General features: G+C 66.3%; 106 protein-coding genes, 3 tRNA genes and 2 pseudogenes (2 of these 111 running past the window's edge). 55 read left to right on the top strand and 56 right to left on the bottom strand.

Features of this window, described 5'->3' with window-relative positions; genetic code table 11:
- Positions 1-390: the start of an FAD-dependent oxidoreductase gene (locus AC5Y4T_RS09530; RefSeq protein WP_499952810.1), read on the bottom strand. The gene continues 1,044 nt to the left of window position 1, outside the view; only the first 390 of its 1,434 coding nucleotides appear in the window; the start codon lies at positions 388-390; its stop codon lies off the left edge, out of view.
- Between the two features lie 268 nt (positions 391-658).
- On the opposite strand from AC5Y4T_RS09530, the gene AC5Y4T_RS09525 reads away from it, so the two are divergent.
- Positions 659-1,300: a DUF5134 domain-containing protein gene (locus AC5Y4T_RS09525; protein ID WP_499917673.1), complete on the top strand. Its 642-nt coding sequence runs from the start codon at positions 659-661 to the stop codon at positions 1,298-1,300.
- A 35-nt stretch (positions 1,301-1,335) separates the two neighbouring features.
- On the opposite strand, the gene AC5Y4T_RS09520 is transcribed toward AC5Y4T_RS09525, so the two are convergent.
- Positions 1,336-2,076, bottom strand: coding sequence for an SDR family NAD(P)-dependent oxidoreductase (locus tag AC5Y4T_RS09520; RefSeq protein WP_499952809.1), 741 nt, complete (start codon positions 2,074-2,076; stop codon positions 1,336-1,338).
- A gap of 11 nt (positions 2,077-2,087) precedes the next feature.
- Positions 2,088-2,363: a hypothetical protein gene (locus tag AC5Y4T_RS09515; protein ID WP_499952886.1), complete on the bottom strand. Its 276-nt coding sequence runs from the start codon at positions 2,361-2,363 to the stop codon at positions 2,088-2,090.
- Positions 2,364-2,481: 118 nt separating this feature from the next.
- Between AC5Y4T_RS09515 and AC5Y4T_RS09510 the strand changes: the two genes are divergently transcribed.
- A complete protein-coding gene (locus tag AC5Y4T_RS09510; RefSeq protein ID WP_499917356.1) occupies positions 2,482-2,853 on the top strand; it encodes a hypothetical protein in 372 nt (123 codons plus the stop codon).
- A gap of 150 nt (positions 2,854-3,003) precedes the next feature.
- Here the strand turns inward: AC5Y4T_RS09510 and AC5Y4T_RS09505 are convergent, their stop codons facing one another.
- From AC5Y4T_RS09505 to AC5Y4T_RS09490, 4 genes are all read right to left on the bottom strand, one after another.
- Positions 3,004-4,113: a PPE family protein gene (locus AC5Y4T_RS09505; protein ID WP_499952808.1), complete on the bottom strand. Its 1,110-nt coding sequence runs from the start codon at positions 4,111-4,113 to the stop codon at positions 3,004-3,006.
- Positions 4,114-4,804: 691 nt separating this feature from the next.
- On the bottom strand, positions 4,805-5,299 hold the full coding sequence (locus AC5Y4T_RS09500; protein WP_499952807.1) for a nuclear transport factor 2-like protein: 495 nt from the start codon (positions 5,297-5,299) through the stop codon (positions 4,805-4,807).
- Positions 5,296-5,799, bottom strand: a complete 504-nt coding sequence (locus AC5Y4T_RS09495; RefSeq protein ID WP_499917359.1) for a nuclear transport factor 2 family protein — start codon at positions 5,797-5,799, stop codon at positions 5,296-5,298. Before AC5Y4T_RS09495 ends, AC5Y4T_RS09500 begins: the two co-directional genes overlap by 4 nt.
- A 27-nt stretch (positions 5,800-5,826) precedes the next feature.
- Entirely contained in the window at positions 5,827-6,714 is an 888-nt protein-coding gene (locus tag AC5Y4T_RS09490) for a class I SAM-dependent methyltransferase (RefSeq protein ID WP_499952806.1), read from the bottom strand.
- Positions 6,715-6,797: 83 nt separating this feature from the next.
- On the opposite strand from AC5Y4T_RS09490, the pseudogene AC5Y4T_RS09485 reads away from it, so the two are divergent.
- Both AC5Y4T_RS09485 and AC5Y4T_RS09480 read left to right on the top strand, forming a co-directional pair.
- Positions 6,798-6,998, top strand: a pseudogene (locus AC5Y4T_RS09485) (GntR family transcriptional regulator); the annotation flags it as partial.
- 403 nt (positions 6,999-7,401) lie between these two features.
- Positions 7,402-8,208: an aminotransferase-like domain-containing protein gene (locus tag AC5Y4T_RS09480; RefSeq protein WP_499952885.1), complete on the top strand. Its 807-nt coding sequence runs from the start codon at positions 7,402-7,404 to the stop codon at positions 8,206-8,208.
- 15 nt (positions 8,209-8,223) lie between these two features.
- Here the strand turns inward: AC5Y4T_RS09480 and dnaB are convergent, their stop codons facing one another.
- Positions 8,224-9,600: a replicative DNA helicase gene (gene dnaB, locus AC5Y4T_RS09475; protein ID WP_499917365.1), complete on the bottom strand. Its 1,377-nt coding sequence runs from the start codon at positions 9,598-9,600 to the stop codon at positions 8,224-8,226.
- A 289-nt stretch (positions 9,601-9,889) separates the two neighbouring features.
- Between dnaB and AC5Y4T_RS09470 the strand changes: the two genes are divergently transcribed.
- On the top strand, positions 9,890-10,135 hold the full coding sequence (locus AC5Y4T_RS09470) for a hypothetical protein (protein ID WP_499917366.1): 246 nt from the start codon (positions 9,890-9,892) through the stop codon (positions 10,133-10,135).
- Here AC5Y4T_RS09470 and rplI read toward each other — a convergent pair.
- From rplI to AC5Y4T_RS09430, 8 genes are all read right to left on the bottom strand, one after another.
- Positions 10,132-10,590 (bottom strand): 50S ribosomal protein L9, encoded by a 459-nt coding sequence (gene rplI / locus AC5Y4T_RS09465; protein ID WP_065029504.1) that lies wholly within the window; start codon positions 10,588-10,590, stop codon positions 10,132-10,134. The genes AC5Y4T_RS09470 and rplI overlap by 4 nt on opposite strands.
- A 30-nt stretch (positions 10,591-10,620) precedes the next feature.
- Positions 10,621-10,875 (bottom strand): 30S ribosomal protein S18, encoded by a 255-nt coding sequence (gene rpsR, locus AC5Y4T_RS09460; RefSeq protein WP_003874730.1) that lies wholly within the window; start codon positions 10,873-10,875, stop codon positions 10,621-10,623.
- Between the two features lie 43 nt (positions 10,876-10,918).
- The gene (locus tag AC5Y4T_RS09455; protein ID WP_499917367.1) at positions 10,919-11,443 is read right to left on the bottom strand and encodes a single-stranded DNA-binding protein; all 525 of its coding nucleotides are present in this window, start codon (positions 11,441-11,443) and stop codon (positions 10,919-10,921) included.
- An 89-nt stretch (positions 11,444-11,532) separates the two neighbouring features.
- Positions 11,533-11,823: a 30S ribosomal protein S6 gene (rpsF, locus tag AC5Y4T_RS09450; protein ID WP_007771721.1), complete on the bottom strand. Its 291-nt coding sequence runs from the start codon at positions 11,821-11,823 to the stop codon at positions 11,533-11,535.
- Between the two features lie 134 nt (positions 11,824-11,957).
- Positions 11,958-12,599 (bottom strand): DJ-1/PfpI family protein, encoded by a 642-nt coding sequence (locus AC5Y4T_RS09445; RefSeq protein ID WP_499952805.1) that lies wholly within the window; start codon positions 12,597-12,599, stop codon positions 11,958-11,960.
- Positions 12,596-14,257 (bottom strand): glycosyltransferase family 87 protein, encoded by a 1,662-nt coding sequence (locus AC5Y4T_RS09440; protein WP_499952804.1) that lies wholly within the window; start codon positions 14,255-14,257, stop codon positions 12,596-12,598. The genes AC5Y4T_RS09445 and AC5Y4T_RS09440 overlap by 4 nt, the downstream gene beginning before the upstream one ends.
- On the bottom strand, positions 14,254-16,911 hold the full coding sequence (locus AC5Y4T_RS09435) for a transglycosylase domain-containing protein (protein ID WP_499952803.1): 2,658 nt from the start codon (positions 16,909-16,911) through the stop codon (positions 14,254-14,256). Before AC5Y4T_RS09435 ends, AC5Y4T_RS09440 begins: the two co-directional genes overlap by 4 nt.
- Positions 16,904-17,338, bottom strand: a complete 435-nt coding sequence (locus AC5Y4T_RS09430; protein ID WP_499917371.1) for a DUF5318 domain-containing protein — start codon at positions 17,336-17,338, stop codon at positions 16,904-16,906. Before AC5Y4T_RS09430 ends, AC5Y4T_RS09435 begins: the two co-directional genes overlap by 8 nt.
- 120 nt (positions 17,339-17,458) lie before the next feature.
- On the opposite strand from AC5Y4T_RS09430, the gene AC5Y4T_RS09425 reads away from it, so the two are divergent.
- From AC5Y4T_RS09425 to AC5Y4T_RS09385, 9 genes are all read left to right on the top strand, one after another.
- On the top strand, positions 17,459-18,337 hold the full coding sequence (locus AC5Y4T_RS09425; protein ID WP_499952802.1) for a DUF1707 SHOCT-like domain-containing protein: 879 nt from the start codon (positions 17,459-17,461) through the stop codon (positions 18,335-18,337).
- Between the two features lie 155 nt (positions 18,338-18,492).
- Positions 18,493-19,035, top strand: coding sequence for a PadR family transcriptional regulator (locus AC5Y4T_RS09420; protein ID WP_499952801.1), 543 nt, complete (start codon positions 18,493-18,495; stop codon positions 19,033-19,035).
- Positions 19,036-19,090: 55 nt separating this feature from the next.
- A complete protein-coding gene (locus AC5Y4T_RS09415) occupies positions 19,091-20,197 on the top strand; it encodes an inositol-3-phosphate synthase (protein WP_499917374.1) in 1,107 nt (368 codons plus the stop codon).
- Between the two features lie 147 nt (positions 20,198-20,344).
- Positions 20,345-21,472, top strand: a complete 1,128-nt coding sequence (locus tag AC5Y4T_RS09410) for an LLM class flavin-dependent oxidoreductase (protein ID WP_499952800.1) — start codon at positions 20,345-20,347, stop codon at positions 21,470-21,472.
- On the top strand, positions 21,469-22,638 hold the full coding sequence (locus AC5Y4T_RS09405; RefSeq protein WP_499952799.1) for a sulfotransferase family protein: 1,170 nt from the start codon (positions 21,469-21,471) through the stop codon (positions 22,636-22,638). Before AC5Y4T_RS09410 ends, AC5Y4T_RS09405 begins: the two co-directional genes overlap by 4 nt.
- Before the next feature lies 1 nt (position 22,639).
- Positions 22,640-23,443 carry a sugar phosphate isomerase/epimerase family protein gene (locus tag AC5Y4T_RS09400; protein WP_499952884.1) on the top strand — a complete coding sequence of 268 codons (804 nt, stop codon included), beginning with the start codon at positions 22,640-22,642 and terminating at the stop codon, positions 23,441-23,443.
- A 2-nt stretch (positions 23,444-23,445) separates the two neighbouring features.
- Positions 23,446-24,654, top strand: coding sequence for a DUF1214 domain-containing protein (locus tag AC5Y4T_RS09395; RefSeq protein WP_499952798.1), 1,209 nt, complete (start codon positions 23,446-23,448; stop codon positions 24,652-24,654).
- 21 nt (positions 24,655-24,675) lie between these two features.
- Positions 24,676-25,590, top strand: coding sequence for an Rv0045c family esterase (locus tag AC5Y4T_RS09390; protein ID WP_499952797.1), 915 nt, complete (start codon positions 24,676-24,678; stop codon positions 25,588-25,590).
- A gap of 6 nt (positions 25,591-25,596) precedes the next feature.
- On the top strand, positions 25,597-26,205 hold the full coding sequence (locus tag AC5Y4T_RS09385; RefSeq protein WP_499917380.1) for a TetR/AcrR family transcriptional regulator: 609 nt from the start codon (positions 25,597-25,599) through the stop codon (positions 26,203-26,205).
- Here the strand turns inward: AC5Y4T_RS09385 and AC5Y4T_RS09380 are convergent.
- On the bottom strand, positions 26,143-27,159 hold the full coding sequence (locus AC5Y4T_RS09380) for an NAD-dependent epimerase/dehydratase family protein (protein WP_499952796.1): 1,017 nt from the start codon (positions 27,157-27,159) through the stop codon (positions 26,143-26,145). The genes AC5Y4T_RS09385 and AC5Y4T_RS09380 overlap by 63 nt on opposite strands.
- A gap of 49 nt (positions 27,160-27,208) precedes the next feature.
- Between AC5Y4T_RS09380 and AC5Y4T_RS09375 the strand changes: the two genes are divergently transcribed.
- The 7 genes from AC5Y4T_RS09375 to AC5Y4T_RS09345 all read left to right on the top strand — a co-directional run bounded on the left by AC5Y4T_RS09375 (position 27,209) and on the right by AC5Y4T_RS09345 (position 33,994).
- Entirely contained in the window at positions 27,209-28,399 is a 1,191-nt protein-coding gene (locus AC5Y4T_RS09375; protein ID WP_499952795.1) for an NADH:flavin oxidoreductase, read from the top strand.
- A 19-nt stretch (positions 28,400-28,418) separates the two neighbouring features.
- Positions 28,419-29,231: an LLM class F420-dependent oxidoreductase gene (locus AC5Y4T_RS09370; protein WP_499952794.1), complete on the top strand. Its 813-nt coding sequence runs from the start codon at positions 28,419-28,421 to the stop codon at positions 29,229-29,231.
- Positions 29,232-29,344: 113 nt separating this feature from the next.
- Complete coding sequence (locus AC5Y4T_RS09365) at positions 29,345-30,085, top strand: GntR family transcriptional regulator (protein WP_499952793.1); 741 nt, start codon at positions 29,345-29,347, stop codon at positions 30,083-30,085.
- 49 nt (positions 30,086-30,134) lie between these two features.
- Positions 30,135-31,949, top strand: a complete 1,815-nt coding sequence (locus AC5Y4T_RS09360; protein ID WP_499952792.1) for an ABC transporter substrate-binding protein/permease — start codon at positions 30,135-30,137, stop codon at positions 31,947-31,949.
- Positions 31,946-32,695, top strand: a complete 750-nt coding sequence (locus AC5Y4T_RS09355; protein WP_499947238.1) for an amino acid ABC transporter ATP-binding protein — start codon at positions 31,946-31,948, stop codon at positions 32,693-32,695. Before AC5Y4T_RS09360 ends, AC5Y4T_RS09355 begins: the two co-directional genes overlap by 4 nt.
- Positions 32,696-32,760: 65 nt before the next feature.
- The gene (locus AC5Y4T_RS09350) at positions 32,761-33,264 is read left to right on the top strand and encodes a MarR family winged helix-turn-helix transcriptional regulator (RefSeq protein WP_499952791.1); all 504 of its coding nucleotides are present in this window, start codon (positions 32,761-32,763) and stop codon (positions 33,262-33,264) included.
- Positions 33,265-33,322: 58 nt separating this feature from the next.
- Complete coding sequence (locus AC5Y4T_RS09345; protein WP_499952790.1) at positions 33,323-33,994, top strand: SDR family oxidoreductase; 672 nt, start codon at positions 33,323-33,325, stop codon at positions 33,992-33,994.
- A 6-nt stretch (positions 33,995-34,000) separates the two neighbouring features.
- Here AC5Y4T_RS09345 and leuS read toward each other — a convergent pair whose 3' ends face one another.
- Complete coding sequence (gene leuS / locus AC5Y4T_RS09340; RefSeq protein WP_499952789.1) at positions 34,001-36,910, bottom strand: leucine--tRNA ligase; 2,910 nt, start codon at positions 36,908-36,910, stop codon at positions 34,001-34,003.
- A gap of 185 nt (positions 36,911-37,095) precedes the next feature.
- Between leuS and AC5Y4T_RS09335 the strand changes: the two genes are divergently transcribed.
- Together AC5Y4T_RS09335 and AC5Y4T_RS09330 are read left to right on the top strand one after the other, a co-directional pair.
- Positions 37,096-38,256, top strand: a complete 1,161-nt coding sequence (locus AC5Y4T_RS09335) for an LpqN/LpqT family lipoprotein (protein WP_499952788.1) — start codon at positions 37,096-37,098, stop codon at positions 38,254-38,256.
- A 68-nt stretch (positions 38,257-38,324) separates the two neighbouring features.
- Positions 38,325-38,666: a hypothetical protein gene (locus AC5Y4T_RS09330; RefSeq protein ID WP_499917391.1), complete on the top strand. Its 342-nt coding sequence runs from the start codon at positions 38,325-38,327 to the stop codon at positions 38,664-38,666.
- Positions 38,667-38,686: 20 nt separating this feature from the next.
- Here the strand turns inward: AC5Y4T_RS09330 and AC5Y4T_RS09325 are convergent, their stop codons facing one another.
- Entirely contained in the window at positions 38,687-39,292 is a 606-nt protein-coding gene (locus tag AC5Y4T_RS09325) for a YqgE/AlgH family protein (protein ID WP_499917392.1), read from the bottom strand.
- A gap of 99 nt (positions 39,293-39,391) precedes the next feature.
- On the opposite strand from AC5Y4T_RS09325, the pseudogene AC5Y4T_RS09320 reads away from it, so the two are divergent.
- Together AC5Y4T_RS09320 and AC5Y4T_RS09315 are read left to right on the top strand one after the other, a co-directional pair.
- Positions 39,392-40,724: pseudogene (locus tag AC5Y4T_RS09320) on the top strand (MFS transporter).
- A 50-nt stretch (positions 40,725-40,774) separates the two neighbouring features.
- Positions 40,775-41,548 (top strand): TIGR03084 family metal-binding protein, encoded by a 774-nt coding sequence (locus AC5Y4T_RS09315; protein WP_499917393.1) that lies wholly within the window; start codon positions 40,775-40,777, stop codon positions 41,546-41,548.
- 119 nt (positions 41,549-41,667) lie between these two features.
- Here AC5Y4T_RS09315 and AC5Y4T_RS09310 read toward each other — a convergent pair whose 3' ends face one another.
- A complete protein-coding gene (locus AC5Y4T_RS09310; protein WP_499917675.1) occupies positions 41,668-41,988 on the bottom strand; it encodes a DUF2710 family protein in 321 nt (106 codons plus the stop codon).
- Between the two features lie 72 nt (positions 41,989-42,060).
- Positions 42,061-43,761 carry a DUF5632 domain-containing protein gene (locus tag AC5Y4T_RS09305; protein ID WP_499917394.1) on the bottom strand — a complete coding sequence of 567 codons (1,701 nt, stop codon included), beginning with the start codon at positions 43,759-43,761 and terminating at the stop codon, positions 42,061-42,063.
- Positions 43,762-43,843: 82 nt separating this feature from the next.
- Between AC5Y4T_RS09305 and AC5Y4T_RS09300 the strand changes: the two genes are divergently transcribed.
- A complete protein-coding gene (locus AC5Y4T_RS09300; RefSeq protein WP_499917395.1) occupies positions 43,844-43,987 on the top strand; it encodes a hypothetical protein in 144 nt (47 codons plus the stop codon).
- Positions 43,988-44,011: 24 nt separating this feature from the next.
- Here AC5Y4T_RS09300 and AC5Y4T_RS09295 read toward each other — a convergent pair whose 3' ends face one another.
- From AC5Y4T_RS09295 to AC5Y4T_RS09270, 6 genes are all read right to left on the bottom strand, one after another.
- Positions 44,012-44,323, bottom strand: coding sequence for a DUF2694 family protein (locus tag AC5Y4T_RS09295; RefSeq protein WP_499917396.1), 312 nt, complete (start codon positions 44,321-44,323; stop codon positions 44,012-44,014).
- Complete coding sequence (locus AC5Y4T_RS09290; protein ID WP_499917397.1) at positions 44,320-44,637, bottom strand: ESX-1 secretion-associated protein; 318 nt, start codon at positions 44,635-44,637, stop codon at positions 44,320-44,322. Before AC5Y4T_RS09290 ends, AC5Y4T_RS09295 begins: the two co-directional genes overlap by 4 nt.
- Before the next feature lie 45 nt (positions 44,638-44,682).
- A complete protein-coding gene (locus AC5Y4T_RS09285) occupies positions 44,683-46,128 on the bottom strand; it encodes a DUF4226 domain-containing protein (protein WP_499917398.1) in 1,446 nt (481 codons plus the stop codon).
- Positions 46,129-46,260: 132 nt separating this feature from the next.
- On the bottom strand, positions 46,261-46,623 hold the full coding sequence (locus tag AC5Y4T_RS09280; protein ID WP_499917399.1) for a DUF4226 domain-containing protein: 363 nt from the start codon (positions 46,621-46,623) through the stop codon (positions 46,261-46,263).
- A gap of 48 nt (positions 46,624-46,671) precedes the next feature.
- Positions 46,672-47,502, bottom strand: a complete 831-nt coding sequence (locus AC5Y4T_RS09275) for a C40 family peptidase (protein ID WP_499917400.1) — start codon at positions 47,500-47,502, stop codon at positions 46,672-46,674.
- Entirely contained in the window at positions 47,499-48,281 is a 783-nt protein-coding gene (locus tag AC5Y4T_RS09270) for a helix-turn-helix domain-containing protein (RefSeq protein WP_499917401.1), read from the bottom strand. Before AC5Y4T_RS09270 ends, AC5Y4T_RS09275 begins: the two co-directional genes overlap by 4 nt.
- 143 nt (positions 48,282-48,424) lie before the next feature.
- Between AC5Y4T_RS09270 and AC5Y4T_RS09265 the strand changes: the two genes are divergently transcribed.
- From AC5Y4T_RS09265 to AC5Y4T_RS09250, 4 genes are all read left to right on the top strand, one after another.
- Entirely contained in the window at positions 48,425-48,841 is a 417-nt protein-coding gene (locus AC5Y4T_RS09265) for a WhiB family transcriptional regulator (RefSeq protein ID WP_499917402.1), read from the top strand.
- A gap of 93 nt (positions 48,842-48,934) precedes the next feature.
- A complete protein-coding gene (locus AC5Y4T_RS09260; protein WP_499917403.1) occupies positions 48,935-50,317 on the top strand; it encodes an acyl-CoA dehydrogenase family protein in 1,383 nt (460 codons plus the stop codon).
- A 63-nt stretch (positions 50,318-50,380) separates the two neighbouring features.
- Positions 50,381-51,376 (top strand): pirin family protein, encoded by a 996-nt coding sequence (locus AC5Y4T_RS09255; protein WP_499917404.1) that lies wholly within the window; start codon positions 50,381-50,383, stop codon positions 51,374-51,376.
- Positions 51,363-51,692: a GNAT family N-acetyltransferase gene (locus tag AC5Y4T_RS09250; protein WP_499917405.1), complete on the top strand. Its 330-nt coding sequence runs from the start codon at positions 51,363-51,365 to the stop codon at positions 51,690-51,692. Before AC5Y4T_RS09255 ends, AC5Y4T_RS09250 begins: the two co-directional genes overlap by 14 nt.
- Before the next feature lie 633 nt (positions 51,693-52,325).
- Here AC5Y4T_RS09250 and AC5Y4T_RS09245 read toward each other — a convergent pair.
- The 3 genes from AC5Y4T_RS09245 to AC5Y4T_RS09235 form a co-directional block, all read right to left on the bottom strand.
- Positions 52,326-52,757, bottom strand: a complete 432-nt coding sequence (locus AC5Y4T_RS09245) for a hypothetical protein (RefSeq protein ID WP_499917406.1) — start codon at positions 52,755-52,757, stop codon at positions 52,326-52,328.
- A gap of 2 nt (positions 52,758-52,759) precedes the next feature.
- Positions 52,760-54,592, bottom strand: a complete 1,833-nt coding sequence (locus AC5Y4T_RS09240) for a putative alpha/beta hydrolase (protein WP_499917407.1) — start codon at positions 54,590-54,592, stop codon at positions 52,760-52,762.
- Between the two features lie 125 nt (positions 54,593-54,717).
- Positions 54,718-55,326, bottom strand: coding sequence for a GNAT family N-acetyltransferase (locus AC5Y4T_RS09235; RefSeq protein ID WP_499917408.1), 609 nt, complete (start codon positions 55,324-55,326; stop codon positions 54,718-54,720).
- Between the two features lie 297 nt (positions 55,327-55,623).
- Here AC5Y4T_RS09235 and AC5Y4T_RS09230 point away from each other — a divergent pair, with 297 nt between their 5' ends.
- Positions 55,624-56,118, top strand: a complete 495-nt coding sequence (locus AC5Y4T_RS09230; protein WP_499917409.1) for a DinB family protein — start codon at positions 55,624-55,626, stop codon at positions 56,116-56,118.
- Between the two features lie 56 nt (positions 56,119-56,174).
- On the top strand, positions 56,175-56,534 hold the full coding sequence (locus tag AC5Y4T_RS09225; RefSeq protein ID WP_499947221.1) for a nuclear transport factor 2 family protein: 360 nt from the start codon (positions 56,175-56,177) through the stop codon (positions 56,532-56,534).
- A 77-nt stretch (positions 56,535-56,611) separates the two neighbouring features.
- Here the strand turns inward: AC5Y4T_RS09225 and AC5Y4T_RS09220 are convergent.
- A tRNA-Leu gene (locus AC5Y4T_RS09220) sits at positions 56,612-56,694 on the bottom strand.
- Between the two features lie 253 nt (positions 56,695-56,947).
- On the opposite strand from AC5Y4T_RS09220, the gene AC5Y4T_RS09215 reads away from it, so the two are divergent.
- From AC5Y4T_RS09215 to pknB, 7 genes are all read left to right on the top strand, one after another.
- On the top strand, positions 56,948-58,609 hold the full coding sequence (locus tag AC5Y4T_RS09215; protein WP_499952787.1) for an FHA domain-containing protein: 1,662 nt from the start codon (positions 56,948-56,950) through the stop codon (positions 58,607-58,609).
- 124 nt (positions 58,610-58,733) lie between these two features.
- The gene (locus AC5Y4T_RS09210) at positions 58,734-59,201 is read left to right on the top strand and encodes an FHA domain-containing protein FhaB/FipA (protein WP_007771646.1); all 468 of its coding nucleotides are present in this window, start codon (positions 58,734-58,736) and stop codon (positions 59,199-59,201) included.
- Positions 59,202-59,253: 52 nt separating this feature from the next.
- Positions 59,254-60,762, top strand: a complete 1,509-nt coding sequence (locus AC5Y4T_RS09205; RefSeq protein WP_499947219.1) for a PP2C family protein-serine/threonine phosphatase — start codon at positions 59,254-59,256, stop codon at positions 60,760-60,762.
- The gene (locus AC5Y4T_RS09200) at positions 60,759-62,165 is read left to right on the top strand and encodes an FtsW/RodA/SpoVE family cell cycle protein (protein WP_499917413.1); all 1,407 of its coding nucleotides are present in this window, start codon (positions 60,759-60,761) and stop codon (positions 62,163-62,165) included. The genes AC5Y4T_RS09205 and AC5Y4T_RS09200 overlap by 4 nt, the downstream gene beginning before the upstream one ends.
- Entirely contained in the window at positions 62,162-63,640 is a 1,479-nt protein-coding gene (gene pbpA / locus AC5Y4T_RS09195; protein ID WP_499917414.1) for a D,D-transpeptidase PbpA, read from the top strand. The genes AC5Y4T_RS09200 and pbpA overlap by 4 nt, the downstream gene beginning before the upstream one ends.
- Positions 63,637-64,920 (top strand): serine/threonine-protein kinase, encoded by a 1,284-nt coding sequence (locus tag AC5Y4T_RS09190; protein ID WP_499952786.1) that lies wholly within the window; start codon positions 63,637-63,639, stop codon positions 64,918-64,920. Before pbpA ends, AC5Y4T_RS09190 begins: the two co-directional genes overlap by 4 nt.
- Complete coding sequence (gene pknB / locus AC5Y4T_RS09185; protein ID WP_499952785.1) at positions 64,917-66,797, top strand: Stk1 family PASTA domain-containing Ser/Thr kinase; 1,881 nt, start codon at positions 64,917-64,919, stop codon at positions 66,795-66,797. Before AC5Y4T_RS09190 ends, pknB begins: the two co-directional genes overlap by 4 nt.
- Here the strand turns inward: pknB and AC5Y4T_RS09180 are convergent.
- Together AC5Y4T_RS09180 and AC5Y4T_RS09175 are read right to left on the bottom strand one after the other, a co-directional pair.
- Entirely contained in the window at positions 66,775-67,461 is a 687-nt protein-coding gene (locus AC5Y4T_RS09180; RefSeq protein ID WP_499952784.1) for an aminodeoxychorismate/anthranilate synthase component II, read from the bottom strand. The two genes, pknB and AC5Y4T_RS09180, sit on opposite strands and share 23 nt — an antisense overlap.
- 48 nt (positions 67,462-67,509) lie before the next feature.
- Positions 67,510-68,253, bottom strand: coding sequence for a DUF881 domain-containing protein (locus AC5Y4T_RS09175; RefSeq protein WP_499952783.1), 744 nt, complete (start codon positions 68,251-68,253; stop codon positions 67,510-67,512).
- Positions 68,254-68,382: 129 nt separating this feature from the next.
- On the opposite strand from AC5Y4T_RS09175, the gene crgA reads away from it, so the two are divergent.
- Both crgA and AC5Y4T_RS09165 read left to right on the top strand, forming a co-directional pair.
- The gene (crgA, locus tag AC5Y4T_RS09170; RefSeq protein ID WP_499917419.1) at positions 68,383-68,664 is read left to right on the top strand and encodes a cell division protein CrgA; all 282 of its coding nucleotides are present in this window, start codon (positions 68,383-68,385) and stop codon (positions 68,662-68,664) included.
- Between the two features lie 155 nt (positions 68,665-68,819).
- On the top strand, positions 68,820-69,245 hold the full coding sequence (locus AC5Y4T_RS09165) for a PH domain-containing protein (RefSeq protein ID WP_499952883.1): 426 nt from the start codon (positions 68,820-68,822) through the stop codon (positions 69,243-69,245).
- A gap of 25 nt (positions 69,246-69,270) precedes the next feature.
- Here the strand turns inward: AC5Y4T_RS09165 and AC5Y4T_RS09160 are convergent, their stop codons facing one another.
- Positions 69,271-69,819: a peptidylprolyl isomerase gene (locus tag AC5Y4T_RS09160; protein WP_499917421.1), complete on the bottom strand. Its 549-nt coding sequence runs from the start codon at positions 69,817-69,819 to the stop codon at positions 69,271-69,273.
- 158 nt (positions 69,820-69,977) lie between these two features.
- Here AC5Y4T_RS09160 and cwsA point away from each other — a divergent pair, with 158 nt between their 5' ends.
- The gene (gene cwsA, locus AC5Y4T_RS09155; protein ID WP_499917422.1) at positions 69,978-70,412 is read left to right on the top strand and encodes a cell wall synthesis protein CwsA; all 435 of its coding nucleotides are present in this window, start codon (positions 69,978-69,980) and stop codon (positions 70,410-70,412) included.
- A gap of 2 nt (positions 70,413-70,414) precedes the next feature.
- Here cwsA and AC5Y4T_RS09150 read toward each other — a convergent pair whose 3' ends face one another.
- Positions 70,415-71,629 (bottom strand): cytochrome P450, encoded by a 1,215-nt coding sequence (locus AC5Y4T_RS09150; protein WP_499952782.1) that lies wholly within the window; start codon positions 71,627-71,629, stop codon positions 70,415-70,417.
- Positions 71,630-71,826: 197 nt separating this feature from the next.
- On the opposite strand from AC5Y4T_RS09150, the gene AC5Y4T_RS09145 reads away from it, so the two are divergent.
- Positions 71,827-72,384, top strand: coding sequence for a TetR/AcrR family transcriptional regulator (locus tag AC5Y4T_RS09145; RefSeq protein ID WP_499917424.1), 558 nt, complete (start codon positions 71,827-71,829; stop codon positions 72,382-72,384).
- A gap of 24 nt (positions 72,385-72,408) precedes the next feature.
- Here the strand turns inward: AC5Y4T_RS09145 and AC5Y4T_RS09140 are convergent, their stop codons facing one another.
- A complete protein-coding gene (locus AC5Y4T_RS09140) occupies positions 72,409-75,582 on the bottom strand; it encodes an AAA family ATPase (protein WP_499952781.1) in 3,174 nt (1,057 codons plus the stop codon).
- 130 nt (positions 75,583-75,712) lie between these two features.
- Positions 75,713-76,483 carry a phthiotriol/phenolphthiotriol dimycocerosates methyltransferase gene (locus AC5Y4T_RS09135; RefSeq protein ID WP_499952780.1) on the bottom strand — a complete coding sequence of 257 codons (771 nt, stop codon included), beginning with the start codon at positions 76,481-76,483 and terminating at the stop codon, positions 75,713-75,715.
- 115 nt (positions 76,484-76,598) lie between these two features.
- On the opposite strand from AC5Y4T_RS09135, the gene AC5Y4T_RS09130 reads away from it, so the two are divergent.
- The 3 genes from AC5Y4T_RS09130 to AC5Y4T_RS09120 are packed head-to-tail and all read left to right on the top strand — an operon-like array spanning position 76,599 to position 80,121.
- Positions 76,599-78,326, top strand: a complete 1,728-nt coding sequence (locus AC5Y4T_RS09130) for an AMP-binding protein (protein WP_499952779.1) — start codon at positions 76,599-76,601, stop codon at positions 78,324-78,326.
- A 26-nt stretch (positions 78,327-78,352) separates the two neighbouring features.
- The gene (locus AC5Y4T_RS09125) at positions 78,353-79,168 is read left to right on the top strand and encodes a methyltransferase domain-containing protein (protein ID WP_499952778.1); all 816 of its coding nucleotides are present in this window, start codon (positions 78,353-78,355) and stop codon (positions 79,166-79,168) included.
- Positions 79,165-80,121 carry a rhamnan synthesis F family protein gene (locus tag AC5Y4T_RS09120; RefSeq protein WP_499952777.1) on the top strand — a complete coding sequence of 319 codons (957 nt, stop codon included), beginning with the start codon at positions 79,165-79,167 and terminating at the stop codon, positions 80,119-80,121. The genes AC5Y4T_RS09125 and AC5Y4T_RS09120 overlap by 4 nt, the downstream gene beginning before the upstream one ends.
- A gap of 7 nt (positions 80,122-80,128) precedes the next feature.
- Here the strand turns inward: AC5Y4T_RS09120 and AC5Y4T_RS09115 are convergent, their stop codons facing one another.
- From AC5Y4T_RS09115 to dnaA, 13 genes are all read right to left on the bottom strand, one after another.
- The gene (locus AC5Y4T_RS09115; protein ID WP_499952776.1) at positions 80,129-80,848 is read right to left on the bottom strand and encodes a GAP family protein; all 720 of its coding nucleotides are present in this window, start codon (positions 80,846-80,848) and stop codon (positions 80,129-80,131) included.
- A gap of 20 nt (positions 80,849-80,868) precedes the next feature.
- Positions 80,869-82,125 carry a glycosyltransferase gene (locus tag AC5Y4T_RS09110; RefSeq protein ID WP_499952775.1) on the bottom strand — a complete coding sequence of 419 codons (1,257 nt, stop codon included), beginning with the start codon at positions 82,123-82,125 and terminating at the stop codon, positions 80,869-80,871.
- Positions 82,126-82,150: 25 nt separating this feature from the next.
- Complete coding sequence (locus AC5Y4T_RS09105) at positions 82,151-83,590, bottom strand: acyltransferase (protein ID WP_499952774.1); 1,440 nt, start codon at positions 83,588-83,590, stop codon at positions 82,151-82,153.
- 11 nt (positions 83,591-83,601) lie between these two features.
- Positions 83,602-89,934, bottom strand: a complete 6,333-nt coding sequence (gene pks2, locus AC5Y4T_RS09100; protein ID WP_499952882.1) for a sulfolipid-1 biosynthesis phthioceranic/hydroxyphthioceranic acid synthase — start codon at positions 89,932-89,934, stop codon at positions 83,602-83,604.
- A 287-nt stretch (positions 89,935-90,221) separates the two neighbouring features.
- A tRNA-Ala gene (locus AC5Y4T_RS09095) sits at positions 90,222-90,294 on the bottom strand.
- 148 nt (positions 90,295-90,442) lie between these two features.
- Positions 90,443-90,516, bottom strand: a tRNA-Ile gene (locus AC5Y4T_RS09090).
- A 70-nt stretch (positions 90,517-90,586) separates the two neighbouring features.
- A complete protein-coding gene (locus tag AC5Y4T_RS09085; protein WP_499952773.1) occupies positions 90,587-91,477 on the bottom strand; it encodes a DUF3566 domain-containing protein in 891 nt (296 codons plus the stop codon).
- An 89-nt stretch (positions 91,478-91,566) separates the two neighbouring features.
- The gene (gene gyrA / locus AC5Y4T_RS09080; RefSeq protein WP_499952772.1) at positions 91,567-94,083 is read right to left on the bottom strand and encodes a DNA gyrase subunit A; all 2,517 of its coding nucleotides are present in this window, start codon (positions 94,081-94,083) and stop codon (positions 91,567-91,569) included.
- A 31-nt stretch (positions 94,084-94,114) separates the two neighbouring features.
- Complete coding sequence (gyrB, locus tag AC5Y4T_RS09075) at positions 94,115-96,148, bottom strand: DNA topoisomerase (ATP-hydrolyzing) subunit B (protein ID WP_499952771.1); 2,034 nt, start codon at positions 96,146-96,148, stop codon at positions 94,115-94,117.
- A gap of 257 nt (positions 96,149-96,405) precedes the next feature.
- Positions 96,406-96,963 carry a DUF721 family protein gene (locus tag AC5Y4T_RS09070; RefSeq protein ID WP_499952770.1) on the bottom strand — a complete coding sequence of 186 codons (558 nt, stop codon included), beginning with the start codon at positions 96,961-96,963 and terminating at the stop codon, positions 96,406-96,408.
- Positions 96,960-98,117 (bottom strand): DNA replication/repair protein RecF, encoded by a 1,158-nt coding sequence (recF, locus tag AC5Y4T_RS09065; RefSeq protein ID WP_499952769.1) that lies wholly within the window; start codon positions 98,115-98,117, stop codon positions 96,960-96,962. Before recF ends, AC5Y4T_RS09070 begins: the two co-directional genes overlap by 4 nt.
- Complete coding sequence (gene dnaN, locus AC5Y4T_RS09060; protein ID WP_499952768.1) at positions 98,118-99,317, bottom strand: DNA polymerase III subunit beta; 1,200 nt, start codon at positions 99,315-99,317, stop codon at positions 98,118-98,120.
- 567 nt (positions 99,318-99,884) lie between these two features.
- Positions 99,885-101,420, bottom strand: coding sequence for a chromosomal replication initiator protein DnaA (dnaA, locus tag AC5Y4T_RS09055; protein ID WP_499917440.1), 1,536 nt, complete (start codon positions 101,418-101,420; stop codon positions 99,885-99,887).
- Positions 101,421-102,014: 594 nt separating this feature from the next.
- On the opposite strand from dnaA, the gene rpmH reads away from it, so the two are divergent.
- The 9 genes from rpmH to AC5Y4T_RS09010 all read left to right on the top strand — a co-directional run bounded on the left by rpmH (position 102,015) and on the right by AC5Y4T_RS09010 (position 108,465).
- Complete coding sequence (gene rpmH, locus AC5Y4T_RS09050) at positions 102,015-102,158, top strand: 50S ribosomal protein L34 (protein WP_003874369.1); 144 nt, start codon at positions 102,015-102,017, stop codon at positions 102,156-102,158.
- Between the two features lie 23 nt (positions 102,159-102,181).
- The gene (gene rnpA, locus AC5Y4T_RS09045) at positions 102,182-102,541 is read left to right on the top strand and encodes a ribonuclease P protein component (protein ID WP_499952767.1); all 360 of its coding nucleotides are present in this window, start codon (positions 102,182-102,184) and stop codon (positions 102,539-102,541) included.
- Positions 102,538-102,885, top strand: coding sequence for a membrane protein insertion efficiency factor YidD (gene yidD, locus AC5Y4T_RS09040; protein ID WP_499952766.1), 348 nt, complete (start codon positions 102,538-102,540; stop codon positions 102,883-102,885). The genes rnpA and yidD overlap by 4 nt, the downstream gene beginning before the upstream one ends.
- The gene (gene yidC, locus AC5Y4T_RS09035; protein ID WP_499952765.1) at positions 102,869-103,957 is read left to right on the top strand and encodes a membrane protein insertase YidC; all 1,089 of its coding nucleotides are present in this window, start codon (positions 102,869-102,871) and stop codon (positions 103,955-103,957) included. Before yidD ends, yidC begins: the two co-directional genes overlap by 17 nt.
- Positions 103,958-104,037: 80 nt before the next feature.
- Entirely contained in the window at positions 104,038-104,604 is a 567-nt protein-coding gene (locus tag AC5Y4T_RS09030) for a Jag family protein (protein ID WP_499952764.1), read from the top strand.
- A gap of 72 nt (positions 104,605-104,676) precedes the next feature.
- On the top strand, positions 104,677-105,414 hold the full coding sequence (gene rsmG / locus AC5Y4T_RS09025; protein ID WP_499952763.1) for a 16S rRNA (guanine(527)-N(7))-methyltransferase RsmG: 738 nt from the start codon (positions 104,677-104,679) through the stop codon (positions 105,412-105,414).
- A complete protein-coding gene (locus AC5Y4T_RS09020; RefSeq protein WP_499917446.1) occupies positions 105,411-106,427 on the top strand; it encodes a ParA family protein in 1,017 nt (338 codons plus the stop codon). Before rsmG ends, AC5Y4T_RS09020 begins: the two co-directional genes overlap by 4 nt.
- A gap of 17 nt (positions 106,428-106,444) precedes the next feature.
- Positions 106,445-107,431 carry a ParB/RepB/Spo0J family partition protein gene (locus tag AC5Y4T_RS09015; RefSeq protein WP_499952762.1) on the top strand — a complete coding sequence of 329 codons (987 nt, stop codon included), beginning with the start codon at positions 106,445-106,447 and terminating at the stop codon, positions 107,429-107,431.
- 266 nt (positions 107,432-107,697) lie between these two features.
- Positions 107,698-108,465 carry an acetyltransferase gene (locus AC5Y4T_RS09010; RefSeq protein WP_499917448.1) on the top strand — a complete coding sequence of 256 codons (768 nt, stop codon included), beginning with the start codon at positions 107,698-107,700 and terminating at the stop codon, positions 108,463-108,465.
- A 3-nt stretch (positions 108,466-108,468) separates the two neighbouring features.
- Here the strand turns inward: AC5Y4T_RS09010 and AC5Y4T_RS09005 are convergent, their stop codons facing one another.
- The 6 genes from AC5Y4T_RS09005 to AC5Y4T_RS08980 all read right to left on the bottom strand — a co-directional run.
- Entirely contained in the window at positions 108,469-109,689 is a 1,221-nt protein-coding gene (locus AC5Y4T_RS09005) for an N-acetylmuramoyl-L-alanine amidase (protein ID WP_499917449.1), read from the bottom strand.
- A gap of 131 nt (positions 109,690-109,820) precedes the next feature.
- Positions 109,821-110,174, bottom strand: a complete 354-nt coding sequence (gene trxA, locus AC5Y4T_RS09000; protein WP_406813330.1) for a thioredoxin — start codon at positions 110,172-110,174, stop codon at positions 109,821-109,823.
- A complete protein-coding gene (trxB, locus tag AC5Y4T_RS08995; protein ID WP_499952761.1) occupies positions 110,171-111,181 on the bottom strand; it encodes a thioredoxin-disulfide reductase in 1,011 nt (336 codons plus the stop codon). Before trxB ends, trxA begins: the two co-directional genes overlap by 4 nt.
- Positions 111,182-111,274: 93 nt before the next feature.
- A complete protein-coding gene (locus AC5Y4T_RS08990) occupies positions 111,275-112,045 on the bottom strand; it encodes an RsmA family anti-sigma factor (protein ID WP_499952760.1) in 771 nt (256 codons plus the stop codon).
- Between the two features lie 74 nt (positions 112,046-112,119).
- Entirely contained in the window at positions 112,120-112,704 is a 585-nt protein-coding gene (sigM, locus tag AC5Y4T_RS08985; RefSeq protein WP_499917452.1) for an RNA polymerase sigma factor SigM, read from the bottom strand.
- Positions 112,705-112,783: 79 nt separating this feature from the next.
- Positions 112,784-115,343, bottom strand: the 3' portion of a protein-coding gene (locus AC5Y4T_RS08980; RefSeq protein WP_499952759.1) for a lipid II flippase MurJ. 1,082 nt of this gene lie beyond the right edge of the window; only the last 2,560 of its 3,642 coding nucleotides appear in the window; its start codon lies off the right edge, out of view; the stop codon is at positions 112,784-112,786.

Raw genomic sequence — 115,343 nt, 5'->3', positions numbered from 1 at the left:
ATTGGCGTCCCCGGGCAGTTGGCGCAGGTCGAGCACCATGGCGCCGTTGGCGGTCGAGGCGCCGATGTAGGAATGGCCGCCGCTGCGTGGGGCGACCTTGAGGTTGTGGGCGGCCGCGAACGCCATCGCCTTCTGCACGTCGGCCGCGGACGTGGGTGCGACGACTGCCGCCGGCGTCAACCCGTTGTAGTTGGTATTGAAAACCTGCTTGGCCCCGGCAAATTGGGGGCTATCCGGAAGCAGCACCTTCCCGCCGAGGGCGGTGGACAGGCTTTCCCACCCGGTAGGTCTCGGATCGGCGGCCACCCGGGGCGCGCCGAGGACGGCGCCGGTGGCCAACGCGCCGACGGCGCCCCGCAAAAACGCCTGCCGCGAGATTTCACGCGCCATCGTCGGACTCCCGCGATTGCGTCATGCCCGAATTGTCGACCACGAGACCCGTAGTGCCACACGACGTGTCGGGGGGTGACCGAAACGTGCTCGAACCGTTACCGCCCCCGGGCACGTGCGCCAGGCTGGCGGCTATTCGCCGACACCCTTTGACGGCGGTTGGATCAAATACCCCATAGGGGTACGGTGGCGCCATGTACGCAACGCAGGTTCGCTGCAAGGCTGCGGTGCCGCAGGCGGTGTTCGTAATATCACGATGTTGCATGCCATGATCGGTGACCCGGCGCTGCGCTGGGCCGTCACGGTCCTATTCGGCGTCAGCGTCGCGATGTATGCGTATGTCGCTGTCGCACAACGCGATCAATGGACGGGGACGGTCAATCACCTGATACACCTGACGATGTCGATGGCGATGGTTTCGATGGTGTGGCGCGTGGGGGTCGACCTCCCGGCGGCAGGGCCGATTCTGTTCTTTCTTCTTGCCGGGGTCTGGTTCGTGGGCACCGCCGTGTGGGCCCAGCCAGTATCCCGTCAGCGACTGAAAATGTGCTACTACGCGGCGATGATGGGGGCGATGGCATGGATGTACGCGCTGATGAGCGGAGTCCTGTCGGGTGTTCCCGCACGCCTTCACTCACGGCCCGACTCGACGGCTATGAACATGCCAGGGATGAAGGTGCCCTCACCCGAAATGCCAGCAGCGCCGGCGGAATTCTCTTGGATCGCCGCCGCGAACTGGATGCTGATGGCTGGGTTTGCCGCGGTTGCACTGTATTGGTCGTACCGCTTCGTCGGCGAACGCCGCACGACCCTGGTGCCGACGACCGCGCGGCCGTTTCGGTGGGAACCGCTCTACCAGGCCTCCACAGCCGCCGGCACCGCGCTCATGTTCGACGCGCTGCTCTGGTAATGACGGGCCGTAGCGGCCTGTGTGCTGACCGTTTCCTAGCCGGCGCCTTTACCGTTGTCGACCCGATAGACAGCCCCATGGATGGCGGTCGCGGCGTCGCTGGCGAGGAAGGCGATCACGTTGGCGATGTCGAGGGGTTGCATCATGCCGCGCGGTGCGGCCGTGCGCATGATCAGGTTGTAGTTGGGATTGTCTGGCGCGCTGAATTGTTCGATCTGCGGCGTGAGCATGCCACCGGGGCATACCGCGTTGACGCGCAACCGATCCGCGGTGTATTCCACGGCCAGCGCGCGGGTGAGGCCGATCAGGCCGTGCTTGGCGGCGCAGTAGCCGGCCGAATACGCCTGCCCCTCGACGCCGGCGATGGAGCTGACGTTGACGATGCTGCCGCCGCGTTCCAGTAGATGAGGCAGCGCCGCCCTGCAGAGGTAGAAAGGCCCGTTGAGGTTGACCGCAAGGTCTTGTTCCCAGTCATCGTCGGTCATCGACTCCGTGCGGCGCATCTGGTGTCGCCCGGCGACGTTGACAAGGACGTCGAGTCCACCGAAATCACGGACACACTGCTCGACCGCGTCCCGGCAGGCCCGCGCCGAACCGATGTCTACCGACGCGAATTTGCCCCGCTCGACGGCGGCGAACCCGGCGGCCAAGCGATCCGCATCGCGGCCGATACCGAAAACCGTTGCTCCCTCGCGGGAAAACAATTTCGCCGTTTCGGCGCCCAGGCCCGACGACGCGCCGGTCACCAACGCCACTTTGCCCTGCAGTACAGCCATATCAGTGCACCCTAGTAGGGCCGCAGCCGCGCCACTGCACCGTGTCGAACCTGAAGCGGCGCAATGGCTCTCAACCCCCATCCGGCGGCCATGCCTGGGACCGCTTGGAACCGCTGCTGGATCCGGCGCGCAGCGATCATCGCGAGCAGGTTGAAGGCTTGCCTGCCCAGCGCGATCCGACTCGTTCGCTTCTTCCAGCTCGGCGGTGTCGAGGCCGTACGCCGTCCGAGGTAGTAGCCGATGCATGCTGCTATCGCGAGCGCGGCGATGGCCGCGATTACCGTCACGTGTTGAGCGTCCTGCGCCGCCGTCGCGGCAAGGTCACGCACGGGCTACACCTCGGCCAACAACGCCCCGGCTTTGCCTCTTCCGCGCCGCCGTGGCTCTAGCCCCTACGATCTGGGTGTGGACGAGATGCCCCACTACACGGGCCCGATCGAGCCCCGCAACCGCAACATCTTTGGAGCCTGCCTGTCGCTGGCCGGTTTGGCGGCGATGATGCTCGCGCTTTCGCTGTTGTTGATCGCCGAGAGCAATCAAGCTCTGGCGTTCAAATTGGAAGCCGGCTTCTTCCCGCCGCTGTCCGAAGCCGCAGTGCAGTCAGCGCGCACCGAAGTTGTGATCGCGGCCGTGTTGACAGTCCTGGCGACCGCTTCGGCGGTGACGGCGGTGATCTTCCGCTCGACCATCGCGTGGCGGATCGTCGGGGGGGTCACCCTGCTGGCATTCATCGTGGTCGGCCCGCTGCTGTGGGTCTGCTACGACATGGCGTTCTGAATCGACGGTCTTAGCAACGTGTTTCGCGGCAGGTGCTCTCGCGTGGCAAAGGCGACGAGGTCGGTAGGTGGTGAACCGGAAGTCCGAAAGCGTTGGCTTGGTGCAGCGATGGTCGACAGCAATTGGCCAGGACGTTCGCCGTCCGACCTCTCAGCCCCCTGACGGAGGCCGCCGCATGATGTTGCCAAAGATCGGCGGTCCATAACCTTTCTCGTCCGGCTTATCCCGCTGGGCCTTGCGCGCTCCCGGCGGCATCGGCGGAACGAACATCGGGATCAGCGGAGCGCCTTCTGCAGAGGTTGCCACCAACGGGGCCTCGGTGGCAGCCAACTGAATCGGGGAGGTGACCGCCGAAGGCGGGACCACAAGGTTGCCCACATACAAACCTTTGCTCATATTCGCGGTGACCGAAGCTTCCACCGCCCCGGCCTCAGCGGCGGGAGGAGCGTAGAGGTTGGGCACGCCTCCCACGGCCTCTGGACCGGTGAGGTTGTATGCGAGAGCGAGGTTGCGTGGGGTGGGGGCCAGCACGTCTGGGAACTGGCCGGGGACGAAATCATGGCCTCCGGTGAACGCAGCAAGGGCGTTGAACGGGAACCCGCTCTGGACGACGCTAGCTTCCTGATTAAGGAAGAAACCGATGGTGGGATTCGAGAAGAAAGGATCCGTCGGAAGGTTCAACGCGGGCGGATCGGCAGCGGCCTGTGCAGCGGCTACGGCAGCGCGCTGGTTGGCCACGCCGGCTGAGTTGGTGGTAGCGGCGGGAGACGAGAATGTCGGCATCGCCATGGTCTGCAACCTGCTGGCGTGGTAGGCCATCAGCGCGGTCGTGTTACCCGCCCACATCTCCATGTACTGGGCCTCGGTGGCGGCGATGGCCGGAAAGTTGATGCCGAAGAAGTTCGTCGCAATCAGGTGAGACAGCAGTGCGCGGTTTGCGGCCACGACGCTCGGATGCACCACAGCTGCCTGGGTGGCGACGAATGAGCTGGCCATGGTGGTGGCCGCCACCGACATCTGAGCGGCTTGCATCGCCGTCGTGTTTAGCCAGGCGATGTAGGGAACCGTAGCGAGGGTCATCGCCGTCTTTGATGGTCCCTGCCAGGGGGTGGCGGCCACGGTGCTGGCGTAATCCGAGGCCGTGCGCCCCAGCTCGATCGCCAACTGGCGCCATGCGGTGGCAGCGCTGAGCAATGATCCAGGCCCCGGCCCAGAATGAATTAGTGCTGAGGCGATCTCGGGAGGAGCCGAAAAGTCCATGCCCGCCCCGTCAAAGGTCGACGTCGTTAGCAGATGCGGCAAAGCCGTGCACGGTAGCCATGCTGGTAATCCTTCAATGTCGGGCTAACGGTGCCGGGGCACTTTAGTGGTCTATCACAGGGGGAGCTCGAGCGGTTGAACATTGAGCAAACTTTGCTGCTGGCGAGCGTCCGGTTGCATCACGCAGCTCCGCGCGGTGATCTCGCCTACGTGAGCATCTCTTTGATGCCGGGCGTTTGCTTTACTCGGTCGGTTTCGGCGAAGACAGTGCGACACTGGTATTGGTGACGACGACACGGCCACAGCCGAGCGGTCAGAGGAAGCAGTTGAGATGAAGACGGCAATAACGAGGGTGTCGGCGGCGGCGGCCATCGCGCTGGCATCCCTTTGTGTATCCCACGGACAAGCGCACGCCGACGATCCCTGCGACGGCATCACCGATCCGGTCGACCGCCAGGCCTGCATCGACCATTCAATCCCGGATAACCCCTTGCGTACAGCCCAGGGCGATTGCCAGGCGAGCCCAGCTTACGGAGCGCTGGGCCAATTCTGTCGAAACTGAGATCCAGCCGGAACTTGCCGACTATGCCTGCGGCACAGGTTGTTCCGTACGGCTTGCTGATTTCGATGCGCCGGTGTGTCCAATCAAGCAGCGCGGCGTGACAGGTAATCGGTCGAAAGTCGTCGCAAATCAGCGTTGACGAAGTCTCGCCCAGCCGGCGGCTAGCGTCATCCCTGGCGAGCCGAGCATCAGCTGCAGTATCTGCAGTGGGTGCAGGGTGGGCCGGACTTTCAGGTAGCTGTACAGGCGCAGGTCGATCACCTTGCCCTCGTGGTCAAATCGCCAGACTTCGATACCGCAACCCTGGTGGCGCCCGCGCGGTCCACCGCGCCACTCGTTGACGATGGTGTCCTCGGTGGCGGCGACAAGCTGCTTTTCAAGTGTGAACCGGCGTGCTTTGAATGCCGCGCAATTCCTGGCGTACGCGTCGTGGATGGCGTGCACGCCGACTGATTCCTCGCGTGCGCCGTCGGTGATCATCACCGCCCGCGCGTTGGGGGCGTAGATGTCATACACCATGTCGGTGAGGCATTCGTTGGTCGCGCGCGCGACGGCTTCGACGAAAGCGGCGGCGTCTTCGGGCCGCCGCCCTAGCTCGTGAGCCGCCGCCGTCGGCCCCGTCATCGATCGCCACCCCGCCGGGTCGACTGGATCGCGGAAATGCCCGCAGCAAGGATGATTCGCGTACCCTGCCGCAGCAGCGCCGCCAACGCGCGGGGTCGGCGCACCACCGACGCAGCCATTGTCAGCGCATCGCAATACAAGATCCGCCGCCGTACCCGTCCGGACCCGTCGAGCTCATAGCGGTCGATCGCCGGAACGGAGACCGACGTGCCGCCGAGCGTTCCCTTGATCAAGAACTCGATGTAGACGAGGTTGTCAGCGGAAACCGCCCAGTTCACCACGTCGATGTGCAGGTCCGGCATGAGAGTGAAGACTCGGCGCCAGTACGCGCTGGCCTGCTCGCGACCACGCACGTCGGCAAGTAGCGGTTGGGTATAACAGACGTCCGGGTGGGTCAGGGCGTCCAGACGTCCGATCGTGGGTGCGGCCCACACCTCACGAAATTGTTGCACGAATGCGGCTGCCGTTGCTGAGGCTGGTTCGTCGAGTTTTCCTGTCATTTCCCTCGTTTCGATCGGTTGGATTGGTCAGACCCGGCGGGCCGAAGCGATCGCAAGCCAGTCGTCGCCGGTCAACCTGCTGGCATGCGCCGAGTCATAGCGCTGTAGTAGTGCGGACACGGTCGCATGCTCGCAGCGCTCAAAACCATGGGCCGCCAGCACAGCGTCCAGCTCTGCTGCGGTGAAGCCACTTCGGTACGCTTCGCCGCGCCGCGCCACCACCCGGGCCACCCGCTGGGCGCTTTTCCACCGGGTGGTGCCGGTGATGACCCCGGCATCGACATAGTCGACGACGAGGTGACTGCCCGACGCGCACAAGACAGAGAGATCGGCAAGCGTCTGTTCGATCGTGTGGCCGGTGAGGTACGGGCTGACCCCGAGCCACACGATCACGCTGCGCTTGAACGGATCGAATCCGCTGGCGAGTAGCCGTTCGCGAAGCGCGTCATGCTCGAAATCGCATGGCACCCATACCGTTTGGCACTCCCGGGACGACGGCAACAGCCTCTCGATTGTGGGGCGCTTATCCGTCTGGGTCGTCGGCGCGTCCACCTCGAAGATGGTCAGCGGGATCCCGGCCAGGCGCAGGGTGGTCGTGTCGAACCCGGCACCGAGCAGCACCAGTTGATCGATGCCATCGCCGATCGCGGCCTGACAGACGTCATCGGTGTAGCGGACCCTCAACACGATGTGAGCGTGGAGTCCACCGCAGAGCCGGTCGAACACCCGCACGGCGGCGCCGGCCGGCAGCCGGTGAACCAGCATGGCCCGCAACGCCGGATGACGCACGAAATGCCGCGAGTACGGGTCGTCGAGGAGGCTACGGCGAGCGAACTGCAGCGTTTCTGCTGCCCGCTGCGCTGCGTTGACCTGGGCAGTCAAACTCGCCTTGGTCTCCACGCGTCGGGCGGTCACCACTCCTCTTCCGCGCTGCGGTGATTTCGCGATCACGCGTCCGAAACTACAAGGCAACCGGTTCGCCTGTATGGTCCAATTTGATGCCTAATTCGTGGACCAGTAGCGGCACCGGCGTCGACCTGCACCTGGAGCTTGCGCCGAGCCGCGGTCGCCGCGAGGCGCTCGAAGATGCGCTGCGGCAGGCCATCCGCGACGGCCGTCTGGCCGCCGGCGAACGGTTGCCGTCCTCTCGCGCGCTGGCCGAGCAACTCGGCATGGCACGCGGAACCGTCGTCGAGAGCTATGCACAGCTGGTGGCCGAGGGATACCTGCGTACTCGGCCCGGTGCGGGCACCGAGGTGGCCCACGCGTTGCATCCGCGGCCACAGCCCGATGCCGAACCGGTTGCTCCCCGCATCGCCGCGGATTTTCGCCTAGGGCGCCCGGACCTGAGCATGTTTCCCCGCACGGAGTGGCTGCGCGCACTGCGGCAAGCCTTCCAGGTCACCCCGCATTCCGAACTCGGTCCGCTGGATCCGCGCGGGTCCCCGCGGCTGCGCGCTGTGCTCGCTGACTACCTGGGCCGGGTGCGCGGAGTGCTCACCAGCGCCGAGCAGATCGTCATCTGCAGCGGTTTCACGCAGGGCTTGCGGCTGGTGTGTGACGCGCTCGCCGCCGCCGGAGCCCAGGCCATCGCCCTAGAGAATCCCTGCCTTCCCGATCACCGCCCCGACAGCCATCGCCAGCGGGCTCGAGGTCGTTCCCCTCGACGTCGACCGCGGCGGCGCCCGGGCGGAAGGATTCAGCACATCATCGATTGCGGCCGCCGTCCTCACCCCCGCCCACCAAGCCCCGCTGGGGGCGACGCTGGCCGCCGATCGGCGCGCCCACTTCGCCCGCATCGCCGCGCAACGCGGCGCGTATGTGATCGAGGACGACTACGACGGGGAGTTTCGCTACGACCGCCATCCCGTCGGCGCGCTGCAAGGACTCGCCCCGGAGCATGTCATTTACGCAGGCAGTGCCAGCAAGATTCTGGCTCCCGGCATCCGCCTGGGGTGGCTCGCCTTGCCCGTCGATTTGCTCGGCGCGGTCATCGAGGCCAAGCGCCGCGCCGACCGCGGCACCGACATCCTCGCCCAATTGGCTTTCGCGGAATTGATCGAGTCGGGCGCGCTCGATCGCCACGTCCGACGGATGCGCCGGCGTTACCGGCAGCGCCGCGATGCTTTACTGGCCACCCTCGGCGACTCTGCGCCGGCGATGTCGGTACATGGGGTCGCCGCCGGTCTTCACGCTGTCGTCTCGTTACCCGCGGGAATAACGGAGGCTGACGTCATGGTCGCTGCGCGCAAGCAGGAGATTGCCCTAACCGCGTTGGCGCCGTTCTGGCACCGCGACCCCGGCACTGCCGGAATAGTGGTGGGCTACGGGACACCGTCGGAACACGAATACCCAGCGGCAGTCGAACGTCTCGGACACTTACTGCGCGCTGTCAATGCGCGCAGATAATGCGTAACTGCTACGTCAGCGCGCCATGTTGGTGAACCGCGACAGGTGCAGCTGGTGCGCGACCGTCACGGTCTTGGTGGGGCCGTTGCGGTGTTTGGCGAGAATGAAATCCGCCTCTCCTCCGCGTGGGTCATCGCGCTCGAATGCGTCCGGGCGGTTCAGCAGGATCACCATGTCCGCATCCTGTTCCAGGGATCCCGATTCGCGAAGGTCCGACAGCATCGGCTTCTTATCTGTGCGCTGCTCGGGACCGCGGTTCAGCTGGCTGATCGCGACGACGGGCACCTCGAGCTCCTTGGCCAAAAGCTTGAGTTGGCGCGAGAATTCGGATACCTCGAGTTGTCGCGACTCGACCTTCTTGCCCGACGACATCAACTGCAGATAGTCGACGACGACCAGGCGCAGGTCGGATTTCTGCCGCAGCCGACGCGCCTTGGCGCGGATCTCCATCATCGTCAGGTTGGGCGAGTCGTCGATATACAGTGGCGCCTCGCTGATTTCGCTCATCCGGCGCGCCAGCCGCGTCCAGTCTTCGTCGCTCATGCGACCGGACCGCATGTCGGCGAGTTTGATCTTCGCTTCCGCCGACAGCAGCCGCATGACGATCTCGGACTTGCTCATCTCCAGCGAGAAGATGACGCTGGCCATCCGGTGCTTGATCGAGCACGACCGCAAAAAATCCAGACCCAGTGTCGATTTCCCCACCCCGGGCCTGGCCGCCACGATGATCATCTGGCCGGCGTGCAAACCGTTGGTCACCTCGTCGAGTTCGGTGAAACCGGTTGGGACGCCGCGCGCCACACCGCCGTTGGAGGCGATGGCATCGATCTCGTCCATGGTCGGCTGCAGCAGATCCTCGAGCGGAACGAAATCCTCCGACGTCCGGCGCTCGGCCACCTCGTAGATCTCGGCCTGCGCGCGGTCGACCACCTCGGCCACGTCGGCACCCTCGGCGCCCGCGTAGCCGTACTGCACAACCCGGGTGCCGGCCTCCACGAGGCGCCGCAGGAGCGCCTTTTCGGCCACGATGGTCGCGTAGTAGCTCGCGTTGGCCGCGGTCGGCACCGTCGAGATCAGGGTGTGCAGATAGGGTGCCCCACCGATGCGACGCAGCAGGTTGCGCCGGTCCAGTTCCGCGGCGACCGTCACTGCGTCGGCCGGTTCGCCGCGCCCGTACAGGTCCAGGATCGCGTCGTACACATTCTGGTGGGCGGGCCGGTAGAAGTCGCCGGGCCGCAGCCGCTCGAGGACGTCGGCGATGGCGTCCTTGCTGAGCAGCATGCCGCCAAGCACCGCCTGCTCGGCCGCCATGTCCTGGGGTGGTTGCCGCCCGAAGTCCTCGCTTGGCGGCGGGGAATCCATGCCCGACGCCAAGTCATCGACGACCGCCACGGGTTCCCTCCTCCCCTGGTTCACGCATCCGAACATACATTCGATAGCCGACAGCGGGCGTAGGTCAAGACCCTGACAACCTGCGCCGCACAGCACCCGTACGCCCGGCGCCGGGACGACGTTAAACGTTGCTGGCTAGTACGCAAAGGGGGTGCTGTTCATGAAGGTGTGCATCGTGTGTGCATATCCGTCGACACCTGTGTTGAGCGGGGTGTGGAGAACCTGTGGATTAATGCAAAGGGTTGGGACATCACTGCAGATACCGGCCATACAACGGCATCAAAATCGTGTGGACAAGAATCTCTACGGCGTGTCGCCGCAGGTTACTGCGCCGGGCGTGTTGGCTTTCCGCCATATTTTCCCAGCGTTACGGGCCGGTAAAGCGCCCCCGGGAAACGCACCCCAGAAATTGTTCGCCAGCGCGCGCGTCCGCGATCCGCACCAACGGATGGCGCCCTCGCGGCCGCAGTACAACGAAGCCCGGCGGCGGCCGATCAAGGCCACCGCCGGCAACGAGCAAACGTCGCGTGCTTAGCTCTGCGCGACGACCTCGAGCGCGACCTCGACGTCGACCTCGGGGTGCAGGTGCACCGCCACCGGGTGGGTCCCGACGGCCTTGATGTGCGATTTGGGCAGCCGCACGATCCGCTTGTCCAGGTTGGGACCACCGGCCTTCTTGATCGCGGCGACGACATCGCCGGCGGTGACCGAGCCGAACAGTTTCCCGGAATCGGCCGCGGTCTTGACCGGCAGCGAGACCGGTCCGAGCGCCTCGATCGCCGTCTTCAGTTCGTTGGCGTGCCCGAGGTCGCGCACGGCCTTGGTTTCGCGGGCCCGGCGGATATCGTCGGCCTGCCGCTGCGCGCCGCGGGAGGCCACGATCGCCAGACCGCGCGGGAGCAGGAAGTTGCGGCCGTAACCGTCCTTGACCTCGACTGTGTCGCCGACGGTGCCAAGGTGGTCGACGTCAGCCGTCAGAATCAGCTTCATCGTTTCGTACTTTCGGTAGGCCTGCGGCGACTATCGCGCCGAGGAGGTAAAGGGCAGCAGCGCCACCTCACGGGCATTTTTAACCGCGATGGCGATGTCACGCTGGTGCTGCACGCAATTGCCGGTGACCCGACGCGCGCGGATCTTGCCGCGCTCGCTGATGTACGTACGCAGCAGCGCGGTGTCCTTGTAGTCGATCGCTTGATCCTTCTTGGCGCAGAAGACACACTTGCGTGCCTTGACCGGCTTTTCTGGAGCCGGCCGCCTCTTGTTGGACTTGGCCATGTCTGTCTTTCTTTCCGTTCTCTATTACTGAAGTTTTGTCGAATCAGAAGGGCGGTTCGTCGTCCCCGCCGCCGAACGAACCCGATGCGGGAGCACTGCCCCATGGGTCGTCCGCGGGCGCGCTGCTCGCCGGCGCCGATTGCTGGCGGGATCCACCGCCACCGCCACCGCCGAAGCCGCCGCCTCCACCGCCACCGCCGCTGCGGCTGGCCTTGTTGACCTTGGCTGTGGCGTACCGCAGCGACGGGCCGATCTCGTCGACCTCCACCTCGACGACGGTGCGCTTCTCACCTTCACGAGTCTCAAAAGAGCGCTGCTTGAGCCGGCCCGTCACGATGACCCGGGCACCACGCGTGAGGCTCTCCGCGACGTTCTCGGCAGCCTCGCGCCAGATGTTGCACCGCAGGAACAGCGCCTCACCGTCTTTCCATTCCCCGCTCTGGCGGTCATAGATCCGCGGCGTCGACGCCACGGTGAAGTTCGCGACGGCGGCACCCGACGGGGTGAACCGCAGTTCGGGGTCGGCGGTCAGGTTTCCGACGACGGTGATAGTGGTGTCACCAGCCACAATTTCCTCCTGGGGCCGCTTCTGAGACGGTGTCCTGGCTGAGCCTACGCAAGTCCACCCACGGTGGACCCGCGACGCAGCCGAAGCTGTTAGTGCTTGTCGGTGCGCATCACCTTGGTGCGCAGTACCGACTCGTTGAGGCTCAGCTGCCGGTCGAGCTCGGATACCGTCGCCGGCTCGGCCTTGAGGTCGACGACGACATAGATGCCTTCGGCGTGCTTGGCGATCTCGTAGGCCAGGCGGCGCCGGCCCCAGATGTCGACCTTGTCGACGGATCCACCATCTTTGCGGACGACGTTGAGGAACGTCTCCAGGGATGGGGCCACGGTGCGTTCGTCGAGCGTGGGGTCAAGAATGACCATGATTTCGTATGGACGCATGGAAACCTCACCACCTCCTCTGGTCTCAAGCGGCCACGGGCGTTCCGTGGCAGGAGGGTCGCCTGCGTCGGCAACCGGATCAGGCTACCGGATAGTCGGCTGACCAGAAAAATCCGGCCGATTTGGCAACCTCGCTATTGCCGGGCGGTCAGGTATTCCTCGGCCCTCGCCACCGTCGCGGGAGCCGCCTTGGCGAGCGCGCCCGAGTCGAAGGGCGGGTGCGGGTCGTATTCGATGAGCAGCTGAGCCGCCTGTGCGGCCTCGCGATCGACGAGCAGTTCCACCAGCCGCAGGGCCATGTCGATGCCGCTGGACACCCCGGCGGCGGTGATGATCCGCTGCGGCAGGTGTTCGACCACTCGCTCCGCAACGTAGCGGGCGCCCAAACCATTGAGGAGTTCGGCGGCCCGCCAGTGGGTGGTGGCGGTGAGCCCATCGAGCAGGCCGGCCGCGGCCAGCAGCAGCGCGCCGGTGCACACCGAGGTGGTGAACCTGGTGTTGGGGTGCACCGCCTGCAGCCACCCCCGGATGGCCTCGTCGTGAATCAGCTGCCGGGTGCCGATGCCGCCGGGGAACACCACCACATCGGGAGCGCCCACCTCCTCGAAGGTGGCGTCACAACTGACGCCGAGCATTCCGTTCTCGGTCCGCACCTCACCGCGGTGGTGCCCGACGAACACGACGTCGATCGACGGAATGCGTTGCAGGACCTCGTACGGACCCACCGCGTCGAGTGCGGTGAATCGGGGAAAGATCGGGATGGCGACCTGCGTCATGACCTGGCGCCGCTTGCCAGTGCGGGTTGCTCGTCGGCTTCGTCGTCGGACGCCGGGATGCTCGAACGGCGCGACCCAACCGGTCGCAGCCAGTCCGGCAACCAGCCGGGCGGGGCGTCAGCCGCGCGGTCGAACGGTCCGCCCGCCGGATCGTCCGCCCGCGCGCCCCATCGCACCAAATCCTCGCCGGGGCGGTATATCTGGCGAATCACCAACGCACACAAGACGATAACCGCGACGTCGCGCAGCAACACGGTGGTGGTGAAGAACTGTTCGGGCAGCGAGCGGTTGGGGTTGCCGTACAGGTAATACATTCGCGGCACCCACACCAGCGCGTCGACGGTCATCCATGCCAGCAATAGCCGGCGGTGCGGCAGAGCCAGCACCGCCAGCGGCACCAGCCACAGCGAGAACTGCGGGCTCCACACCTTGTTGGTCAGCAGGAAGGCCGCGACCACCAAGAACAGCAGTTGCGCCACCCGCGGACGTTGCGGCGCGGTCAATGCGATGAATGCGATTGCGGCACAACACGCCACGAACAACACCGCGACGACGGTGTTGAGCACTGTCGGCGGCTGCCAGAAACCGAGCTTGGGATCGAATCCCCGCCAACCGGTGAAGGACTTGATGACGTTGTACAGCGAGTCCATGTCCTCGCCGCGCCGCGTGTTGAGCCGGAAGAACTCCGACCAGCCGCGGGGGAAGAACACCAGCACGGGCAGGTTGACCACGAGCCAGGTCACCCCGGCGGCCACCGTCGTGCGGACCCACGCGCGCAGCTGCCCGGTCCGGATTCCCAGCAGCAGCATCGGGCCCAAGAACAGCAACGGATACAGCTTCGCCGCGGCACCCAAGCCGATCAGCACGCCGGCCGGCACCGGTTTTCGTCGCGCCCACGCCAATAGCCCGGCCATCGCGAATGCCGTTGCCAGCGCGTCGAAGTTGGTGAATATCTGAAAGATCAATATCGGCGAGCCCGCCACCAAGGCGGCGTCCCAAATCCGCCGCCCAGCCAGGCCCGCGGTCGCCCAGACGGTGGCCAGCCAGGCCAGCGCCAGCCCGAATGCCGCGATATCGAAGAACATCACCACCTCGGCGACAACCGGAAGCGGAGCGAGCTTGCTCAGCGCGGTGTAGGTCTTCGCCAGTGCCATCGACACGTACTGATAGACCCCCGTCAGCACTGGATACTCCATGTAGCGCACCGCGGGCCGGCCGTCGTAGCGGATCTGCTGGGCGCCGGTCGAGTCGGTCTCGATCCAGCTCGATTTATAGGGAAACTTGCCTTGGCTCAACAACTCTGCGCTGTAGAGCGGCACGGTGTCGGAGTAGCACAACTCGTAGTAAGCGCGTTGGTTGTCCCAATTGGCCACCCGCTGATCGCCGGTCCCGGTGCCGGTGCTTTGCAGGCAGGCCGCCTTCGTCGACCAGCCCAGCGCCAGGAAGACCAGCCCGATCATGAACATCACCCGCAGCGGGGTCATCAGCCGCGAGCGGCCGATCAGCGCGTGCCGGCCCACCGGTCCACCGACGACGTCGGCGAGCGCGGCGCCCAGAAAGTCGTTGCGGCTCGGGCAATCTCGGGTGTCGGCGCTGCGCAGATCCGCCGCCAGCGGCTGCGGTGAAGTGGTCGCGACGTGCTCCGCGGCGTCGGTCACGGTGGCGGTTGCGGCGCTTGGGGTCCACCCGGCGGGACGCCGCCACCCGGGGGGCCACCGAACGGGGGGCCGCCGAATGGGCCGCCCGGGTCCGGACCACCCGGCGGGCCGCCGGGCGCCGGTGGCGCCGCCGTGATCGTCGTGGGCGGACCGACCGGAATGGTGATGCCCGGCGCCACTTCGATGGTGGGCTGGATGACGGTCTCCGAGGGCGGCGGTGGCGGCGGTGGCGCGACCGGCACGCCCGCATAGCCGCCGATCTCGGTCGGCTTCGGGAAGGATTCGTTGGAGGTGCCCTTCAGGGCCCCGTCCATGGTGGATTTCCAGATGTCCGACGGCAGCCCCGAACCGTAAACCGCTCCGCCCGAAGCGGTTACCAGCGGGCTATCGCCTTTGGCCGTGCCCACCCACACCGCCGTTGACAGCGACGGCGTGTAGCCCACCATCCAGGCGTCCTTGTTCGAGGTGGTGTCGCCGAGTTGGGTGGTGCCGGTCTTGGCGGCCGACGGCCTACCGCCTGCCAGCGCGTGGCCGCGGGAGTAGGCGGCGATCGGCACCATGGCCGCGGTGACGTTGTCGGCGACGGCCTTGGGGACGCGTTGCTCGCTCTTGTTGTCGGAGTTGGCGGCGTCGAAGAGCACCTGGCCGTCGGAGTTGACGACCTTCTGCACGAAGTGCGGTTGGTGATAGACGCCGGAGGCGGCCAGCGTGGCGTAGGCCGAGGCCATGTCGAAGACCCGGGTTTGATACTGGCCGAGCACAATTCCGTTGTTCGGTGGGCCGCCCTTGCCGTCCTCGGACAGGGTGTGGTCCACGCCGGGGAAGCTGGTGGCGACACCGGCTTGGTGCGCGGCGTCGGCGACGGCCTGCGGGCCGCCCTTGAGTTTGAGCATCAGCCGGTAGTAAGAGGTGTTCAGCGACATCTTGAGCGCCTGGGCGAGGTTGCAGGTCCCGCAGCTCTCGCCTTCGACGTTGGTGATCTTGATGCCATCGACCGTCAACGGGGAACTGTCGACCTGATAGCCCAGCCCAATGCCCTGCTCGAGTGCGGCCACCAACGCGAACACCTTGAACGACGACCCGGTCTGCAGTCCGGCCTGAGCGAAGTCGAAACCGTTGGCGTCGGTGCCCCCGAAGTACGCGCGGATCGCGCCGTCGTGCGGGTCGACCGAGACCGCCGCCGAGCGCATATCGGGGTCCTGGCCGTCGAGGTACTTCGACACCGCCTTCTCCGCGGCCTGCTGAGCCTTGGGATCGATGGTGGTGGTGACCTGCAGGCCCTGCGTGTTCAGGGTGCGCTCGTCGATGTTGAACAGCTCCATCAACTCTCGGGTCACCTGACGCTCGATCAGCCCGTTGGGCCCGGTCGTCTGGTTCTGCGCGCGCGCCTGATCCGGCGGCACGGTCGGCGGAAACTGCTGCGCGGAACGGTCACTCGAAGACAGCGCCTTGGTTTCCACCATGCCGTCGAGCACCCACGCCCAGCGCGCACGGGCGCCCTGCGGATCGACCGCCGGGTCCAGTGTCGACGGGCGCCGGATGAGCGCCGCCAGCAGCGCGCCTTCGGAGACGGTGAGCTGTTCGACGGGTTTGTTGAAGTAGGCCTTGGCGGCGGCCGAAATCCCGTACGCGCCCCGGCCGAAGTAGATGATGTTCAGATAGGCCTGCAGCACTTCGTCTTTCGACCACTCCCCCGACATCTTGGTGGCGATGACGAGTTCCTTGGCCTTGCGCATCAGGCCGCTGACTCCGTGCTGGGCCGATCCGACCAGCGCGTTCTTCACGTATTGCTGGGTGATCGTCGACCCGCCCTGCAGGTCACCGCTACCGAACAGGTTGTTGTTCACCGCCCGGGCGAAGCCGCTGAAATCGAACCCGGGGTTCGAGTAGAAATTGCGGTCTTCCGCGGCGATCACCGCCTGGCGCACATGCACGGGAACCTGGTTGATGTTGACGTCGACCCGATTGCCCTCCGGCGGAATGATCTTCGCGATCTCCGAGCCATCGTTGGCCAGGATCGTCGAAACCTGGTTGGTGCGAAGGTCTCCCGGCTTGGGGATGTCGACGATGAAGTAGGCCATCGCGAACGTGACGATCGGCAGCAGCACCAGCACCGCCGCGCCGATGTAAGCCCCGCGCCGGACCCACAGCCAGTTGATCCGCTCGGTCCAGGCCCAGTCGCGCCACGGTGGGGCGGGCCGCCCGCCGGGGCCGTCAGGTCCTCCCGGACGCCCGGGGCGCGGCGGCCCTGGGGGCGGTCCGCCGGGCGGACCACCGCCGAGGCTGGCCCGCTCCTGCCGGCCGGACGCCGGACCCCGGCCGTCCAGCGCGGCCTTGACCTCGTCGAGCGCGTCGCGCCGCAGAGGCGTCGAAGGGGGGCCGGCCAGCGCGGCTTTGACTTCCTCGATGGGATCGGAGCGCCGGGGCGCCCGGTCATCTCTGACCGGCGGCAGGATCGTCGTCATCCGATCATCGGGCGGGGCCTGACGGCGACGGTTGATCGTCGGCGGCGGCTCCCGGCGCTCGGGATCCCGCCTATCGGCGGCCGGGCGGTCGGGCCCCGGACGCTCGTCAGCACTCTGATTGCCCACACGCTCAGTCGCTGGCCCACGCTGGTCACCGGACGACTGATTGTGGCGTCCTTCGTTATTCAATGGCCGTGCGGGCGTTGTTGCGCGCCGTCCGCGTGCGTCCGGTGCCCCTGGGCGGAGGTGCCGGGCGCGCCGCGCCGAGCACATACGACTTGACGAGATGGTTCCAGCTGCAGGTGCGGCAAACCTCCACCACGTGGACGGCGAACTCGTCGAAGCGGGTTGCCAGCATCACCAATTCTTCGGCCGTGCGCGCCGAGCCCGACACCGCGCCGAGGTGTTCCCCGAACACCCATGACACCAGCGTCAACTGCTCCTTGCGGCAGATCGGGCACATGACCTGGCTCGGTTTCCCGTGAAACTTGGCGGCGCGCAGCAGATACGGGTTCGCGTCACAAACCTCGGACACGCCGGTGCGGCCCGAATACACCTCGGCCAGCAGTGAGCGCCGCCGGAGCGCGTAGTCCACCACTTGTCGCTGCAGTCGCACGCCCACCAGAGTACGTCGCCATCCCGAGCAGGGATACGCAACCGAAGCGTGGCGGTCCGTCCAGGGGAGTCGACGGTGGTTCCTGCGCCGAACCGGGACCGGACTTCTACGATCATCCCCGTGGCGAAATGGCTCGGGACACCGCTGGCGCGCGGCGCGACAACGAGTACCCGCGCCAAGGACACCGACCGCCAAGACACCTGCACGCTCCTCGACGACGCCCTGGCCGATGGCGAACTCTCCGCCGAGGAGCACCGGGAGAGGGTGAGCGCGGCCACCAAGGCGGTGACGCTGGGCGACTTGCATGCCCTGGTGAACGATCTGCAGACCAATGCCGGGCGCCCACAGCCCGACCTCGGCTCGGGGCCGAAGGTGCCGCGAGTCGGCGGGTGGGGGGTCCTGGCCGCCGCCTTCGTCGTGTCGGTGTTGCTGGGCATGGGGATCGGGTGGGGGCTGTACGGGAACACCCGCTCGCCGCTGGACTTCACTACCGACCCGGGAGCCAAGCCGGACGGCGTCAACGCCGTGGTGCTGACGGCGCCGACACAGCTGCACTCGGTCGGCGGGCTCACCGGGCTGTTCGAGCAGATGCGCAAGCGGATGGGGGACACCATCGGCTATCGGCTGGTGATCTACCCGACCTACGCGGTGTTGGACCGCCCGGACCCCTCCGACGACCGCCGGAAACTGGACTACACCTACCGCGGCGGCTGGGGCGATCCGACTAGTTCGGCGAAGAGTTCCACGGACGGCCCCGTCCCCGTCGACCTGAGCAGATTCGACGTGACCAAGACGGTGGGCATCATGCGCGGCGCCCCCGAGACGCTGCACATGAGGCCGTCTGACGTGAAATCCACGTACCTGATCGTCGAGCCGGCGACCGACCCGACCACTCCGGGCGCGCTCTCGCTGTCCGTGTACATCTCCAGCGACTACGGCGGCGGACACGTCATCTTCTCGGGTGACGGCACCGTCAAGCAGACCAGTCTGCCCACGTAAAGGCCGGTCCCCCGGCGCTTTCCGCGCCCAGGCTGTGTGACGAACTCCAAACCAACACTTGGTGGTGTTGTGGCTAATATATCGAGACGATACGATTGCGCGAGGCGTCGAACCGTCGTAACCAGCCACGCAAATCCTTCAGGGAGGTGATTCGATTGCTGGAGCTTGCCATCCTGGGTCTGCTGATCGAGTCGCCCATGCACGGCTATGAGTTGCGCAAGCGGCTGACCGGTCTACTCGGCGCGTTCCGGGCGTTTTCGTACGGATCGCTCTACCCCGCCCTGCGGCGCATGCAGAGCGAGGGGCTGATTGCCGAGAATGCCGCCCCGGCCGGGACGCCGGTTCGGCGGGCCCGGCGTGTCTACCAGCTGACCGACGAGGGCCGCCGGCGCTTCGGGGAGCTGGTGTCGGACACCGGTCCCCACAACTACACCGACGACGGCTTCGGGGTACACCTGGCTTTCTTCAACCGGACTCCGGCAGAGGCGCGGATGCGCATTCTGGAAGGCCGCCGCCGTCAGGTCGAGGAAAGGCGGGAAGGCCTGCGCGAAGCCGTTGCGCGGGCCAGTAGCTCGTTCGACCGCTACACCCGCCAGCTTCATCAATTGGGGCTCGAGTCAAGTGAACGCGAAGTCAAGTGGCTCAACGAGCTCATCGCTGCGGAGCGGGCTATGCCCGGCCTCTCCGAGCAAACGTAAACCCCGGCACGAACGCAGCATCCAGTCAGTGGTTAGAGGTTAGGAGAACGCCCATATGAGTGAGCATCAGCCGCCAAAGGCGGAAGGAGCGCAGTCGGAGGTACGAGTCGCCATTGTCGGCGTCGGTAACTGCGCGTCTTCGCTGGTTCAGGGCGTGCAGTACTACTACGACGCCGATGCCAACAGCACCGTGCCCGGTTTGATGCACGTGAAGTTCGGCCAGTACCACGTCCGCGACGTGAAGTTCGTCGCCGCGTTCGACGTGGACGCCAAGAAGGTCGGCTTCGACCTGTCCGAGGCGATCTTTGCGTCGGAGAACAACACGATCAAGATCGCCGACGTCCCGCCCACCAACGTGACGGTGCAGCGCGGCCCGACGCTGGACGGCATCGGTAAGTACTACGCCGACACCATCGAGGTGTCCGACGTCGAGCCCGTCGACGTGGTCGCGGCGCTGCGTGAGGCGAAGGTCGACGTGCTGGTGTCGTACCTGCCGGTGGGCTCCGAAGAGGCCGACAAGTTTTACGCCCAGTGCGCCATCGACGCAGGCGTGGCCTTCGTCAACGCGCTGCCGGTGTTCATCGCGTCGGACCCGGTGTGGGCCAAGAAGTTCGCCGACGCCGGTGTGCCGATCGTCGGTGACGACATCAAGAGCCAGGTCGGCGCGACCATCACCCACCGCGTGATGGCCAAGCTGTTCGAAGACCGCGGCGTGCAGCTGGACCGCACCATGCAGCTCAACGTCGGCGGCAACATGGACTTCCTCAACATGCTCGAGCGCGAGCGCCTCGAGTCCAAGAAGATCTCCAAGACGCAGGCCGTCACCTCCAACCTGCAGCGCGAGTTCAAGACCAAGGACGTGCACATCGGCCCGTCCGACCACGTCGGCTGGCTCGACGACCGCAAGTGGGCCTATGTGCGGCTCGAGGGCCGCGCCTTCGGTGACGTGCCGCTGAACCTGGAGTACAAGCTCGAGGTGTGGGACTCGCCGAACTCCGCGGGCGTCATCATCGACGCGGTTCGCGCCGCCAAGATCGCCAAGGACCGCGGCATCGGCGGCCCGGTGATTCCGGCGTCGGCCTACCTGATGAAGAGCCCGCCGCAGCAGCTGCCGGACGACATCGCCCGCGCCCAGCTCGAAGAGTTCATCATCTCGGGCTAAGCACCCTTTTCGCCCGCGAACGTCGAGTTGTTGCGGCGACAATGCCCCATAAGGCAGCCCAACAACTCGACGTTCAGCCGGCGTCGGTGCGGCGCGATCGCCGAACCATCGACACAATGCTGTGCAGCTGCTTAGCATCATGTCTCGATGACCGTTCAGCCCGCAGCGTTTCTGCGCACCACCCTCCCCCTCGACTTGTACGGGCTCGCCGGACTCGACAGCGGTCGCTACCACTCCCTCTGGCTGCCCGATCACATGGTCAGCTTCTGGCCGGACTCGATCTGGACGCCTGAGTTCACCGACCTCGCGACCGCGTCCCCCTCGCCGCACCGGCACCTGGACGGGCTGGCGGTGGCGGCCGCGGCGGCCGTGCTGACCGAGCGGGTTCCTCTGGTCAGCGCCGTGGTCGACACCGTGCGCCGCCACCCGGCCATGCTCGCGCAGACGGCGCTGACCATCGATCACCTCGCCAAGGGGCGTTTCATCCTGGGACTGGGCAGCGGCGAGAGCGAAAACACGGTGCCCTACGGCTTCGACTTCTCGCGGGCGGTCAGCCGTTTCGAGGAGGCGCTGGCGGTGATCCAATTGCTGTGGCGCAGCGACGGCCCTGTCGACTTCGCCGGCCAGTTCTATTCGCTGCACCATGCCCGCTTGGACACCGAACTCTACGAGGGTAGGTTGCCGCCGATCTGGATCGGCGCCAGCGGTCCGCGGATGCTCGACATCGCGGGCCGGTACGCCGACGGGTGGTGGCCGGCGGGCGCCTGGACTCCCGAGCACTACGCCCAGATGCTTTCCGCCGTGCGGTCATCCGCCGAACGCGCCGGCCGCGATCCGATGGCGATCACCCCCTGCTTCATCCAGGTATGCCTGATCGGTGCGGACGACGCCGCCCTCGCCGAGATTCTGCGGGCGCCCCTCGTCAAGGCGTTTCTTCTGCAGGTTTCAGCAAAGACGCTGCGCGACTTCGGCTTCGAGCATCCGATGGGTGAGAACTGGCGGGGCTTCCAGGACATCGACCCAGCCGTCCTCACCCGAGAGCGAATCGCGGAGTTTTTGGACAACGTGCACCCCGAGATGATTCTGGCCCTCGTCCCCCATGGCACACCCAAACAGGTCGCCAAGATCGTCAAGACGTACGTCGACGCGGGCCTGCGCGTGCCCAAGATCCTCGACTACGGCGCCATGGCCGGCTTGGAATACGCACAGGTTTCGGCAGCTAACGTGCGCGCGGCCGAGGACGAACTGATACAACTCTGCGGAGACCTGCCGTGACAACACATTTGGACGCCGCGGAGATGCTCGCCGCCGCCGAGGCGGAGACCGGGCTGCGCGACTACGGCGATCCCACCTTGCCCGAACGCTTCGCCGTCGCCGTCGACCACCTGAACGATCTGGGCATGGATGCCGATGGTCGCTTCGAAGCCGCGCAGGTGTGTCGTTGGCTGCTGACGTCGCGCCTCGAATTCATCGAGGACCGCAACCGCTACCCGATCGGCGCCGAAGTGATCGAGTCGCCGATGTTCGTCACCGGCGAACCACGTTCGGGGACAACGCTTATGCACGCCCTGATGTCGGTCGACCCGCGCGCCCGGGCGCTGCGGTTCTGGGAGGTGATGTATCCCTCCCCGCCACCGGGGCTGGCCGCACCCGACGACGACCGCCGGAGGCGCGCCGACGCCGACTGGCGCGAGATCAACGCCAAGATGCCGAAGTGGCTGCGCAGCCACCCGTACAACGACATGCTGGGCGACGGCCTTCCCGAAGACGAACGCACCTGGGCGTTCGATTTCCGGGTGATGACCCCGACCGCGTGGTGGCGGGTGCCGATGCAGTCGCTGGTCGGCGGTTTGGCGACCGACCCGGCCGCGCAGTATCGGCTGCACAAGGCCATGCTGCAGCAGCTGCAATACCAGCGGCCGCGAAAGTATTGGGTGCTGAAGGGTTTTCACGGCTTTCGGCTCAAAGAGATGTTCGACGCCTACCCCGACGCCACGCTGGTGTGGCTGCACCGCGATCCGGTGCAGGTCGCCGCCTCGCGCACGATGATGATGGCCGACATCGCCGAGGGTATGGTCGGTCCGGTCGACCTCCACGCCCTGGCGAAGCAGCATCTGGAGCTGACCCGCGCCGGTGTCGCCAATACGATGAGCAATCCCATGGTGGACGATCCGCGCATTCTGCATATCCGCTACACCGACTTCGTCGCCGATCAGGTGGGCACGGTGCGGCGCTATTACGCATTCGCCGGCCGCGAAGTCACGCCCGAAGCCGAATCCGCCATGCGTGACTACCTGGCCAACAATCGCGGCGACCGGTACGGCAAGTTCCGCTACTCCACCCCGTTGCTCGTCGATATCGGCGAAGACCTCGACGCGCTGCATGCCGAATTCCGGCCGTTTCGCGAACGATTCGGCGTCGAAATCGAAACCCGTGACTGACGTGACGACACCCCACAAACGTCTGTCGGTCCACGACGTCACCTTCTTCGGAGCTTCGCTGGCGGAGATGGAACAGCATTGGGCGCAACTCGGTATGTCGCGATTGAGCGTCTTGGACAGCGAACTGCTCGACCCGACATTCCCAAAGCTATTGCGGCACAACAAATACACCGTTGAGGCGGTATGCCACATCTTCGGTCACGGCCGGCTGGACATCGGGGCGCACGCGGCACGGGACGCCCTGTTGCCCGTGATCGACGCCGCGGCCGGGGTGGGTGCGCGCGTGGTCTACCTGCTGACCGGCGGGCGGGGCGCTCTCACCTGGCCGCAGGCCGCCGACCGCTTCAGCACCATGATCGGTCCGTGCGTCGAGCACGCGAAGCAGGCCGGCGTGGCGCTGGCGATCGAGAACGCCTCGAGCCTGTACGCCGACATCCATCTCGCCCACACCCTGCGCGACACCGTCGCGCTGGCCGAGATGAGCGGGCTGGGCATCTGCATCGAGTTGTTCCACTGCTGGGCGGAGGGCGATTTCGAAGCAATGGTGCAACGGGCACTGCCGCGAACCGAGCTCATCCAGCTCAGCGATTACGTGCTGGGTGACCGTGCGCTTCCGGGTCGGGCGGTGCCCGGCGACGGAGTGATCCCGCTCGAAAGGTTCATCGCCCAAGCCCTGGCCGGTGGCTACGCGCATGGATTCGACCTGGAACTGATCGGGCCCCGCATCGACGCGGAGGGCCGCCTGCAATCCGCCCGACGCGCCTGCGACGTCGTCGGCGCGATACTGAACAGATTGGGTGCCTGACAATGGCTTTCGGCGACGGTCCCGACGACGAGGCACTGCACTCGGCGTGGACCGAATTCTGTGCCAGGCTGCAACGCGCGGGCGAACAAGTCTTCAAAGACGCCAACCCGCCCACCGGTGTGCAGCGCGTTGACGCCTACCGATTCCTCACCCAAAACCTCGGGCAGGCCTTCGATCTCGCGCTCGAGACCCGCGACGCCGGCTACCCGGTGCTGCACACTTTCTGCGGCCCGACCCGCAAGCTCGGCGGCGACTGCGCCGACTTCACCTATCAGCAAGCCTGGATCGACGGGCACTCGACCTATCGGCTCACCGGCACCCGCGGCACCGCACGCTTCTTCAACGTCACCGTGCAGGGACGACGCACGCCCGGTCCGGGCGTCCTGCACGAACCGTTCGGCGATACACCGCAGGCGAACCTGCTCGGCCAGCAGCTCGATATCGATGACGGCGGACGGTTCGAGCTGTACATCGGCGGGCCCGAACGCGGACCGAACTGGCTGCCCACCACGCCGGAGTCACGAAAGCTGTTCATCCGCCAAGGGTTTGATCGCTGGGACGAACAACCGGCGCAGATGCGCATCGAACGCATCGACATGGCCTCCCCCAAGCCGTTGCCCGCCCCTGCCGACATGGTCGACGCGATGCGCTGGGCCGGTGATTTCGTCGCCGGCCTGATGTCCGATTGGCCCGAATTCCCCTTCACCCGCGGCGGGGTGGACGCCGAGCACCCGAACGCGTTTCCGCGCGTCGGCGCCAGCGACGCCGACAACAAGCGGGGCCGGGCCGCCGCCAACATGTATTGGGAGCTGGCGGCCGACGAGGCGCTGATCGTCGAGTTCGACGCCCATGACGGGCTGTGGATGTTCACCAACATGGGCGTCTTCTTCAACAGCATGGACTACCTGTACCGCCCGGTGAGCTACACGCCGAGCCGCACCAAGGTCGACCACGACGGCCGCATCCGGCTGGTTATGGCTCACCGTGATCCCGGTGTGCACAACTGGCTGGACACCCAGGGCTTCGAGCGCGGCAATCTGACCTACCGGCACATGCTCGAGGGCGAGCCCGCGGTGCTGGAGACCCGGGTCGTCAAGCACGACGAACTGCTTAGTGCCCTGCCCGAGGGCACCGCCATGGTGAGCGCATCAGAACGCGCCGCCGCGATGTGGGAACGCTTCCACGGCATTCGCCGCCGTTACCCTTTGTAGCCAGGTCTAGGGTCGAAGATCGTGACCGAGATTTCTGAAGACGAACTGGCCGGGCTGTCCGAATTCTCGCTGCTGTCCGAAAACGCCGAGCAGGCCGGAGTCTCCGGGCCCCTGCCCGAAGCGGAGCGCGTCGAGTCCGGAACGGGCGAAAGCAGAATCAGCGCCCTGCGCTGGGGCAGCACTCCCCCGCGGATCGTATTCGTGCATGGCGGCGGGCAGAATGCGCACACCTGGGACACCATCATCGTCGGCATTGGTGGACCCGCGCTGGCGGTCGACCTGCCCGGCCACGGCCACTCCGCCTGGCGCGAGGACGGCGACTATTCGCCGCAGCACAATGCCGACACCTTGCTGCCGATTCTGCGCGAACACGCCGCGTCGGCGGACCTCGTCGTCGGCATGTCGCTGGGCGGGTTGACCGCGATCCGGCTGGGGGCGGTGGCGCCCGAACTGGTCAAAGAGCTGGTGCTGATCGACGTCACTCCGTCTGCGCTGCAACGACATTCCGAGATGACCAAGGAGCAGCAGGGCACGGTGGCACTGATGCACGGGGAACGCGAGTTCCCCAGCTTCCAGGCGATGCTCGACTTGACGGTCGCCGCGGCGCCGCACCGCGAGGTGAAGGCACTGCGCCGCGGGGTGTTCCACAACTCGCGCAAGCTGGAAAACGGCAAGTGGACGTGGCGCTACGACGCCATCCGCACCTTTCCCGACTTCGCCGGCCTGTGGGACGACGTCGACGCCTTGTCCGCTCCTGTGACCCTGGTGCGCGGCGGTTCATCGGGTTTCGTCAGCGACGAGGACGCGGCCGAGCTCAGCCGTCGCGCAAAGCAATTCCGCTCTGCCCACGTCGTCGAGAATTCCGGCCATTCCGTCCAAAGCGACCAGCCGCGTGCGCTGATCGACATACTGCGCGGGGTGCTCGACGCGCGCTGAGCCATCATGACCGACCACCACCGCCGCACCAGATCCACCGGGCGGCCGCGCGACGCCTCGATCGACGACCGCGTTCTGTCGGTGACGCGTGAGCTTCTGGTGGAAGTGGGCTGGGACGAGCTGAGCGTGCGCTTGGTCGCGGCACGCGCCGGCGTAGGACGGTCCAGCCTCAACCGTCGCTGGTCGTCCAAGGCGGAGCTTGTGCTGCACGCCATCCTGGGCGAAACACCCGATTTGGCACCGTTTTCCGGCACCGATCTGCGCGGCTGGATCGACTGGGTGGTGCGCGGCAGTCACGAGCTGTTCAGCAGGCCCGACGTGCGGGCCGCGGTGCCGGGTCTGCTGCTGGCGCTGCGCGAAAACGATGGCCTTCGGGAAAGGTTGTGGGAGAGCTTCAGCGGCCCGGCGGTGGAGTTGTTCGCGGAGCGAGTGCACCCGAACACGCCGTCGCAACGGCGGCGTGCCGATCTCGACGCGCGGGCGTCGCTCGCGATGGCGGCCGGTGCGGCGCTGTTCGTCACGACGGTCGCGCGTGACGACGACTCCGAAGCGCTACGGCGCCGGATCGCGGCCCTGTTGGTGACGGCCGTCAGCGCGTCCACCGGCGAGCAGTGACTCGACGATCGCCGCTCTGGGGGATCGCCAGGTGACGCCGAGATCCTGCACGGTCTTGCTGTCGTCGGTGGGAGTGGCGGCGGTAAGCAGCACCGCCGCTTCGTAACTGAGCCCGTCGCCGAGCGCGACGTATCGGCCGACGAAGTCGGCAAGACGACCGATGGCACGCAGCACGCCGGGCGACATGGGGACCCGCCGCACCCGCCGGCCCAGCCCCTCTTCGAGTGCGTCGATCATCTCGTCGAAGGTGAGCAGCCGCCCTCCGCAGACGTAGCGGCGGGGGCCCCGGCCGCTTTGCATGATTCGCGCGTGCGCCTCGGCCACGTCCCGCACGTCGACCATCTGCATGCCCCCGCGCACTGTCGGGGCGATTCCCCAGCGCACGATCGGCGCCCAGCCCTGCTCCGTGACGCCTGCGGCGGTGCCGAAGGCCGGCCCCACGACGCTCGAGGGATACGTCACCACGACCGGCGCGCCGGTCTCCTGCAACCGCCGGGCGGCGCGGTCGGCGTACCCCTTGGTCTTGGCGTACGCGCTGCGCCCGGGCGCCGTGGGAGTGTCGGGGGAAATGATGCCGTCCGGTGGGGGGAACAGCGCGCTGTAGCTGCTGACGAGCACCACCGGGTCGAGCCCGAGTTCGACCGCGCGGGTCAAGATCGCCTCGGTCGCATAGGCATTGACGTCCCACATCAACTGGGCGCGGCGTTCGTCGGTGCCCACCACGCCGGCGGCATGCAATACCGCGTCGGCTCCGGCGAGCAGCTCCTCGACCGTCGAGGCGGACCGCACGTCACCGGCGAGGACCGATACTGGCCCGAGCGTTCGTAGCCGGTCGACGACGGTGCTCGGCTCGTTGGGCGCCGCCAGCAGCTTCACGTGATGACCGGCCTCGAGCAATGCGCGCACCGTATGCGCCCCGAGGTATCCGGTTCCGCCCGTCACCGCGACATGCATCGATCATTCTCCGCCCTGGGATCCGCCGTCGTGCTATATTTCGGTGCCAATGGTATCGAAAGTGGCTTTCACACCGCTTCGCCTGGGGCCCTTGCACCTGAAAAACCGCTTCGTCAAAGCGGCGACGTTCGAGGGCGTGATGCCGCGCGGCCGCGTCAGCGACGCGCTGATCGACTTCCACACTGAGGTGGCCCGCGGCGGGGTCGCCATGACGACCGTCGCCTACTGCGCGATTTCCCCCGGCGGCCGCGTGCACCGGGACACCATCGTTTTGGATCGCGAAAGGGTGCCGCAGCTGCGCCGGTTGACCGACGCCGTACACGCGGCCGGCGCGCTGGTGTGCGCCCAGATCGGTCACGCGGGACTGGTCGCGAACACGCTGTCCAACCGGACGGCGACCCTGGCGCCGTCCACCCGCGTCAGCGCACCGGCGATGGGACTGGTTCGGGCGGCCACCTGCGAACAACTCGAAGCTGTCGTCGACGACTTCGGCGCCGCCGCCCAAAACGCGGTCGACGCCGGATTCGATGCGGTCGAAATCCACATGGGGCACGGCTATTTGCTCAGCTCGTTCTTCAGCCCGAATCTGAACAGGCGCTACGACCGCTTCGGTGGCGACACCGTGCGCCGCGCGGAGCTGGCGCGTCGCGTCGCCGAACGGGTCCGGCTCGCCGTCGGTCAGTCCGTCGCCGTCACCGCCAAGTTCAATATGGACGACGGGGTTCGCGGCGGCTTCTGGCTGGACGACAGCATCCCCACGGCGCGGCTTCTCGAGCACGACGGACACCTGGACGCGTTACAGCTCACCGGCGGTAGCTCGCTGCTGAACCCGATGTACTACTTCCGCGGCGACGTTCCACTCGACGAATTCATCGCCTCTCAACCCCGGCCGGTCGGGCTGGGCCTTCGGGCAATCGGCCGGCGGCTGTTCCGCAGCTACCCCTTCGAAGAAGCATTCTTCCTGCCGCTCGCGCGTCAGTTTCGCACCGCGCTGTCGATGCCACTGATGCTCCTGGGCGGCATCAACCGGCTCGACACGGTGGAAAGTGCACTGAACGAGGGCTTCCAGTTCGTGGCGATGGCCCGTGCGCTGCTTCGAGATCCCTATCTGGTCAACGGATTTCGCGAGGAGACGGCGACGGAGGGCTTGTGTATCCACTGCATGAAATGCATGCCCACCGTCTACAGCGGAACGCATTGCGTCGTCCGCCGGCAGGTTGAGGCGGCGCCGGCAGGTTGACGGGGCCTACGGTGGTGCCATGACCTCTGCGTTTCCGATCCGCATCGGTGTCCAGCTGCAGCCGCAACACGCGCCGCAATACGGCCAGATCCGCGACGCCGTGCGCCGCTGCGAGGACATCGGCGTCGACGTCGCCTTCAACTGGGACCATTTCTTTCCGCTCTACGGCGATCCCGACGGCGCGCATTTCGAATGCTGGACGATGCTCGGGGCCTGGGCCGAACAGACATCGCGCATCCAGATCGGCGCGCTGGTGACGTGCAACTCGTACCGCAATCCGGAGCTGCTGGCCGATATGGCCCGCACCGTCGACCACATCTCCGACGGCCGGCTCATCCTGGGCATCGGTTCGGGTTGGAAACAAAAGGACTACGACGAGTACGGCTATGAATTCGGGACCGTCGGCAGCCGCCTGGACGACCTGGCGACCGCACTACCTCGAATCCAAGCTCGACTGGCCAAATTGAACCCGGCTCCCACCCGCGACCTCCCTATCCTGATCGGCGGCAAGGGCCCACGAAAGACGCTGCGAATGGTCGCCGAGTACGGCGACATCTGGCACGGCTTCACCACCGTCGAGACCTATCCGGCCGCGGCGACCGCGCTGGAAGACCATTGCGCCGCCGTAGGGCGCGACCCGTCCACCATCGAGAGGTCAGCCGGCGTCGAGGACAACAGCGGCGTTCGCCGCGGCGAGGGCGTCGACGGATTGATCGCCAACGCCGAAGGCCTCACCGCGCTGGGCGTGACGCTGCTGACCGTCGGTGTGAATGGGCCGGAATACGACCTGACCGCCGCCGAAGCGCTGTGCAAGTGGCGCGATAGTCGTTAAACCGGCCGCGCGGCATTGAATTGATCGGCCAAACACCTAAACGCACGCGCGAATTCGTGAGAAACTTCCACCGCCAGATGGCCGAGCCGGGTGTGAAAGAGACTCAACAAAAGATGCCGAAGAAATACGGGGTCAAAGAAAAGGACCTGGTTGTTTCGCACATCCTCCACCTTTTGTTGACCGGGAAGCTGCGCACTGGGGACCGCGTCGATCGCAATGAGATCGCAGTGGGCCTGGGAGTGAGCCGGGTCCCGATTCAAGAGGCGCTGGTCCAACTCGAACACGACGGCATTGTCCCCACGCGTTATCACCGTGGCGCGTTCGTCGAGCGGTTCGACGAAGACACCGTCCTCGAGCACCACGAACTCGACGGGCTGCTGAACGGGATTGCGTCCGCCCGCGCGGCGACCAGTCCAACGCCGCGGATTCTGGGACAGCTCGACGGGCTCATGCGCTCGCTTCGCACCGCCAAGGATTCGCGCACCTTCACCGACACCGCCGCCGAATACCGGCGCACCGTCAACGACGAGTACGCCGGTCCGCGGCTGCATGCCACGATCCGCGCCTCGCAGAACCTCATCCCCCGCCTGTTTTGGACGACCTTTCAAAGCGGGCGCCACGAGATGCTGCCGTTCTATGAAGACGAGACCGCGGCGATACAACGGCGCGACCCCGAAGCCGCGCGGGCGGCTTGCGTCGACCGCTCGTACCTGATGGCCCAGACGATGCTGGCCGAACTGTTCCGGCGGCGGGTCTTCACCTCGACCGACGACTTCAGTCGGGTGGTTGCGGGCCCGCCACAGGTCATCTCCGATGCGGACACCGCCCGCCGCGGAGCTCCGCTGTCGCTGTGAACGGACGCTGATCGGGCCCTGCCGCCGTTCAGTCGTTACGGTGACTCTGATGAGTTCGCGCGTGGGCCGGCACACCAAACGTCGCGGGAGGGCGTTCGGCCTGGCCGCGACAGTGCTCATGGTATGCGGCGTCGTGTTGGGCGGACCGGTTGCGCCGGCGGCCGCCGACTCGAATCAATGCGCACCGGCCGGCGTGGACAGCGCCCGGACCCTGCCCAAAGACCTGGCCGAGAACCCGACCACGGGCGAGGACGACCGCGACACAACGGCATCGGTCGAGCCGATCGGCGCGGTCGACGTCGACGGCCTGGGCCTGGGCACCCCGGGCGTCCTGACGGTCGGCACGCTGTCGGACGCTCCACCCAACATCTGCATCAATCCCACCGGCGAATTCAGCGGATTCGACAACCAATTGCTGCGCGCCATTGCCGACAAGCTGGGCCTGCAGGTCCGCTTCGTCAGCACCGACTTTTCCGCGCTGCTCGCCCAGGTGGCGTCGCGGCGATTCGACGTCGGCTCGGCAGCGGTGAAGGCCACCGACGCCCGTCGGCGCACCGTCTCGTTCACCAATGGCTACGACTTCGGCTTCTATTCGCTGGTGGTTCCGCCCGGTTCGGCAATCCACAAGTTCAGCGACCTGGCGGCCGGCCAACGCATCGGCGTCGTGCAAGGCACCGTCGAGGAGTCCTACGTCGTCGACGTCCTGCATCTGCAACCCGTGAAGTACCCGGGCTTTGCCACTTTGTACGCCAGCCTCAAATCCCGCCAGATCGATGCATGGGTGGCGCCGGGAGCCCTCGCGGCGACCGTCATCCGCCCGGGTGACCCGGCGGTGGTCGCCGCAAATACCTACAGCCCAGGCAATTTCGTGGCCTATGCGGTCGCACAAGGCAACAAGGGTCTGATCGACGCGCTCAATTCCGGGCTGGACGCCGTCATCGCCGACGGAACCTGGGCGCGCCTGTACACCCAATGGGTGCCGCGGACGATGCCGCCCGGCTGGAAGCCCGGCTCCAAAGCCGCGCCCTTCCCCAAACTGCCGGACTTCGCCGCGATCGCCAAACAACACCGCTCGGCCGCGGGCCCGCCCGCCCCGAAATCACCACTGGCGCAGTTGGGTGAGTCGTTCTTCGACTGGGATATGTACCGGCAGGCCATTCCCATTCTGTTCACCACCGGATTGCCCAATACCTTGATTCTGACCAACAGCGCCCTCGTGATCGGCCTGGCGCTGGGGATGGTGTTGGCGATGGCGGGAATCTCGCACCGGCGCTGGCTGCGCTGGCCGGCGCGGGTGTACACCGACATCTTCCGCGGGCTGCCCGAAGTGGTGATCATCCTGCTGATCGGGATGGGCATCGGCCCGTTGGTCGCCGGGCTGACCGACAAAGATCCCTACCCGCTCGGCATCGCCGCGCTGGGGTTGATGGCCGCCGCCTACATCGGCGAGATTTTGCGCTCCGGAATCCAAAGCGTCGATCCCGGGCAACTGGAAGCGTCCCGGGCGCTGGGCTTCAGCTATGTCACCGCGATGCGGCTGGTGGTGGTACCGCAGGGAATCCGCCGCGTGCTGCCCGCCCTGGTCAATCAGGCCATCGGGCTGCTGAAAGCCTCTGCGCTGGTGTACTTTCTCGGCCTGATCGCCGATCAGCGAGAGCTTTTTCAGGTCGGCCGAGACCTCAACGCGCAGACCGGCAGCCTGTCGCCGTTGGTTGCCGCCGGTCTGTTCTACCTGCTATTGACCATTCCGCTAACGCATTTGGTGAATTACATCGACACTCGCCTTCGCCGCGGCCGGCGCGCCGACGCGCCCGAGGACGACGCCGACATGCTTGCGACGACATTCGGCCAGGAAATCACGTGACCTCCGGCATTCACGCACGCGCGTCAGTCTCGCTGGCGGCCAAAGACCTTCACCAAACCCTGGGCGCAAGCAAGGTGCTGCGCGGCGTCGACATCGAGGCGCCCGCGGGCAGCACCGTGGCGATCATCGGGCCGTCCGGCTCGGGCAAGTCGACGCTGCTGCGTACCTTGAACCGCTTGTATGAGCCGGACAGCGGGGACATCCTGCTGGATGGCAGATCGGTGCTGCGCGATGATCCCGACGAGCTGCGCCAGCGTATCGGCATGGTGTTCCAGCACTTCAATCTCTTCCCGCATCTCAGCGTTCTGGAAAACGTTGCGATCGCTCCGCGAAAGTTACGGCGCCTGCCCGCCGACGAGGCGCGCGACCTAGCGCTGATGCAGCTGGACCGAGTTGGCCTGAAGCACAAGGCCGGTGCCCGGCCCAGCATGCTGTCCGGCGGGCAACAACAGCGGGTCGCGATCGCCCGTGCGCTGGCGATGGCGCCGCAGGTGATGTTTTTCGATGAGGCGACCTCGGCGTTGGATCCCGAAATGGTCAAGGGAATACTGCAACTCATTGCCGACCTCGGCGCCGGCGGCATGACAATGGTTGTGGTGACTCACGAAATGGGTTTCGCGCGGTCGGCATCCGACGCCGTTGTGTTTATGGATCACGGCAAGGTCGTGGAATCGGGCCCTCCTGAGCAGATATTCGACGCCGCAGAGACCGAACGGCTGCAGCGTTTTCTGTCCCAAGTGCTTTGATCTGCGCTATCGAGTGCGCGATAGCTCCCTTGTAAGCCCCTGATATCGGGATAGACTCCCGATTTATGGCAGACAGCGAATCGACCCCGGCCGAGGTAGCCGAACTCGCCGAAGGTTTGCACCGCGCTTTGTCCAAATTGTTTGCCATTCTGCGCCGCGGAGACCCCAGCGGCGCTGCGGCCGGAGAGTTGACCCTCGCCCAGTTGTCGATCCTGGTCACGCTCCTCGATCAAGGGCCCATTCGGATGACCGATCTCGCCGCACACGAGCGGGTGCGGACTCCCACCACGACCGTGGCGATCCGGCGGCTGGAGAAGGTGGGCCTGGTCAAGCGCTCCCGCGACCCCTCCGACCTGCGTGCGGTGCTCGTGGACATCACCCCGAGGGGCCGGGCGGTCCACGGCGAATCGCTGGCCAATCGGCGCGCTTCGCTGGCCGCGATGCTCAGCCAGCTCCCGACGGCCGACCTCAACACCTTGATGCAAGCGCTGGCCCCGCTGGAGCGGCTGGCCTCCGGTGACCCGACGTCTGGACCCGCCGGCGTGCCACCCGAACGCAAGGAGGCCTGAAAAGCGCACCGCATCAACGCTTTTCAGTTGATCCTGGGACATCGGTAAACTGCAGGACATGCCCAATGCACTCATCACCGGCGCCGGCGGCGGTATCGGATCGGCCATCGCCGCAGCGCTGGCACCCACGCACACCTTGCTGCTGGCGGGCCGCCCGTCCGATCGGCTCGACGCGGTCGCGCAGCGACTGGGGGCCACCACGTTTCCCCTGGATCTCACCGACTCCGGCGATATCCAGGCCGCCTGCGAAATCGTGGACGAACTCGACGTGCTGGTGCACAACGCGGGGGTGTCCATACCCGGCACTGTCGCCGACTCCAACGTCGACGATTGGCGTGCCACCTTCGCCGTGAACGTCTTTGGACCGGTGGAACTTACGCTGGCGCTGCTGCCGGCGCTGCGGCGCGCCCGCGGGCGGGTGGTGTTCATCAATTCCGGGTCCGGCCGGACCGCTTCGCGGAGTATGGCCTCCTATTCGTCCAGTAAGTTCGCGCTGCGCGCCTTCGCGGATTCGCTGCGCAGCGGCGAACCGGACTTGAAAGTGACGACCGTTTATCCGGGACGGACCGACAGCGACATGCAGCGAGAACTCGTCGAGTTCGAGGGCGGCAGCTATGACCCGGCCGACTTCCTGAAGCCTGAAACAGTCGCGGCCGCCGTCGCTAATGCGGTGGCCACCCCGCCCGACGGTCACTTGCACGAGGTGGTGCTGCGGCCCGCCGAGCGCTAGGTGCCGCTACACGACCAGGTTGACCAGTCGGCCCGGGACCACGATCACCTTGCGCGGGTTGGCACCCGCTAAAAACGCCTGGACCTTCTCGTCGGCCAGCGCGGCGGCCTTCAGCGTGTCCTGATCGGCGTCGGCCGCCACCAGCACCCGTCCGCGCACCTTGCCGTTGACCTGCACCGGGTATTCGATCGTGTCGTCGACCAGATAGGCGGGATCGGCGACCGGGAAGGGGCCGTGCGCCAGCGAGGTCTGGTGGCCCAGTCGCAGCCACAACTCCTCGGCCATATGCGGGGCCAGGGGCGCCAGCATCAACACCAGCGGCTCGACAGCCGCCCGGGGCACCGCGTCGCGATGCTCCTTGGTGAGATGGTTGGTGTATTCGATCAACTTGGCCGCAGCGGTGTTATTGCGCAGTGCGGCATAGTCTTCCGCGACCCCGGCAACGGTCCGATTCAGTGCTCGCAGCGTGTCGGTCGCCAACTCATGTGCCGGGCCGTCGACCACGCGGGTGTCACCGGTCTGCTCGTCGATCACTAGGCGCCACACGCGCTGCAGGAAGCGGTGGGCTCCCACGACGTCCTTGGTCGCCCAGGGGCGCGAGGCCTCCAGCGGGCCCATCGACATCTCGTAGACCCGCAGCGTGTCGGCGCCGTAGTCGTCGCAGATCTCGTCGGGTGATATCGAATTCTTCAGGCTCTTACCGATTTTCCCGAACTCCTGGAAGACCTCGACCTCTCCCCCGGGTCCCGGGTAGAGGAACCGGCCGTCCCGCTCGACCACTTCTTCCGCAGGGACGTACGAGCCGCGCGCGTCGGTGTAGGCGAAGGCCTGGATATAACCCTGGTTCACCAACCGGCGATAGGGCTCCCGAGAGCTCACATGGCCCAGGTCGTAGAGGACCTTGTGCCAGAACCGCGCATACAGCAGATGCAGCACCGCGTGTTCGGCGCCGCCGACGTACAAATCGACGCCACCGGGATCCTGCGGCCCATGCTCAGCCGGCCGCGGACCCATCCAGTAGGCCTCATTCTCCTTATCGCAGAACCGTTCCGAGTTGTGCGGATCGGTGTAGCGCAGTTCATACCAGGAGCTGCCGGCCCACTGCGGCATCACGTTGGTGTCGCGGCTGTAGGGCTTGAGGCCGTCGCCGAGGTCCAGCTCGACGTGCACCCAGTCTGTCGCCTTGGCCAGCGGTGGCGACGGCTCGCTGTCGGCGTCGTCGGGGTCGAACAGCACGGGCGAGTAGTCCGGCACGTCGGGCAGCTCGACCGGCAGCGCGGCTTCGCCGAGCGCATGCGCACGCCCGTCCGTGTCGTACACGATGGGGAACGGTTCGCCCCAGTAGCGCTGCCGGGCGAAAAGCCAGTCGCGCAACTTGAATTCGATGCGCGCGCAGCCACGACCCTCAGCCTCCAGGCGCGCGGTGATCTTCTCCTTGGCCGCGGCCACAGCCAATCCGTCGAGGTGGCCGGAGTTGACCAGCACCCCGTCGCCGGCGTAGGCGGCCTCCGAAATGTCACCGCCGGCAATGACTTCCACGATCGGCAGCCCGAACTCGTGGGCGAAGTCCCAGTCGCGCTGATCGTGACCGGGAACCGCCATGATCGCCCCGGTGCCATAACCGGCCAGCACGTAGTCGGCGATGAAGATCGGCACCGGTTTCCCGTTGGCGGGATTGACGGCGTAACTGCCCAGGAAGGCGCCGGTCTTCGCCTTACTCTCCTGGCGTTCGAGGTCCGACTTCGATGCGATCGCCTGCCGGTAGGCGGCGACGGCCTCGCGCGGTGTGGCGGCGCCGTATTTCCAACGTGCATCGGTGCCGTCCGGCCATGCGGCCGCCACCAAGTTGTCGACCAGGCCGTGCTCGGGCGCCAGCACCAGGTAGGTGGCGCCGAACAAAGTGTCGGGGCGCGTGGTGAACACCTCGACATCGACGGTCTCGCCGTCGGCGCCGGTCGCCGCGAACAGCGCTTTGGCGCCGGTGGACCGGCCGATCCAGTTGCGCTGCATGGTTTTGACCGGCTCGGGCCAATCCAGTACGTCGAGGTCGTCGAGCAGCCGGTCGGAGTATGCGGTGATTCGCATCATCCACTGCCGCAGTCGTTTCCGGAACACCGGGAAGTTGCCGCGATCGCTGCGGCCGTCGGGGGTCACCTCTTCGTTGGCCAGCACGGTGCCCAGACCGGGACACCAGTTCACCATCGAGTCGGCCCGGTAGACCAGTCGGTGGGCGTCGATGACGTCCGCCCGCTCCCCCGCCGACAGCGCGTCCCAGTCGCGCCCGTCCTCGAGGCCGCGGGCACCGGAAGCGAATTCGGCGACCAGCTCGCCGATGGGTCGGGCCTTGTTGGCGGCGGTGTCGAACCAGGCGTTGTAGATCTGTAGGAAGATCCATTGGGTCCACTTGTAGAACTCGACGTCGGTGGTGGAGAAGCTGCGCCGGTTGTCATGGGCGAGGCCCAGGCGTCCCAGCTGGCGCCGGAAGTTGACGACGTTGGCCTCGGTACGGGTGCGCGGGTGGGTCCCGGTCTGCACCGCGTACTGTTCGGCGGGCAGCCCGAAGGCGTCAAACCCCAACGCATGCAACACATTACGGCCGGTCATCCGGAAGTAACGGGCGTACACGTCCGTTGCGATGTAGCCGAGCGGGTGGCCGACGTGCAGCCCCTCCCCCGACGGGTAGGGAAACATGTCCTGCACGAACAATTTGTCGTCGGGCACCGGGGCTCCATCTGCCGGAGCCAGCGAACCGACCGGGTTGGGCACGTTGAACGTCCCGAGCTTCGCCCAGTTCTCCTGCCACGCGGCCTCGATACGGCCCGCCAACGCCGCGGTGTAGCGATGCGGCGGCGCGTCAGATTCGGGCACGGCGGCGCCAGAGCTGCTCGCCGGCGAAGCGGTCGGGGAGTCGGTCACCTGAACAGGGTATAAGGGAACCCCAGCGGCCCCGCCGGGCTACAGGTTGGTCTCGGTTCCGTTGCGCGCCGATCAGAGGTTCATCCCAGGTGTGTTTCGAGCCTGTTCACCGCCTTTGACCTCTAGTTACAGTCAGCCACTATCGACGGCTTCTGGTACTTGAGCCATTGGAAGGACCGACGCAGATGATTGAGATCGTCCCCGCCCACCGGGCGCTCCTCGGCGGTGTGGTCGCTGGCCTGATCGGCCTGGCGGTTGTCGCGGGCGGCACGGCGTCGGCAGACCCGTTGCCCCCGGCGCCGGCGCCCGCCCCCACGGTCCCCGCGCCGGCACCTCAGAACCTCGGGCCAGAGCTCGTGCCACCGAGCCGATACCTCGCGGCCCCGCCGGCCGCCAATCAGATTGCCCCGCGGGCCACCGCCCCGGCCCCCGCAACCACGGTTCCGGCCGCGGTCCCCCCGGCGGTTCCGGCCGCGGTTCCGGCGGCGGCCCCGGTTCCGGCGACGTCGGGAACGATTCACGAATTCCTGCAGTCGAAGGGCGTGAAGCTGGAGGCGCAAAAGCCCCAGGGCTTCAACGCACTCGACATCACCCTGCCGATGCCCCCGCGCTGGTCCCAGGTGCCCGACCCCAACGTCCCCGATGCGTTCGCGGTCATCGCCGACCGGCACGGCAGCAGCATTTATTCATCGAATGCCCAGGTGGTGGTGTACAAACTCGTCGGTGCCTTCGACCCCAGAGAGGCCATCACCCACGGCTACGTCGACAGTCAGAAGCTGCTGGCCTGGCAGCCCACCAACGCATCGATGGCCGATTTCGGCGGTTTCCCGTCCTCAGTCGTCGAAGGCACCTACCGCGACGGCGATTTGACGCTCAACACGTCGCGGCGCCACGTCATTGCCACGTCGGGACACGACAAGTACCTGGTTTCGCTGTCGGTGACCACCGATCGCGCGGTGAGCGTCGCCGACGCGCCCGCCACCGACGCCATCATCAATGGATTCCGCGTCAGCGCCCCCGGCGCGGCCGCCCCGGCGCCGGCCCAGGCTCCCGCCGCCTCTCCGGTCGGGCTGCCCGCCCAGCCTCCCGCGGCTACACCGGTCGCGCCTGCCGCTCCGGCACCGGCCGCCGTTCCGGTTTCCCCGGCACCCGCAGTGGCCCCAGCCGCGCCTGCCGCCCCGGCACCCGGTGCCGCTCCGCTGGTACCGCTGGCCCAGACGTCACCCGCGGCCCCGGTCGGGCTTCCCGCGCAGGCGCCGGCGGCAAATCCGCAGCGCACACCCAGCCTATTGGCGATGTTGCCGGGACTGCCCCCGCTACCGAACTTCTCGTTCCTTCAGCACTGAACGACGACCGCGCCGGCGCCCGCAGAGCCGGGTGCGTGGGCCGGTGAACCGGCTCGTATTGTGAGCCCATGCTGATTGCGGGCGTGCTGTGCGTGTGTGCGGCGGTGGTCTCGGCGGGGTTCGGCACCTGGTCGCTGGCGCATAACCGGAGTTTCGGCGCCACCGCATTGGCGCTGCGCGCGATGGCGCCGACACAATTGGCGGCCGCCGTGATGCTGGCGGCGGGTGGCGCGGTGGCGGTGGCCGCGGTCCCGGACACCGCGCTGGTTGTGCTCGTCGTCTGTGTGGTGGGCGCGCTGGGAACGTTGGCCGCCGGCTCGTGGCAGAGCGCGCGCTTCGCGCTGCGCCAGGAAGCGGCCGCGCCCGCCTGCGCCGGCAGCTGCGCCGGATGCACGCAGTCGTGCCACTGATCTGAGCCGGGGGAGAGGCCCTAGTTCCGGCTGATGTCGATGGGGTGGGTGGCGAGCAGCGAAAGCGGCAGCGGCTGGCGACGCAGGACTTGGCCCCACAGGTCGGACCTCGGACCCACCAGCACGTCGGATGGCAAGGCGGACAACACAATCCAATCGTCGCGCTCGATCTCGCCTTCCAGCTGACCGATAGTCCAGCCCGAGTACCCCGCGAAGATCCGCACCCCTTCCACCGAAGGCGCGATCACGTCGGGATCGGCGTCGAGATCGACCATGACCACCCGCCCGTCCACATGCCGCAAGCCGGGCACGTTCTGGGGGTCCGCGCCGACGCGAAGCGTCGCCAGACACAGCGCCGCATCACGCTTCACCGGCCCGCCGATGAACATCGTCTTCGGCTTGGCCGACAACTTGGTCCACTGCGGCAAGACGTTGTACACCGCGGTGTCGCTGGCGCGGTTCAGGACGACGCCCAACGTCCCTCCGTCGTTGTGCTCGACGATGTAGATCACGCTGCGCCGAAACGTCGGTTCGAGAAGGTCGGTGTTGGCGAGCAGCAAAGTGCCCGCACGCACCCGTTGCGCGGCGGGTGCGACGTAGTCCTCTGGATCCTCCGGCGGCGGCACCCCACCATCATCGCATCCGGCGCATCGTGGCCCGGGCCAATCGAGACCGTGGGCCACGGAGATTTGTACTGTGGTTGGACGGCTCTGATCGCGCGAGCATTGTCAGCCCCAATCGTGGAAGTCGGTTTCGGTGATCCCTACCCGGATGCAGTCCAGCGCACCCGTTGAAGTGTGGCGGTCGGTGCGCGGCTTGCCGGATTTCTGGCGGCTGCTGCAGGTGCGTGTCGCGAGCCAGTTCGGTGACGGTCTGTTTCAGGCGGCACTGGCCGGTGCCTTGCTGTTCAACCCCGATCGGGCCGCCGATCCTCTTTCCATAGCGCGCGCCTTCACGGTTCTGTTCTTGCCGTATTCGCTGCTGGGTCCGTTCGCCGGGGCGTTGATGGACCGTTGGGATCGGCGGCTGGTGCTCGTCGGCGCCAACGTGGGCCGGCTGATCCTCTTCGTCGCGATCGGCACGATCCTGGCGGTCCGGGCTGGTGATGTGCCGCTGCTGCTGGGCGCCCTGTTCGCCAACGGTCTGGCCAGGTTCGTCGGGTCCGGGCTGTCGGCCTCGCTGCCGCATGTGGTGCCGCGCGAGCAGGTGGTGACGATGAACTCGGTTGCCACCGCGGCCGGGGCCATCGCGGCGTTCTTCGGCGCAAACTTCATGCTGGTGCCCCGATTCATTTTGGGGGCCAGCGACAAGGGCGCCTCGGTGATCGTGTTCCTCACGGCGATTCCCGTGTCGATCGCGTTGCTGTTGTCCTGGCGGTTCGGTGCGCGGGTGCTGGGCCCCGACGACACCCGGCGAGCGATCCACGGACCCGTCATCTACGCGGTGATCACCGGCTGGCTGCACGGCGCACGCACGGTGGCGCAGCGTCCTACGGTCGCCGCCACCCTGTCCGGCTTGGCCGCCCACCGGATGGTCGTCGGCATCAACTCGCTGCTGGTCTTGTTGCTGGTCCATCACATGCCCAACTTGAAAGGTGGGGGATTCGGCACCGCCCTGATGTTTTTCGGCGCCGCGGGCCTGGGCGCCTTTTTGGCCAACGTCCTGACACCACCCGCGATCCGCCGGTGGGGGCGCTACGCGACGGCGAACGGCGCGCTGGCCACGTCGGCGATCATCGAGGTCGCCGGCGCCGAGCTGCTCGTCCCGATCATGGTCGCGTGCGGCTTCTTGCTGGGCATCACCGGGCAGATGGTCAAGCTCTGTGCCGACACCGCGATCCAGATCGACGTCGACGACGCGCTTCGCGGGCACGTGTTCGCCGTGCAGGACGCGCTGTTCTGGGTCGCGTTCATCGTCTCGATCACGGTGGCCGGCATCTTGATTCCCGACGACGGGCACGCGCCCACCTTCGCGCTGTTCGGATCGGTGCTGTACCTGATCGGCCTGGTCGTGCACGGCATCATCGGGCGCGGCGGCGGCCCAGCGAGCGATCGTTAAGGTACAGACGTGAATTGTGCGATGGCCGCGGCCGACGGTCCAGGCCCGCGATGACCGGTCCCGCCCCCATGGTCGACGACCTGCGCGCCGAAAGCGACGCGCTCGACGAGCTGGTCGCGCCGTTGTCGCCCGACCGCTGGGCCGAGGCGACGCCGGCGCCCGGCTGGACCATCGCACACCAGATAGGCCACTTGCTGTGGACCGATCGGGTGGCTCTGATCGCGGTTACCGACGAGGTTGGGTTCGCCGAGGTGTTGGCGGACGCGGCCGCCGACCCGGCGGGCTTCGTCGACCACGGCGCCGAGGAGCTGGCGGCGCTGGCGCCGGCCGAGCTGCTCGCCGAGTGGCGGCTCACGCGGGCGCGGCTGCACGACGCGCTGCTCACGGTGCAGTCCGGTCGCAAGCTCCCGTGGTTCGGCCCACCGATGAGTGCGGCGTCGATGGCCACCGCACGCCTGATGGAGACCTGGGCGCACGGTCTCGATGTCGCCGACGCCCTGGGCGTGACCCGCCCCGCGACGGAGCGCCTGCGGTCGATCGCTCACCTGGGAGTCCGCACCCGCGATTTCGCCTTTGCGGTCAACGATTTGGTGCCACCGGCCGAACCGTTTCTGGTCGAGCTGCGCGGTCCCGGCGGCGACACGTGGACCTGGGGGCCGCCCGAAGCCGAGCAGCGGGTCAGCGGGTCCGCCCAGGACTTCTGCTTCCTGGTCACCCAACGGCGTCCATTGAGAGCCCTCGACATCACGGCCCGGGGCCCCGACGCCCAGCGCTGGTTGGAGATCGCTCAGGCTTTCGCGGGGCCTCCGGGCACCGGTCGATGAGCGCGTGAACGCGCGAAGAGAGCCGGGGCCCCATCCGATCAAGCACCGGTCGATGAGCGCGTTAACGCGCGAAGAGAGCCGGGGCCCCATCCGATCAAGCGCCGGTCGATGAGCGCGTGTCAGTGCAGCGGCCCGCCGTAACTCGCCTGGTTCTCGGCCTCGGCCTCCTCGCGCAGCGCGGCAATCGCGAGATTCAACCTTTCGGCCAACTCGACGTGCCCATATCCGGTCATCACCCCGGGATGCAAGGTCAGTTTCAGCAGCCGGCCATCGGAGTTCGCGACGGCATACACGTCACCCAGATCGACGCTGTAAGTGACCGCTTCGGCGTGCGCCACAAGGGCTTCCCACTTGTCAGCCGCCTCGCTCAGTTCCCGAAGAACCGATTCGACGAGATCCTTCTCGCTGAGATTCGCGCGACTGCCCGAACCCGCCACCACGACAGTATCGTCGACCCCTCCGACCAGCGTCAATTCATATGCGAGCAGGTTCGCGGCCAACCTGCCAGGCGCTCACCCGGCAAGCTTCTGATACCAGGCGAGGTGGTAGTTCGCCGACACAGCATCTCCGCTGGCGATGCCCTCGGTGGCGGCCATCAGCAGGCACTTGAGCAGGAGCGCGGGATTGACGTTCGGATACTGAACCAGGAGCTGGTAGCGCGAGGTGTCGAGATGGACGCGCAGTACGTCGACCTCCTGATCGACGACAACCGTTCCGGCGGCGGCTGCTTGCGCCAACCTCGACACGATCTTGGGCAGATCACCGCGCCCACGCGTGGCCGCGCTCAGCACGCCCGCCAGATCGTCGATCGTGGGCAGCGCGCGCGGCTCCACCGAGGACTTGGTCGCCGCGAAGTTGACCGAGCGGTGCAACGAATCACCGGGAGCGTAAGTGACGGCGCGCACGGTTTCGCCGATCAGTGCGGCGACCCTGCCGCTGCGACGCTCGGGCCCCAACAACCGCACGCCCGCCGGAAGGGTGATGCCTGAAGGTATCCATCCGTGCGCGAGATCGGTGACCAGTACCGTCGTACCGTCGGCACGATCCCCGATCGCCCAATTCAGCCGCGGCTCCTGCCGGACCACGAACTCGAGCAGCCGGTTCAGCCGCTCATGGTCGAAACCCCTTGATATTGACGGCTTTTCGGCGCGAGGGTGGGTCGCGGAGGTGGCCCTGTCGCTGTCCGCGGCGGGCGCGGCTTCTGCAGTCGGTTCCTGCGCGACCGCTTGCGGCGTCGGCTCAACGGTGACCGGCTCATCGATGACCGCGTGGTGTCGCCCGGAGTCGGCCTGGTCCGGCGCCGGCCCGGGCGCACCCTGCACGGGTGCCTCGAACACCGGCTGCGCCTGTGTGACCACCGGAATGACCTGCGTCTGCTCGAGGTGCAACGCGTCGACGGCGCCCGCAGCGTCACCCTCGGTGGTGGCCGGGCCGCTGGTCGCGCGCTGCTCATCCTCATCGGCCGGCTCGACGATCGCGTGGTGGCGCCCGGAATCGGCCCGGTCCGGAGCCGGTTCGGGGTCGGGCTGCGCGGGCATCGCTGATTCGGGTTCGTCCTTGACCACCGGGATGACTTGGGTCTCGCCGAGATGCGCCACCTCAGCGGCGCGACGGGCGGCATCGTCGGCAGGCGCTCCCTGCCGGGCTGACAGCGGTGTACCGGGGTCGGCGACCGGCTCGACCGCGGGCTCGCGACGCCGCCGTCTTCCCGTGCGTGGGGCTGCCTCGGGTGGTGGAAGCCGCGCGGGCGCCTCGGCGGCGGGCTTGGCCTCGCGGATTGTCGGCAGTACCTGCGTCTTCTTCAGATCCGCGTCGGACGGCTCGCGCCTCGGTGGGGGAATGGCGGGGGCTTGGGCCCCGCTCCGCATGGCGTGCAGATAGCGAATCGTCGATTCGACTCGGCGTACCGCACGGCCGCGTGCCTCGTCGATGACCCGCGCCTCCGCCGCTTGGCGAGCAGGGTCGGTCATCCCGGATCGCTTCAGCAGCTTCAGCTCGTCGTTGGCGGCGTGCGCAATTCGTTGCAGGTCGGCCTTGAGATGCTCAGCGAGAGTGGCGGTTTCGGGGGTGACCGTCGACAGTTCGGCAGGCCACAACCCGCCTGTCACCCAGGGGGTGCAGTCGATAGGGGAGCTGAAAGCGGGCGTCGCCAGTGATTCCCGGGTAGCTCTCCGGAGGCGCTGACGCGCCGACATCCGACCGAAGACCGCCACTGGCTAAGCGTACCGGGAGCCGGCCGGCGACTTATGCGGTCGGTGAATTGTGCGGTCGCACGCCCCTGGGTAGCGTGAGGACATGGCTGATTCTGCACTGCAGCAGCAACTCGATGAGGTGCGTGCCTTTCTCGCTCGCGCGCGAGAGTTGTTCGGCCCCAATCCGGTAGAGCCGCCAGCGGGTATCGCTCCCGATCCCAGCGTCGCCAAGCCACGCTTACGCTAGGTCGGCGGCGCGCCTGCCAGGCCGCTAGATCGCGCCGCTACGGCGACGCAGTTTGTGTGCCAGCAACTTCTCGATGGCCGCATCGAGATCCCGGGGGGTCGGGACCGCTGCGGACGGGGTGTGCCCGGCCGCGACGATCTCGTCTCGGATTTCCAGCAACGCTTTGAGGCATGACACGTCGGCGGTCAGCAGGATGCCCTGCGCCAGCGTCTCGGCGTCGGTGTCCATCGCCTCTTCGCTCAGCGCGACGCTGTGCATATAGCCGCCGCGGCAGGAGCGGACCAGGATGTGTCCGCTCGGGTGGACAGTGTCGAAAGCGGGATTCGCGTCGGTCATCGACCGCGGTCGACGATGTCGCCGAACTTTCCGGCCGCCTCCTGCTCGTGCTGTTCCCACATCGTGGCCGATACGTTGAGTTTGTCGGCAAGATCTGCGTGGTCAGCAGCTTGCTGCTCATAGCACTGGCGTCGCAGTTCGAGCAGCTCACGGCCTGCGTCGCGCAGTTCGCTGAAGATCGGCCCGAGGGAATCGAGACTCTCCTGGATCGCGGCGTGCGACGACGGAACGGTACGCAAGTACTCCGAGGTGTCCTGGTGATGCGCGGCAGCCTGACGTAGGTGCGCAGGCACTACATGAATCGAATCTGCCATCCGCTGTCTCCTGTTGACGATCGCCGGTTGTTCCGGAGAGCTTGGTCAGGTGGTCGACGTAGTCGCCGGCCGCGTGGGTGTCGGTGGGTCAGGCTTGGCCGGCTCCGTTACTGCCGCATTCGACGCCGGCGGGTGCTCCCAGCCTAGGAAGCTGGGCCCGCTCACGGTGGCGATGTGTTGAATTTGGCCATCCAGAAGCGCCTTGCCGGGGCCGAGGGCGAGCGCGTGACGATCGGTGAACATACCGATATCGCCGGGCGCAACCTGCAGGGAATCGATCGGGCTGGCGACCGCGGTTCCCGGTGGGGGAATGGTCATCCCCTGCTGTTGGAAGGCCTCCGCTATCGGGGTGCCGCCGACGGCGGCCGTGATCGCCGCTGCCAGCTGTGGGCTGGCAGCGGTGACCGTTTCCCCGTCAGGCAACGTCACCGTTGTCGGATGGGCCGACGGTTCATCGGATGCCTCGCGTGGCGGCCCAGCGGCCTCGTCGCCCGGTTCGTTCGATCCGTCGCGCGAGCTCTGGTCCTCGTCCGGCAGCTCCTCGTCGGCCAGCTCGTCCAGACCAGGTTCGGTCCCGTCACCGCCCTGCAGCCCGGACAGCGGGAGCCTGCCGGGTCCTTCCCAACCAGCCATCGATGCGGGCAGAGAACCAAACCCGGGGAGCGATCCGCCGCCAAGGCTGGGCACGGCGGGCGCCATCGGCTGCTGCGGCACGGCCGGCATCGCGGCCACACCGGCCGGATCCGGCCCCGGAACATCGCCCGACAGGGCGTCATCGTCGGCCAACAAGGAGTCCAGCAGCGGATCCCAGTCGGCATCGCCATCGGTCCCTTCGCCTGTGGCCGAAGGGTCAGCCGGCGCCGGAGCTCGCGGGCGTTCGCCCTCGGCGTTCGGCTCGTCTTTGGAGGCGTCGTAGAGCGACGTCCAGGCGGCCATCAACGCCGACTTCGACGTGTCATCCAGGCTGGCGTTCAGGACAACCTCGCGAATGTCCCGGAGCTTGCCGATGAGGAACCGCTGGAAGTCACGCGCCCCGGCCGGGGTGTCCAGGTCCGACCTGATCCGCACCGCGGCTTCGGTCTCGTGCTGCAATCTGGTGAGGGCTTCGCTGCCGTCAACCGCATGCAAATGCGCGTTGAGGATCGCCGAGATTACCTGCAGGTCCAATTGCGAGCTCGCCGAATTCTGTTGTGCAAGAGCAGCTTCGGCGTTAGCGATGGCATCGGCCGCATCGCCCGTTTCGCGATCCGGGGGTGCCGGCGCTTCGGCGGATGGCCGCGCCGGCGGGTTGGCCGTCTTTTCGGCGCCGAATACGACGGCGTGCTGTTGGCGGATCTTGCGCAGGATGGCCTCGATTTGTTCGGGCCGGGTGGTCGGGTTGAGCGCTGCGGTCACTTCGGCCGGCGCCAATCCCGCCTGCCATGCGCTCGGATCGCCGGTGCGTTCTCGGACGTATTCGACCGCGGCAAGCAGGTCGTCGTAGACCGACATCAGCCAAACAGCCGGCGCGGCTTGCCCGAAAGCTGGTGCGGGAAACGACGCGACCCCTCCATGTCCGGCGACAGTACTCAGGGGCATAAGTGCCGACAATTCACTCTGCTGCATGGTGTGGACTATTTCGGGTTAACCGCTATCGGCGCCGTACTGGATCCGAAGGCTCTGCAACACAGCGGCTTTCGCCTGACCTAACTCGCGGGCTTCGGCCACGACCGACGCGATCTCACGTTGCTTGTCCAGTAGAAACTTCCGGAACTCGCGTGCGCCCATGGGGGTATCCAGGGCGAGGTCCGCCTGGTTCACGGTTGCGTGGTCGATCTGCTCGGCGATGGAATCCAGGCGCCTGACGCTCTCGCGCGCTGCGTCGTGAGCGCTGGTCAGCACCTCGTTCAGCACCCGATCGGCTTCCGACGCAATGCCGTGCTTACCCGCCAGCGCCGACCGCCGCGCCTCGACGGCCTCGAATGAGGGCCCCGGCTGCTCCGTCATCGGCTCACCCCCGTCGTCGTGCCCGCGTCACCGGGCGGTCGTGGCTCGTCATACCGGTCGGCGGATCGCAACGTTGTTGCCCAGCCGGCTTATTCGCACCGAGGCGCCCGAATAGGGCGCTTCCACTACGAGATTGTTCCCGATGGCCAGCTGCACATGGCCGGCGTGCGGAAACACCAGATCACCCGGCCGCACCTGGGAACGGGGCACCGCGATGCCGTCGTTGATCTGCTGATAAGTGGTGCGATCCAGGTGAATACCGGCCTGCGCGTAGCTCCACTGCACCAGCCCGGAACAGTCGAACTGGTCGGGTCCGGTCGCACCCCAGACGTAAGGTCGGCCCAGTCGAGACAAAGCGGCGCGCACCGCCAGTCCGGCCCGATCATTCCGAAGCCCGCGCAATCTCGATACCCCAAGCCGGCGATCGTGCCGGAGCCAATAACGTAAGGCCAGCAGTTCGGCGTTGCGGTGTCGCGCACGCGCGCGCGCCGACACCACATGCGCCCGCTGGGCCCGCAGGCGAGTCACGCGTCGGCGCGCGGCCTCCCGCTGGGCCAGCGGTGTCCCCGGCCAATCGTTATCCGCCCGGGCCGCATCCAGGACCCTTCGGGTCAGGTCACCGGCCTGTGCTCGATCGCGGTGCGCGCCGGCAATGATGTCGGTGGCCGCGGCGTCGGTATCAGCCGCCGCGGTGAAACGTTGCCGGCCGTGCACCACCGCGAGTTGATAACCGCCGTGGGCCATCCTGTCGCTCAACGTGGCGGCTCGCTGCAACAGGTTGCGGAAATGCACGGTGTCTGCGTTCAGGGAGGGCGGCTGGGTGGTGCCGGCGAACAGTTGGTGTGCACGGCTCAGCGCCGCGATTTCGGATCGACTCACGACGCCCCCTTGTCGTCCTGGCTTGCCTCGTCTCGGCCCGACTCGACCGCCTCCGTGAAGGCGCGGACGCGGGGAAGCGCACCCGGCGCGATCACCCCCCGATTGCGGATGTCCCACATCTCGTCGACATCCACGCCGACCAAGGCGGCGATGATCGTCTCCGGTAAGGGCGACTGGGCGCATGCCCGATCAAAACGCGCGCTCAAGCTGGTGGGCATTCGCTCCAACAGCGCCGCACGCGTCGACTCCAAAGCTTGCAAATGCTCCATCAGCCGGCCGGTCGAGTCGGCGCCGGCGTTCACGGCCACCCGCCAGGAGCTGGCGGCGAGCATCTCTGCCTTCACGCATTGCGCGATCACAGACAGAATATACGTCTCATATTCGTTTGATGTTGTCGCGGGCAATCGATCGATGACGGATTTGAGGGCATCGAGCTGCGCTTCGGCATAGCCTTCCAGCACTTCTGTGTCGCTATGACGGTCAACCACCACCGGGCCGCTGCGTCGCGCGGGCATGGGCGCCGGTGGCTGCGCGGACATCAGGCGCGCCAGCTCGGCCTCCGGGTCGGCGGCCACCAATAGCCGCGAGTAGGTGCCCGGCGGAAGACCGAGCCCATTCTCAATCTTCTGAACTGTACTTTTATGCGGCTTTCGGGCACCCCGCTCGAGGAAACTGAGTCCCATGATGCTGACCCCGGTCGCGGCCGCGAGGTCAGCCAGTGACCAATCGCGTGATTCACGCAATGCGCGGATGGCCGCGCCGGCCGACTCACGGGTCACCGCACGCTCCGGCCATGGGCCGGATATTACACAGCCAGCGGCTCCGATATCGCTATATACGTTTTTGTCACGTTTCTCTTGCGGCCGGCCGCCACTTATGTATACGCTTCTGCCTACGTTTCACGCTCGACAAGGAGACCGACATGGGACACCCCTGCGCAGCCAATCCGGAACTCTGGTTCGGCTACCCCGACGACGACGGCGGCGACGGCGCCGCGAAGGCGCGCGCATACGAGCGGTCGGCCACCGAGGCTCGCATCCAGTGCCTGCGCCGCTGCCCGCTCGCGCAGCAGCGCCGCTGCGCCGCGCACGCCATCGCGCACCGCGAGGAGTACGGCGTGTGGGCCGGGGTGAAGCTGCCGGGTGGCCAGTACCGCAAGCGTGACCAGCTCGCTCGGGCACACGACGTCCTACGACGTATCGCTGCCGGCGAGGTCAATGCTCGACAACTGCCCGAGAACGCGGCTCTGCTGGCACGCCACGAACACGAGTCGGTCGCCGTCCCGGCGGTCGTGCTCCACCTGCCGCTGGCGCAAATCAAACCTCGTTCGGCTGCCTGACATCTCGTCCGAAGCCGGTGGTGGCAGTTTGCTAAGCCCGTCAACGGGGTAGTCCGCGTCGGCAAGACCAGTCTGTCGACCTAGAGGCGCCACATGACGTTCGACCTGACCCCGACGGCGGCACAGCACGACCTTGCCCGGCGTACGCACGAGTTCGCCGAATCAGTAATACGCCCAGTAGCGCTGGACTACGACCAGCGGCAGGAATTTCCCTGGGCAGTGCTGGAAGAAGCGGCCCAACAAGGTTTTTACAGTCCGCTTTTTTACCGCGATCTGATCGGCGATCCAACCGGCATCTCGTTGCCGATGTTCATGGAGGAGCTGTTCTGGGGCTGCGCGGGCATCGGCTTGGCCATCGTCATGCCGGCGTTGGCGCTGTCAGCGATCGGTCAGGCCGCCTCGCCGGAACAAATGCTGGAATGGGCGCCCGAATGTTTCGGCACACCAGGAGATCTCAAGCTTGCCGCCCTGGCCATCTCCGAACCCGAGGGCGGCAGTGACGTACGCAATCTCCGCACCCACGCGCGGCGCGACGGTGACGACTGGATCATCGACGGCCACAAGATGTGGATCGGCAATGGCGGCATCGCCAATGTTCACGTGGTCAACGCCGTGGTCGACGAGGAGCTCGGCCATCGCGGCCAAGCCCTGTTCGTTGTGCCCGGTGGTACACCCGGACTGAAACTGGTGCGAAAGCTGGACAAATTGGGCTGCAGGGCGTCTCATACCGCCGAGTTGCTCTTCGAAGGCGTTCGCGTTCCGGGCGCCAATTTGCTTGGCGGACAAGAGAAGCTCGAACACAAGCTCGCCAAAGCCAGAGAAGTAGTAGCGGGTGGAAAACGGTCCGGATCGGCAACGCTGGGCACCTTCGAGCAGACCCGCCCGATGGTGGCGGCTCAAGCCATTGGCATCGCTCGCGCGGCGCTCGAGTATGCCACCGCGTACGCCACCGAACGCGAGGCTTTCGGTGGACCCATCATCGACAACCAGGGCATCGCCTTCCCGTTGGCGGAGTTGGCGACCCAGATCGACGCCGCTCGGCTGCTCACCTGGCGTGCGTCGTGGATGGCGGCCAATAACGTTCCCTTCGAACGGGGCGAGGGTTCGATGTCGAAGATGGCCGCCAGCGAAGTCGCGGTCAGGGCCACCGAACGTGCGATCCAAACCATGGGCGGCTGGGGCTACATCACCGATCATCCGGTCGAGAAGTGGTATCGGGATGCCAAGCTGTACACCATCTTTGAGGGCACCAGCGAGATTCAGCGGATGGTCATCTCCAACGCGCTGGGCGCCGCCGTGGGCACCCCGCCGCTACATGTGGTGCTGGAGCCGTCCGGCGGACCGCTGAACCGGGTATTCGGGCGGGGGACTCCGCTGCGATCCCGCGTCGCCGACAACGCCCTGTCGGTGAAGGATCGCGTGCCCGAGCCCGTCATGCGGCTTGCCATGAAGGTGCTGCGGCCGCCGCGCAAGTAAGAACGCCGGGTACGGTCGCGGTGGAAGGCGCCGCATGAGGAGGCCCGCGACGGAGGGTGGAGGATGAGCAATCTTGAAGCCGCCCCGGCCGAAGTCGCTTGTGCTGCTTCACAACATCTGGGCGATTCACCGACGGTGGAAATCCTGCAACCGCGGGACGTCCCGTTGGGCGGCCCCAGGGCGATCCGGGTGCAACGTACCCTTCCGCAACGGCAGCGTTCGCTCGTCGGGGCGTGGTGCTTCATCGACCATTACGGGCCGGTCGCCGCGCGAATGGACGTTCCTCCGCACCCCCACACGGGACTACAAACAGTCAGTTGGTTGTTCGGTGGGGAAGTGGAGCACCGTGACAGCGCCGGCGTGCGTGCGGCCGTTCGGCCCGGCGAGCTGAATCTGATGACCGCGGGGGCGGGCATCTGCCATTCGGAAGTTTCGGTTGATTCCGACGCCCGACTACACGGTGTCCAGCTCTGGGTCGCGTTGCCCGCATCCGCTCGCGAAACAGCGCGAGATTTCGCTCATTACGCGCCCGAGCCCGTGGCGCTGGCGAGTGCGCAGGCGCGCGTCTTCTTGGGCGAGCTGGCCGGCAGCCGATCGCCGGTACCGACGTTTACGCCGTTGCTGGGCGCCCAGATTGACCTCGAGCCTTCGGCCACGCTGGACATCGACGTGGACCCGGCCTTCGAGCATGGGGTGCTGTGCGATTCGGGGACCGTAGACGTGGACGGGACGGCCCTGGCGATCGCCGAGTTGGCCTACCGAGGTCCCGGCCGGGCCCATTTGCAGGTGCACAACGCGGGGGAGGGACCCGCGCGGGTGCTGCTGCTCGGCGGTGCCCCGTTCACCGAAGAATTGGTGATGTGGTGGAACTTCGTCGGACGAAGCCACGAGGACATCGTCAATTACCGCCGACTGTGGGAGGACGCCGACGACCGATTCGGCGCCGTCCAGGGATACCGGGGAGCGCTCGCCCGCCTACCCGCCCCGCCGTTGCCGACCGCTCGGCTGCGGCCCAGGCCTACACCGCAAAGAAAGGGAAGCACAGATGACAACCGATAAGACCGGTGCGGAAGCCACCGTTAGCCTTCAGGACGGCAAGTACACGATCGCCGTCGAGGGGAAGACGGTAGGGCTGGCCGATTTCGCCGACCGCGGTGATCAGCGCGTCTTCTACCACACCGAAATCGATCCGGCGTATGGCGGACGCGGGCTGGCGACCATCCTCGTCGAGGAGGCGCTCAACGAGGCGCGGGATGAGGGCAAGCGCATCGTTCCGGTGTGCTCGATGATCGGCACGGTGCTCAAGAAGCATCCTGAATTCGACGACATCACCGACCCGGTCACTCCGGAGATCACGCAGTGGGTGCGCTCGTAGGTGGCAAGTTCAGCGGTGAGCCACATTTAGCGGTCGCTCGCTGCTGTGCCCCAACCATCGAAGCATCAAACCCGAAAAGTGGCTCGCCTATCAGGCTCGGCTACTCGCCCTCCGGAGCACCAAAGTATTTAATTGTAAGCGACTTCGCCAAATTTAGAAGTTCCTGACACGATCGGTCCGTCTCTGCGTCACTACAAAGTTGTACGAGGCGTGCCAAGTTTTCGCGAATCCAAGCTGCTGTTTCCTCTGAAGATACGGAGCTCATCTCATCGAAGCCATCCAGGTACTGCCGGACTAGCGGTATCCGAAACCAGTTATCTGGCACCGTTGCCAACTTGGTTGGTGCAACGGCAAAACGAACCTAACCCCTGTCGTTGGAAAGATCCCAGCTGACGACCGGCCCAGCCAAGCTCAGGGAAGCGTTAATAGATGGGCTTCCTGAAGTGGTCGAGTCGGTAATGCGGTAGTCGGGACTTAGATACAGGAAATCGAAATACCGTAGAAAGAATTCTAGAAGGGTTTTCACTATTATCGCGCTCCTTCGGGTAACGTGAATCGACTGCTGCACGACGCCGACAGAGAACGTAAAGCTTTTGCGATCGGTTTTCCCTAGATTGCCGGCTGTAAATGTAGCTAGCCCTCGCCGTCTGGTTTCGGCCATCCCCACCTTTTGGATGAGTTGGCGCGGCGTAAAGCAGTCAGCTCGTCGCACACGCGGGCTGCGGTTGACTTGTCCGCGAATAGCTGCTCAACATGGTTCAGGTTTTGCGACAGCCAATTGGCCTGTTCCACTGGCTGGCCCTGTCCTGCGTCGTCGCTCCGCTCCAAGTACTGGCGAATGAGCGAAAGCGCAAACCAATCGGAGCCATCTTGAAATAGTGGTACTGCTGCCAGGTAAATTATGCCGCGGTCATTCACGATATCCCATTTGAGCCGTTCACTGGAAAACGAAATTGATGCATCAATGTCCTCGAGGCCACGGGTAGACGAGTCTGTGATCCTATACCTGGGGTTGAGGTAAAGAAAGCCTGCATAATGGACGATGAATTCTAACAGTGTCTTCATCGCTATCCTCCGATCTTCGGTGGTACGAGGGTATAGCCATCTATTACTTGGTATCCGTGCGCCTTCAGGTAGTTAAGTTCCGCAGCCGTATATGTATTGTCTAAAATCCTATCGATAGAAGTCGACAGTTTAATAGTGTCCCGATTTGCGATTGCAATGTCGAGGACATGCTGATTAGCAGCGAGCCGCTCAACGGGTGTGGCCGAATTCCATGCGTCCCCGATGTCGAAGTAGCTTGCGCCACGCTGTTGAGCGAAATCGATGTACGAAGGTCCCCCCAACGGGTTTTTATATGGTCCCAGAACGGTTTCGCCGCTCCCGGTCAGGTGTTGTTCAGATAGCGCTCGCAAGTCCGGTGGCATGTACTTGAGCGGATCGTCGAGATGAAATTCCGGATGCGCTGGATCAACCACCGGCGGCGGAGCATCTGACACCGCGACGTGAGGCGCCGCGGGCGCGTGTTCGACGGGCGCGTCGGCTGGGGGCGCATGCTCTACTGAGGGCGGCTCAAGCGGGTGAGTGCCGGGAACGGGTTCACCGCCGATCCCAGGCGTGCTGCGCGGGGGGAGATCAAAAGCCTCACGCAGCTGTGTGCCACTGAGGCTCTGGGCCGCCAGACTTTCCGATGTCAGTCCCTCGAAAGCTTCACGGCCGAACAGCATTTTCGCGCCCTGTAAAAGTGCCTCCCCGCCTGCCTTCAGCCCTGGCCCACCGACGGCAAGGGTGATGGCGGTCCATAGCGGTTCGGGCGTGGCCTGCACCTGCCCGGGGTCCGGCGTGCGCATGCCGGTCAACTTGCCGCCGTTAAAGGTGTAGTACGTACCGGTGGCTTGGTCGAAGAACTCACCCGTGCCGTTCTTGAGCTGGCCGAAAGCTTGTACGGACTGCCCGTTGACGTCGTAGGTGAACATGAAATGCCCGTCGGGAGTGACATTTATCGATGCGGGGTCGATGCCGTCGTAGTCGGGTATCTTGCGCAGGCCGTCGAGTGCTTCCTTAAGGTCTGCCTTCAGTTTGGGCAGCCTGGCATTGGCGGCATCACCTTCCGGCGAGCCTGGACCGTGGATATAGAGGTCCGCCGCGGCTTTGTTCAGCGCGTCTCGCGCAGCGCGCACCTTGGCCAGTTGGTCCGCTACCGCCTGTTTTATGGCTTGGCGAATGTCGGCCAAGGCGGCTTGCTGGTCGGGAGACGGCGGAGCGACGCCGTCAGCGTCGGCACCGTGGAGTGGCGCACCGTCGTACCCTTCGGCGTGAAGATTGGTCAGCGACTTCTGCAGGCCGTCGGAATAGCCGTTGCGAATTGATTGCAGTGCAGCCAGTGCCGCCTTGGTGTCGCGCAGGGCGTCGTCTTCGCAGGTGTTGATGAAGGCATGTATCGCGTCCTTATCGGCGCCGCTGAGGCTGGTGTCGTTTAGCAGCGCCACAGCGTGGACTACCGAGTCTGAAATGTTTTTCAGCTGCGCATCTAGGGTGGTGATCCGCGCGCCGCCTGCCTTTTGTGCATCGGCCAATGCCGCAGCGATGTTTTCAAGATCTGTACCGATCTTGGGCAGTTGCAAGGACTGCGCGCCCAGGGATTGCACGACCCGTTGAACTTCTGCGGAGTCGTTGATCGGATGACCGCCATCCTGGTGATTCCAGGCGGCTTCAAAGCGGGTGAGGGCTTGCTGGAAAGCGTTGTCGGATTCCGCAGTGCATCGGCCTGCGCGATGGAATGCCTTGGCTAGATTGGAAATTTGCAGAGGGCTGCCGGCCTGCAGACTCGCGTTGATCGCCCATGGGTCGCCGCCAGCTTCAGCGATCAGCGCATTCTTATCTATGTAGGGAAGTCCCATGACACCGTTGAGGGCTAGCGAGCTGCGGGCATCTCATCGCGGGCAGAAATTTCCAACCGTCTGAGCTGCCCATAACGTTACTTATCACTGGACGCGGGTCAATTCACTCTGCTCGCGGAGCCCGGTTAAGCAGTTGAGCGCTCCAGCGCGTACAGCACCATCCGCCGATTCGGCATGTCATGTTCGCCGAGGAATTCGCAACCCAGCGACTCGCAGAGGCGGCGCACCGTCGTGTTGCGGTGGTCTGGATCGAACATGATCCGTTGACACGCAGGGTCTTTGACCAGAAGGCTCGCGATGACCTTGCGCAGCATCAGGGGACCAAGGCCCCGGTTCATCAGCTCCTCGTCTGCGATTGCCCCGTGCAGTCCCAGATCGTGTGGCTGGCTGTCGTAGCACCGAGCGATCGAGTCCCTGGCGGCCCGGTAGATCTCCAAGTAGCCGCGGTCCACACCGTCGATGCTGAGGATCAGCGGCCGCGAGTAGGCGCCGTCGACCTGTGCTCGCAAGTGTTTGCGCCAACGGGTCACCGGCCAGTCGTACTCCCAGGTGGTGGCCAGGTGCGGGCGGTTCATCCACTCCGCCACGATCTCTGCGTCTGCTCCGTCGGGGTCGGCGACGCGAATCATGTTTGGCGGCAACAATTCTGGAACCGGCGGAGGAGGAACCTGGCGGACCGCCTCGGAGATATGGGTGAGCTCGCGGGGGAGCGCGGCTACAGGTACGCCGGTCACGACGGAAGAGTGCCGAGCGGTTGATCGTCGACGGCGCGGGGTCGAGGGGGATTAGTCAACGTCACGGGTCGGACCCTACCGCGTCAAATTAGGTTAGGCTACCCTGCCCCGCCCTTGGGTGGCGTGTCTCAATCTCGGTCGAGGCCATCAGCCGCCCGATCGCGCCGGCGATCGGCGGCCCGCATCCTGTGGGCCTGGGCCTGCTGGCAATCACCACAGCCACAACAGGTTTGAATCGTGCCGTCACTCTCACCGTTTGGTGCGGACGCTCAAGGTCCGGTCTGAAATGATGATCCCGTGACGGGCCCCTGCGCCGAATGCGGTTTCAGCTATGACCTGCGGCGTGCCGCAACCGCCGGCGATGACATCCGCGAAGGGGCAGCCGAAGTCGGTGCGCTTCTTTGTAGTGACGGCGACGTACGGTTGCGTGCGCGGCCCGACGTGTGGTCTCCGCTGGAGTACGGGTGCCATCTACGCGATGTGCTGCTCGTGCAACGCGAGCGGGTGCTCGCGGCGCGGCGGGTCAATGGCGCCGACTGCGCGTCCATGGGTCGCGAGGTACGCGCCGAGCACGACGGCTACAACGAGCAGGATCCCGTCGGAGTTGCTCGTCAATTGGCCGACGCCGCAACGCTATTCAGCAATGTGCTAGCCCGGCTTTCCGCCGATGACTGGGACCGCACGCTCGTCTATCACTACCCCGAAACCAGTGAGCGGTCGTTACGCTGGGTCGCGGTGCACACCGCGCACGAAGTGCAGCACCATCTTCTCGACATTCGTCGCCAACTATGACCCCGACCCGGCGTTCGGCTAGAAGCGTCGCTGAATCCCGGCGCTACAGTGCCGACATGCATGTCGATGCGGTCGCGTTCAGCGAACGGTGGGTGCGCAACTGGAACGCTCACGACGTCGAAGCCGTCCTCGCCGACTTTCATGACGACGTCGTATTCACATCGCCGGTGGCAGCCGAGCTCTTCCCGGAAACGCAGGGCGTGGTCCGCGGCAAGGCAGCCTTGCGCCAGTACTGGACAGGGGCCTTGGCACGCATGCCGGATCTGAGGTTCTCCGTCGAAGGCGTCTACCAAGGCATCGACACGATCGTCATCGCGTATCGCAACCAGATCGGCGAGCCGGTCAACGAGGTCTTGACGTTCCGCGACGGCGCGATCGTCGAGGGACACGGAACCTATCGCCTCGCCGGTACGTAGCGAGGCGAATGCAGTTCCACAAAAACGAAAGTCACGACCCCTTTCGAGGCCGTGACCTGTCGTCGAACCGCTCAGTGTGGGCGAAGGGGGACTTGAACCCCCACGTCCCGAAGGACACTGGCACCTGAAGCCAGCGCGTCTGCCATTCCGCCACTCGCCCGGAAAAACAACCGATGGACCATATCACTCTAATGGCCCGATTCTCGAACCGGCGAAGCGGGATCCGAAGCCGTACCGCACCGAACGGCCGGTGGCGCGCACGGCTCTGAACTGGGCCGATTCAGTTCTCACGATTTCGAAAGTGCCGCAGCGCCACGATGTCCCGATACGATGCGGGAGTGTGCCAGCGCTGGGGTGATTCGTTTGCCGACCAACGGCAATACCTGATGGCAAGTGCACGCGAACGGTAGGACATGAGTAGCCAACGGGGGCTGGTCACGCGGATCGAGCGCAAACTCGAGGCGACGGTAGACAACGCCTTTGCCCGGGTATTCGGTGGATCGATCGTTCCGCAAGAGGTTGAAGCCCTGTTATGCCGCGAGGCTCGTGACGGCGTGCAGAAACTTCACGGAAACCGCCTTTTGGCCCCCAACGAATACATCATTACCCTCGGTATGCACGACTTCGAGAAGGTGAGCGCCGATTCGAATCTCAGGTCGAGCGGTTTCGCGAGGTACTTGACTGACTACATCCACGAACAGGGGTGGCAAACGTATGGTGAGGTGGTCGTTCGGTTCGAGCAGTCGTCGAACCTGCACACAGGCCAGTACCGCGCCCGCGGTGCTGTCAACCCTGATGTCCAGCCCCGCCCGACGGTCGACGACCCCGTCCGGCCACAATCAAATAACGCGTTCGGCGAAGAACGAGGAGTAGCACCAATGACTGACAATTCTGGCTACCGCGGGGGTCAGGGGCCGGGCCGATCCGGCGACGAGTACTACGACGACCGCTACGGGCGCCCGCAGGACGACGCGCGCGGTGGCCCAGACCCGCAGGGACCACCAGACCAGCGGGGCGGATATCCACCCGAACAGCAGCACGGCTACCCACCTCAGCAGGGCTACCCGCCGCCCCGCCAACCCGAGCAGGGCGGCTACCCGGACCAGGGTGGTTACCCCGAACAGGGACACGGCGGCGGCTACGCACCTCAGCAGGGCTACCCGGACCAGGGCGGCTATCCGGACCAGCGCGGCTACCCCGACCAGCAGGGCCAGGGCGGCTATGCCCCTCAGCAGCAGGGCTACCAAGACCAGCGCGGCTATCCCGAGCAGGGACAGGGTGGCTACCCGCAGTCCTACGAGCAGCGTCCGCCCGCGCCCGGCGGCTACGGCGGCCAGGGCTACGACCAGGGGTACCGGCAGGCCGGCGGTTATGCCCCTCCCGGCGGTCAGCAGGGCGGTGGCCAGCAGGGCTACGGCGGCTACGGCGATTACGGTCGCGGTCCGGCCCGCCAGGACGAGGGCGGCTACGCCCCGCCCGAACAACGACCCGGTTACCCCGAGCAGGGCGGCGGATACGACCAGGGCTACCAGCAGGGCGGGGGATACGGCCGCCAGGACTACGGCTCCGCCGAGTACACCCAGTACTCCGAGCACGCGCAGGGCGGGGCGTATGGCGGTCAAGCCGGCGGCTACCCGGAGACCGCCAGCCCGGAGTACGACTACGGCCAGCAGCCGGAGTACGGCCAACAACCGGAATACGGACAGCAGGCCGACTACGGCCAGTCCGCCGACTACGGGCAACAGGGCGGTTACGGCGGCTACGGCCAGGGCGGCTACGGCGCCGGTGGAACGACGATCACCCTTCAGCTCGATGACGGCAGCGGCCGCACCTATCAACTGCGCGAGGGCTCCAACATCGTGGGCCGCGGACAAGACGCCCAATTCCGGTTGCCCGACACCGGCGTGTCACGGCGTCACCTCGAAATCCGCTGGGACGGACAGGTCGCGCTGCTGTCGGATCTGAACTCGACCAATGGCACCACGGTGAACAACGCACCGATCCAGGAGTGGCAGCTGGCCGACGGCGACGTGATCCGCTTGGGCCATTCGGAGATCATCGTCCGGATCCACTAAGCCACTGGGCTTAACGCTGCCGTGCTTTGCCCCGTGTCATCCGCCGTCCAAGTATCGTGACGTAGCCGATGTGCTCGGAGTCACGGGCGCCAGGGATGCGACGCTAGGACGGAAAGGACGCCAGATGCAGGGACTGGTACTGCAGCTGACGCGCGCCGGTTTTTTAATGCTGCTGTGGGTTTTCATCTGGTCCGTGCTGCGAATACTTCGGACCGACATCTACGCGCCCACCGGTGCCGTCATGGTGCGCCGCGGCTTGGCGCTGCGCAGCACTCTGCTGCCGTCACGCCAGCGCCGGCATGCGGCCCGCTATCTGGTTGTCACCGAAGGCGCGCTGGCGGGCGGCCGCATCACGCTGAGCGGACAGCCGGTGTTGATCGGAAGGGCTGACGACTCGACGCTGGTGCTCACCGACGACTACGCCTCGACGCGGCACGCCCGGCTGTCTCAGCGCGGCTCGGAGTGGTACGTCGAGGATCTAGGATCGACCAACGGCACTTACCTTGACAGGGCGAAGGTGACGACTGCGGTACGAGTTCCGATCGGAACGCCGATTCGAATCGGCAAAACGGCGATTGAGTTGCGCCCGTGATCCGGGCCTACGACGATGGTGCCGGAGCACCGGGGATCGTGGGGGCACGCCCGTGACCTTGGTCCTGCGATATGCCGCGCGTAGTGATCGCGGCCTGGTACGCGCCAACAACGAAGACTCCGTCTATGCCGGCGCGCGACTGCTCGCGCTCGCCGACGGCATGGGTGGTCACGCTGCCGGCGAGGTGGCCTCCCAACTGGTGATCGCGGCCCTGGCCCACCTGGATGACGACGAGCCGGGCGGCGACCTGCTGGCCAAGCTCGACAACGCGGTGCGTTCCGGCAATGCGGCCATCGCCGCCCAGGTGGAAGCCGAGCCAGAGCTCGAGGGGATGGGCACCACCCTTACCGCGATCCTGTTCGCGGGCGACCGCATCGGAATGGTGCACATCGGCGACTCGCGCGGCTACCTGCTGCGCGACGGGGAGCTGACCCAGATCACCAAGGACGACACATTCGTCCAGACCTTGGTCGACGAAGGCAGGATCACCCGGGAAGAGGCGCACAGCCACCCGCAGCGGTCGTTGATCATGCGGGCGCTCACAGGTCACGAGGTCGAGCCGACGCTGACCATGCGCGAGGCGCGCGCCGGTGACCGCTATCTGCTGTGCTCGGACGGGTTATCCGATCCGGTGAGCGACGAGACGATCCTCGAGGCCCTCCAGATACCCGACGTCGCTGAGGCCGCCTACCGCCTCATCGAGCTGGCGCTGCGTGGCGGCGGCCCGGACAACGTGACCGTAGTGGTCGCCGACGTGGTCGACTATGACTACGGGCAGACCCAACCGATCCTCGCCGGCGCGGTGTCGGGCGACGAAGATCAGATGACCCTGCCCAACACCTCGGCCGGGCGCGCCTCAGCGATTCGGCCCCGCGATGAGTCTGCCAAACGCGTTGCGCCGCAACCGGAGACACCGCAGCGACCGCGGTGGCCGCGGCGCAAGATGTTCTTTGCCGGCGCCCTGGCGGTGCTGTTGGTGCTGGCGGGCCTCGGCGTCGGATGGTGGGTTATCCAGCGCAACTATTACGTGGCCGAGTACAACGGTCGGGTCTCCATCGTCCGCGGAATCCAGGGCACCCTGCTGGGCATACAGTTGCAACATCCCTATCTGGTGGGCTGCCTCAACACCCGGAACGAGCTCTCTCTCGTCAGCTACGGGCAATCCGACGGCCATGCCAATTGCCAGCTGATGACGCTGCAAGACCTGCGCCGCCCCGGACAAGTCCAAGTTCAAACCGGACTGCCGGGCGGCAGCCTGGACCAGGCCGAGTCGCAGCTGCGCCAGCTGCTGGCCGAATATCTATTGCCCATCTGTCCGCCTCCGCGCGCCACGTCTCCCCCCGGATCACCGGGCACCCGCGGCGAAACACCAGAATCCGGCACGACAGCACCACCAGCACCACCGAACACCGGCTCTCCGAGCCCCAGCCCCCCACCGGGCGCGAGCGCCAACGGCCCCGCGAACTCCGCGCCGGCAGGCCCGACGACCACGTCGCAGCCAGTGACCGCGCTTCCCGGGCCGCCACCTCAACCAGGCATCGATTGCCGGACGGTGGCATGACGACACAGCTGCAGCCGCCGGTCGCGGTCACACCCCCGTTGCCTACCCGGCGCAATGCCGAGTTGCTGCTCCTGGGCTTCGCTGCACTGATCACCGTCGCCGCGCTGCTGATCGTCGAAGCCAACCAACAGCGCGATCTGCACTGGACCGCCATCAGCTACGGGCTGGTGTTCCTTGTCGTATTCGGCTCGGCGCACATGGCCATCAGGCGCTTCGCGCCCTACACCGATCCGCTATTGCTGCCAATAGTGGCACTACTCAACGGCCTTGGCCTGGTGATGATTCACCGATTGGATCTGGTCACCAATCAGCTCAGCGGCCGGCACCACCCCAGCGCGACCCAGCAGATGCTGTGGACCCTGATCGGCGTCGTGACCTTTTCCCTGGTGGTCACGTTTTTGAAAGACCATCGGCAGCTTGCGCGCTACGGCTACATATGCGGCCTGGCCGGCCTGATCTTTCTGGTGATTCCCGCCCTGTTGCCGGCATCGCTGTCCGAACAGAACGGCGCCAAAATCTGGATTCGCTTGCCCGGCTTCTCAATTCAGCCCGCCGAGTTCTCCAAGATCCTGCTGCTGATTTTCTTCTCCGCGGTGCTGATCGCCAAGCGCGGCCTGTTCACCAGCGTTGGCAAGCATTTCATGGGTTTGACGCTGCCCCGGCCCCGCGACCTCGCGCCCCTGCTTGCGGCGTGGGTGATCTCGGTCGGCGTAATGGCCTTCGAAAAGGACCTTGGCACTTCGCTATTGCTGTACACGTCATTCCTGGTGGTGGTCTACCTCGCCACCCAACGCTTCAGTTGGGTGGGTATCGGGCTGGTGCTGTTCGCCGCGGGAAGCGTTGTCGCGTATTACATTTTCGCCCACGTCCGCGTGCGGGTACAGATGTGGTGGGACCCGTTCTCCGACCCCGACGGCAGCGGCTACCAGATCGTCCAGTCGCTCTTCAGTTTTGCCACCGGCGGGATCTTCGGGACCGGCCTCGGTAACGGTCAGCCGGATACGGTGCCCGCCGCGTCAACCGATTTCATCATCGCCGCGTTCGGCGAAGAGCTGGGGTTGGTGGGCCTGGCGAGCATCCTGATGCTCTACACGATCGTCATCGTGCGGGGCCTGCGCACGGCGATCGCCACCCGTGACAGCTTCGGCAAGCTGCTGGCCGCGGGCCTGGCGTCGACCCTGGCCCTTCAGCTGTTCATTGTCGTCGGCGGGGTAACCCAGCTCATTCCGCTGACGGGGCTGACGACTCCCTGGATGTCCTACGGCGGCTCATCCCTGCTGGCGAACTACGTGCTGCTGGCCATACTGGCGCGGATCTCGCACAGCGCCCGTCGTCCCCTGCGCACCCGCGCCCGCAAGCCGTCGATCGCCGCGGCCAGCACCGAGGTGATCGAGAAAGTATGAACGCCTCGCTGCGCCGTATCTCGGTGACCGTGATGGCGTTGATCGTGTTGCTCTTGATCAACGCCACGATGACGCAGGTCTTCGCCGCGGACTCGTTGCGCGCCGATCCGCGCAACCAGCGGGTTCTGCTCGATGAGTACTCGCGCCAGCGCGGCCAGATTGTGGCGGGCGGGCAGCTGTTGGCTTATTCGGTCGCCACCGACAACCGCTACCGCTTCCTGCGCGTGTATCCCAACCCGGCGGAGTACGCCCCCGTGACCGGCTTCTATTCGTTGCGCTATTCCAGCACCGGTCTGGAACGCGCCGAAGATCCACTGTTGAACGGGTCCGACGAGCGGCTGTTCGGCCGCCGGCTGGCCGACTTCTTCACCGGCCGCGACCCGCGGGGCGCCAATGTCGACACCACGCTCAAGCCGCGGGTCCAGCGGGCCGCCTGGGATGCGATGCAACAGGACTGCGGCGGACCGCCGTGCAAGGGCGCCGTCGTCGCCCTCGAACCGGCGACCGGCAAGATTCTGGCGATGGTGTCATCCCCGTCCTATGACGCCAACCTGCTGTCGTCGCACGATCCCGAAGTCCAGGCGCAGGCGTGGCAGAAGCTGCGTGACGACCCGAACAATCCGCTCACCAACCGCGCGATCTCCGAGACATACCCGCCGGGGTCCACCTTCAAGGTGATCACCACGGCGGCGGCGCTGCAGGCCGGCGCCTCCGACACCGAACAGCTGACCGCCGCACCCTCCATTCCGTTGCCCAACAGCACCGCAAGTTTGGAGAACTACGGCGGCGAGCCGTGTGGAAACGAGCCGACGGTGTCCCTGCGGCAGGCGTTCGCCCTGTCCTGCAACACCGCGTTCGTCCAGCTCGGGCTACTCACCGGATCCGATGCGCTGCGCAACATGGCGCGCTCGTTCGGTCTGGACAGCACGCCGAGCGTCATCCCGCTGCAAGTCGCGGAGTCGACCGTGGGGATCATCCCGGACGCCGCGGCGCTGGGGATGTCGAGCATCGGCCAGAAGGACGTCGCGCTGACGCCCTTGCAGAACGCCGAGATCGCCGCGACCATCGCGAACGACGGGGTGACGATGCAGCCCTACCTGATCGACAGCCTCAAGGGGCCCGACCTGACCACGATCAGCACCACGGCACCGTATGAGCAGCGGCGCGCCGTGTCGCCGCAGGTCGCCGCTAAGCTGACAGAGCTGATGGTCGGCGCCGAGAAGGTCGCACAGCAGAAAGGGGCCATTCCCGGCGTGCAGATCGCATCGAAGACTGGTACCGCGGAGCATGGCAGCGATCCGCGGCATACACCGCCGCACGCTTGGTACATCGCTTTCGCGCCCGCACAGACCCCGAAGGTCGCTGTGGCGGTGTTGGTGGAGAATGGCGCCGACCGCCTGTCTGCGACGGGGGGTGCACTCGCCGCGCCGATCGGACGGGCTGTGATCCAGGCCGCGCTACAGGGAGGACCATGAGCCCGCGAGTTGGTGTGACGCTGTCCGGCAGATACCGTCTGCAGCGCCTGATCGCCACCGGCGGCATGGGTCAGGTGTGGGAGGCGGTAGACAGCCGGCTGGGCCGGCGCGTCGCGGTCAAGGTGCTCAAGCAGGAGTTCTCCCAGGATCCAGAGTTCATCGAGCGGTTCCGCGCCGAAGCGCGTACCACCGCGATGCTCAACCACCCGGGCATCGCGGCCGTCCACGACTACGGCGAGAGCCAGCTGGACGGGGAGGGCCGGACTGCGTATCTGGTGATGGAGCTCGTCAACGGCGAGCCGCTGAATTCGGTGCTCAAACGGACCGGCCGACTGTCGCTGCGGCACGCACTGGACATGCTCGAGCAGACCGGTCGTGCGTTGCAGGTGGCGCATGCCGCCGGCCTGGTGCACCGCGACGTCAAACCCGGCAACATCTTGATCACCCCCACGGGTCAGGTGAAAATCACCGACTTCGGTATCGCCAAGGCCGTGGACGCCGCTCCGGTGACCCAGACGGGGATGGTGATGGGCACCGCCCAATACATCGCGCCGGAACAGGCCCTGGGCCACGACGCCACCCCGTCGAGCGACGTGTACTCGCTGGGCGTCGTCGGGTACGAGGTGGTATCGGGCAAGCGGCCGTTCACCGGTGACGGTGCCCTGACGGTGGCGATGAAGCACATCAAGGAACCGCCTCCGCCCCTGCCCGCGGAGTTGCCGCCCAACGTGCGCGAACTCATCGAGATCACGCTGGTGAAAAACCCGGCGATGCGGTACCGCAGCGGCGGGCCGTTCGCCGACGCCGTGGCCGCGGTGCGGGCCGGCCGTCGCCCGCCGCGGCCCAGCGCGACACCGCCCGCCGGCCGGGCCTCGCCGGCAGCCATTCCGTCCAGCCCGACCACCCGCGCCGCCGCGGTGTCCCCGAGCCGAAGCGCCGCGCCCCGTCGCTCGCGGCCGACGACCGGCGGCCACCGCACGCCCCCTGCCCGTCGCACCTTCTCCTCTGGTCAGCGCGCGTTGCTGTGGGCTGCCGGTGTGCTCGGCGCGCTGGCAATCATCATTGCGGTGCTGATAGTCATCAATTCGCGGGCGGATCAGCAGCAACAGCCGCCGACGGTGACCGACACGGGTACACCGCCCGCCTCGGGGCCGCCGCCGACCAAGACTCCGAGCGGTGCTGGGGCCCGTCCCGAAATGCGAATTAATTGGCCCGATGCCGGGACAATAGGGGCCTCCGGCTTCGACAACGTGCCGGCCCGACACGGAACACCGCAATGACCACGCCGCAGCATCTGTCCGACCGCTACGAACTGGGCGAAATTCTCGGCTTCGGGGGTATGTCCGAGGTTCACCTGGCCCGTGACGTCCGACTGCATCGCGACGTCGCGGTCAAGGTGCTGCGCGCGGATCTGGCCCGCGACCCGAGCTTTTACCTGCGCTTCCGGCGTGAGGCGCAAAACGCCGCAGCGCTGAATCACCCGTCGATCGTCGCCGTCTACGACACCGGCGAGGCCGAAACGCCCACCGGGCCGCTGCCCTACATCGTCATGGAGTACGTCGACGGGGTAACCCTGCGCGACATCGTGCACACCGACGGCCCCCTGCCACCGCGCCGGGCCATCGAGATCATCGCCGACGCGTGCCAGGCGCTGAACTTCAGCCACCAGAACGGCATCATCCACCGAGACGTCAAGCCGGCCAACATCATGATCAGCACCACCAACGCGGTCAAGGTGATGGACTTCGGCATCGCCCGCGCGATCGCCGACAGCGGCAACAGCGTCACCCAGACCGCCGCGGTAATCGGAACCGCGCAGTATCTCTCCCCCGAGCAGGCTCGCGGTGACGCCGTCGATGCTCGTTCCGATGTGTATTCGTTGGGTTGCGTTCTCTACGAAATCCTCGCGGGCGAACCACCTTTCACCGGTGACTCGCCGGTGGCCGTTGCCTACCAACATGTTCGGGAAGACCCGATCCCGCCGTCGCAGCGGCACGAAGGCATCTCCGCCGACCTCGACGCCGTGGTGCTCAAGGCGCTGGCCAAGAATCCCGACAACCGCTATCAGACCGCGGCGGAGATGCGTGCCGACCTGATTCGGGTGCACAACGGCGAGAAGCCCGAGGCGCCCAAGGTGCTTACCGACGCCGACCGGAGCTCACTGATGTCGGCCAACGTGGGCAACTCCGGCCCGTCTCGGACCGACCCGCTGCCCCGTCAGGTTCTCGCCGACGCGGGCGAGGACCGCAGCGTCGGCTCGGTCGGCCGCTGGATTGTCGCGGTGGCCGCGCTCGCGGTGCTGACGATCGTTGTCGTCATTGCTTTCAACACTTTCGGCGGCAATACCCGTGACGTGCAGGTGCCCGACGTGCGCGGGCAAGTGTCCGCCGATGCGATCGCGGCGCTGCAGAATCGCGGCTTCAAGACCCGCACCCTGCAGAAGCCGGATTCGGCCATCCCGCCCGACCATGTCATCGGCACCGATCCGGGCGCCAACGCGTCGGTCAACGCGGGCGACGAGATCACCATCAACGTCTCCACCGGGCCGGAGCAGCGCGAGGTGCCCGACGTTTCCTCGCTGAGCTACTCCGACGCGGTCAGCAAGCTGAAGGCCGCCGGCTTCAGTAAGTTCAAGCAGGCCAATTCCCCGTCGACCCCGGAACTGCTGGGCAAGGTGATCGGGACCAACCCGCCGGCCAATCAGACGTCGGCGATCACCAACGTTGTCACGCTCATTGTCGGATCGGGGCCGGAGACCAAGCAGGTTCCCGATATCGCGGGCCAAACCGTCGACATCGCACAGAAGAACCTGACCGTCTACGGATTCAGCAAGGTCACCCAGGTGCAGGTGGACAGCACCCGCCCGGCCGGTGAGGTGATCGGGACCAATCCACCCAAGGGACAGATGGTTCCGGTGGACTCGGTGATCGAGCTGCAGGTGTCCAAGGGCAATCAGTTCGTCATGCCCGACCTGTCCGGCATGTTCTGGACCGACGCCGAACCGCGGCTACGCGCGCTGGGCTGGACGGGAATTCTGGACAAGGGCGCCGACGTCGACGCCGGCGGCTCCCAGTCCCATCGGGTGGTCTATCAGAACCCGCCGGCCGGCTCCGGGGTCAACCGGGACGGCATCATCACGCTGAAGTTCGGTCAGTAGCGGTCGGGTCGGCCGGAAAGTACGGCCGCACCGCGGCGTGCACGTCGTTCTCGAGCCGCCGCACCAATGTGTCGTCACGCTCCCACCCGCAATCGGCGAGCCAGTTCGCCAGCATTCGATGACCGCCCTCGGTCAGGATCGACTCCGGGTGGAACTGGACGCCGTGAATCGGCAGTTCGGTGTGCCGCACGCCCATGATCACGCCACTGCGGGTCTGAGCCGTGACCTGAAGCACGGGCGGCAGCGACTCGGGCAGAATGGTCAGCGAATGGTAGCGGGTCGCCGTGAAGGGATCCGGAAGTCCTTGCAGCACACCGGTATTGCTGTGGTGGACGCTGCTGGTCTTGCCGTGCAGCAGTTCCGGGGCGCGGTCGACGGTCGCACCGAATGCGACGCCGATGGCCTGGTGCCCCAGGCAGACCCCGAGCAGCGGAGTCCGCTCGGCGGCACACGCCCGAACCATCGGGATGGACGCGCCCGCGCGCTCCGGGGTGCCCGGCCCCGGGCTGAGCAGCACCCCGTCGAACTGACCGGCCACTGCGGCCTCGTCGGACAGGCGGGTGTCGTCGTTGCGCCAGACTTCAGCGTCCAGACCGAGCTGGCCGAGGTACTGCACCAGGTTGAACACGAAGCTGTCGTAGTTGTCGACGACCAGGATCCGCATCGTGCCAGGTTACCGTCCGATGGCCGTGCCGATGACGGTCAGCGGGCGTCAGTAGCCGATCGGGCCGTCGGGCCGCGCGGAATGCAGCCGCTCGGGCTCGAAATGGCCGACGACCTGCACGTCGGACTTGACCTCTTCTTGGTAGCCGAGGCCGAAGCGGACGACGTACTGCTTGTACAGGACCACCAGGGGGGCGGCGGCGAGGGCGGCTTGCATGGCCGCCGCGTTGCCGATCGCGGTGATCGTGTACGGCGGGCTGTAGGTGCGCCCGTTGAGCAGCAGCGTGTTGCCGACACAGCGCGGCACCGATGTGGCGATGATCCGCTGATCCTGCATCTGGATAGCCTCGGCGCCGGCGCTCCACAACGCGTTGAGCACCGCCTGGATGTCCTGCTGATGCACCACCAGGTCGTCAGGGGATGCATCCCGGGGGAACCGCCCATTGGCGTCGCGCTGCGCATCCGCGAGGGTGACCACCAGGCCCGGTCCGTGCACCGGGCTCATCCCCGCCTCGCCGGCGAGCTGGGCGGAGCGCCGCAGCATCGCCGCGAGCGCCGCATCCGGCGACCGCCCGTGCGCGGCGTCGATCTTGCCCGCCAGGGCTTCGCGCTGGGCATTCAGCCGGTTCACCGAAGACTGGGTCTCGCGGACCAGGTCCACCAGCCGCGGGGCATCACTGCGGCGGATTTCGGCGCCGCCGGAGACTCCGTGGGTGGCGGCGAGCAGAAGTCCGGCTAGCAGACAGACGACCGGGACGCCGAAGCGCCATGGCGACCGGCGCGTCTGCGTCATCGCGTCTCCATTTCCTGGTCACCGTTGCAGGTGAGTTAGTCTCGTAGCCAAGCCATGGGTGCAGTTGCAGTGTTTATCGTTGCACCCCGTCCCGCTCACCGTGTCGTTGAGGTAATCCGCGAGGTAATCATGCCCAAGTCCAAGGTCCGCAAGAAGAACGACTTCGCCGTCAGCTCGGTCAGCCGCACCCCGGTGAAAGTCAAGGTCGGACCATCGAGCGTGTGGTTCGTCGCGCTATTCATCGGCCTCATGCTGATCGGTCTGGTCTGGCTGATGGTGTTCCAGTTGGCCGCGGTCGGCAGCAACGCGCCGACCGCCCTGAACTGGATGGCGCAATTGGGCCCGTGGAACTACGCCATCGCGTTCGCTTTCATGATCACCGGCTTGTTGCTCACGATGCGCTGGCACTGACCAGGACGGTCGGCGTAATGAATTCATTTTCGGCCTAATTCGACACAGCGTCAGCAACTATCCGGCCACCCAATCACACGCGTGTGATTTATCCCCACTGTTGATAGCTGATGTGGATAACTGCATAGGCAGTGGTGGGAGGGGTTAAGAAGCGCATGCAGCAAACACAATGGGAGCCGCACGCGGCCGGAATCGCTGGTTGTGGAGCCGCGGGCGTTTTGATGGCTATCGCCGCTGTGACCGTGGTCACAGACCCGCCCGGCCGGATTCTTGCGGGCGTTGCCGCGGCAGGTCTGATTTTGTTTGCCGGCGTGTCGTGGCATGCGCGTCCCAAGCTGGCAATCACGCCCGGTGGCCTCATGCTGCGCGGCTGGTTCCGGACGCAGGTATTGCAGCATTCCGGCATCAAGATCATCCGCATCATCGAGTTCCGCCGCTACGGCCGCAAGGTGCGGTTGCTCGAGGTCGAGACGGCCGACGGCGACCTGGTGCTGTTCTCTCGCTGGGACCTGGGGACGGACCCGGTAGGCGTGCTCGACGCACTGACGGCAGCCGGCTACGCGGGCCGTCAGCGGGACTGACCTGCGCCCGTCCTACCGGCCCGGTTCAGGAAATCGTGATCGACTCGATGACGACCGGCTCGGTGGGGCGGTCGTTGCCGTCGGTGCCGGTCGTCGCGATCGCATCGACGACCTTCTGCGACTCGGCGTCGGTCACTTCACCGAAGATCGTGTGGCGACGGTTCAGATGCGGGGTCTGGCCCACCGTGATGAAGAACTGCGAGCCGTTGGTGCCCGGGCCGGCGTTTGCCATCGCCAGCAAGTAGGGCTTGTCGAATTGCAGTTCGGGGTGGAATTCGTCGGCGAACTTGTAGCCCGGGCCGCCGCGACCGGTTCCCGTCGGGTCGCCGCCCTGGATCATGAAGCCCCGGATCACCCGGTGGAAGACCGCGCCGTCGTAGAAGGGGCCGGAGGAGCCTCCCGATGCATTCTGCGTCGAGTACTCCTTGGTGCCCTGTGCCAGGCCGACGAAGTTGGCGACGGTCTTGGGCGCGTGGTTTCCGAAGAGGGCGACCTTGATGTCGCCGCGGTTGGTGTGGAGCGTGGCGGTAGCAGTCTGAAAGGGGCTGTTGGTCACGGCATGAGAGTCTGCCACTACGGGCGGGCGTCGCCGCACGCGGTGTCACCCACGCCGAATCCCGCCCAAATCGCGGCGAGTACACACCGCGGACGCCGACGTCCCTATGCTGGCAGTCTGTTCAGAAACCGGCCGGCGCCACGGCAGGCTCAATCGGCGGGACAGAGAGGCGACGAATGAGGGCGAAGATGGATTCCCGGCTGACCCCGCGGCAGCGACTTTCCCGCGGCCTGACCTATTCGGCGCAGGGACCTGTGGACGTCACCCGGGGAGTTGTCGGGCTGAGTGTTCAGTCCGCGCGGTCGACCGCCTCGCAGTTGCGCCGCCGCTACCAAGAGGGGCGGCTGGCCCGGGACCTCGCCTCTGCCCAGGAAACCTTGGCCCAGGAGCTGGCCGCCGCACAGGAAGTGGTCACGAGCTTGCCCCAAGCGCTACAGGACGCGCGCCGCGCGCAGCGTCGCGGAAAGCGCCCGTTGGTTCTCGCGGGGGTCGCCGTCGCGGTCCTGGTCGGGGGCGCCGCCGCGTTCAGCGTCGTCCGGCGCTCCGTGCGCGCGAAGCCTCAGGAGCCGCAGTCGCGGCCGCCCAGCGTCGACGTGCAGCCGCGTCCCTAGGGTCACCGCACGACCAACCCCAACCGTTCGCGGCGCCGGACCAGGATGCTCGGCAGCCATTCCCCGATATCGGCCGCATCGATCCAGGTGGTGCGCTGCAGCAGCATGCGCAACACGATGGTGGCTTCCAACCGGGCCAGTGCGGCTCCAACGCAGAAGTGCACGCCCTTGCCGAAGCTCAGATGACTCTTGGCGGCGGTGCGGTCCAGGCGGAATTCGTTTGGGGCCTCGAAGTGCACCGGGTCGCGGTTGGCCGCTCCCCACATCAGCAGCAGGTGGGAGTTGGCCGGCACCTGGGCCCCTCCTAGCGTGGTGTCGCGCCACACGTGGCGGTAGTGACCGCGAAATGGCGGCTCGAACCGCAAGGTCTCTTCGATGAAAGCGCCTAGCAATTCCGGGTTCTCGCGAAGCTGCCGTTGGATTGCGGGACGGTCGGTGAGGATCCACGCCGCGCTGCCCAGCAGCGATGCGGTCGATTCGCCGGCGGCGCTGAACAGCGTGAGCATGATGCCCAACGCCGGAAGTTGCTCGAGTTCCCCCGAGGCGCAGCGCGCCGCAAGGTCGCCCATCAACCCGGAATCTGGCTTGCCGCTGGCCTTTTCGAAATGCTCCAATACGTAGCCGGACAGCTCCATCGCGGCCAGCCCGGCCTGCGTGACCTGTTCGGGAGTGACGATCCCGTCGAGCAGTGTGGTGGTGGCATAGCCGAGCCGAATGAGTTTGTCGGCGTCGTCGTCGGGCAGGCCCAGCAGCTTGCAGACCACCATCATCGGCAACCTGTTGGCGATGGCGCTCATCCATTCGATCTGGCCGTCGCGCAGGTTCTCTTCCCAGAGCCGGTCCGCGGTTCCGACGGCGAATTCCTCGATGATCCGCACGCGTTTGGCCGACAAGTGCGGCAGCAGAAGCTTGCGATGCAGCGCATGCACAGGGTCGTCCGCGGTGGCCAACGCGTGCATCGGGGCTCCGGGCAATCCCATGTCGAGCGGTGTGACGGTGCCGTCCTCGTGAAAGACCATGGTCGCCGTCAGGTTCGACGAGAAGTCTTCGACCCGTTCCACGGCCTCTTGCACCGCATCCCAACCGCACACGGCGTAGAACACCGAGTCGCCGATCCGGTGCACGGATGCCTCGGCGCGCATCCGGTCATACAGCGGGTAGGGATCCTGTATCGCCTCGCTGCCGAAGAACCGGGTTGCGCTGTCCAAGACCGTCATGCGCTTCAGGCTCGGTGCCTCTCGCCCCGGCGGTCAATGGGTCGCGGGAAAGTTGAGGGGCGGTCGCGGCAGACGTCGAGCGCGGATGACCGCGTGGACCGCCCGCCAGCAGGCCGTTCGGTTGAGAGAGATCACCACAGAATTCTCAGGCTGCGAGAAGTGTTTCTGTGCTCCGCATTGTGGGGGACCATGGGTGGATGCCGCGTGACGACTGGTTGGTGGGCCGCGACCGCCGTGGCGAAGCCGTCGAACGGATCTACGCCGCGGCCGCCGACATCATCGCTCGCCGGGGATACGAAGGGTTCACGATCGAGGCCTTGGCGGCCCGGGTGCACTGCTCACCCGCGACGATCTACCGGCATGCCGGCGGTAAGGCGGCCATCCGAGACGCCGTCGTCGGTATTCAAGCGGCTCGCATCGTCGATAAAATCCGGGAGGCCATCAAGGACCTTCGGGGCCCCGAGCGCGTCGTGACGGCCACGATCATGGCGCTGGAGCGCCTGCGCTCCGACCCACTGGCTCAACTCATGCGGTCGATCCACGCGGCCCCGGTCAGCGATTGGGTCATCAGCTCGCCGACCGTCACGGCCCTGGCGGCCGAAATGCTGGGGCCCGACAATGACGATCCGCTGGCCGCGCAGTGGCTGATCCGCGTCTTCCTTGCGCTGTGGGGATGGCCGCTCAAGGATGCGGCCGCCGAGCGCGCCTTGGTGGAACGGTTTCTGGGTTCGTCGTATACGAGGCAGCGGGGCTAGGCCCGCAGCGAGCAGCCGCCGCTGTCAGGGCATCTCCTCGCTCCACGCGATATGTCCCTCGAAGCCAAGGGTTTTCGCCAAGTCACGGTAGCGATCCCTGAGGCGCGTGTAGGCCTCGACGTCGCCTTGGGCGCGCGCCAGCGCGGCGCGCATCCGCTGCAGCCAGGTCTCACGCATCGCCAGGTGCCCATCGGCAGGCTCGGACGCCACCCGTTCGATTGCGGCCGCGGCTTCGCTGACATCGCTTTCGGTCCCGCGGTCGAGCAGCGTCTCCACCAGGACACCGGTGGTCAAAGTACCCCACGAAAGCCCTTGTCCCCCAAGCATGAGATGGTCGACCGCGGCGCGCATGAGCGGTATCGCATGGTCGCGCTCGCCGCGGCGCGCCTGCTCGCGTGCCACGTACACGTCGAGCATCGGTATGTCGCACAGGAAGTGCCCCCCGCGCCGGAACACTTCGCGGACCTCGGCCAGAAGTTGCTGTCCGCGATCACGCTCGTCGTCCGTGGGGCGGTGCACCAGCGCCAGCCCCAAAGTCAGCCAGGCGACGCCCAATTGGAGGTTGTCGCCGGACGGTTGGGCGATCACCAGCGCATCCTCGATCTCGCGCAGGGTGGAATCGTCGGGTCGAAGCGCACCGGCCGGTATGCCCGTGGTGTACACATAGCTGACGACCGTGACGTAGGACAGGGAGTCGGCGCCGTGCGCCATGGCAACGCCGCGCTTCAGGTCGTCTCGCCATCCGGTACGACCCAGGGCCCAACGGGCGGTGCCCCGCTGGGCGAACGCGAGCGCGAGGGGCGACCCGAAGAGGAAATTGCCCTTGGTGGGGTCGCCGTCGGCCAGGTCGATGACCCGCTGCGACAAGCGGTGCATCTCGGCCCACTCGCCGGTCCCTATCTTGGCGCGGATCGCGGTGAAGGAGAGCCCAACCGTCAAAGTCGGGTCTCCGATGGACTCGATGAGGGCGACGGCCTCCGAAGCCAGCCGCGACGCCTCGCGCACCCTGTCCTGAAACGCGTGATCGACCACCAGCCCCGCCATCGCGATGGCCAGCGACGCCTTGTCCCCCGCGGCGTTGCACAATGTGCGCAGCTCGTCGAAACGGTCTCCGACGTCGTTCACATGCAGCCGCCAGGCGATCCCGCACAACATGGTTCGGGGGGCGATGCACATGGTGACCAGGTCTGGGTCATCGGCGGTCAACGCGTCGGCGATCCGCGTTGCACTTTCCCAACTGAGCCGCGCCGCGGCGATGTCGCGGTATGTCGCCCAGGTTGCCGCGCGCATGTGCCAGCCGTAGGCGTCCCGCAGGTCGCCCGCGGCTTCGAGGTGTTCGGCGATCAGCGCCGCGTTCTGGTCGGCGGATTCCGGCTCACGCGCCTCGATGGCGCCGGCCAGCCGCCGGTGCATCACGGCGCGATCGGACCGCAGTTGTGACTCGTAAGCCACGCTGCGAATCAGCGGGTGGCGGAAGGCGAATTCCGCGGTGGGCGTGAAACGGACCTGATCGATCAACGCGGCCTTCACGAGCGTATCGAGGACGGGTGCATTGCCCACCGCCTCGAGTAGCTCGGGCGTGAATCGCGAGCCGATCACAGCCGCGGCGTTCAGCGTCTGCTTGGCATCAGGGTCCAGACGGTCGATGCGCGCGGCGATGGTGGCCTGCAGCGTCGCCGGGACGGTCACCTCGGCCAGATCCGCACCACAGGTGAAACCGCCGCGGTCGCCTTCGAGCACCGCTCGCTCGGCGAGCTCGCGCACCATCTCCTGCGCAAAGAACGGGTTCCCGCCGGCCCGTTCGGCGACAAGCGCTTTGATCCCGGCGACTGACGGATCGGGGCCCAACAACTCGTCGAGCAGCGCCGCGGTTTCCGCCTCGCTCAAGGGCGAGAGCGAGATCGTCTGCGCTCCAGGCACACTCGCGAGCAGACCGGTGTATTCGGGGCGGTAGGTGATCAGCACCATCGACGGCGTCCGCGGAATGACCGCGAGGAAGTCCGCCACCAGCGAGTCGCTGACCTCATCGATCCAGTGCGCATCCTCGATCACGTAGAGGACAGGTTGGGTGCGGGCCAGCGACATCGAGTTGATCAGAGCGGTCAGCCGCCGTCGCCGCGCGTCGGGATGGATCGTTGGAGGGGGGGTGTCAGGGTCTCGGATGCCCATCAGGTCGTAGAGCAACAGCACGTCCTCATCGGAGGCGTCGGGGATCCTGGCCCGTACCTGTGCCCGCGCCGGCTCGTCATCGAGCTCGGCGATTCGGAGCCCCGCACGCAGCAGCGCCGCCGCCCCGACAAAAGGGACATCACTGGTGTGTGACTCACAGAAGGCCGAGACCACCTCGACGCCCTTGCTGAGCGCCAACGCGACGGTCTCGTCGGCGAGTCGCGTCTTGCCGATGCCCGCCGGCCCGGCGACACAGACCACGCATCCGCGCCCGCTCTTCGATCGATCCAGCAGGCCGGCGATCGTTGTGACTTCCAGCTCTCGCCCGACCAATGCGCCTTGCAGGTCGCGACTTCGTTGCGGCCCGCCGGTCAGGCCGATCAGACGACGGGCCAGCACCGGGTTGGCGCTGCCTTTGATGCGCACCTGCTCGGCGTCGGCCAGCATGGCGACTTGCTGAACGAGTCGGGCGGTGGATTCGCTGAGCATCACCCCACCCGCCGGCGCCACAGATTCCATCCGCTGCGCCATTCCGACCTGTTCACCGATGGCGGTGTAGCCCAACGCTTTCGAACCGAGTTCGCCCGCGATCACCTGACCGGAGTTGAGGCCCACCCGCAGTTGAAGGTCCACACCGTCGCGCTCGCGGACGTCGACGGCGAGCGACTTGACCTCCTCCTGGAGGCCCAAGGCCGCCAGACAGGCGCGAAACGCGTGGTCCTCCATGGTTACCGGTGCCCCGAACACCGCCATGATGCCGTCGCCGGTGAACTTGTCCACCGTGCCCCCGTAGCGGTGCACCATCTTGGTGCAGCGGTGCACCAGTGCGGCCATGATTTCGCGCAGTCGCTCGGGGCCGACGGTCGCTGCGATGTCCATGGAATGCACTACGTCGGCGAACAACACCGACACCTGCTTGTATTCCGCAGGTGCGGCGGGTTCGGCGACTGCCGCGCCGCAGCCGTGGCAGAACCGCGCATCGTGGAGGAGTTCGGTGCCACACGCCTGGCACGCTCCTACGGCCGCCATCCGACCCTCCGCCGATCCTTGCCCCCGCGTTTGCTGGAATCTTCACAGAATAGGCCGTCGGGCCCCCCACTAGGGAGTGTTAGCTCCTTCACTCAGACGCCTGCGGCACAAAATTTTGGTGCCAAGCGCCTCAATCCTTGGCAAAGGCGAACATCCGGTAGGAGGCCTGGCCGTTTTGCAGCCGGCGATGGATCAACGACCCAACCCCACCCGCGTAGTCATCAGCCAGGCCGCGCAGCAGGGCGATGTTCGGTAGGCGACGCGTGATTTGATCGACGAACCGATTCTTCTCCAGTCCGCGCATGACCTCCGCGTTGACGACCCGTTCGGACAGCAGCCGCATGGGGATGTTGGCCAGGTCCGCCTCCCAGGCGGCGATTTCGTCGGCGTAGCGCATATCGGCGTACAAGAACCGCCCGCCGGGGCGCAGCACGCGTTCCACCTCCGCGAAGAATCTGGGAACGTCCTGATAGTTGATCGCGGCTTCGACGTTCACCACTGCGTCGAAGGACCCGTCGGGAAAGGGCAGGCTTTCGGCGTTGCCCTGCACGAACTTCAGGCCGGACAAAGTGTGCCTCTTTCTGCAGAACTCGATGCCGACCGGGTTCAGGTCCAGGCCCGTATAGGTCGCCGGGCGCAGGGTCCGCATCAAATACGATGCGCCGCCACCGTGGCCGCAGCTCACCTCCAGCACGTCCTTGCCTGCCAGGTCCGCCTGCGCGGCCGTGCGGTGGTAGAGCTGAATCGGAAACCGATCGAGCTCATCGGCCGCCGTCAGCGGCAACGCCATCGGCGGGTCCTCTTCGTATCCGTAATTCAGGAACAACACGTCGTCCCTGATGAGCAGGCGGCTAAGAAATTGGTAGCCGTATTTGAAGCGCAGGTTCAAAAGCTTCAGCAAGACCGGGTTGCGATTCAGCCGGTCGATGATGCCTTCGATCGGGGTGTGTTGGAGCCGCCCATCGTCTTTGCTGCAAAACCGGCGTGGTGATAACGGCCGAGGTAACCTGACGCCCATGCTCAAGTCTCCCATTCCGGCCCTGCTGCGCGAACGCGCCAGTCTGGCGCCGAATCGGACGGCGTTCACGTTTATGAACTATCAACGGGACTGGGCCGGCATCGAGGAGAGTTTGACGTGGGCGCAGCTGTACCGGCGGGCGCTGAACGTTGCCGACGAGCTTCGGCTGCACGGGTCAACCGGTGACCGCGCCCTGATACTGGCGCCCCAAAGCCTCGACTACGTCATTGCGTTTCTCGGCGCGATACAGGCCGGCTTCATCGCGGTTCCGCTGGGCGCCGACAGCGACGAACGGGTCGGCTCGGTGCTGCGCGACGCGTCGCCCGCTGCGGTTCTCACGACGTCCTCCGTCGCTGACGATATCGCCGGTTGTCTCGAGCCGAAGTCGCGCCAAGCGGCCCCATCGCTAATCGCAGTTGACTTGCTGGATCTCGATTCGAAGAAGGCGCCCGCTACCAGGGTCGAGACTTCAACGGACACAGTGTATTTGCAGTACACGTCGGGATCGACGCGCACCCCGGCCGGGGTCATGGTGTCGCACAAGAACATCCTGGCCAACTTCGAGCACATGAATGCCGCCTTCTTCGGGGACCACGGGGGAGTCGCCCCACCGGACAGCACGATGGTGTCCTGGTTGCCGCTGTATCACGACATGGGTTTGCAACTTGGGGTCATCTTTTCGGTTCTCACGGGATTTCGCAGTGTGCTCACGAGTCCGGTTTCCTTTCTGCAGCGGCCGGCCCGATGGATGCGATTGCTGGCACAGAACAGTCGGGCGCATTCGGCAGCGCCTAACTTCGCCTTCGAGTTGGCGGTCCGAAAAACCTCAGACGATGACCTTGCCGGGCTCGACCTCGGCGACGTGTCGTGCATCTTCAACGGTGGCGAGCGGGTACAGCCCGCCACCCTGCAGCGCTTCGCCGAGCGGTTCGCCCGCTTCAACCTCCAGTCCAAGGTGTTGCGCCCATCGTATGGATTGGCCGAGGCAACGCTGTACGTCTCGACTCGTGAGGCGGGTCAGCCACCGCGGGTCGTGTATTTCGACTCCGAAGAACTGACTGCGGGCCACGCGAAGCGCCAGTCAGACATCGGCGGCACGGCGCTCGTCAGTTACGGCGTGCCGCGGTCGCCGATGGTGCGTGTCGTGGATCCCGAGAGCCGTATCGAGTGCCCGGCGGGAACCACCGGTGAGATCTGGGTGCACGGCCGCAACGTCGCTAGCGGATATTGGCAGAAGCCGAGCGAGACGCAGCATACGTTCGGCGCAACGTTGGTCGCCCCGTCGGCCGGAACCCCCGAAGGGCCTTGGTTGAGAACCGGGGACCTGGGGTTCGTCTCCGACGGCGAACTGTTCATGATCGGCCGTACCAAGGATCTTTTGATCGTGTACGGGCGCAACCACTGTCCCGACGACCTCGAGGGGACCATCCAGAGTGTCGCACCGGGACGGTGCGCGGCGATCGCTGTTCCGGACAAGGGCACCGAAAAGCTGGTCGCCATCATCGAACTCAAGAATCGGGCTGCCTCTCAGGAGGGGGCGGGGGACGGATTCGACGTCGTCAAACGCAAAGTCACTTCCGCGATTTCCGATGTGCACGGGGTCAGCGTCGCGGATCTCGTTGTGGTAGCCCCGGGTTCGATTCCCATTACCACCAGTGGCAAGGTCAGAAGAGCGGCCTGCGTCGAGCGCTATCGCCAGAATCAGTTCGCCCGCTTGGACGCTTAGTGCCCCGGACACGGACGATCACGGAATTGACGTACTGGTACCAGTATTCGTCGCGGGAGAACGGGCCGGGGTTCACGATGCGACACGCTCGGTGGCGGCTACCGCTACGTCACAGGTATCAGTCATTCGTCGACGGCAAATACGGTGTCGAGATCGGCGGCCCGAGTGTGCTTTTCAGAACCGTGCTGCCCCTTTATCAACGGGTCAGGGGGCTCGATGGCGTCAACTTCTCCGCGGACACCATCTGGGAGGGACGCATCGAGGCCAACGCGGGTTACCACTACCACCGCAACAAACGCGGTCGCCAATTCATTGCCGACGCCACCGACCTGCCCGGGCTGTCGACCGCCCGATACGATTTCGTGCTGTCCTCGAACTGCTTGGAGCACACCGCAAACCCGTTGAAGGCTCTGGTCGAATGGAGAAGGGTCGTCAAGGCGGGCGGAGCACTGGTGCTCGTGGTCCCGAACAAGAAGCACAACTTCGACCACCGGCGCCCGGTCACGAAGTTCGAACACCTGCTGGCTGATTTCACCGCCGATGTCGGCGAGGACGACCTGACTCATCTCGATGAGATCCTGGCCCTCCACGACTTACGCAGGGACTGGCCGGCACGCGGGCGTCAGCGGTTCAGGAAGCGAAGCCTGAACAACTTTTACAACCGAACCCTTCACCATCATGTTTTTGATGTCGAGCTGATCGAGGAGATGCTGGAGCGCGTTGGATTCGGCATCCTGGATGTGACGACCACGCGAACCGACCTTTTCGCGCTCGCCGTGAAGACCGGCGCCGCGGCCACACTGCCGGCACCGGATGCAGCCGATCTCGTCGCGGCGCCATGAAACGCGTGCTGGGTACGAAATCCGCGCGCGCTATCGATACCATTCGATACCGACTGAGCCCCAACGCTTTACGGTTCATCTGCGAAAGCCATCTGGAGCTTCCATCGCAGCCGCCTTCCGGTCGTCGCACCCTCCTTTTGTTCGCACACTTCGATGTCCAAGGCGTCGTCGACCCATACGTCACCTACTACCTGAAGGCGCTGCACGGGCTCGGGGCAACCATTGTCTTCGTTTCTGCCTCGCCCGTCCTCTCCGCGGAATCGGTCGCCACCATCCGCCCGTTCTGTGCGGGCATTTACACCCGTCGCACGCTTTCTTTCGACTTCGGCTCGTGGCACCTCGCGTGGTGCGTCCTCCGGCAGCGCGGATGGTCGCTTGATCAGTTCGACCGCTTCGCCATCGTGAACGACAGCGTCTTCGGTCCCCTCTTCCCTCTCGAGGAGATGTGGGGTTCCTTCCGCGGTGCCGACATGTACGGCGCCATCGAAAACACCCAGATGTTTTCCCACCTCCAGTCCTTTTTCCTGGCGTGGGATCTCAATTCACGCACCCGCCCCTTCCTCAACGACCTGTGGGCCGATTTCCAGTACCCCGTGCACAAAGGCACTCTCATCTGGCGGTACGAGGTTGGCCTGTCCAGGCGCGCGCGTAAAGCCGGGCTCAGCGTCAAACCGTACGTCTCCGCCGCCGCCATAAGAACCTGCGGTGGGCACCCATCGCAGCGATGGGGCAGCAAACGGTCGGGGCGAAACAACGGCACCCTCTACTTCTGGGACGGCCTCATCGAGGACTTCAGGTTCCCCTTCCTCAAGGTGACCGTGGTGCGCGACAAGCGCTTGCGCAGGTCGATGACGCACCTGCGCGATGTCATCGAGCAGCACACTCCCTATCCCTATCGACTCATTCAGTCGAACGCCGAAAGGCTCGGCCGCGGAAACCATCTCCTGCCCTAGGCGGGGCTCAGATGCTGCCCAGACCCGCCGCGATCAACGCAAGCCCCGCCGCTGTGGGCACGGCGATCAGAATCCGCCGCCGGTGCGCTACGGCAAGCCTCTGCAGCTGCAGCACGAGCGCCCGGGTTTTTGCCGGCATGACCAGGTAGCCGATGAGCGGGATCTCAACCAGAGCCAGCACCACGAGGGTGAACATCACGACCGCGCTCAGCTGAGTGCCGAATGCGGCGCCCGAGGAGACGATGACGATGAGCACGACCAGGTAATCGATCGGCGGCATCGTGGACACCAGACCGATCCCGAACGCGAACCACGGGTTGCCGCCTTGCAACGCCCGACCGGCGCGGGCCCTGATCCGTGCGATCGCGGTTGACGTGCTTTGGCGATCCGGGGCCTCCGAACGGGCGCCGTAGGTCGACACTTCGACAGGCTGTCGCGTCCGATACCTCGTTGACAGCACTCCCGCGATCAGCAGTGCGAGCACGCCGATGGTGATCTGGAAGTACCCGCCGGTGAATCGGAAGACTGCGGACCTCATATCTTCCATGACCAGCGGCACCGAATCGCGCATCGCCAGCATCAGGCCGAAGACCGCGATTCCAGGGGCGATACCGGCCGCCAGGCCGCCCAGCCAGTATGCGATCAGGTTGTGCTTGGGCCGCATGCGCGATATCAGGACCGCGACCACGACCAGGCGCGTCGGGTCCGTCGCGACCCATAACGCCACTACCAGCACCGTGGCCCACATCAGGCAACGCGCTTCCGGTGAACGACCCCCTCGATGAGATCGGCCGCCACGCTCACGCTTTCGGCCGGATCGGTCAGGTGGGCGGCGACTTCGCCGGCGCGCGCGACGTAGTGCGCCGCGCGGATCCGGCGTAGGTGTGCCACCAGCGAATTTCGGGTGATCGTGGAGAAGCGTTGAGCGCGGCCGACTTTCAGCCGGACCGTCGCGGCCGCCCATAGCGGCTGATCGGCTACGTCCCAAAGGATCAGCATCGGGATTCCGGCCCGAAGGGCTGCGGCGGTGGTACCCGCGCCGCCGTGGTGGACTGCTGCGCGACAGAGCGGAAGGATGGCCCCATAGTTCACCGGGCCCACCAGTTTCACCTCGTCGGGGTGCTGGATGCCGGTGGAATCGCGCGCATCGCCGTAGATCAGCGCACGTTCACCTAGTTCCGCGCAGGCCGCGCCGATCATGGCGATCGTGTCGGCGGAGGATTGGATCGGCGTGCTGCCGAAGCCGAAGTAGATGGGCGGCGCGCCCGTGCCGATCCATTTCGCGACCTCAGCGTCGGCATCCGTCGGCAACTGCAACGTCAGCGCGCCGACGATGGGTCGCCGGCCGTGCCATTCGGCGGCAAGCTTGGGAAAGCAAGCCTGCTCGTAGGCCTGGATTTCGAGAGATCCGCGTTGCGCCATCCGCTTGGCCGCGGGCGCGGCTGCCCGCGGCAGCCCCAGTTCGCGTCGTTGCGCGTCATCGGCGTCCTTGGTGATGCGCCAATACAGCCACCACGCGGCCCTCAATGTGGAGCGAACCAGGGGAGTGGGCGACGGTATGGAAGGCAGGGCGAGTTGCCCGTTGACGCAGATCGGCATGTGGTGGATCGCCGCCAGCGGAATGTCGTAGTACTCAGCGACGTTGGCGACGACGCCGTGGTAGGTCTGGCCGGTTACGAGCATGTCGGCGCCGTCCGCGAGTTCGGCCAGCGTCCGGCTCATCTGCGCCCAGCCCGCGACGAAGAGGTCCCTGCCTGAGCGCATGAAGTCGAGGGGATTCTGCGGCCTGAAGGCGTGGTGAACGAATTCGGCAAGCGCGCTGACCTGCTCGTGCGAATCCGGGCCGTACCCGACCGCGCTAAGGCCGGCCGACCGCACAAAGCCGATGAGGTTGGGCGGGGCCGCGATGCGCACGTCGTGCCCCCTGCGCAGCAGTTCCACACCGACTGCGGCGCATGGCTCTACGTCCCCGCGAGTCCCATGGGCGGCCAACACGACTTTCATCGGCGCAACCCGATATCAAATTTCATCAGGACACCTGAACCGCTGTACCTGTATAGCGACCGTCCGCGGCACGCTGCAACACCGACTTCATCGCACTGACGTACCGGATCACGGAGTCTTTGGCGATAGTGTTTTTCGGCAGGTTCACCCACATCGACACCTCATCGAAGAGGCGGATTATCGAGAAGTAGAGGTGCGCCGGATCCCTGGGGTCGCAGTAGATGCTGACATTCGCATCCTTCATGTGGGAGGTGACGGTGGCAGAGAAGGGAGGAAGGCCCGCGTCCATGTAGTTGACCATCGTGCAGTTCGGGCCCCATGCCCTGAGCCACGGTGCCAACTTCAATATCTCGTTGAACGACACGCTGGCGAGGTCCATATTCGAATCGAAGGACGCCTGCGCGGCCCGGGCGGTCTCTTCGAAGGATGCCGGGTTCACCGGCACGGTGAAGGGCACCACGCCGGTGAACCAGCCCATCGTCGAGAATTCCGCCAACGACCTGCGTTTATCGGTCGGTGCAAGGCCGTAATATGTTGTGGCGCCGGTCAACTCGTGCTGCGCGAGAGCTATGCAGGCGAACAAACCGCCGCTGACTCGGGCACCCGCCGCGATGCAGCGGGATTCGAATTCGGCCGTCTGCTTCTGATCCATCAGCCGATCGACCACCACGTCGCCGCCCGTGGCCTGCGAGAGATCACCGAGCGGCAGCGGGAAGTCCGGCAAGGTCCCGCCGTTGCGCTCGGCGAATTCGATCCACCTGCGAACCTGGGTGGAGTCCGCGGACAGGGATGCTACGTGCTGCTGTTCTCTGATGCAGAAGTCGTCGTGACTGGCCGGGGGCGGCGCCTGAACGAGCGCACGGCCGGCCACCAGGACGCGGTAGTTCATCACGATCTCGGTGTAGAGGCCGGCGATAATCGTTGGGTCGCAGTGCAGGTGGTCGACGATCGCAAAAATGGTGAAGTGGTCGTCGCGCGCAATGATGCCAAACCTGAAGCAATCCCACTGCAACGGGTCCGGGGTCGACAGCACGAACTGGTGCCACTCCCGTGGCGTCATGTTGTCCTGCCGGACCGGAACGAACTCGATGTCGGCGGAGTCCACGATCGTGTGCCGCACAATGCTTTCCGCATCGCCGTACTCGAACCAACTGTGATACGTCTTGTGCCGGCGCAAGTGAGAGTTGATGACGTAGCCCATGGCTCGGACATCGCATCGGCCGGGCTCGTCGCCGGAGCCGATCACCAGCCGCGCATAGTCGAGCCCGCGTGCGGCGTAGCGGGAAAAGCCGCGAAGGTGTGCGTCCTGCATCGCGCTCAGCGGCACCGCACTGATCGGAGCTTGCCGGGCTTTCGCCAGCGAAGCGGGCGATGGCTGCCAAGTCACGATCCTTCCCGCCTCGGGTGTCCAGTCGTAGACGGTTCCCACGAACAGCCCCCGCGTTGGCCCTGCACCTATGAACACCCACTCCTCCTTCAGTCCATTTGCGGCTCGGCCCACGCCGTGACGTGCTGACTTGTCTCAAGGCCGCCGAGACCACCCGCGGGAGCCAGCCTTTCGCACAGGAGCCCGGCCAGACCCTGGATGGTGGTGATGTCGTTGGTGGTGACCCGGATCCCGGTTTCGGCCTCGATGCGGGTGCGCAGCTCGAGGTTGCCCATGGAGTCGAGGCCGTATTCGGAGAGGGGATGATCAGGATCGATGGTGCGGCGCAGAATCAGGCTGACGGCATCGGAGATCATCCGGCGCAGTCGAACGGGCCATTCGTCCGATGGCAGCGCGTATAACTCGTTCAGCAGTTCGCCCGTGTCCGAGGCGCTTTGGTCGTTGGACCGGAACAGTTCAGCGAACCGGCTGCGTTGCGCGTAGGCGGCGAACCAGGGCGTTCCCGTCAACGTTGCGTAACCGGAGTACGGACGGTCGTAACGCAGCAGGGCCTGAAACGCGTAGGCACCTTCGTCCGCGGTGAAAGCCGTGTCACGCCAGTGTGCGATGGCGGTGCCTTCGCCGTCGCGGCCGGGCGTCTTTTCTTCGCCGCCCTCGGCTCGGACTTCGGCGGCGCGACCCACCTCGGCCCACAAGGCCCACCCGATCGCCGTGGCGGGCAGACCCTGGGTTCGCCGCCAGCGCGCGAATGCGTCCAGCCAGCCGTTGGCGGCCGCGTACGCCCCCTGCCCGGGTGAGCCCACCAGGCCCACGGCCGAGGAGAACAAACAGAACCAATCCAGCGGGAGCGCGGCCGTGGCCTGGTGTAAGTTCCACGCGCCGTGGACCTTTGGAGCCCAGTTGCGGCTGATGAGATCGTCCGTCATATTGGCCAGCATCGCGTTTTCGAAGACCGCGGCGGCGTGCAGCACCCCGCGCAACGGAAGCCCTGTCGCGGTCGCAGCGCTCACCAGCTGCGGCGCTGTGTCGGCTGCGGTGATGTCACCGCATTCCACCGCGATGTCGGTTCCCATCGCCCGAATGAGCTCGATCGTTTGCAGCGCCTTGGGATTCGGCTCGGAGCGGGAGCTGAGCACGATGCGGCCGCAGCCGCCTTCGGCCATCTTCTCGGCGAGAAAGAGGCCTATGCCACCGAGACCGCCGGTGACGATGTAGGAGCCGTCGTGCCGGAAAGGCCGGGCCTGCTCGGGCGGTACCACGACACTGCTGTGTCCGGACTGGGGTATGTCGAGCACCACCCTGCCCGCCTGCTCTGCCGCGTTGATCGCGCTGACAGCGCCGGCGGCATCGCCGAGCGGATAGTGAGCGATCTCCGGTAGTGGCAACTCGCCGTCTGCGACGAGCCGGTACACCGCGCTCAGCAGGTCGCCGACTCGGTGTGGATGACTGTGCGACATCAGTGCCAGGTCGACGTGATGCAACGTGAGATTGCGATGCAAGGGGACAAGTCCCAGCCGGGTGCCGGCGTAGACGTCGCGCTGACCGATCTCCACAAATCGTCCCCCGATGGACAGCACTTCTAACCCGGCGCGCTGCGCGGCGCCGGGTAAGGAGTTGAGCACGATGTCAACCCCGCCGCCGTCGGTTTCCCGGCGGATCTGCTCGGCGAAGTCGGTGCTACGGGAGTCGTAGACGCGTTCAACGCCCATGTCGCGCAATAGCTTCCGGTGCTCGTCGCTGCCCGCGGTGGCGAAGATCTCGGCTCCCGCGGCGCGCGCGATCGCGATGGCCGCCCGTCCCACGCTGCCGGTGGCGGAATGAATCAACACTCGGTCACCGGCGGCGATCCTGGCCTGATCGTGCAGCCCGTACCACGCGATCGCGTGCGGCGTACTCACCGCCGCCGCCTGGGCATCGGTGAGGCCCTGCGGCAGCGTCACGGCCAGGCGGGCGTCACATGTGACGAACGTGGCCCAGCAACCGTTCGTGGAGAAGCCGCCGACGTGGTCACCCGGACGATGGGTTGTGACCCCGGAACCGACTGCAGTCACCACGCCGGCAAAATCCGTACCGAGCCGGGGTGTATCCCCGTCGGCGCTGGAATACGGGTCGCAGGCCAACAGGACATCCGCGAAGTTGACGGCTGCCGCGTTCACCCTGACCTCTATCTCGCCCGGCCCGGGCGGAACGCGTTGAAGCGCAGTCAGTTCCATCGTGCCCACGTCGCCGGGCGTGCGGATCTGCATGCGCAGGCCATCGTGCTGCTTGTTCACCGCGACCGTTCGCCGCTCCTCGGCGCGTAGCGGTGCGGGGCTGAGGCGCGCGGTGTACCACTGGCCATTCCGCCAGGCTGTCTCGTCATCGTCCGAACTCCCCAGCAGTTGCCGCGCCAGCTGCTCGGCCTCGCTGTTCTCGTCCATGTCGATCTGGGTGGCGCGCAGATGCGGATATTCGGTGCCGATCGCTCGCACCAGGCCGCGCAGCCCGGCCTGCTGGAGGTTGGCCACGTCACCCGGCAACACGTTTCGTGCGTTCCGCGTGACGACGTAGATGCGGGGAGGTTCTTCGCCAATGTCCGCGATTCGCTGGGTAATTCGCACCAGGTGACGCACTTGGTCCTCGCCGAGCCGGGCCCACTCCTTCTGCGGGGCATCGTTCTCGGGGTCAAGGAGTACGGCGATTGCGCTGACCTGGTCGGCAAGGTGCATGCCGAGCGCCTCGGCAGTCGCCCCGTGATCTGCATGCCGCGGCCAGGTCATGGTCGCGCACCGGGCGCCCTCGGCTTTCAACGCGTCGGTCAGCCTTGTCGCCACGACGTCGGCGGTCGCGGAAGTGCTGATCAGCAAGCACGTTCCGACGCCGATGGGCTCCACATCCGGCAGCGTTCGCTGCCTCCACTCGACGGACAGCAGCCGCTCGTTCAGCACGCGATCGCGGTTGACGCTCTCCGATGTCCCGGTGCCCAGTTGCAAGCCGCGCACGGCCAGCAGGACCGTCCCGCGCTCGTCGAGCACATCGAGATCCGCCTCCAACCCGGCCGGGTCGGCCCGTGTCACCGTCGTATAGCAGTAACGCGCGGTGCGGGCGGAACCGTAGGCACGGATTCGGTCCACGCCCAGCGGCAGCAGCAGACCAGCGCTGCCGGCAAGCCGGGCCCCGGGATGGGCGGCGACCGATTGGAAACAGGCGTCCAGCAAGGCGGGATGCACCGTGTAGAGACCTTGTTGCGAGCGGATGGGCCCGGGCAGGCCGACCTCGCCCAGCACCGTGTCGAACGTCTCGTCGCAGTGGTGCACCGCAGCCAATCCCGCGAATGCCGGTCCATACTGCAAGCCGTGCGCGTCGAACTGCTTGCGCAGTTCGGTCCCGTCGAGCCGGCGCGGGTGGGCCTTGATCAGCTCGGCCATGTCGTACGCCGGTGGCCGGTCCTCGTCTGCCCCCGGATGCAGCATCGCGGCCGCCCGCCGAATCTGGGTGCCGTCCTGGACGGTCTCTACCGCGAAATCGATTGCGCCCGTTGGGGTCACCGCCGCAGCAACCGACACCGGTGTCTCGTCGTCCAGCAACAGCATCGCCTCGAAGCGGATGTCGCGAACTTCGGACCTCTCGTCAAATACCGTGCGAGCCGCGGCCAACGCCATCTCACAGTAGGCCGCGCCTGGAAGCGCCGACACATTGTGGACCCGGTGGTCGCCCAGCCAGGGCTGAGCCGCGGTGCCGACCTCGCCCTGCCACACGTGGCGCTGCGGCTCTTCGTGCAACCGGACATGCGCCCCCAGCAACGGGTGCACCGGAACCGTGCTCGCGCCGCGCGCCCGCAGATCCGGGCTCTTGCGGGTCAGCAGCAACTGGCTGTGGCTCCAGCTGGGCAATGGTGCATCCACCAGCTGACCGCCCGGGAAGAGCACCGAAAAGTCGATTGCCGCACCGCTACCGAACAGCTCCGCCACCAAGCCTCGAAGCCCGTGGGGCAGCGCTTGCTCTCGGCGCATCGCGGCGAGAGCGGCCGCCGGCATGCCGCTGCTTCCGGCAGTCTGCTCGACGGCGTGGGTGAGTAGGGGGTGCGGGGCCAACTCCGCGAAGACCCGGAAGCCGTCTTCCAACGCCGCCTGCACCGCCGCGGCGAAGCGCACCATATGGCGCAGATTGTCCGACCAGTACCAGGCATCACACCTGGGCTGTTCACGCGGGTCGAACGCGGTCGCGGAGTAAAAGGGCAACTCCGTTGTCCTGGGCTCGATCTCGGCCAGCGCGTCGACCAGCTCGTCGAGGATCGGATCGACCTGCGGGGAGTGCGAGGCGACATCGACCGCGATCTCGCGCGCCAACACGTCCCGCTGCTCCCATGCGGTGACCAGATCGCGCACCGTCGCTGCGCCACCGCCGATCACCGAAGAATGGGGTGAGGCCACCACCGCCAGCACGACGTCGTCGATGCCACGCGCCATCAGTTCCAAAAGCACTTGCTCGGCCGGCAATTCCACCGATGCCATCGCTCCGGAGCCGGCGATCGTGGACATCAGCCGCGATCGGCGGCAGATGACGCGGACGCCGTCCTCCAGCGTCAGCGCTCCGGCCACCACCGCGGCCGCCGCTTCGCCCATCGAGTGGCCGATCACGGCCCCCGGCCGCACACCGTATTCCCTCATCGTGGCCGCCAGTGCGACTTGCATGGTGAACAGCGCGGGCTGTGTCCGGTCAATCCCGCTCACCGTGTCGGGTCCTGAAATGGCCTCGGTGACAGAGAATCCCGACTCCTCGGCGATCAAGGGCTCCAACTGGGCCACGGTCGCGGCGAACACCGGTTCCGTCGCGAGCAACTCGCCGCCCATCGCCGCCCACTGCGAACCCTGTCCGGAGAACAGCCATACCGGGCCGCGATCGTCGTGTCCGGCCGCGGCCTGATAGGGGAAGTGGCCTGCGGCGATCTCGCCCAGACCGTCGGTCAGCTCCTCGATGCTGCGTGCGATGACCGCCGCGCGGACCGGCCGGTGCGCCCGCCGGCGAGCGAGGGTGTACGCCAGATCTGTTGGGGCAAGGTCCAACGCGTGTGCGCCTGCCCACTCGGCAAGACGCGCCGCGGTTTGCCGCAGTCCGCTGGCCGACGTGGCCGACAGGGCGAACAGCAGCGGACCGTCGGGGCCGGGACCGGTTTGCGAGGCCGCCTCGGGTGCCTGTTCTACGATCGCGTGCACATTGGTTCCCGAGAAGCCGTACGACGACACCGCGGCCCGCCGGGGGCCGTGGTGACCGCTGCTCGGCCAGCCCGTATTCTGCCGTGGCACAAAGAGGTTGGTCTCGATCTCGGCCATGTCGTCGGGCAGCCGGGTGAAATGCAGATTGCGTGGAACCACGCCGTGCTGCAGCGCGAGGACCGCCTTCATCAGCCCCAGCGCCCCGGCAGCCGATTGGGTGTGCCCGAAGTTGGTCTTCACCGACGCCAGCGCGCACGGCCCGTCGTGGCCGTAAACCTCTGCCAGGCTTGCGTATTCGATGGGATCACCCACGGGCGTACCGGGGCCGTGCGCCTCGACCATGCCGATGGTGCGGGCGTCCACACCGGCCACGGCCAATGCCGAGCGGTAGACCTCGACCTGTGCCGTCCTCGACGGGGTCACGATGTTCACGGTGTGGCCGTCCTGGTTGGCTGCCGTACCCCGGAGTACGGCCAGGATCCGGTCGCCGGCGCGGAGCGCGTCCGGCAACCGCTTGAGCATCAGGACGACGCATCCTTCGCCCGCCACGAATCCGTCGGCGGCGACGTCGAACGCGTGGCAGCGTCCGGTCGGCGACAGCATTCCGATGGCGGAACCCGAACAGGACTTGCGGGGTTCGAGCGACACCGAAGCGCCGCCCGCCAGGGCGATATCGCTTTCGCCGTCGTGCAGGCTGCGGCAGGCCACATGGACCGCCGCCAGGCCGGACGAACACGCGGTATCCACGGTCATCGCCGGACCCCGCAGTCCCAGCGTGTAGGCGATCCGCCCCGAGCCCATGGCGAAGCTGTTGCCCAAGTATCCGTAGGGCCCCTCCAACGCGTCGGCCTCGGCATGCACGAATTGGTAGTCGTCATGCATCAACCCCATGAACACGCCGGTGCGCGCGGCGGTTAGCGCATGGGGGGTGAGGCCGCCGTGTTCCATGGCCTCCCATGAGGTCTCCAGCAGCAGGCGATGCTGCGGATCCATCGCGGTCGCCTCTGTCTCGGTGATGCCGAAGAACTCGGCGTCGAAGCCCGCGACGTCATCGAGGAACGCCCCCCACTTGCACACCGACCGGCCCGGCACCCCGGCCTGCGGGTCGTAATATTCGTCGGCGTCCCACCGCTCCGGTGGAACCTCGGTGACCAGGTCGTCACCGCGCAGCAGCGCCTCCCACAACTGGTCCGGGGAGGTGATGCCGCCGGGCAGCCGGCACGCCATGCCGATGATCGCGACGGGGGTTACGGGTGCCTTGCCTAACGGGACCACAGACACGGCCGATCCTGAGTCCACACCCGATGACGAACTGGCCCGAACAAAGCCGTTTCCTCCTCCCCGCGAAGGTGGAGTTTGCGCTATGGGCTGCCTTATCGCTCGGTAGCGACCGGTCAGTTGTCGGGCATGTTAGCTGATCACCACGGGTCCGCGGGGGTATCCGGAAACCCAGGTTATGTGCGAGACAAGAGTTAACTAGAAGGCGGTCGGCCCGTCGCTGCGCGTGAGACTTGTGGAGCCTAGGGGAATCGAACCCCTGACACCCGCCTTGCAAAGGCGGTGCTCTACCAACTGAGCTAAGGCCCCTCATCGTGACCGAGTGGCTGACCTTGGTCATCCACAGCCACGTGCCAGACCTCGACTCCACGTCGCGACCACGCCACCGCCGCCAATACGGCGATAAGTCCCAGCGGCAGTGCGAGTCTTACGCAACGTCTTGACGGGCACATGGTTGTGGGCCTAGGAGGACTCGAACCTCCGACCTCTTCGTTATCAGCGAAGCGCTCTAACCGCCTGAGCTATAGGCCCGTACTCGCGTACGGCCGAGCGACGAGATTACCGCAATCCCCGCCCGACTCCCAAAATTGCAGCACCCATGCTAGTCGCGGTCCGCCAACGTGACCTCGATGCCACCGATCAGATCGGTCGTCAGGTTGTAGACGAATGCGGCGATGGTGGCCGCCGCGGTCAGCAGCACAATGTTCACCAGCCCGATCAGAACGGCACCGCCGAAAATGGTGCCGCTGGACACCAGTTCGCCGCTGCTGCCGCTGGTGTTGTTCAGCAAGTCCCCGACGTTGCTGTTCAACTTCGACCACACGCCCATGCCGCCGAGCACGAGGTACAGGAATGCGACGGCGATCATCCAGACGAAGAACAGCGCCACCGAGAGCAGCAGCGACACCTTCAACGTGCTCCACGGATCGATGCGGCGGATCTGCATGCTGGCGCGCACCGGGCCGCGCGTGCGGCGTGATACCTGCACCCGGCTATCGCGGTTTTCTCGGCCCTCCCGGGTTTCGCCGACGGCCGGACGTCCCGCCGATGAGGCCGGCGATTCCGCGGGCCGCTCGGGGGCGGGCTTGCGGTGCGGGCCGCGCGGCACCGGGCCGGACAGGTCGGGTAATTCGCTGGCATAGGCCTCGGTCGGCGAATGTTCACCGCGGGTGGTCGCGGGCTCCGGCTCTTTGGCATGCGATCCGGCACCGGCCCCCGGCGCCGCGGTGCCGGAGATGAATCGGTTCAACCGGGCTTCGACGCCGCCCGCCTGGCCCGGTGGTCGCTTCTCGGTGAACGGCTCGTTCTGGCGAGGGCCCGGGTCCTGCGGCCGGGCACCACTGCGCTGCCACGGTGGTCCATCCCCGCCCTCCTGAGCGCGGCCCGCCTGTGCGGGCGGCGCCCCGTGGCGCGCACCGGCGCGTTCGGTCGAACCATCCCCGTTGGGGCCATCCCCCTGCTTGGGGGTGCCCGGCTCGTTCGGTGAGGTCACCCCGACTCCTTTGGTCAGCTACCCAGGCCGCCCAGGCGGTGGCAGTCGCGTTATGTCTGGTCGGGCTGAGTCTAGTGGCTCGCTACCGACTAACTATCTGACTCCGCACCGTCGCTTTGCTCGACGACCTCGTCCGCGTTTTCTTCGGCGTTGCGGGCGATGGCCAACAGCGTGTTCTCCTCACCCAGGTTCATCAGGCGCACGCCTTTGGTCTGCCGTCCCGCCTTGCGGACCTGGCCCGCTGCGGTGCGGATGACGCCGCCTCCCGAGGTGATTGCGTAGAGCTCGCTGTCCTCATCGACAATCAACGCACCGACCAGCCTGCCACGCCGGCGGTCGTACATCACCGTCAGGACTCCCTTGCCGCCGCGGCCCTGCACCGGATACTCCTCGATCGCGGTTCGCTTGGCGTATCCGCCCGACGTCGCCACCAGCAGGTAGGTGTCTTCGCGGACGACGTTGAGTGACAACAGGTAGTCGTCGGCGTTGAACCGCATGCCCTGGACGCCGGACGTGGCGCGGCCCATCGGGCGCAGCGCTTCGTCGGTCGCCGAGAACCGGATGGACTGGCCGTTGGCCGACACCAGAAGCAGGTCATCCTCGGCGGAGCAGAGCACCGCACCGACCAGCTCGTCGCCGTCGCGCAGGTTGACCGCCACGATCCCGCCCGACCGGTTCGAGTCGAAATCGGTCAGCTTGGTCTTCTTCACCAGACCGTTGCGGGTGGCCAGCACCAGATAGGGCGCGTCCTCGTAGCTCTTGATCTGGATGACCTGAGCGATCCGCTCCTCGGGCTGAAAGGCCAGTAGGTTCGCGACGTGCTGACCGCGAGCGGTCCGCGAGGCCTCCGGAAGGTCGTAGGCCTTGGCGCGATACACGCGGCCCTGGGTGGTGAAGAACAGGATCCAGTCGTGCGTCGAGCACACAAAGAAGTGCCGCACGATGTCGTCCTGCTTCAACCCGGCGCCCTGGACCCCCTTGCCGCCGCGCTTCTGGCTGCGGTACAGGTCGGTCTTGGTCCGCTTGGCGTAGCCGGTCTCGGTGATGGTGACCACCACGTCTTCGCGGGCGATCAGGTCCTCGTCCGCGACGTCACCGTCGGCGGCGATGATCCGGGTACGGCGCTCGTCGCCGTGCTTGTCGACGATCTCGGCGAGCTCGTCGTGCACGATCCGGCGCTGCCGCTCGGGCTTGGCCAGGATGTCTTCCAGGTCGGCGATCTCGGCTTCGATCTTGGTCAGGTCGTCGATGATGCGCTGGCGCTCCAGGGCGGCCAACCGGCGCAGCTGCATGTCCAGGATGGCCTGGGCCTGAATTTCGTCGATGTCCAGCAGCTCGATCAGGCCGGCCCGCGCGATCTCCACGGTCTCCGACGCCCGGATCAGGGCGATCACCTCGTCGAGCGCGTCGAGCGCTTTGACCAGACCGCGCAAGATGTGTGCGCGTTCGTTCGCCTTGCGCAACCGATAGGTGGTACGCCGGATGATGACGTCGAGTTGATGCGCGACGTAGTAGCGGATCATCTGGTCGAGCCGCAGCGTGCGCGGCACCCCGTCGACGATCGACAGCATGTTCGCGCCGAAGCTGGTCTGCAGCTGGGTGTGCTTGTAGAGGTTGTTCAGCACCACCTTGGCCACGGCGTCGCGCTTGATCTCCACCACGATGCGCAGACCGACCCGGTCGCTGGACTGGTCTTCGATGTTCGAGATGCCGGCCAGCTTGCCGTCGCGGACCTGCTCGGCGATCGAGGTGATGAAGTTGTCGTGGTTCACCTGGTATGGCAGCTCGGTGATCACCAGCGAGGTGCGGCCGCGTGAATCTTCTTCCACCTCAACGACTCCGCGCATCCGGATGGAGCCGCGGCCGGTGTTGTACGCGTCGTGGATGCCTTGCGACCCGACGATCAGGCCGTAGGTGGGGAAGTCCGGGCCCTTGACCCGTTCGCAGACCGCGGCGAGTGTGGCCTCTTCGTCGGCCTCGTGGTTGTCCAGGCACCAGTAGACGGCTTCGGCCAACTCCCGCAGGTTGTGCGGCGGGATGTTGGTCGCCATGCCGACCGCGATACCGCCGGAGCCGTTGGCCAGCAGGTTGGGGAACCGGCTGGGCAGCACGGTCGGTTCCTGCACGCGGCCGTCATAATTGGGGATGAAATCGACTGTCTCCTCGTCGATTTCACGCAGCATCTCCATCGCGAGCGGGGTGAGTCGCGCCTCGGTATATCTCATCGCGGCCGGCGGGTCATTACCCGGCGAACCGAAGTTGCCCTGCCCGTCGACCAACGGGTAGCGCAGCGACCAGGGCTGCGCCATCCGGACCAGGGTGTCGTAGATCGACGAGTCGCCGTGCGGGTGGTAGTTACCCATCGTCTCGGCGACCGAGCGGGCCGACTTCGCGTGGCCACGGTCCGGGCGGAAGCCCGAGTCGAACATTGCGTAGAGCACCCGGCGGTGCACAGGCTTGAGGCCGTCCCGGACTTCGGGCAGCGCCCGGCCGACGATCACGCTCATCGCGTAGTCGATGTAGCTGCGCTGCATCTCCTGCTGGATATCGACCGGCTCGATGCGGTCGGCGGCATCGCCGCCGGGCGGCAGCGTGGTGTCTGTCATCTATTCCTCGTTCGAGTTAGACGGGTACGTCTTAAACATCCAAGAAGCGAACATCTTTGGCGTTGCGGGTGATGAAGCTGCGGCGGGCGTCGACGTCCTCGCCCATCAGGATCGAGAACAACTCGTCGGCCGCGGCGGCGTCGTCGAGGGTGATCTGGCGCAGCACCCGCACCGACGGGTCCATCGTGGTCTCCCACAACTCCTTGGCATCCATCTCGCCCAGACCCTTGTAGCGCTGAATGCCGTCCTCGGCGTTGATCTTCTTGCCGGCCTTGCGGCCCTCGGCGAGCAACCCGTCGCGCTCGCGGTCGGAGTAGGCGAATTGGGGGTCGCTGCGCTGCCACTTCAGCTTGTACAGCGGCGGCTGCGCCAAGAACACGTGTCCGTTCTCGATCAGCGGCCGCATGAACCGGAACAACAGCGTCAGCAGCAATGTCGAGATGTGCTGCCCGTCGACGTCCGCGTCGGCCATCAGCACGATCTTGTGATAACGCAGCTTGGTGATGTCGAACTCGTCGTGAATGCCGGTGCCCAGCGCGGTGATGATCGCCTGGACTTCGGTGTTCTTCAGAACCCGGTCGATGCGGGCCTTCTCCACGTTGATGATCTTGCCGCGCAGCGGCAGGATGGCCTGGAACATCGAGTCGCGGCCGCTCTTGGCCGAACCGCCGGCCGAATCACCCTCCACCACATACAATTCCGACTTGCGCGGGTCGGTGGAGCGGCAGTCGGCGAGCTTGCCTGGCAGCCCGCCGAGGTCGGTGGCGCTCTTGCGGCGGACCAACTCTCGCGCTTTGCGGGCGGCGATGCGGGCCTGGGCCGACGACACGGCTTTGTTGACCACGACCTTGGCGTCCGCGGGGTTGGCTTCGAACCAATGCGTGAGTTGTTCGTTGCAGACCTTCTGTACGAACGACTTGACTTCGGTGTTGCCCAGTTTGGTCTTGGTCTGGCCCTCGAATTGCGGTTCGCTGACCTTGACCGAGATCACCGCGGCCAGGCCCTCGCGGATGTCATCGCCGGTGAGGTTCGGATCCTTGTCCTTGAGCAGCTTCTTGTCTTTGGCGTACTTGTTGACCACCGTCGTCAGGGCGCTGCGGAAGCCCTCTTCGTGGGTACCACCCTCGTGGGTGTTGATGGTGTTGGCGAAGGTGTGCACCGATTCCGAGTAGCCGCCGTTCCACTGCATCGCGATTTCGACCTCGTGGCCCGGACCCTTGCCGTCGAAGTCGATGATGCTCTGCTGGATCGGGCTTTTGGTGCGGTTGATGTGCTTGACGAAGTCGACGAGCCCACCGGGGTAGTGGAAGGTGCGGTGCTTGACCTTATGTGGCGCAGTGGATTCCGCGGCTTTTTCCTGCGCGGACTTGGGCGCTTCGGCGGTGTCGCTGACGACCTCGTCGACGACCTCTTCGTCGCTCACCCGCTCGTCGGTGAGGTTGATCGTCAGCCCCTTGTTGAGGAAGGCCATTTCCTGCAGCCGGCGCGCGACGGTCTCGAAGTCGTACTCGGTGGTCTCGAAGATCTCGGGATCGGCCCAGAATCGGATGGTCGTGCCGGTGCGCTTGGTGGCCTCGCCCTGTTTGAGGGTGCCGGGCACGGCGCGGTCGTAATATTGCGACCATTCGTGGCCGTCGCGGGCGATGTCCACCTCGAGGCGCGTCGAGAGCGCGTTGACCACCGACACACCGACGCCGTGCAGACCACCGCTGACGTTGTAGCCGCTGTTCTCACCGCCGAACTTGCCGCCGGCGTGTAGTTGCGTCATCACCACGTCCACGGTGGGGGCACCGGTCGCGTGCATCGCCACCGGGATGCCGCGGCCGTTGTCGGAGACCTCGACGCTGCCATCGCCGAGGATGCGGACGTCGACCTTGTCGGCGTAGCCGGCCATCGCCTCGTCGACCGAGTTGTCCACCACCTCCCAGATGAGGTGGTGCAGGCCACGCTCTCCGGTGGATCCGATGTACATGCCGGGGCGTTTGCGGACGGCCTCGAGGCCTTCGAGCACGGTGATCGCCGAAGCGCCGTATTCGTCTTGTGCCTTCTTCTTCTGGGCAGCCACGGTCGGAATGCTCTCCTTGGGGTTTCATGCGGGCGGTTCCTGATCACCGCAACAGTCGCATCCCGTCAGTCTAGCGTGAGCACCCGCCCGCACCGATATTCTGGGCGCGTTTCTACCCAGCTAACCGCGCCGTGCGGACGATTTCTCTATTCTGGCCGCGTCCCGACGTATGTCGAGGGGGTCCGCGTCGTCCTGGCGGATTTCAGGGGCTGTGGACAAACCCCCATCTGGGGATCCGCGGCCGGGTCGTCGACCCCCTAACCGTAGGTGTCGCGCGGGCCCCGTCCAGCGATGTGGCGCGGCCCCTTGCGCCACGAGGGCGCGGCCGGGCCGGTGATTTTCAGCGACGTCACCACTCCGTTGCCGACGGCGGCCGCGATCTTGGCCAGTAACTGTGCCTGGATCATGCGCAATTGGGTGGCCCACGCCGTCGATTCGGCGGCCACGCTCAGCACCCCGTCCTTGAGGGCGGTCGGTGCGGCGTGGTCGGCGATCTGGTGGCCGACGACGGTCACCCAGTTGCCGAGCACCGTCCCCTCGGCGACTTGGGCCGACCAACCGCGTTTCTTCGCCAGATCACGCGCCAGCCTGCCCAGGGGCTGGGGATCGCGGGCATCGGGACCCGGCCCAGACCAACTGCGTCGCTGGCCCGCCACACGGCGCGGGGCGGGGGCGGCCGCGCGGCCGCGGCCGGCGTCTTTCCCCTGAGCTCGGGCCGCCGCGCGCGCTTCCTCGAGGGTGCGCCGGACCAAATCGATCCCGCTCAGGGCGTTCGACGGCTCGGTGCGAGGCGACCCTTCGTCCCCGCCGGTCATGAGCGCATCTCCGATACCCGCCCGGCGTCGCTGTCGCGCAGGTCGACATGGAGCTGCCTGGCATCCCAGCCCGCCGGAATGTCTTCGAGCACAGCCGCCGTGACCAACACCTGTTCGGCCGATTCGGCCACCGTGGCCAGCGCGCGGCGGCGGGCGGCGTCGAGTTCGGCGAACACGTCGTCGAGCAACAACACCGGTTCGCTGTCTTCGGTTCGCAGCAACTCGTAGGCGGCCAGCCGCAACGACAACGCCAACGACCACGATTCCCCATGGCTGGCAAAGCCTTTCGCGGGCTGGTCGCCGAGCCACAATTCCAGATCGTCGCGGTGTGGCCCGACGAGGCACATGCCGCGTTCCAGCTCCGCATCGCGGCGCGCCGACAAGGCCGTCAGCAAGGCGGCTTCCAGGAAGTCACGGTCGGCATCGGCGATATCCGCCGCGGCGCCGGCACCCAGGCTGGATCGATAGCCGATGGAAGCGGCACGCGATCCGGGGGCCAACAGCTGATAGGCCTTCTCCACCTCGGGTGCCAATTGGTTCACCAAACCGATGCGGGCGGCCATCAATTGGGCACCGTGCTCGGCGAGGCGGCTGTCCCAGACGTCGAGAGTGTCCAGTGCGCTCTGGTCGCCGCGATAGCGGGCGCCGGACAGCGATTTCAACAGCGCGGTGCGCTGCCGCAGGACTTTGTCGTAGTCGGCGCGCACCGCGGCCACCGCCGGTCTGCGAACAGTCGCCAAGTCGTCGAGGTAGCGCCGCCGGTCGGACGGGTCACCCCGGACCAGGGAGAGGTCTTCGGGAGCGAACAACACCGCGCGCAACACCCCGATCACCTCGCGGGTGCTGCGCACCGGTGAGCGGTTCAGCCGGGCCTTCTTGGCCCGGCCCGCCGCGATCTCCAGATCGACCGCGCACTCCCGGCCGTCGTTGACCACGATCGTGGAAACCACGGCGCGGTCGGCACCGGCGCGGATCAATGGCGCGTCCGTTCCCACCCGATGGGAGCCCATGGTGCTCGAATACCACAGCGCCTCAAGAAGATTCGTCTTCCCAAAGCCGTTGGATCCGATGAAGACCGTCCGACCAGGCTGCAATTCGAGGTCGGCGTGTGCCCAGGACCGGAAATCGCGCAGTCCCAAATGCCGGACGTACACCTAGCCAGGCAACCGGACAGGCATCAACAAGTAGACGTAATCGGTCGGTAGGGCGCCGTAGGGGCCCGTGCCCGTCGGGTGGCTGTCGTCGCTCAACGCCGGTCGCAGCAACGCCGGTTTGCCCGGGGTCGTGAAACCAAAAGACACCCGCTCGGAATGGACCGATCCCAGCCCGTCGGTCAGATACGTCGGGTTGAACGCGATCGTCAGCGGCTCTCCGACGAAATCGACCGCCAGATCTTCCTCGGCGCGGCCGACGTCGTCGGCGCCGGCGGATAGCCGCAGCGACCCCTCGGTGAATTCCATCCGGACCTGCGCGCCCCGGTCGGCCACCAGTGCGACGAGCTTGATGGCCTCCGTCAGCTCCGCCACATCGATGGTCGCGACCGCCGTGTGCTCGGCCGGCAGCAACTGACGGAACTTCGGGAATTCGGCATCGAGTAGGCGCGTGGTGCTGCGCTTGCCGTTACCGCTGATGCCGAGCAATCCGTCTTTTCCGACGCCCGATCCCGCGCCCAACGACAAGCGGACCTCGGAGCCGTCGGCGCCGGTTCGGGCGGCTTCGGCCAGCGTCTTGGCCGGGACCAGGACCGCGGCGTCGATGTCGGGCGAGGCCGCCGACCAAGTCAGCTCACGGACTGCCAAACGGAACCTGTCGGTGGCTGCCAAAACCACCGTGTCCCCGGAGATCTCCACCCTGATCCCGGTCAGCATCGGCAACGTGTCGTCACGGCCGGCCGCGATGGCAACCTGGCTGATCGCCTCGGCGAACAGATCAGCGGGCAACGTCCCGGTCTCTTCCGGCAGCGCCGGCAACGTCGGGTAATCCTCAACGGCCATCGTCGGCAGCGAGAACCTGGCGTTTCCGCAATGCAGCGCCACCCGGTTACCGTCGACGTAGAAGTCGATCGGTTTGTTGGGCAACGCCCGCACGATGTCCGACAGCAGCCGACCGGATACCAAAACGCTTCCCGGAGAAGCTATTTCGGCTGCAACCTGCGCTTCGGCGGAAACCTCGTAATCGAATCCGGAGATCGTCAGGCCCTCGTCGGTCCCCGACAGCAGCACACCGGAAAGCACGGGCACGGCAGGCCTGGACGGCAGATTCTTCGCCACCCATGACACCGCGTCTGCGAAAGACTCCCGCACCAAACGAAATTTCAAGTCGCTGAGGCCAGCCGTTGTCGTCGCCGCGTCCATAGCGTCCCTTCACCTACCCAGCGTTTTCGAATCCAATTGGCTAGCCGCCCCCGCTAGCACGGGGCTCCGCCACGAACGCCGATGGCGGTAATGCCAACGACGACCGCAACGGCAGTCGAAGAACAACCGTAGATCCTTCGACGCCATCTTGAAAGCTAATCGCAAAGCCCGACAACCCGGCCCGACGAAGGTCCGGACGACGGATGTGCGCGGCGCGTCCCCAAGCCTGTATTTCAAAGAAGAACCGATGAAGATATCTCAGTACCAGTATTAAGTCCTGTGCATTCTGGGGACAGCATCGCCTTGGTGCAGCTAGCGCCACGATCGGGTTGTGCATCGCGCAGTGAACGCCTGTGGGTGACGTGTTGGGCGGGTGGGGACGAACGACGGCTGTGCACCCCGGCGGCGTTGATACACGGTTGATTAATCGCGTTGTGCACAGCCCTGCCCACATGCCCTCGGTGGGACTCGTGTGACAGACGCGCGTGAAGTTTCTCGAAAAAATTCCGAACACGGGCGGCCGAAGCCCGAAAATCGCTCGTTCCGCGGCGCTGGGGAGAGGAGGGCTCAGCGCTTGGAGCGCTGGCGGATGCGAGTGGTGAGCTCCTTGACGTGATCAAAAACCTCACGCCGCTCGGCCATCTCGGACAAGATCTTGCGCTGCGCGTACATGACCGTCGTGTGATCGCGGCCGAAGGCCTGCCCGATCTTGGGCAGTGAGAGATCGGTGAGTTCGCGGCACAGATACATGGCGATCTGGCGCGACTGCGCCAGCGCCCGGGTCTTCCCCGGGCCGCGGAGTTCCTCCACGGTGGTGTCGAAGTATTCGGCGGTAGCCGCCATGATGGTGGCCGCGCTGATCTGCATGGTGCTGGCATCGGCGATCAGGTCGCGCAGCACGATCTCGGCCAGCGCCTTATCGATCGGCGTTTTGTTCAGCGAGGCGAATGCGGTCACCCGAATGAGGGCTCCCTCGAGCTCTCGTATGTTGCGTTCGATGCTGCTCGCGATGAGTTCCAGCACGTCGTCGGGGACCGCCAGGCGCTCCATCTGAGCCTTCTTGCGCAAGATGGCGATGCGCGTTTCCAGCTCGGGGGGCTGCACATCGGTGATCAAGCCCCACTCGAACCGCGTTCTGAGCCGGTCTTCGAGGGTGGCCAGCTGTTTGGGCGGCCGGTCTGACGAGATGACGATCTGTTTGTTGGCGTTATGCAGGGTGTTGAAGGTGTGGAAGAACTCCTCCTGGATACCTTCCTTGCCCTCGATGAACTGAATGTCATCGACGAGCAGCACGTCGACGTCGCGGTAGCTGCGCTTGAACGCGACCTTGCGGTCGTCGCGGAGCGAGTTGATGAAGTCGTTGGTGAATTCCTCGGTGGAGACGTACTTGACCCGCATCCCCGGGAAGAGGCGCTGCGCGTAATTCCCGGCGGCGTGCAGTAGATGGGTCTTGCCCAGACCGGACTCACCCCAGATGAACAGCGGGTTGTAGGCCCGGGCCGGCGCTTCCGCGATCGCCAGGGCGGCGGCGTGAGCGAACCGGTTGGAGGCGCCGATGACGAAGGTGTCGAACGTGTACCGGCGGTTGAGGCTCGTTCCGGCGGCCACGGCCGGATCGATCGCGTGCGGACGCTCGGTGAAGTAGTTGGGCCAGCCCGGCTGGTTGTCGTTGACGGTTTCGCTGTTTTCGAAAGCTTCCTCGGTGTCGACGGCCGCGTCGTCGGCGGGGAAGGGCTGGTCGGATCCGGGGAACGGTTCCGCCGGCGGGATGAGCGCGTCGTCCACGTCGTCGGGCGGGGGAGCGATGCGGACTCCCAGCTGGATCTGCTGCCCGAGCCGGCGGCTGAGCGCGTCGGTGATCGGGGCCCTGAGATGTCTTTCGATCTCGTTTTGCACGAAACTGCTCGGCACCGACAGCAGGGCGAATCCCTCGACGATGGTCAGCGGGCGGACCAGATTGAGCCACGCTCGTTGCTGCGGAGTGAGGGGAGTGACAAGGGTCGCGCGATTGGCGGCCATGCCGTCTGCGGTGGGTTCCCCGTTGAGTTCGGAAACGACCGCATTCCACACTGTCGTGAAACTGGAACCGGGGTCATCGGTCAACGACGCATCTCCCTGGTTCTCGAACGTCCCGACCCGATTACACCGCGCTTGGTGACAAAACAACTGTCCACATAGTTATACACAGGTGTGGACAGGATGATCGTAGGCGAGCCACAGCCTACTGGCCGGCTCGCGATCTCCGCGCTGAAAGAGAACCTCGAGGGGTTGTCTCAGCTAGTCGATCCACCATCCTCGCTTCGTTGCCGAGCGCCGCTTGTCGTCTAAAACGACTTCGCAGAAGCTAACAGTTTTCCGTTCGGCTGCCAACAGTTCTGCCGCATTCCAATCGGGTCGTTTAGGGTACGTGGGGCTTGCTTCGGCTCGTTATGGTAGCCCCGGCCGCGGCGAGTGTGATCGAAACGGAAATCTTTCTTCTCGCCACGCCGCGGGTTCGTTGTGGCAAGCCAGGTTTGACCAGGCGAAGGCTCGTCAGTACCCTCAAACAGTCGCCCGAAAGTCGGCGATACGGCTGCGACCCGAACCACCTGGGGACCGCGCCGGCCAGCAGCACCAAGACCACCTCCGGTCGAACCGCAGACGAGCCCGATGCGAAACGTCTGAGCGGCCGGACGGCAGCACAACGAGGAGAACGTCGTGGCCAAGGGCAAGCGGACCTTCCAGCCGAATAACCGGCGCCGAGCCCGCGTGCATGGCTTCCGCTTGCGGATGCGTACACGTGCCGGGCGCGCGATCGTGTCCGGTCGCCGCCGCAAGGGTCGCCGCGCGCTCTCTGCCTGATCGCAGCGTCAGGTTTTTCAGCGGTGCTTCCCGCACGCAACCGCATGACGCGGTCAATTGACTTTGACGCGACGGTGAAGCACGGGATTCGTCTCGCGCAGCCGGACGTCGTCGTGCACCTTCGCCGGGGATCGGACTGCGATGAAACTCGCGCGCCCCGCGTCGGATTGGTGGTGGGCAAGCCCGTCGGATCCGCCGTCGAACGGCATCGCGTCGCTCGCCGGCTGCGGCATGTCGCCCGCACCCTGCTGGGAGAGCTCGGCCAATCGGATCAGCTGGTGATCCGTGCGCTGCCGAGCAGCCGGACCGCCTCCTCGGCCCGACTCGAGCAGGAGCTGCGCCGCTGTCTGCGACGAGTGTCAACGGACGGGAGTCCGTCGTGACCGCGTGGACCCGGCCGCTCGCGTTCGCCCGTGCGTCTGGACGGTTGGCCGCGCGCGGCGTGATTTTTCTGATCCAGCTGTATCGGCATATGGTGTCGCCGCTACGCCCGGCGACATGTCGCTTCGTCCCGACCTGCAGCCAGTACGCCGTCGATGCGCTCAACGAGTACGGCCTGATTCGGGGGAGCTGGTTGGCTGCGGCCAGACTCGCCAAGTGCGGACCATGGCATGACGGCGGATGGGATCCGATACCGGACCGCCCCGGAAGCCACGTGAATTGCCAAGATGCCAGCGACGCCCGGGCTGTCCGAGCGTCGCGAGGGGAGAGTGGATCCTTTGTTTGATTTCTTCAGCCTCGACTTCGTCTACTACCCGGTGTCGTGGATCATGTGGGTCTGGTACAAGTTGTTCGCCTCCCTGCTGGGGCCGTCGAACTTCTTCGCCTGGGCGCTGTCGGTGATGTTCTTGGTCTTCAGCCTGCGCGCGCTGCTCTACAAGCCTTTCGTTCGGCAGATCCGCACCACCCGCCAGATGCAGGAGCTGCAGCCGCAGATCAAGGCGCTGCAGAAGAAGTACGGCAAGGATCGCCAGCGCATGGCGCTCGAGATGCAGAAGCTTCAGCGCGAACACGGCTTCAACCCGATCCTGGGATGCCTGCCGATGTTGGCGCAGATCCCGGTGTTCATCGGTCTGTATCACGTGCTGCGCTCGTTCAACCGGACCACCGGCGGCTTCGGGCAGCCCCACCTGTCGGTGGCGCAGAACCGGTTGACCGGAAACTACGTCTTCACCCCGACGGACGTCGGGCACTTCCTGGACGCCAACTTGTTCGGCGCACCGATCGGCGCCTTCATGACGCAGCGCACGGGGTTGGATGCGTTCACCTTCTTCAGCCGGCCGGCCGTCATTGCGGTGGGCCTGCCGGTGATGATCCTGGCCGGTGTCGCGACCTACTTCAACAGCCGGGCGTCGGTCGCGCGGCAGAGTCCGGAGGCGGCGGCCAACTCGCAGACCGCGATGATGAACAAGCTCGCCCTGTACGTGTTCCCGCTCGGCGTCGTGGTCGGTGGGCCGTTCCTTCCGCTCGCGATCATCCTGTACTGGTTCGCGAACAACATCTGGACCTTCGGGCAGCAGCACTACGTCTTCGGGATGATCGAGAAAGAGGACGAAGCCAAGAAGCAGGAAGCGATTCAACGCCGGGCGGCGAATGCGCCGGCGCCGGGTGCCAAGCCGAAGCGGAATCCCAAGGCGGCATCGCCGACCGGAAACGGTTCGCCGGCGGCCGACGGCGACACCGACGCGCCCGCGGCGACGGATGCCGATGTGGCTGACGGCCCGGCACCTGACGCGAGCGGGGGCCCGAGCAACCGCACGCCGCGGCCCGGGGCCAGACCGAAAAAGCGCAAACGCTGATACGGGCGGAATAGCTATCAGGGCCGCCCGCACAGGGCGATCCCAATTGGGCTGGGGCCCATGGATTGAGGAGAGAAGACATGGCAGACGCCGACACCACCGAGCGCGACGTTGATACGGAGATCGACACACGATCGGCCGCCGAAGATGCCGCAGATGCCGGTTCGGAGGAGATGGATGACCTGGAGGAGCGGTTGGTCGCCGAGGGAGAGATAGCCGGCGACTACCTCGAAGAGTTGTTGGACCTGTTGGACTTCGACGGCGACATCGACTTGGACGTCGAGGGCAGCCGCGCCGTCGTAAGCATCGATGGCAGCGACGACTTGAACAAGTTGGTGGGTCGCGGGGGCGAGGTTCTCGACGCGCTCCAGGAACTCACCCGACTGGCGGTGCACCAAAAGACCGGAGTGCGAAGCCGATTGATGCTCGACATCGCGAGCTGGCGCCGGCGGAGGCGGGAGGAGCTGGCGGCGCTGGGCGACAAGGTCGCGCGCCGGGTGCTCGAATCCGGCGAGCGCGAAGAGCTTGCGCCGATGACGCCGTTCGAACGCAAGATCGTGCACGACGCCGTCGCCGCGGTCTCGGGGGTGCACAGCGAGAGCGAGGGCGTTGAGCCCGCGCGTCGCGTGGTCGTCCTGCGCGGCTGACCGCACAGAGTTACAGCGGTGTAGTTTCCCGCCGCCCGCCGGCCTGCGTGGGTCGCGTGCACCGACTAGAGGATGTTTCACGTGAAACATGGCGGCCCCACGAACCCCGGGGCGGACCGCTCGGGGGACGCCGGGAACCACAGCGGCGAAGACGCCGCAGCCGCGATCTTCGGCGACCGGTTCGAAATCGCACGACGGTATGCTGAAATTCTCGCTACCGCGGGGGTGGAACGTGGGCTGCTCGGCCCGCGCGAAGTCGACCGCATTTGGGACCGCCACATTCTCAATAGCGCGGTACTCGCCGAGCTCCTCGACCGGGGCGAGCGGATTGTCGACATCGGCAGCGGGGCGGGGCTGCCGGGGATACCGCTGGCGATCGCGCGGCCCGATATCGAGGTCGTGCTGCTCGAGCCGCTGCTGCGGCGTAGCGAATTTCTCAACGAGGTGGCCGACGAACTAGGGTTAGCCGTCGAGGTGGTCCGAGGCCGTGCGGAGGAACCGGGAGTGCGTAACCGGTTTGGGGAGAGGGATGCTGCGGTGTCGCGAGCGGTTGCGTCGTTGGACAAGTTGACGAAGTGGAGCTTGCCGTTATTGCGGCCCGCCGGGCGGATGCTCGCCATCAAGGGGGAGCGGGCCTTCGATGAAGTTGAACAATTCCGGCGTGTGATGACAGCATCGGGCGCCGCTGATGTCAGGGTGGTGACATGTGGCGCGAACTATTTGCGTCCCCCCGCAACCGTAGTTTCAGCGCGACGCGGAAAGCCGCCGCACCACAAATCGGCACGGACCGGGAAGGCCGGAAACCGATGACTTCTTCAGGCGATTGGCCCCCGGCCTCGCAAGCGCCGGCAGGCGTCCACGGAGCGGGCGCGGCGGGCCCAGCGGCGGCGAATTCGGACGTGCCGGCACCGCCGCCGGTCGCCTCCGCGCCGACCGCGACGGCGAATGTTTCACGTGAAACAGTGGTCGATTTCGACACCCCGATCGGAGCGGCCGCCGAACGCGCGATGCGGGTGCTGCACACCACCTACCCGCCGCTGCGCAAGCCGTCCCGGCGCCGGGTCTTCACCGTCGCCAACCAGAAGGGCGGAGTCGGCAAGACGACGACCGCCGTCAACCTCGCGGCCGCGCTCGCACTACAGGGACTCAAGACCCTCGTGATCGACCTCGATCCGCAGGGCAACGCGAGCACGGCGCTCGGCATCACCGATCGGCAATCGGGGACGCCCTCCTCCTACGAGGTCCTACTCGGCGAGGTCGCCGTGCACGACGCGCTGCGGCAAAGCCCGCACAATGAACGCCTGTTCTGTATCCCGGCCACGATCGATTTGGCCGGTGCCGAAATCGAATTGGTCAGCATGGTGGCGCGCGAGAACCGGCTGCGCACCGCACTGGCCGACCTGGAGAACCTGGATTTCGACTGCGTCTTTATCGACTGCCCGCCATCGCTCGGGCTGCTGACCATCAACGCGCTCGTCGCCGCGCCGGAGGTCATGATCCCGATCCAATGCGAGTACTACGCCCTCGAGGGCGTCTCGCAATTGATGCGCAACATCGAAATGGTGAAGGCGCACCTGAATCCGAAGCTCGAGGTGAGCACCGTGGTGCTGACCATGTACGACGGGCGCACCAAACTCGCGGACCAGGTCGCCGAAGAGGTACGCCGGTATTTCGGGAGCAAGGTGTTGCGCACGGTCATTCCGCGCAGCGTGAAGGTTTCCGAGGCACCGGGCTACAGCATGACGATCATCGATTACGACCCCGGCTCACGCGGGGCGATGAGCTACCTCGACGCGAGTCGCGAACTCGCCGAGCGCGACTGACCACCGAAGGGACGACCATGACGCAGCCGTTACGCAAAAAGGGTGGCCTCGGCCGGGGCCTGGCTTCGCTTATCCCGACCGGTCCCGCGGAGGGCGACTCGGGGCCGGCGACGCTTGGCCCGCGGATGGGCGACGCCGCCGCGGACGTCTTGATCGGTGGCCCGCCACCGCAGGACGCGTCGTCGATGGGCGCGGTCTATCGCGAGATCGCGCCGGCCGACATCGAACGCAACCCGCGTCAGCCCCGGCAGGTTTTCGACGAGGAAGCCCTGTCGGAGCTGGTGCACTCCATTCGCGAGTTCGGCCTCTTGCAGCCGATCGTGGTGCGAGCCGTCAAGGATTCCGCTACCGGGGCGCGTTACCAGATCGTGATGGGGGAGCGGCGCTGGCGCGCGGCTCAAGAGGCCGGCTTGGCGACCATCCCGGCCATCGTGCGCGAGACCGGCGATGACGATCTGCTGCGCGACGCCCTGTTGGAAAACATCCACCGGGTCCAGCTGAACCCGTTGGAAGAGGCGGCCGCCTACCAACAGCTGCTCGACGAATTCGGCGTCACCCACGATGAACTGGCGGCGCGGATCGGCCGGTCGCGGCCGTTGATCACCAACATGATCCGATTGCTCAAGCTGCCGATCGCGGTTCAGCGGCGGGTGGCCGCCGGAGTGCTGTCCGCCGGTCACGCTCGCGCCCTGCTGTCGCTCGAGGCCGGCCCCGAGGCTCAGGAGGAGCTGGCCACCCGGATCGTCGCCGAGGGACTCTCGGTGCGGGCAACCGAGGAGGCGGTCACGTTGGCCAACCGGAGTGGTACGGCCACGCCGACGGCCCCGCGCCGCAAACCCATCCAGATGCCGGGCCTGCAAGACGTTGCCGACCGGCTGTCGAACGCCTTCGATACCCGCGTCACGGTCAGCCTGGGCAAGCGCAAGGGCAAGATCGTGGTCGAGTTCGGTTCGGTGGACGATCTACAGCGGATTCTCGACGTTATGTCCCCGCCCAAGCCGTGAACGAGGACACCGTGTAATTACGTCACTGTGACACTCGGACAACCTTTGTGACAAATTCATCCGTCCCGGGTGCTGTGGCTCGACGAAACGGCATGCGCATCAACGACTTTCGAGCATAGGCGGCCGCGGCGGCGCCACAAGGCCGGCCGTGTTGCGCGCCAATCTCGATGACCAGGCCAAAGCTGGCCCGATGACGACCACCTCTCCTATCCTGGAGGGGTTGCCGGCGCAGATGGCTGCAGTACCGCACAAGAGCCAGGAGGCTAGTGTCCGCTCGAATCATGCCGCTACGGCTCGAGGCGTTCGAGCAGCTTCCCAAGCACGCACGCCGGTGCGTCTTCTGGGAAGTCGATCCAGCGACCCTCGGTAATCAGGACCACCTCGCCGACCCCGAATTCGAAAAAGAAGCATGGCTGTCGATGGTGATGCTGGAGTGGGGATCGTGTGGGCAAGTCGCCACCGCTGTCCCGGACGAGCGAAGCCAAGCCGAGCCCCCGTGTCTGGGATACGTGTTCTACGCGCCGCCGCGGGCGGTGCCGCGGGCACAGCGGTTCCCCACCGGTCCGGTGTCCGCCGACGCGGTGCTGTTGACGTCGATGGGCATCGAACCCGGGCCGGCGGCCGACGACCTCCCGCACGGCTTGATCGCCCGGGTCATCGATGAACTGGTACGCCGCGGCGTGCGCGCACTCGAGGCGTTCGGCCGTACCCCGGCGGCGTCGGAATTGCAGGATCCGCGCTTGGTCGGACCCGACGTACGGCCCGTGCTGGAAGCCGTCGGCGACTGCTCGGTGGACCACTGTGTCATGGATGCGGAATTCTTGAAGGACACGGGTTTCGTTGTGGTAGCGCCACATACGTACTTCCCGCGGCTGCGGCTGGAACTCGACAAGGGCCTCGGCTGGAAGGCGGAGGTGGAGGCCGCCCTGGAGCGCCTGCTGGAGAACGCACATCTGGAGCAGCCGGTCGGCGCCGGCTCCACGGCAGCGGGGTCTACGACAGCGAATGCGCCCGAAACCGCCCCGGGCGGTTGAGAATTAGGAGCCGCCGAGTTGGCTGGTGCGTTCCACCGACAGCTCGTGGGCCAGCAGTTCGGCGAACGTGAAGGTGCCGGTGGGGCGGTCGTTCTTGCCCAACAGGTAGAGCCGCTTCACCGCGGCGAGGATCCCCTCGGCGATGGCGTCGCGGGCCTGCGTCGAGACCAGCATCGAGCGGTCCCGAGGGTTGGTGATGTAGCCGACGTCGACCTGTACCGTCGGCATCCGGGTCAGGCGCAGCAGATCCCACGTCCTGCCGTGTGTCCGACAGTCCCGTAAACCGGTGCGAGCCACCACTTCTCGCTGAATGAAGTCGGCGAGGTTGCGCCCGATGGTGGACACCGAACCGTGCGAGTTGCCGAAGTGAAAGGAAGCCACCCCGTTGGCCGCGGCGCTGATCTGACTTTCGCAGCGCAGGCTGATCATCAGGTCGGCGCCGACGTTATTGGCGGTGGCGGCGCGTTCGGCGTCGAGGGGGCTGCGGTTGACCGGTCGCGACAGGAATGTCTCCATGCCGATGGCGGCCATCCGCCCTTCCAAACGACTGCCTAAGTCCCACAACACATCTGCTTCGCTGATCGGTCCCGACGGGCCCTGCATGATCGTGCCGTGGTCCGCGCCGCCGCGGCCCGGATCGATGATGATCCGCTTGCCAGACAATTTGGGGCCAGATGAGCGAACCAGCTCTTCTTCGCGGAGCGCGTGCGGAGATCCGCCGGTGACCCGCGAACTCAGGAAATGGAAGGAGCGCAACGTTTCTGGGCCGCAGATACCGTCGGCGGAAAGCCCGTACTCGCGCTGGTAGGACATCAATGCGTTGTGGGTCTGCAGGCCGAAATATCCGTCGACTAGGCCGGTGTAGAAGCCCAGATCTTGCAGCCGCGCCTGCAGCGTTGCGACGTCGTCGCCGAACAGCGGGGCCCCGAATTGGTGATACAGCGTGCGGGCACCGAGCCGATACGACGCCTCCTTGAGCGCGCGGTAGGTCGCTTCGCCGACGATGCCGTCCACCAGCAGGCCGCGATGCTGCTGGAAGGCACGGACCGCTTGGTCGAGTTCGGCGTCGAAGAGTTCGAGGGCCACGTGCCGGCCGGTGTTGAGATCGTCCTCGGAGCTATCCAGCAGGCCCAGTGTGACCAGCGTCGCCCGAATTTCGGTCACAGCTGCGCTGTGGTCACCACAACGCAGCGCGTCGCCGTATTCGCGGCGCGGACTCGACATACCAAGGGCCCTCCGGGACTATTGACAAGCTCAGATGTTGGGCAACAGCTACCGGTATTGTCGCAGACGCTTCTCAGATTTCGGAAAACCGCAGGCTGTGCGCGGGGCGTGGTGCGGCGACGTAATTGAAATCAGCTGAGGTTGGGAACGGCGTCCGAGAGCTCCCGCAGTAACGCCGCCTTGCCTTTCGCGCCGACGATCCGCTTCACCGGCTGCCCGTCTTTGAACAGGATGAGGGTGGGGATGGAGACCACCTGGAAGTTCTGTGCGGTTTCGGGGTTGGCGTCCACGTCGAGCTTGGCGACCGTGAGCTGTTCGCCCCGCTCGCTGGCGATTTCCTCGAGAACCGGCGCCACCATCTTGCAGGGGCCGCACCACGTTGCCCAGAAGTCAACCAGCACAGGCTTATTGCTGGATAGCACGTCGGTTGAGAACGACGCGTCGGAGACTTCTATTGTGGCACCGGCTTTTTCGGCGTCGGTCATTGTGGTGCTCCAATCAATGTGTCGGTACTGCCCGGAAATTCGGTTGCGTCGCCTTGCGCGGCGGCGCTGGACTCTTCGTGGTCCGCGAGCCAGCGCTCGGCGTCGATGGCCGCCGAGCAGCCGCTGCCCGCGGCGGTGATGGCCTGGCGATAGGTGCGGTCCACCAGGTCCCCGGCGGCGAACACCCCATCAATCGACGTGCTGGTGGTGCGGCCCCGCACCAGCACATAACCCTCGGGGTCGGTCTCGAGCACGTCGCGCACCAGCTCCGAGCGCGGGTCATGGCCGATGGCCACGAACACCCCGGTCACCGCCAACGTCGAGACCTCCCCGGTGCCGGTGTCGCGCAGCCGCAAACCCGTCACAGTGGACTCGCCCTCGACCGCCTCGACCGCCTTGTTGGTCACGATGGTGATCTTGTCGTTGGCCCGGGCGCGGTCCAGCATGATCCGCGACGCCCGGAACTCCTCGCGCCGGTGCACCAACGTCACGCTGCGGGCAAACCGGGTCAAAAACGTCGCCTCCTCCATCGCCGAGTCCCCGCCGCCGATCACAGCGATGTCTTGATCCTTGAAGAAGAACCCATCACAGGTAGCGCACGAGGACACGCCGCGGCCCAGCAGCTCCTGCTCGCCGGGCACCCCCAAATAGCGCGCGGCGGCACCCATCGCCAAGATCACCGACCGCGCCCGCACCGTCTCACCCTCAGCCGTGGTCACCGTCTTGACCGGACCGTCGAGCGAGACCGATTCGACGTCCTCCATCCGCAGATCCGCACCGAAGCGCAACGCCTGCTCACGCATCTCATCCATCAACTCCGGACCGGTGATCCCGTCGCGAAAACCCGGAAAATTCTCCACCTCGGTGGTCGTCATCAACGCCCCACCGAACGACGTCCCCTCAAACACCACCGGCGCCAACTGCGCCCGCGCCGTATACAACGCCGCGGTATACCCAGCAGGACCCGAACCAATAACGATCACGTCATGCACAGTGTCGGAGGTCATGAAAACCTTTCAAACGATTCGTCTCTGGATCTGTGTAAACACCAGCGTAGGCACGGCTGTTCCCGGGTGGGTCGCACCTGCTATCGCACCACATTAAGGGCGGGGGACCCCGGTGTTGGCCAGTAGGCCGGTATCGGCGGCGCTGCAGTTGGGGGAGACCGCAAAGACGGCCAGGACGTGTGGGCTGTCGCCGGGTACCACCAGAACGACGCCGGGGCGGGCATTGATCTCGACCGGGCGTGCGCCCAGGATCGGCGTCGACGCCGGATAGCCGAGGCCGGTGAGGCAGGAGGCGCGCCGCCCCGGGTCGTCGAGCGTTCCGTAGTCGGGGCTGCGGTCGAGCAGGCCGAGGATCTCGTTCCGCGAGAGCGGGATCTCCATCGGTGGTGTCGACAGCGTGATGTGCTGGACGTCGCCAGGGGTATCCGGGACGGGTTCGGGAGCATGCAGGAGCGCGACGGTCCCGACGCCGATCGCGAAGAGCACCGCGCACAGGCCCGCCGCGGCCGCGATGGCCCGGGCCGGACGGATGTGTGGGCGAGCGGAGTGAACGGGCGGTTCCGCCGCATCACCGGAAGCGGGCTCCGCGGAACGCAGTGCCGCCGCGATCCGGGCCGTTACCCGCGGGGGCGGGTCGGGTGCGGAGCCCTGGTCGACGCCGACGGCGGCGACGTCGTTGCGGACCCGGTTCAAGGCACCCAGCACGGCGGCGGCATGCGGGTCGGCGCGGACTTGGCTGCGGAGGCGGGCGGCGGTCTCGTCGTCGAGGAGCCCGGCCTGTAGGTCGGCGAGCAGTTCGACGGTCAGCGGTCGGTCTGATCCCGGGTTGCGGTCACTTGCCGCATCGTCGTCCGGTGCACTCATCGCACACAGTGTCCGTCATGCGCGCCCCGATGGCCACGCATAGCCCCGCGCGGCCGGTTGCATGTCGGGCACAGTCAGGGCTGGCCGGCGGCGTCTGGCAGGGCGTGTGTGTCGGCGTCGAGGTAGCCCAGCAGCTCGGCAAGCCGGACCCGGCCGCGAGCGCAGCGACTCTTGATCGTGCCTTCGGCGACGCCGAGCAGGCGGGCGGTGTCGGCCACCGAGTAACCCTGCATGTCGACGGCCACCACCGCGGCCCGCTGTTCGAGGGGGAGCCGCATCAGGGCGCGCTGCACGGCCAACTTGGTCTCGACCTGAGCCGTGCGGTCGGCAACCGGATAGATGTCTTCCAGCGGCACGGTCGGATGCGCTTTGGTGCGGCGCAGCCGGTCCAGGCAGGCGTTGACGACGATGCGGTGCAGCCAGCTGCCGACGGCGGCGTCGTGCCGGAATGCGCCCGCACCGCGATGCGCGGAAAGCATGGCATCTTGCAGCGCGTCTTCCGCGTCCTCGGGCGTGCGGGTGGTCAGCCGGGCAAGCCGGTGCAGGTGCCGCTGGTGCCGTCCGAAGAGCTCGCCGAAGGCGTGACGGTCGCCCGCCACATGGGCTGCGAGCAGTTCGGCGTCACTGCGCTCGTGCTTGGCGTTTCTCCCGAAGCCCACGGCCGGACATTAACCAATCGCCTATGGCGCGGCACTTCACTTGGACGGGCTCATGTGAGTGGGTCGAATGGGCCGCGGATCAGGACGCGGCCTGGACCGTGATCTCCGAGAATCCGGCTTGGCTCTTGCCGTTGGTGGATCCCAGGGTGGCGATCCACACCAGCAGATTCGACGTCGGCGAACCCGCCTTGACCGGGATCACGTTGTGGCCGGGTTTGAGCGTGAAGCCAGGGGCCAGCACGGTGGTGTCGTTGAGGCTGGACGGCGTCGGCGAGGATGCCGCGCGGATCTCGACCTTGGTCCCGCTGCTGGGGGTGTCGATGCTGACTTGGCCGACGACGGTGGGGCTGGGCAGCTGCAAGATCAGCCCCTCGCCCTGCTTGAAACTGGGGAAGGGCACGGCGTCGGTGTACACCTCGGTCGCCCACGCCGTCGAGGGATCGCCGTCGATGGCCTGCCCGGCCGTCCCCGCGTTGTCGGCGTCGCCGTCGGGGGAGAAGACCGTCGCTTTGGTGGGTTTGACGACGCTTCCCGCGGCCGCGGGCGGCGCGCTCGACGACGCAGGCGCGGATGACGACGACGAGGGCCCGTTCAGTCCGAGCTCGTCCTTGTTGAGGCCACCGCCGACGTTGCCGAAGATCTTGCTCACTATTGACGCCAGCACCAGCAGGGCCACCACGATGACGGCGAGGCCGGCGCCGACCCCGATGAGCACGTTGCGCCGACGGCGGGCGAAGGCCGCCTGCTCCTGACCGGGTGAGATCAACGCCGCCGAGGGCGAGGGCGAATCGTCGATGGGGCCGAGGACCTCAGTGCGGTCGGCGACCGCGGTGGCCTGCTGAAGGAGGTTCAAAAGCGTTGAGGCGCTGCGTATTCCGCCGTCCTCCTGGACCGCTCGGACGGCGACCGCGGAGATCTGGAAGGGGATATCGCGGTCGAGGGACATCGGCTCGACGGGGTTGCCGGACGGGTCGCGTTCGGCCGCCGCGAGCCCGCTGCGCACCCCGCTCTCCACGATCGGCCACCGATTGACCAGTAAGGCGTAGAGCGCGGCGCCGATGCCGCGGATGTCGTCCTGCGGGTTGGCGTCGGGCATAGTCGCCGGGTAGGCCAGCACGACGTCGCCTTCGATGCTGACGCGCACTCGGCTGGGGTGGTCGATCGACAGGGCGACGCCGGCGCGGTGGGCCGCGTCGGCGGCGGCGGCCAGCGACTGCATGGCCCGCACAGCGCCCACCGGCGAGGGTGCGGTGTCGGCCACCTCCTGCAACGAGCCGCCGCGGATCCATTCGGATACCACCAGGCCGCCGGAGCCGGTGTGCACGACGTCGAGGACGCGGGCGATGCCGGGTTTGTCGATGCGGCTGAGCCGCAGGGTGCGCGACAAGATGTCTTGGAGGACCTCGTCGGGCAGGGCGCCGTCCGGGTCGACGAAGGTCAGCGCGACCTGCCGGTCCAGCGCGGTGTCCAGCGCCTGCCAGAACTGCAGCGGTGGGGCGCCGCCGTGGAACACCAGCAGCCGGTACCGGCCGCCGGCGATGCGGGCGCCGGGAACAAGGTGCACGTCATCTCCGGTGGAATCCGCCGTACGGCCGCGCGGCGCCTCGAACGGGGTCTGTGCATGGCGGGAGCCGGGGATATCGCCGTTGAACTGGTCCGACGGGCGGGACGGGGCGGGCGGCGTTGGCCCGGCGGCGGGAATGTCGGGCTGGAAGTCGTCGGCGATCGGCCGCGGCAGCGAAGTATCTGAGCCTGTACCAGGGCCAGAGCTGGGGGCTGCGCTCTCCATCGGGCGGTCGGTCACCTCCGGTCCTTTCACTAGCCGGGCTCGGTTTGCCCGCTCCGGAGGCCTGCGCCGGATCGGCTCCTGGACCGCATTTACCCCAGGCGGGGACGAATTCCTCTGCTCAGGGTACGTGACCGGGCGCCGGTGGGACGATCGATCCGTGGCACTCGGCTTGCGCGGGCGCGGTCCGCGGCCCGTGATGCGGTAGCGCAGGGCGTCCAGGGCCGCCCGCGCCTCCGGGACCTCGGCGCGCAGCATGACCGCGGCGGTGATCGGCAGCATGATCAGCCCCAGCGCGACCAGGCGAAGCAGGGAACCGGCGCCGCCGTGGTCGGTCAAAGTGTTCAGCCCGAGCAGGCGGTCGACCACATGGGCGATCAATCCGGCCAGCATGGACGCGGTGAGCGTCACCAGGATCGTCCGGACTTCGCCGACGCCGATCAAGTGACCACCGGCCGGCAGCAGGGCCCTTCGCAGCAGGACGTAGCCGATGATGGCGCCGGCGAGGAACCCGGCGCCGTTGGCCAGCCCCAGGAAGCCGGCCACCAGCTTGGGGTCGTCGGTGAGGTGCGGCGCCAGCACTGAGCCGAGGATCTTGACGGCCGTGATGACCAGGATGATGACGATCGGCGTCCACGGCTGTTCGCGCGCGTAGAACACTCGGAGCTGCAGAAGCACCAGCCCGTAGGGGATCAGCGTGAAGGCCGAGAGGGTGATCGCGGCGCCCAGGTATCCGGCGTCGACGTTTCCGAAATGGCCATAGGCGAACAGCGCGCTGCCCATCGCGGGCCCGCCGACGGTCATGAACGCCACGATCGGGATGAGCGTGATCAACGTCAGCCGGGTGGCCAAG

The sequence above is a fragment of the Mycobacterium sp. NGS11 genome (genome assembly GCF_059813315.1).
The sequence above is the reverse complement of the archived record's forward strand: the minus strand, read 5'-3'. Positions and strand labels throughout refer to the sequence as shown.

Coding starts and splice junctions, on each gene's coding strand:
- trxA (WP_406813330.1), bottom strand. CDS start 110,174: ATGACCGACGCCGAAAAAGCCGGTGCCACAATAGAAGTCTCCGACGCG.
- AC5Y4T_RS09330 (WP_499917391.1), top strand. CDS start 38,325: ATGCTGATTGCGGGCGTGCTGTGCGTGTGTGCGGCGGTGGTCTCGGCG.
- AC5Y4T_RS09415 (WP_499917374.1), top strand. CDS start 19,091: ATGAGTGAGCATCAGCCGCCAAAGGCGGAAGGAGCGCAGTCGGAGGTA.
- trxB (WP_499952761.1), bottom strand. CDS start 111,181: ATGACCTCCGACACTGTGCATGACGTGATCGTTATTGGTTCGGGTCCT.
- AC5Y4T_RS09375 (WP_499952795.1), top strand. CDS start 27,209: ATGGTATCGAAAGTGGCTTTCACACCGCTTCGCCTGGGGCCCTTGCAC.
- AC5Y4T_RS09495 (WP_499917359.1), bottom strand. CDS start 5,799: ATGACAGGAAAACTCGACGAACCAGCCTCAGCAACGGCAGCCGCATTC.
- pbpA (WP_499917414.1), top strand. CDS start 62,162: ATGAACGCCTCGCTGCGCCGTATCTCGGTGACCGTGATGGCGTTGATC.
- AC5Y4T_RS09070 (WP_499952770.1), bottom strand. CDS start 96,963: ATGACCGGCGGGGACGAAGGGTCGCCTCGCACCGAGCCGTCGAACGCC.
- AC5Y4T_RS09030 (WP_499952764.1), top strand. CDS start 104,038: ATGGCAGACGCCGACACCACCGAGCGCGACGTTGATACGGAGATCGAC.
- AC5Y4T_RS08990 (WP_499952760.1), bottom strand. CDS start 112,045: ATGAGTGCACCGGACGACGATGCGGCAAGTGACCGCAACCCGGGATCA.
- AC5Y4T_RS09365 (WP_499952793.1), top strand. CDS start 29,345: ATGCCGAAGAAATACGGGGTCAAAGAAAAGGACCTGGTTGTTTCGCAC.
- AC5Y4T_RS09360 (WP_499952792.1), top strand. CDS start 30,135: ATGAGTTCGCGCGTGGGCCGGCACACCAAACGTCGCGGGAGGGCGTTC.
- cwsA (WP_499917422.1), top strand. CDS start 69,978: ATGAGGGCGAAGATGGATTCCCGGCTGACCCCGCGGCAGCGACTTTCC.
- AC5Y4T_RS09520 (WP_499952809.1), bottom strand. CDS start 2,076: ATGGCTGTACTGCAGGGCAAAGTGGCGTTGGTGACCGGCGCGTCGTCG.
- AC5Y4T_RS09285 (WP_499917398.1), bottom strand. CDS start 46,128: ATGTCGGTCTACGACGACCTGCTTGCCGCGGTCGAATACGTCCGAGAA.
- AC5Y4T_RS09395 (WP_499952798.1), top strand. CDS start 23,446: ATGGCTTTCGGCGACGGTCCCGACGACGAGGCACTGCACTCGGCGTGG.
- rplI (WP_065029504.1), bottom strand. CDS start 10,590: ATGAAGCTGATTCTGACGGCTGACGTCGACCACCTTGGCACCGTCGGC.
- AC5Y4T_RS09260 (WP_499917403.1), top strand. CDS start 48,935: ATGACGTTCGACCTGACCCCGACGGCGGCACAGCACGACCTTGCCCGG.
- AC5Y4T_RS09290 (WP_499917397.1), bottom strand. CDS start 44,637: ATGGCAGATTCGATTCATGTAGTGCCTGCGCACCTACGTCAGGCTGCC.
- AC5Y4T_RS09190 (WP_499952786.1), top strand. CDS start 63,637: ATGAGCCCGCGAGTTGGTGTGACGCTGTCCGGCAGATACCGTCTGCAG.
- AC5Y4T_RS09335 (WP_499952788.1), top strand. CDS start 37,096: ATGATTGAGATCGTCCCCGCCCACCGGGCGCTCCTCGGCGGTGTGGTC.
- AC5Y4T_RS09315 (WP_499917393.1), top strand. CDS start 40,775: ATGACCGGTCCCGCCCCCATGGTCGACGACCTGCGCGCCGAAAGCGAC.
- AC5Y4T_RS09350 (WP_499952791.1), top strand. CDS start 32,761: ATGGCAGACAGCGAATCGACCCCGGCCGAGGTAGCCGAACTCGCCGAA.
- pks2 (WP_499952882.1), bottom strand. CDS start 89,934: ATGGCGTGCCGGCTGCCCGGCGGCATCACCTCCCCGGACCAGTTGTGG.
- gyrA (WP_499952772.1), bottom strand. CDS start 94,083: ATGACAGACACCACGCTGCCGCCCGGCGGCGATGCCGCCGACCGCATC.
- AC5Y4T_RS09380 (WP_499952796.1), bottom strand. CDS start 27,159: ATGCATGTCGCGGTGACGGGCGGAACCGGATACCTCGGGGCGCATACG.
- AC5Y4T_RS09345 (WP_499952790.1), top strand. CDS start 33,323: ATGCCCAATGCACTCATCACCGGCGCCGGCGGCGGTATCGGATCGGCC.
- AC5Y4T_RS09165 (WP_499952883.1), top strand. CDS start 68,820: ATGCAGCAAACACAATGGGAGCCGCACGCGGCCGGAATCGCTGGTTGT.
- AC5Y4T_RS09500 (WP_499952807.1), bottom strand. CDS start 5,299: ATGACGGGGCCGACGGCGGCGGCTCACGAGCTAGGGCGGCGGCCCGAA.
- AC5Y4T_RS09385 (WP_499917380.1), top strand. CDS start 25,597: ATGACCGACCACCACCGCCGCACCAGATCCACCGGGCGGCCGCGCGAC.
- AC5Y4T_RS09295 (WP_499917396.1), bottom strand. CDS start 44,323: ATGACCGACGCGAATCCCGCTTTCGACACTGTCCACCCGAGCGGACAC.
- dnaN (WP_499952768.1), bottom strand. CDS start 99,317: ATGGACGCGGCGACGACAACGGCTGGCCTCAGCGACTTGAAATTTCGT.
- AC5Y4T_RS09250 (WP_499917405.1), top strand. CDS start 51,363: ATGACAACCGATAAGACCGGTGCGGAAGCCACCGTTAGCCTTCAGGAC.
- rpsR (WP_003874730.1), bottom strand. CDS start 10,875: ATGGCCAAGTCCAACAAGAGGCGGCCGGCTCCAGAAAAGCCGGTCAAG.
- AC5Y4T_RS09245 (WP_499917406.1), bottom strand. CDS start 52,757: ATGAAGACACTGTTAGAATTCATCGTCCATTATGCAGGCTTTCTTTAC.
- AC5Y4T_RS09140 (WP_499952781.1), bottom strand. CDS start 75,582: ATGGCGGCCGTAGGAGCGTGCCAGGCGTGTGGCACCGAACTCCTCCAC.
- rpsF (WP_007771721.1), bottom strand. CDS start 11,823: ATGCGTCCATACGAAATCATGGTCATTCTTGACCCCACGCTCGACGAA.
- AC5Y4T_RS09110 (WP_499952775.1), bottom strand. CDS start 82,125: ATGAAAGTCGTGTTGGCCGCCCATGGGACTCGCGGGGACGTAGAGCCA.
- AC5Y4T_RS09015 (WP_499952762.1), top strand. CDS start 106,445: ATGACGCAGCCGTTACGCAAAAAGGGTGGCCTCGGCCGGGGCCTGGCT.
- AC5Y4T_RS09265 (WP_499917402.1), top strand. CDS start 48,425: ATGGGACACCCCTGCGCAGCCAATCCGGAACTCTGGTTCGGCTACCCC.
- AC5Y4T_RS09240 (WP_499917407.1), bottom strand. CDS start 54,592: ATGGGACTTCCCTACATAGATAAGAATGCGCTGATCGCTGAAGCTGGC.
- AC5Y4T_RS09215 (WP_499952787.1), top strand. CDS start 56,948: ATGAGTAGCCAACGGGGGCTGGTCACGCGGATCGAGCGCAAACTCGAG.
- AC5Y4T_RS09020 (WP_499917446.1), top strand. CDS start 105,411: ATGACTTCTTCAGGCGATTGGCCCCCGGCCTCGCAAGCGCCGGCAGGC.
- AC5Y4T_RS09255 (WP_499917404.1), top strand. CDS start 50,381: ATGAGCAATCTTGAAGCCGCCCCGGCCGAAGTCGCTTGTGCTGCTTCA.
- crgA (WP_499917419.1), top strand. CDS start 68,383: ATGCCCAAGTCCAAGGTCCGCAAGAAGAACGACTTCGCCGTCAGCTCG.
- AC5Y4T_RS09410 (WP_499952800.1), top strand. CDS start 20,345: ATGACCGTTCAGCCCGCAGCGTTTCTGCGCACCACCCTCCCCCTCGAC.
- AC5Y4T_RS09200 (WP_499917413.1), top strand. CDS start 60,759: ATGACGACACAGCTGCAGCCGCCGGTCGCGGTCACACCCCCGTTGCCT.
- AC5Y4T_RS09150 (WP_499952782.1), bottom strand. CDS start 71,629: ATGACGGTCTTGGACAGCGCAACCCGGTTCTTCGGCAGCGAGGCGATA.
- AC5Y4T_RS09180 (WP_499952784.1), bottom strand. CDS start 67,461: ATGCGGATCCTGGTCGTCGACAACTACGACAGCTTCGTGTTCAACCTG.
- AC5Y4T_RS09505 (WP_499952808.1), bottom strand. CDS start 4,113: ATGGACTTTTCGGCTCCTCCCGAGATCGCCTCAGCACTAATTCATTCT.
- AC5Y4T_RS09225 (WP_499947221.1), top strand. CDS start 56,175: ATGCATGTCGATGCGGTCGCGTTCAGCGAACGGTGGGTGCGCAACTGG.
- AC5Y4T_RS09130 (WP_499952779.1), top strand. CDS start 76,599: ATGCTCAAGTCTCCCATTCCGGCCCTGCTGCGCGAACGCGCCAGTCTG.
- AC5Y4T_RS09005 (WP_499917449.1), bottom strand. CDS start 109,689: ATGTCGAGTCCGCGCCGCGAATACGGCGACGCGCTGCGTTGTGGTGAC.
- pknB (WP_499952785.1), top strand. CDS start 64,917: ATGACCACGCCGCAGCATCTGTCCGACCGCTACGAACTGGGCGAAATT.
- AC5Y4T_RS09120 (WP_499952777.1), top strand. CDS start 79,165: ATGAAACGCGTGCTGGGTACGAAATCCGCGCGCGCTATCGATACCATT.
- AC5Y4T_RS09525 (WP_499917673.1), top strand. CDS start 659: ATGATCGGTGACCCGGCGCTGCGCTGGGCCGTCACGGTCCTATTCGGC.
- AC5Y4T_RS09175 (WP_499952783.1), bottom strand. CDS start 68,253: ATGACGCAGACGCGCCGGTCGCCATGGCGCTTCGGCGTCCCGGTCGTC.
- AC5Y4T_RS09370 (WP_499952794.1), top strand. CDS start 28,419: ATGACCTCTGCGTTTCCGATCCGCATCGGTGTCCAGCTGCAGCCGCAA.
- rsmG (WP_499952763.1), top strand. CDS start 104,677: ATGTTTCACGTGAAACATGGCGGCCCCACGAACCCCGGGGCGGACCGC.
- AC5Y4T_RS09280 (WP_499917399.1), bottom strand. CDS start 46,623: ATGACGGAGCAGCCGGGGCCCTCATTCGAGGCCGTCGAGGCGCGGCGG.
- AC5Y4T_RS09145 (WP_499917424.1), top strand. CDS start 71,827: ATGCCGCGTGACGACTGGTTGGTGGGCCGCGACCGCCGTGGCGAAGCC.
- AC5Y4T_RS09210 (WP_007771646.1), top strand. CDS start 58,734: ATGCAGGGACTGGTACTGCAGCTGACGCGCGCCGGTTTTTTAATGCTG.
- AC5Y4T_RS09300 (WP_499917395.1), top strand. CDS start 43,844: ATGGCTGATTCTGCACTGCAGCAGCAACTCGATGAGGTGCGTGCCTTT.
- AC5Y4T_RS09445 (WP_499952805.1), bottom strand. CDS start 12,599: ATGACGCAGGTCGCCATCCCGATCTTTCCCCGATTCACCGCACTCGAC.